Source organism: Bacillus sp. NPDC057893 (genome assembly GCF_042796455.1).
Taxonomy (GTDB): Bacteria; Bacillota; Bacilli; order Bacillales; family Bacillaceae_G; genus Bacillus_A.
This window is the reverse complement of the sequence record NZ_JBHVNG010000005.1, coordinates 22,275-137,617: the sequence shown is the minus strand read 5'-3', so window position 1 is coordinate 137,617 and position 115,343 is coordinate 22,275. Positions and strand designations below refer to the sequence as shown.

Sequence of the window (115,343 nt, the reverse complement as noted above, 5' to 3'; positions counted from 1 at the left end):
AAATTGGCGAAACGTTATATGGAAGAGCCGCAAATGATTCAAGTACAAAGTGAAGAAGTAACGGTAGATACAATTGAGCAGCGTGTCATTGAGACGACAGATCGTGCAAAGCCAGATGCACTTCGTTTTGTTATGGATCGTGATCAGCCATTTTTAGCAGTTATTTTCTGTCGTACAAAGGTTAGAGTAAGTAAGCTGTATGATAATTTAAAAGGACTAGGTTATAATTGTGCTGAACTTCATGGTGATATACCTCAAGCGAAACGTGAAAGAGTCATGAAGAGTTTCCGCGAAGCTAAAATTCAGTACTTAATTGCGACTGATGTAGCAGCTCGTGGACTTGATGTAGATGGTGTAACGCACGTATTTAACTTTGATATCCCTGAAGATGTAGAAAGTTATATTCACCGCATTGGCCGAACAGGACGTGCAGGTGGATCAGGTCTTGCAATTACGTTCGTTGCAGCGAAAGATGAAAAACATTTAGAAGAAATTGAAAAAACGCTTGGTGCACCAATACAAAGACAAATAATCGAACAACCGATGATAAAAAATGTAGATGAAAATGGAAAACCGGTACAAAAGCCGGCTCCAAAGAAATCAGGTCAATATCGTCAAAGAGATAGCCGTGAAGGTTCAAGAAGTGGTTCAAAAGGTGGTCCAAGAAACGATTCAAGAAATAGTTCGAGAAATGATAACAATCGATCATTTAATAAGCCAAGCAATAAAAAAAGTAGTACAAAACAAGGTCAACAAAGACGTGGCCGTTAAATAGTTATTATTAAAAAAGAGTCGCAAAGCGTTGCGGCTCTTTTTTATTTTTAAACAACGCAGTCGATATAAGTACAAGGGTGATTGCATAGGAATAATTTTTAAAATTTCATTCACCGTATTAAAAATAAATTTTAAAATTCATAAAGGAAATATAAAGTAGGTTGTTGTATATGTACGATAACAGGAAACTTTTTACATACTAAACATATACTTTAAATAAACCGACAGTCGGTCCGTAGGAAGGAGTACATGAATGAGGATCGTAAAAGAATATGGGGAGCGTAGAAATGAAATTTTAGAAACTGCTGAACGTTTGTTTATTACAAAAGGGTATACGAAAACTACAGTAAATGACATTTTAAAAGAGATTGGTATAGCAAAGGGGACGTTTTATCATTATTTTAAGTCGAAAGAAGAAGTAATGGATGAAATTATTATGAGGATTATTAAAGCAGATGTTGCTAAAGCGAAAGCAATTGTCTCTAATCCTAATATCCCAGTTTTAGATAAGTTATTTCGAGTTTTAATGGAACAATCACCAAAATCAGGAGATGTAAAAGATAAAATGATTGAACAATTTCATCAGCCAAATAATGCGGAAATGCATCAAAAAAGTATAGTACAATCAATTATTCATTTATCTCCTGTTTTAGCAGAGATTTTAGAACAAGGAATCGCTGAAGGCATATTTTCTACTCCATACCCACAAGAAACGATTGAATTATTACTCTCTTCAGCACAAGTCATATTTGATGAGGGTTTATTCCAGTGGAAGCCGGAAGAAATGATGAGGAGAGCTAAAGCTTATATTAAAATGATGGAAGCATCTGTTGGAGCGAAAGAGGGAGCCTTTGATTACATGGTGGAGGTTTTAATCAAACAGAAATAGTAATTTTCTGTTTGGATATTATCGACCGACAGTCGGTCTGAATCGAATGAAGGGTGTGATGAGGATGCCAGCAAGTATAAGATCTTCTATGAAAGATTTTCACTTAATGGTGAGTGGGCAAATTATTACTATTCTAGGATCAGCACTTTTACGTTTTGCTCTGTCGTTATACGTATTAGATATAACAGGGCGTGCTGATATATTCGCAGGACTATATGCAGTAACGAGTATTCCTTTTTTGCTAGCCCCTCTCGGCGGAGCAATAGCAGATCGTTTCAATCGCCGTAATTTAATGGTTATTTTTGATTTTATAAACGCTGCGATTGTATTAAGCTTTATAGTTTTGTTATTTACTGGATCTGTATCTATTCTATTAATTGGAACAATTATGTTTTTGCTAGCAGTCATTAGTGCAATGTACTCACCAGTTGTAATGGCGAGTATTCCGCAATTAGTTCCAGAGAAAAAGTTAGAACAAGCAAACGGTATCGTAAATGGTGTGCAAGCATTATCTAATATAGTAGCTCCTGTATTAGGAGGAATATTGTACGGCATAATTGGTTTGAAAATACTTGTAATAATAAGTTGCCTTGCTTTCTTTTTATCTGCGATTTTAGAAATGTTTATTACAATACCTTTTATAAAAAGAGCGCAAGAAAGCCATATAATACCGACAATTGTAAAGGATATGAAAGATGGCTTCGTATACGTTTTAAAACAACCATTTATTTTGAAATCTATGCTTTTAGCTGCATTACTAAATTTAATATTGACACCACTATTTGTTGTTGGTACTCCAATTATTATACGAGTAACAATGGAAAGTAGCGACACGTTATACGGAATTGGAATGGGATTAATCGATTTTGCTACTATTTTAGGTGCATTATCAATAGGTTTTTTTGCGAAAAAGCTGAAGATGAAAACATTGTTTTACTGGATGCTTTTAATAGCATTATTAGTAATACCAATGGCACTATCAGTTACGCCTTTTATTCTTAATTTAGGATACTATCCACCATTTATCCTCTTTATACTTTCTTCTATTTTAATTGCAATGATCATGACAATTGTATCCATCTATGTAATTACTGTAGTCCAAAAGAAAACACCAAATGAAAACCTAGGAAAAGTAATGGCAATTATAACAGCGGTATCTCAATGTATGGCACCAATTGGGCAAGTCATTTATGGTTTTATGTTTGAAGAATACAGTATGAAAATTTATTTACCTATATTAGCTATTAGTTTCATAATGATAATAATAGCGATAGTGACGAAGAAAATATTATGGAATGAGGGGAACTAGCTTAATATGATTAGGAGAATGTTAAAAAGAGATTTCTCTCAAAATAACATGATAATTACCATTTTATTTATGTTTATCATGTTATCAAGTCTTTTAATGGCTAGTGCTTCAAGTAATGTTATAAATCTATTGAACTCGATGGATCAATTGTTTAAAGTATCAAACGCACCGCACTTCGTACAAATGCATGCCGGAGAAATAAATCAAAAGTCAATCGATTCATTTGTAGCGAAAACTCCTTTTGTAAAAAAACAGCAAACAGCTGAGATGGTTCAAATAGGCGAATCTAACATTTTTATAAAGAAGAAAAATCAAGCGGAACATAATAGTGTAATGGACATTAGCTTCGTTAAACAAAATAGTAATTTTGACTTTTTATTAGATTTAAATAATGAAGTGATCGATGTTAGGAAAGGGGAAATAGGTGTACCAATTTATTATATGCAAAAATATAATTTGCGTATTGGAGATAAAATATGGGTTGTTAAAAATAATAATGAACTAGAATTGGCTATTTCGGCATTTGTTCGTGATGTTCAAATGAACCCATCACTTGTTAGTTCAAAACGATTTGTAATAAGCGATGAAGACTTCGAAAGAATAAAGGGGAATTTTGGAGAAAGTGAATATCTTATTGAATTCCAGCTAACAGATTTAGATAAAATAAATGAATTTGAAACTTTATACCAGTCATCGAACTTACCCCAAAAAGGTCCCTCTATTACGTATTCACTCTTTAAAACACTCAATTCATTAACAGATGGAATAATAGCTGCAGTGCTGATCATTATAAGTGCATTATTAATGTTAATCGCAATTTTATGTTTTAGATTTACGATTATTACTTCTATGGAAGAAGATTATCGGGAAATTGGTGTTATGAAAGCTATCGGCATTCAAAGTAAAGATATTCAAAAACTATATGTAACAAAATATGTTGTTATTTCCGCTATTGGATGTATATGTGGATATATCCTTTCGTTATTTGTTACAAAAATATTTACCTCTAACATCGCACTTTATATGGGGACAGCTAATAAAAGTATTTTACATTATGTTGTGCCATTGATAGTCACAACATTGTTATTTCTAGCCGTTATCTTTTTTTGCCGCATGATTTTGCGGAATTTCAGGAGAATTACAGCAATAGACGCTTTACGATCAAGAGATAAACTAGGAAAAAGAAAGATTAGAAGATTTTTTTCTCTCTATCAAACTAAAATTGCAAATGTAAATATATTTATTGGTATACAAGATGTAGTGAAACGATTTAAGTTATATCGAGTATTAAGTATCGTTTTTATAATTGCAGTGTTCATGATTGTTGTACCAGTTAACTTTTTGTACACGATTCAGTCACCGCAATTTGTTAATTATATGGGAACGGGAAAGAGTGATATACGAATAGATTTACAGCAATCTGAAAATATAGAAAAACGGTTTAATGACGTTATATCGTATATCGGAAACGATGAAGAGGTAGAAAAATATGCAGCATTTGTAACGAGTACATTTAAAATGGTGAAAGCTGATGGTACAAATGGAAATTTAAATGTAGAAGTGGGAGATTTCATCCAATTTCCAATAGAATATGTTAAAGGTATGGCACCAAAAAATGAAAATGAGATCGCTCTCTCTTATATGAACGCAGATGAATTAAAAAAGACTATAGGGGATGAAATCGTTTTATTTGTAGAAGGAAAAGAGAAAATGCTAACTATTAGTGGTATATATCAAGATGTAACGAATGGAGGAAAAACAGCTAAAGCGAGTTTTTCTTACAATAAAGAAAATATATTATGGTACGTAGTAAATGTAGATATGAAACCCAAAGTGAATCTGCAAGAAAAAGTGAAGGAGTATAAACAAAATTTTAATTCTGCAAAAATAACAGATACGGATAATTATTTATCTCAAACTTTAGGAGAGACGATTAAACAATTAAGACTCGTGACACAAGTGGCAATTTTGATTGCTATATTGATATCGGTTTTAATAACTGCGATGTTTTTTAAAATGTTATTGGTAAAAGATTCTTCGCAAATATTAATTATGAAAAGTATCGGCTTTTCCTACAAAGATATTCGTATACAATATGTTACTCGTTCTATTGCTATAGTATTAGTAGGTATTTTAACAGGGACATTTATAGCTGCTACGTTTGGAGAAACACTAATAAGCTGGTTAGGTTCATTTATGGGAGCAGCTCACATAAAGTTTGTTGTTAATCCGATCATTTCTTATGTGGTATGTCCAGCTATTTTATTTATATCTGTGACCGCAGCAACACTTTTCAGTAGTTTTACAGTGAAACAAACAAGTGATTTAAAGCTAAATGGGGAGTAGGAGGTGTGTAATTTGAAAAAAATTTTAGAAGTAAAACAATTAAATAAAAAATACGCAATGGATGGAAATAAAACTTACCATATGTTAAAAAATATAAATTTAGAGATTTATGAGGGAGAGTTTATATCGGTCATGGGACCTTCTGGTTCAGGAAAATCGACGTTACTATATAATATTAGCGGAATGGATCGAATGTCATCAGGAAGTGTGAAAGTTGATAGTAAAGAAATAACATGTATGAAAGAAGAGGTGTTAGCAAAATTACGACTCAGCGAAATGGGATTTATTTTTCAACAGAGCAATCTTCTTAGAAATTTGAATCTTTTTGATAATATAGTTTTGCCTGCGTATTTAGCAAAAATTGAGAGCAGGAAAATAATAAATAAACGTGCACTTGAATTGATGAAGAAAACGGGAATTAGTCAAATTGCAACTAATAATATAACTGAAGCATCAGGAGGAGAATTACAAAGGGTATCTATTTGTAGAGCGCTCATAAATAAACCTAATATTATTTTTGCTGACGAACCAACGGGTGCTTTGAATTTAAAAGCGACAGAAGAGGTAATGGATATTTTAGCAAATATAAACCGTATGGGAACTACAATTATGCTAGTTACTCATGACGTAAAGGTAGCAGCTAAAACAGAAAGAGTTCTTTTTATGGTGGACGGAGAAATTGTTAGCGAAATACAGATGGGTAAGTATAGAAAAGATGATTTGAAGGTGCGAGAAGAGAAGTTGTTAAAATGGTTAACTGTACTTAGATTTTAAAGAGATAATATTTTTGACTCCTATTGAATATAGGAGTTTTTTCTTTGTTTGAAAGTTTAAAAAGAGATATAATAATTTTCTGACTATTGAAATGTGGAGGGGGACAAATGAAACATGAAACGTTACACACACAAGAAGATATTTTAAAAATGCTTGATTCATTATTAAGACCTGCTGAACCATTTTGGAATGAATTTTATGCAAATAGAGAAAAGAATGTTCCATTTTTTGGAAATGTTCCAGATGAAAACCTAGTTTCATATTTACAAAAAGAATGGGTTTTCAAAGGGGAAGTGTTGGAGCTTGGATGTGGTCCAGGAAGAAACGCAATTTATTTAGCGAATGAAGGATTTGATGTAACCGCGGTGGATTTATCTGTAGAAGGTATTAATTGGGCGAAAGAGAGGGCGTTAGCAAAAGGGGCGAAAATTCACTTTATTTGTGATTCGATTTTTAATTTAGAAACTCAAAATGAATTTGATTTTGTATATGATTCGGGCTGTTTGCATCACATTCCACCGCATAGAAGAATGAATTATGTCGATTTAATTAATAACTCATTGAAATCTGGTGGTTATTTCGGATTAACATGTTTTGCAGCAGGTGATCTGGATGAACGAAATGGATCAGAAATAACAGATTGGGATGTATATAGGGGTTGGAGTTTACAAGGTGGACTGGCATATTCTGAAGAAAAATTAAGAGAAGTATTTAAAGAATTTGAAGTAATTGAAATTAGAAAGATGAAGCAAATTGAACAACCAAATAATATGTTTGGGGAATCATTTCTTTGGACAGCATTATTTAAGAAGAAATAAAACATAGATAATTGACAAACTCATCGTTTTTATAGACAATACATTAATAGGAACGTACGTTTGGTTTTATTGACCGATGTATGTTTTGCATAAATACATAACAAGGGGATGTCTCTAAATGAGTAATACAAATCAAAAAATCACTACGTTTTTAATGTTTGAGGGAAAAGCTGAAGAAGCGATGGATTTTTATACATCGTTATTTGATCAATCAGAAATTGTAAACATCTCTCGTTACGATGAAAAGGGACCTGGTAAAGAGGGAACTGTAATACATGCAACATTCACGTTAAATGGCCAAGAATTCATGTGTATTGATAGTTATGTAAAGCATGATTTTACATTCACTCCATCTATGTCTCTTTATGTAACTTGTGATACGGAAGAAGAAATTGAAACTGTTTTTAATAAGTTAGCGCAAGACGGAGCAATTCTTATGCCTTTAGGTGCCTATCCATTTAGTAAAAAATTTGGCTGGTTAAATGATAAGTATGGTGTGTCTTGGCAGTTAACACTTGCTGAATAAAAAAGAAAAATCGTAGCTTATTTGTTTAATGGATTCAGTTAAGAGGTGTAAAACTTGTTTTGATAATAGTTTTGACACTCAAAATACACAAGTCAAAAAGGATGGCAAGTGCCATCCTTTTTGACATATATTGAACTTTTACTGTTTTTAAGAGCCTTCTTCGACTAATGCCCCGTGTAACAAGCCGAAATTCTTAATCGACCTGTAACTTTATAGCTTTAGTGGCAATAAAGGTTTTAATATGCTTATCTAATATCCTTGTTCCACCAAAATCATCCTCATAAAAACCCGTTATAACAAAACCAGCTTCAATTTGACCTTGGATTTGGTCTTCTAAAGTATGTGCGTATTCTATTGTTTGATTTGAATTGATGTAATCTTGAACTTCATTCTCTGGTAAAAAATCCAATGTTGATGAAGGTATTGAATGTTTAACATCAAGAATGCCTTTTTGTTCTTGGTTGTCATCAAAAATCCAGAGTAAAGGATTTGTAAATCCAGAAATAAGAATGCCTTTATTCTTTAAAACTCTTGAAACTTCATTCCATACAAGATGAACATCTTTTACAAATAAATTAGAAACAGAATTTACAACAATATCAAAATATCTATCTTCAAAATCACTAAGGTCTGACATATCTCCTTGTACTGTTTTTAAAGTCAAACCCTCCCGTTTTGCTACCTTTTCATCTTGTTCCAATTGCTTCTTAGATATATCAGTAACTGTTACATCTGCTCCAGCAGCAGCTAGAACTGGTGCTTGTTGTCCGCCACCTGATGCTAAACAAAGTATCTTTAATCCCTCTAATGACTTTGGAAACCAATCTCTAGGAACTGATTTTTCTGTGGTGACTGTGATTTCCCATTCACCTGATTTACTTTTTTCAATAACCTCGCTACTTACAGGTTGCGTGTATCTAGAACCTTCTTCAACCTTCTTATCCCATGCATTACTGTTTTGTTGTATAGTATCCATTATGATTATTCCTCCTAACTATCTAGTTGTATTTTAAATGTAAATTTAATACTTATTTATACATTCCCTTTAATTGATTTATAGGAGCTTTTTTCATTTACTTAAGGACAGAAGGCGTAGTCTTTTCTAACCAAAGAATGCCATCATATTGTTCTGTCGGAATCATGATTTCTTCTTTTTCTTTAATCCCCCAATAACTGGCTGCAGTAGGAGTAAACATCCATGAAGTTTCTGGTCGGTTACTTTCTCCCTTTAGGTTAACAAAAACATGGGGACTTCCCACCGTGCTGATTATTTTTTCAACGCTTTGTTCTTCATGTTCGTTATGTACAGGAATAACATCTTTATTGTTAGAACCCCAACTGCTTCCACTATACGCAAATACGCCAATCGTGTACATTTGGTTTTTGATGCGCTGCGGAAGATAATCCATCATATTGGGGCCTACATAATTGTATTGTTGAACCTTCATAAAGTCTAATATCATTTTCGAATTTTGTTTTCGAATATGATAATTATGTCCCCATACAATGATTTTTTTGTTTTTATACTGCATTTCAGTGAGCCATGCTAGGTTTTGTGCCATTTTTTGATCTCGGATATAAAGAGAGTAGTCTGTAAGGTTAGGTGAGAGGATACCACCTCTAACTTTCATGTCAGCATCTAAATGCGTTTTAATCGCATCAATCCGTATATTAATTGATTTCTCCAGAAAGTTCACATCATACGTAGGATGAGGTGCAACCTGAGTCAATTCAGCTTTATGATTTTGAATAAACGTTCTTACGTTTTCAAATTTGTTGATTACTGGCTGTATTTCTATTTTATATTGATCATAGGGATAGGTACCTTTAAATTCATAGTAATACTTATCCAGACTAATCAACTCTGTTACTGCTGCATCAAATTCAGATGCAACTTCAGGACTTAGTTTTTGCAACCATTCTTTTGCATAGGGATAGAAGGGTGATTGATAAAACAAATTCAAATCAAAACCAGCTAATGTGAGTGGCTTTCCTTTTTCTTTTTGTTCTTTCATATAGATAAACAATTGCTCGATTTCCTCTGTTTGCCATACACCTTCTAACGATTGTTTCATTGCTTCCGTAGCGGTTAAGCGATCAAAATTTTGCTGAACTGCACTTGCTTCCGCAAGCCCAGATTCAAACGCAATTACATCGTACCCTAGTTCCTCATGTAAGTACTGAATCATACGTATTTTGGATTGATTGATTTCTTTCGCACCATGCGTACTTTCGCCAAGTACAACAATGCGTTTGTCCTTTACTGCCTCTTTAAGAAAAGATAAATCTTCTGTTGTCTGAGAAGTAGGTTCTTGTAATCTTTTTGCATGCCCGTTTAACCACTCCTCCCATTCGGGTTGGTCAACTAGTTTTTCTGCCGCAAATGCGACAGAGGTAAAGGTTGTACAGGCTAGAATCGTACTCATTAGCCCAAGTTTCCATTTTTTACGCACAACAACGCCTCCAAGTATCATAGTTTACAAGCTGAAAAGAAGTGATACTAAAATTTACTAATATACCATTATTTATAATACTGCATATGAGAATTTTTAACAATATAAATATTTAGAAAATTAAAAAGGCTCCTTCGATGTAGAGAAGAAACCTTTCTTTCTATAGCACATTTTGCATGAATGTTTACTACTTTATTCTTGTGTTATCATTTCTCTTCACATTGTTTTACTTTGCTCAAGCAGTTCCATTACCTCAGGATCTTGTGTGGAATCTGGAATGAGTACATGAATTTCAAAGTTCATTTTTATGCTTTTCGTATCTATTTACTTATATTTTCATTCTTACTGAACGCTACATCATTAGCAGTTTGTTTATATCCAAGGTTGCCTCGTGTGAAAATAAGTATAAGCAAAGCTACAAGGCCTAATCCTATCACTACAAATATATCCGTATTCTTTAAAACTGCGTTGGTGGAATGAGTTTGTACCAAACTAAACGTATTTACACTCGCATGAACGAGCATGAGAATAAATAAGTTTCCGTGATGGCAGTTATAGACCCAAGTGAGAATGATTGAAATCGGTAAACACAGCAAAATAAAAATTGGCAAATGAATATATAGGATTGAAAGGTCAGAACTTGGTCCACCCCTTTGTGCAGCCGTTAAGAAGTGTGGAAGATGCCAAAATGCCCACAAAACACTTAGTAGTAATGTACCTTTTAGTGGTCCAAATTTCGATTGTAATCGAGGTAGAGCAAAACCTCGCCATCCGATTTCCTCAGGGAAGGGTCCGCCGAGAAAGAAAATAGCTACAAAAGAGATGAGATAGGTTACAAAAAATTCAGTATTTAAGCTATGGAAAGTAGGTATCCCTCCATTTACTATCACCATACCCAGAAACAGTACAGCAGGGATAACGATAAGAGTAAACAAGTACCACTTCAAATCAACTTTAATAGATAGGATGCTTTTTCTAACTTTTTTCCATGACTCTTTGCCTTCAATAGTTCGAAACATAATATACGCTGCTAACATAGGACCTGCAAATACATTGGCATAAAAGAAAATATCAAACGCTTTTGATTTAGGGAGAATACCCCATTGCGATAAGATAAATGGAATTAAAACAACCCACGAGAATACATATGCCATTATAAAAAATGAAGTTAACGGATAGGATTCCAAATGCCCTCTCAGACCACGTGATGAGTTTTGTGATTTTGTTAAATCTTTCAGCATAATCACCTCTTCAATTTTAAAATACTGTGATATATGCTAATTCTACATGATCTCATAATGACCCTTTTTGATGTAATAAAGTTAAGGTTTTTGTAAGAAAGGAGTGATACTTTACAAATAAAAGTAGAAATTTCTATAACCGTTTCATTCATTTCTTTTTCTTCCTAAGGTATGTAGTAACCAATTCATTTGGAGCAACGAACGGGAAAGAGAAGTTCAACCAATGAACATCCTGCTATTATCAATATCACAAAAGAGATAATAAAGAAGTCCATATAATCGTCACTGATATATTTGTGGGAAATTCCTTATAAATAATAAATCAAATGGCAGTAACACTTTATTTATTAAAAACAGAAAAGTTTACAAAAATATCCTTTCATTAATAAAAATCCCCACACATTGTGTAGGGAAATAACAAATTTGTTTTATTTTATGCTTCTTGTCATTAATAAGAACCAGTTTCTCCAAACGAGTACGGCCCTCCAGAAACTGTTCGAAGCCACCCTGCAGCTTTCGCAGTATATCCATAACCCGCAGTTAAATCATAAACCATTGGTGTATAAGTTACAGTTTGGCCAGAATCGATTGAACTCTTTAGTAATAGATGGTGATTCTGAAATAAACGACTTAATTTCAAGTGTTTCTTCATTACGATGCTCGATTGAATCACTTAAATGCTGTAATACATCTTTCATTACAACCGGTCCGTATTTTTTATCTATAATTTTCACAGTATAGGGATGAATTTCTATAACTTGTTCTTTTGTAAAACCTTGTGTGAAGCCGCCTGTAATAGTATCAGTTAACTTCACACCAATACTAATAATACAGTCAGATTCATCAATTCTTTTTCGCAAGTACGGAGAACTTACATCACCAGTATAAACCCCTATAAATTGAGGGTGTTTTTCTGGAAATATTCCTTTTCCCATACTTAATGTCGCGATAGGGAAGCCAGTTTTTTCTACGAGTTGATGTAAATCCTCTTGAGCATGAAATCGATCCACTTCAAAATCAGCTAAAATAACAGGTTTTTTTGCGCTATTTATTTTTGAAATGGCATGTAGAAGCATTTTATCCAACGCTTCGTTATTACTTAAAATCGGTTTATTTAAAATGGGTTCTGTAGGTTTATTAATTGGTTTATTATACACATCAATCGGCAAATTAATATGAACAGGACGTTTTTCATTCCAACATGTACGTAATACACGGTCAATTTCCTCAGCGGCATGCTCAGGAATTAAATTTGTTTGTGCTACAGTAATTTCTCGATACATATTGGAAAAGTGATCGAACTTTCCATCACCTAATGTATGATGAACGAGTTCTCCATTTTCCATTACAGTTGTTGGTGGTGTACCGGTGATTTTTATAACTGGTACGTTTTCGGCATATGAGCCGGCAATGCCGTTTATTGCGCTCAATTCCCCGACACCAAAAGTGGTAATAAGAGCAGCGACGCCTTTTATGCGAGCATATCCATATGCTGCATATGCCGCATTTAATTCATTACAGTTGCCAATCCACTCTAAATTTTCATGTGCAATCACATCATCTAAAAAGGCAAGATTATAATCACCAGGAACACCGAATATATGCTCAATTCCTAATTCGTGTAATCGATCTAATAAATATGTACTTACAGTATATTGCGTTTTCAAGAGAATCATCTCCTAATTATTTTAGTTCGTGTAGTGAATGCTTCAATAGACTACAGAAGTTCAAGTGTGTTGATTAAAATAATCATTACTGGATTGTGGTATAATTTACATACAGGGGGAAAGTAGATGACACAACATAAAGAAGAACAGATGAATGAGGCATTGGCATTATTTTATTTTGCATATAAAACATTTACTGAAAAGCCAGATGAAATTATAAAAGAGTATGGTATACAACGAGTACATCACCGAATTTTATTTTTTATCGCACGTTTTCCAGGGATAAGTGTAAATGAGTTACTATCGTTATTAGAAATAAGTAAACAAGCTCTTCACGGACCACTGCGTCAACTTGTGGAAAAGGGACTAATTGAAAGTAATGAAGCTACTCATGATCGTCGAGTAAAACAATTATCCTTAACAGAAGAAGGTACAGATTTAGAGAAAAAACTAAGTGATGTTCAAAGAAAACAAATGGGTGCTATTTTTTCAAAATTTGGTGAATCATGTGAAGAGAATTGGCATCAAGTTATGAACGAAATGGCGAATAGCCGTTCAGGTCATGATGCATGGATAACGAAAAGAGAAATACCAGTTGATCAAAAATAATGAGAAATATGCCTTTCTTTATAGTTTGAAAAAGAAAGAATTTTATCCATACATTTGGCAACTATGGATAAATCATAGAGTGAATGGATAAAAAGATGCATTACTAGATACTTTATACGTGTACGCGATGGAACAATAAAATTCACATTTCCGAGAGGGGAATTATAATGATAAAACTTGTACTCATTCGTCACGGACAAAGTTTGTGGAATCTTGAAAATCGATTTACAGGATGGACAGATGTAGATTTATCAAAGAATGGATTAAGTGAAGCGAGAGAAGCAGGAACAATATTAAAAAATAATGGATATACGTTTGATGTTGCGTATACATCAGTATTAAAACGAGCAATACGGACATTATGGATTGTACTTCATGAAATGGATCTTACTTGGGTCCCTATACATAACTCATGGAAGTTGAATGAACGCCATTATGGTGCACTACAAGGATTGAATAAAGACGAAACTGCAAAAAAATACGGAGATGAAAAAGTTCATATTTGGAGAAGAAGTATAGATGTGAGACCGCCTGCACTTACTGAAGATGATCCCCGATATACAGCGAACGCTCCGAGATACAAAACGTTAAAAAAAGGCGAATTTCCATTGACTGAATGTTTAGAGGATACGGAGAAAAGAGTACTTGATTATTGGCATGCAGAAATCGCACCGGCATTAAAAAGTGGTGAAAAAGTAATTATTTCATCACACGGCAATACGATTCGTTCACTTGTGAAATACTTAGACAATCTCTCAAATGATGGTGTAGTAACATTAAATATACCGACTAGCATTCCACTTGTTTATGAATTAGACGAAAATTTACATCCAATTCGTCATTATTACTTAAGTATGGACGGAGAAGTACCTGAAGGGGAAATTCCGAAACATATTTCTTTTTAACATGAAAATTTGAAACGTATGCTTGTCTACATATACAATGTAGATTCATGACAAAAGACGTGGTCTGCTTCTAATGTATATGCGATGTAGCTAACTTTAGAAGGTTGTCCACGTCTTTTGTCATAAAGATGGCTCTTTGCGCATGTAATGGTATCGTGAGTAGTTTTGGAATGGAGGGTGATGTGATTGACGATCTCTAACATTCGAATCGGCTTATTTATTCTAGCAATCATCTTTGTAGTTCTTGTTTTCTTTTATTGGAAAAATGAAGAATTGTATGAGGAGAAGAAACAACGAATTCGAAAAACTTGGTATGGTTTGTTTATAACATCAGTCACAGTTTATTTCATGATAAAAGGAATAGATTTAACCCTCTGGAAAAATCTATTAATGTTCACTGCGATGGTAATTTTCGTTGATATTGCATTCATTTTGACACCTAATATTTCAGAAATATGGGGCGCGAAATTCAGCGATATTGGAAAGACGGTCCAATCAATTAAACGGTCATTAATTGCTTCAAAAGCAAGAGGAGAAATATATACGACAATTATTCAAAATGTAAATCCAGTAGCATTTGGGACAATGGAATGGAATACGGAAGAAGAGTATACAAATAGTTTAAACGTATTTCTTGATTCGTATGGGGAAAAAGTAGGTGCGAAAATTGTTGTATTTGAAGCAGCGATCGAATTAAATACGAATTTCCGTGGTATTCGCTCTCAATTTAGTATTACAGTACCTTTAGAACACATAGAGCAATTGAATGGTCAGCAAGCGGTTCAAGTAGAAAATGTCGGAATTATACCAGCAAAAATAGTGAATGATGTTTTTATTGTTATTGATGGAAAGAAGAATAATCTACAAGATCGTGACTTTGAAAATGTATATAATTTAACAATACATCATAGTTATTTTAGTAAGTAAGGACAGAATCGTTTTCTGTCCTTTTCTCCAATACATAATTTAGAAAAAAATCGGACAAAGTTGTATAAAATTGGACAATCATTCCTACACTAGTACGTAGAGGTGATTGTATTGATAAAAGATTATGATAATGATTTTTTTAAAGAAGAGACTGAAGATACAACAGATTTCTCTTTAATAAAAGGAGATACTTTGCAGCAAGTAGAAGAGTTAGAAGAAGAATTAAAAAGAAAATGATAAGTGTACACTCTGTCTACATTTACTATATAATATAAATAAAAGGTTGTATCTTTTGTAAAAGGGGGAGAAGGTATGGCAGAATTAAATGTACAAAAATCTTCGTTTTTTAAAGATAAAAAGGAAGAATCAAATACAGATTTCTCTCTTGTGAAAGGTGCATTAACGAAAAAAATAGATCACTTAGAGAAACTGATTGATGGGAAAACATCTAAATATATACAACATAAGAAATTGAAGGAGAATACATAAATGTGTTCTCCTTCAATTTCTTATTTCGTTATTGGCAGGGAATTATTCAGTATAAAAGTAAAATGGTGAATCATGATATAATAGAAGGTGATTTAAGTTATTTACATATTGATTGTATTTGAGAGAGGAGCTTGAAAAATGTATTCTACTTTAGAACAATTAACAAAGCACCCTGTATTTTATCATTTTGCAGAAATTTCAAAGATTCCTAGAGGATCAGGTAATGAAAAGGAAATTAGTGATTATTTAGTGGGCTTTGCAAAAGAGCGTAACTTAGAAGTGATTCAAGATGAAGCATTAAATGTCATTATTAAAAAAGACGCAACTGCTGGCTATGAGAGTGTACCAGCTATTATCATTCAAGGTCACATGGATATGGTTTGTGAAAAAAATCAAGCAACAGTACATGATTTTGAAAAAAATCCAATTGAATTACGAATTATTGGGGATATGCTATACGCGAATCAAACAACTTTAGGCGCTGATAACGGTATTGCTGTTGCATATGCATTAGCTTTATTAGATTCAAAAGATATTCCGCATCCAGCACTTGAAGTAGTAATTACTACTGAAGAAGAAACGACAATGGGCGGAGCTTTTGCTGTTGATGCAAACCACTTTGATGGAAAGATCTTTATAAATATTGATTCTGAAGAAGATCATAAATTACTTGTAAGTAGCGCTGGTGGTGCAAAAGCAGTTGAAACAATTCCAGTAATTTGGGATGAGGCACCAGTTGATATGGATACATACCGTCTATATGTTGGTGGACTTAAGGGCGGACATTCTGGTATGGAAATTGATAAACAACGCGGAAATGCGAACAAAGTACTAGGACGAGTTTTACGTGATTTATCAATAAATATTCAATTTGGTATAAGTGATGCTCACGGCGGATTAAAAACGAATGCAATTCCACGTGAAAGTGTAGCTACAATTTTATTACGTCAAGAAGATGTAGAGCAAGTAGAAGAAAAATTAAAATCATGGACACGAGTATTACAAGAAGAAATGCGTGCTGTTGATCCGGACGTTCATGTTACACTTACAAAATTAGATGAGAAAGTAGAAAAAGTATTTGCTAAAGAAACACATAAACAGCTTATTTCATCATTATTCTTAATTCCAAATGGCATACAAAGTATGAGCATGGATATTAAAGGGCTTGTAGAAAGTTCAACAACTTTAGGCGTTATTGAAACATTGCAAGATGAAATTAAATTGCGAAACGAAGTAAGAAGTTCTGTAAGTAGTTTAAAACGACATATTGCGGATGAAATTAAATATATTGCTGAATTAGTTGGAGCAACATTTGAATTAGAGTCAGAATATCCGGAGTGGCCATACAATCCAAACTCACAAATTCGTAATTTGTTTGAAAAAGTACATCAAGAAAAATACAACAAAGATGTTGAAATCTTCGCTGTACATGCAGGGATTGAATGCAGTGTATTCGTTCAAAAGATGCCTGAATTAGATGCAATTTCATTCGGGCCAGATATATTCAACGTCCACACTCCAGATGAGCATATTAGTATTTCTTCTGTTGTGAACAACTGGGGATTCTTCGTTGATGTAATGCAGGGAACGAAAGAATTAGCTAAGTAATAACGATAAAATGAAAAGTAGCCTATAAAAATTTATAGGCTACTTTTTTTGTGTTGGAATTTATTAGAAGTTATTTTCCGTTAGTATGTAATATTAAGCTTGAACAATTAATAAGGATGAATTGTTGATGTTTTTTAGTACTTATGAAGGGAAGAAAGCAATTCATTGTTTGTATGTTTTTATTGTTCTTCACATTTAGTTTCATTGGTGTTCACAAAATAATAGCAGAAGAAGTTGAATTTTCAGGAACAGCTGCTCCATTGAATGTAAATGTTAGAGAAGAAAAAAGTTTGAATGCAAATATTGTAGATGTGATTCCCGGAAATACAAAAGTATCTTTTAAAGGATGGGAGTATGGTGAAGCGGTTAAAGATTACTGGACAGGAAATTTAGATAATCGTTGGTTTTATTATTTTAAAGATGGGAAAAAAGTATATGTAACGTCAGCTTATATTAATGGGAATCCTCCAAATACATCAACAGATCGTAAATTATCTGTTCCTAACATATTACAAGAAGGATCAAATTGGTGTCGGGCGGGCACTTCGGTTTCAGTTTTAAATTATTTTGGGAAAACTCCTTCACAAGATCAGTATGTTAGGTATGTCAAAGGTGGATCATATAATAATCCTGCAACTTCACGTGAAATACAATATGGATTATCGGGATATGGTGTTAGCTCAGCTATAAGTTCTGGAGCAAAATCGTATGATTGGTTCAAAAATCAAATTAATAGTAATCAACCGATAATTGCACTCATTATGTGGCAAAATGGAGCTAACATCGGACACTTTCTAGTACTTGATGGATTCTATAAAGGTACAAATGGAACAGACTATATAACTTACATGGACCCTTGGTATGGTGATCATTATAATCATAATTTCAGTACGTTCCATAACAATAATAATTTTTGGTGGAATGAAACTGTTTATAATATCCGTGCAAACTAATAATATTAAAAGTGTGGGGGTTCATTAATGGGAAAACTACTTAAGCTTGTGATACCATGCATTTGTTTAATGACTGTTATTATTTTCGCTAGTAAAATTAGTTATGCATCAAAAAATAAAGGTGAGCCAGTACAATCGATCGCATTAAAAGATTATCAATATAGTAAGAGTAGTTCTTCTGAAAATGTAAGTTTTGAAAAAATAACAACCTCTCCATTTTCGTTACCAATCTATGAAACAATTCCAGCACAGCAAATGTTAAATAGCTCTGAATTTAAGCATATACTATTACCAACAAATGAAAAGTTGTGGTTTATTATGAAGGGTGAGCAGCCAGAAGGACTAATTGTTGCGAATGATACTGAACCGATTCGAACGGGTGGAGAAAATAGAAGTAAAGATTTATATGGGTTATATAAAGTAATAAAAAATAATACAAATGAAACAAAAAATATTAGTTATTTTGAATTTGAAGGGCAAGGAATATTGATAGTAAATCAAAATAATGACCAAGAAATATATCTTAGTAAGGGTGCTGCTGCTATATTAAAACTTCCTGCTGGTCAAAAAATATTAAGCAGTGAAATAATACAGAAAATGAAAGAGAGAATCGTAACTGCTTTTGAATAGTTAATTATAAACTGAATAAATATATACGTATGTAATATAAAATTTCATGTACTGTATTAGTTTTAGAAATGAATACATTCATAAAAAATACAGTAGAAGGAGCAGAAAAGATAACAAGTGAAAAAAGCGCGTGATGTTATAGGGATAAATGGTGATTATAGTAGAGATTTTGTATACTCTTCACATTAAGGTTAATGGCAGCATTAGGGTACCTCATCTATACGGTTATATGCATTCCAGAGTTTTTATAAATGGTTCGATTTAAATCGTGCTCCATATGTAATAATTTAATTAAAAAATCTTGACCTTAACACTATGTAAAGGTTTACAGTAAAACAAAAAAGGAGGTTAAGAAATGCAAAAAATAACGAAATTGTGTATGAGTGCTGTACTAACCACATCTATTATTAGTGGTTATGCTCAAGTTAAGGGAATTGAGAAAGTTCAGGCGAAGGAAATTGAAAAAACGCAGAGAGAAGATAGGAAGAAAGTAGAGGCGCAAAAAATAGTAGGAAAGTATACAATGCCAGATGAAAAAAGCAAACATGAAGGAACATGGCTACAATGGCCTCATGAATTTACATACGGGCCAAAATATCAGCAAGAAGTAGAACCGATTTGGATTCAAATGACAGAATCTTTAAGTAAAGGCGAAAAAGTTCATATTGTTGCATATGATCAAGAAGAGAAAGAAAGAATTATTGAAGTTTTAACGGATCAAGGGGTAAATATGGAGAAAATTGATTTCTTTATCGCACCTACTGACGACGTATGGGCTAGAGATACTGGTCCAATTTTTGTTTACGATAATGACAAAAATCTAAAGATATTAGATCCAGGATTTAACGGATGGGGAAAGAAAACGCCATATAAGAAAGATGCTCGTCTTCGTGAGAATCTTAGCAATCAGTTAGGCATTGAAAGAATTAATTGGAATAAATTTGTTCTTGAAGGTGGCGCATTTGAATTAGATGGTAATGGAACTGTTTTATTAACTAGAAGTGCTGTGACGAATAAAAATAGGAACGCTAAATTGTCAGAAAAGGATATTGAAAAATATTTTAGTGAACTTGGGGTAACAAATTTTATTTGGTTAGATGGAGCACCTAACTTAGATATTACTGATTTTCATATTGATGGATTCGCCAAATTCCACGATAAATCTACTATTATAACGTTAAAAGAAAAAGATTTGGCTGAATGGGGAGCGTCTGGCAAAGATATTAACAGGTTGCTGCAGGCAAAAGATGCTACAGGTAATAAGTACAAGTATGTATATCTACCGCTAAGCAAGAATAATGTTACATTAAAAAATGGGAAGAAGCTTGATTATAAAGGTTCCTATATTAATTATTATATAGCGAATGAAGTTATCTTAGTTCCAAACTATAATGATCCTAATGATAAAATAGCAAATGAGATGATTCAAAAACTTTATCCTGATCGTAAAGTGGTGGGGATTGATGTAAGAGAGCTGTATAAAAATGGTGGTATGATTCATTGTATTACTCAACAACAACCAATTAATTTAAAATAATATATTTATAATTCTTTGAGAATTTGTCTATTTCTTATGAGAACCTGTTTATCCATAGGATAGGTAAGATGCGATAGCATTTTTACCTATTTTATTGTATTTTTTATGAGTTAAGTATAACTTTCCTATAAACTAAAGAAACCCACCCTTTTTGAAAAAATCTTAATCAAGATGGATGGATTTTCTGAATGAAAAGCGATACTTGTTGTTGCGGTAGAAATATGGTTTAAAGGTATGTTTTCACCTTTTAAAAGTCGTTGAAGCCCTTCAATAAATCATCCAAAGACTCCTCTATTATGAGCATTTTAAAAGTTTCTAGTACAATCATTCTTACTAAAATATCTATAAGAATAAGATTTATATGTTTTTTTAGCAATCCATACATGCCCATCAACTTCAGAATGCAGAAGTACCCTAAATAATAAAAGTTCAGCGGCTTTTCTGTTGTTATTTGTAACTTAAACGCATTATACTTGGCCGATTATTGTGCAACCTTTTCAAATAAATGACTTTCTTTATTTGAAAATAAGGGTGCATCTATAAAACCATAATGATAAACTAAAATACCTAATTCCACTCTAGAATGAATATGCCATTTTTCTTTAATATGATTAATTATCGTTGAAATTCTTCTAGGGCTAACATATATTTTTCTAGAAATTTCTGCATCTGTTAATCCTTTTGCTACATAAATAGCCACTTCTAACTCTCTTTCGGTTAACATTTTTTTCATAAAATAAGCTCCTTCGAAATTATTCATATAAAAATCAAAAGAAACTATTATTTGAAATAAAGCTGAAAAATCATATCCAATACTCTTTATTCCTTTTAATTGTAATAATTTCTCTCATTATGATACCAGTTTGTAAAAGAAACTATAAATCAATATAATTAGTAATTGCAACTATATTAATTTTACATTACATTAAAAGTTGGAAAATATTCTTATACTCATAAATTGTTACATTTGAGGGGGAGAAATGGAATTCTACAATCTCGGTATTATTATTAAAGAACTTAGAAAGAAAAAAAATATATCACAATCTGAATTTTGTCATGGAATATGTTCACAAAGTCAAATTAGTAAGATAGAAAAAGGTATTATTTATCCATCTAGCATATTGTTGTATCAATTATCTGAAAGACTTGGTGTTGATCCGAATTATATATTTGCGCTAACTCAAAACAAAAAATTTAAATATGTAGAAAACGTAAAATATGTAATAAGAGATTGTATAAAGCAAAAACAATATAAAGAACTTTATGAAATAGTGAAAAAAGAGAAAAACGAAAATAATTTCCAGTCAAAAGAAGATAAACAATTTCTAATATGGCATGAAGCGATAGCTATATTTAATGTAAAGGGATTAACCCAAAATGCTTTGGGCCTTTTAAATAAAGCATTAAAATTAACTTTAACTAATGTCAATTTTTTATCAGAAAAAGAAATAGATATCATGCATACAATGGCAGTAATCTATGCGGAAAATGGAGAATATGAAAAAAGTATAGGCATATTAAAGAAATGTTTAAGTAATTTTAATAGGATGGAATTCCCTGGAAATAAAGAAATTAAATTAAGAATTATTTATACCTTAACAAAATGTTTACATCTTACATATGAACATGTAGAAGCAATAAAGTACAGTGATATAGGTATCAAATTAGCCATTAATATGAATAGTTTATACTTATTAGGGGAACTAAATTTCGAAAAAGGTTCAAATTTATTAGAACTTCAGCAATTTAGTGAAGATGGTTTTAATTATATTAATAAGGCTTTATTTATTTTTGAACTAACAGAAAGAAAACAATACATCAAGATAATAAAGGATAAATATTTTAAAAACCAGAAATAAACAAGAGAAAGTTAAAACATGAACTATTCCTCATTGGAATTTCCTGTTAAAACAAGTGCTGTAATACGAACTATTCCTTATTGAGGTTTACTGTTAAACTAAGTGCTGTAATAGTAGATAAAAATAAAGGGTGGCATTTTATGAAATCAAGAGGGATTACTCGTAAAGCAGATAGCATGGGGCGTATTGTTATTCCAATGGAAATAAGACGGAGTTTAGGAATTGTAGAAAAAGATGCTCTAGAAATGTTTGTGGAAGAGGATCAGATTATTTTGCGGAAATATCAATCCTCACAAGCTTGTGCAATTACAGGTGATATTTCAGATAAGAATATTTCGTTAGCGAATGGGAAGATTATTGTAAGTCCAGAGGGAACAGAACTGTTAATAAAGAAGTTACAGCAATATCTTTTAAAATAAAACATAAGTAAGAACTTTAAAATAAAATATACTTGTAAAGAAGGTCCTCTATCATTCAGGGGACTTTTTTTATTGCAAAGACAGGTTGTTTAATTGTTATAAATAAAATAGAAGGGGAAATAGCTGGTCCAATGAAATACGAATTACCCTAAAAATAGTCTGACTATTTTTTATAAAAAATCCTATCTATTTACATTTTTTGGTTTCGTGTTATATTTTTACTGTTAGTACGAAGAAAATTCTGATTTCTATTTTCAGAAAATTTCAGAAAATGAAATATTCTTGCTTGAATTGAAACTCATATAAACATAGTTTGAAAGTAAAGTATGAAAATGAATTAGATTTTCAAATTAAATATGCCAATTCAAGGGGAATTCGTTGGAGAAATGTAACTAAGAGGAAATCTCGTATCATTCACGTTTAGTATCTGTAAATTGGTGGCTCTAATAGTTCTGACGAAAAGCAAAAAAGCAAAAAAGAAGTAGTTCATTTAACAGGAGATAGGGTGTAGAAAAATAAAATAACGGAGGTTTTATAATGAATAAAGGAATACTGCAGATTACGGAAATTGAAGAAATTACTATTCCTAATGTATTGAAGGATAAAATCAAGAATCTAATAGACAATGAATTAAACACTCATAATCCTTATACTTGTGATCAAGAAATAGCTGCAAGCTTTTCAAAAGAGTGGCTCATTTGTTTGATTGACTATTCAAAGAAAACTCCGAATTCAGATGTAAAAAAACTACTTCATATGATAAAAGAAGCGAATTGTGGTGGGAACGTACCGCCTATACTTATTAAAAATATTCCGTGTGATCCTATGGAAACCCTATTACCTGGGGAAAATCGCAAAGGCTTTAATTATGGTGAAAACGAACACGATAGAATGAAAAAATATTTTTATGCTGAATGGGTCACATGGCTTTTTGCCACACTTTTTAATTATGATGCTTTGATTCATCCGTCCGAACATGCAGGGAAAAATAGATTTCATCTCATTTCTCCTTTAAACAATGATGAAGTTTTGCGAAATGTCGGTGCAAGCACTGGTGGCGGAAACTTTTATCAACATAACGATGCCACAGTATATACAGATATGAAAAATCAATTGCATATTGAAGCAAGATTGAAATCGTTCAATACGAATTTAGAGATTGTATCGAATAGACTTAATAAATCCGTCGAACTAATAGTTTCGGAAATTACTTGCGGCAAATTTACTAGGGTTGATGCTCTTTTATTAAAAGGAGTGTTAAATTTAAAAACCAATACTCATATTGGAACGCCAAAATTACTTCAAAAGCATCTTGAAGAAAATCACTTCAGTAAAGATGATATATTGGCGATAAGTAAAATGCCTATTGCTCATATCGCAGGAATGGCGGATGGTGAAATATCGGGATTTGTAGGGGAAATAAACCAAATCATATTTTTGGATGATAATGGTGATATTATTGCAACTTGTTTGAATGGAGCAGAAAATAGATTGATTTATGTGGGGGGAAGTGAAGAAGAAAAATTGAAATTTGACATGTTTTTGGAACTGTTACGAACAATGCCTACTTATAAAGTTCCGCTTACATCTGAAGATTTATTGATTATGCCAAATTCATACTATGGTAAGCAAACGAATGTAACTCATGGTAGAGAAAGGTTATCGGAGGAAGAATACAAAATTCCGATTGGTGATAATAAGTATGGACGTAGAATTGTTTGCAGGCAATACGTTTCCAGCCGATTACGCGACCAGAAAGAGAGTTACTTTACAGATATCATAAACTAGTTTAGAGAGAGGAGGGAGAATGGGAAGGTTTGGGCTATAATAGCTCAAACCTTCCCATTCCCTTTATATGGATTTTACTATTGAATTACTCATATTATTATTTTTAGTAGCTATTTTAGCAGGATGGATAGATACAATTGCTGGGGGCGGTGGTATGATAACTATCCCAGTAATGTTATTAGTAGGTATGTCTCCTTCTGTAGCAATAGCAACTAATAAACTACAAGGGAGTAGCGGAACCCTCATGGCAACTGTGATTTTTATTAAGAAGAAAGAAATTAATCTCAAAGAAATGCGTTTGTCCATCTTAATGACCTTTTTTGGATCTATTTTGGGTGGATGGCTTATTTTACAGATACGAGCTGAATATCTAATCATGATATTACCTTTCTTACTTATTATTATTGGTCTTTATTTTCTATTATCTCCAAATATAGCAAACGAAGATCGACCGAGAAAAATAAGTATGTTGTTGTTTGCGTTAACAGTGGCTCCATTCCTTGGATTTTATGATGGTTTCTTCGGCCCAGGAACAGGTAGCTTAATTGCTTTAGCGTTCATTCTTTTATGTGGATATAGTACTACAAGAGCAACTGCAAATGCTAAGATCTTGAATTTTACAAGTAATTTCGCTGCTTTGTTGTATTTTATTATTTTTGGCCAAATTGATTGGACAATTGGGGTGATTATGATGCTTGGTCAAATCATAGGGTCATATATTGGGGCGAAGATGGTGCTTACAAAAGGGACGTCATTAATACGACCAATAGTGGTTATTGTTTGCTTTGTCATGGCAATTAAAATTTTTTTGCAAAATATTAACTAAATGTAATTACTATATTGTTAGTATAAAAGTTAGATTGTTTTAATGTTCTTATTGCAGTATTACGCAGTTTAAGTTGTGTTCGAAATTACACAATTTGACTTGTGTAATTTATTGCGTTATGCTTTTTTTAGTATAAAAGAAAGGCTTGAAGATAATGATTCGTCGTTTGAAAAAATTTAAAAATGTCGCTGTCGTATTAAGCTTCTAAGTAAATTGCAAAAATCTACCATACTTAGAAGCGAGGAATATAGTTATGAAGCATCCATTATATAATCATTGGTCAGAAACAAAGTATTTAAAAGATATAGTAACAAATCCACTCATTGAAGTAGGAGAGTACTCCTATTATTCTGGTTATTATGGTCATCAAAATTTTGAAGATGGCTGTGTAAGATATTTGTGGGGCGATGCTAAGTCTCGAGTGCTTTTCAATCCAATTGAACAGATGGGTTGGCAACTTGATAAACTCATTATTGGAAATTATGTTTGTATTGCAAGTGGAGTTGTCATTTTAATGGGTGGGAATCATAATCATCACCCTGAATGGATTACAGTTTATCCATTCGTTGAGCAAATAGAACAATCATATGAACCGAAGGGTGATACAGTCATTAAAAGCGATGCCTGGATTGGTATGAATGCTATTATAATGCCTGGCGTTACTATTGGCGAAGGTGCAATTATTGCAGCTGGATCTGTCGTATGTAAAGATGTTCCGCCGTATACAATAGTAGGTGGTAATCCTGCTAAAGAAATAAAGAAACGGTTCACTAATATAGAAATTAATATGCTAATGGAAATGCGTTGGTTTGATTGGGATAGAGAATTGATTGAGAAGGCAATTCCTCTTTTATCTAGTCCAGCCATTGAACCATTATTTGCTTTTTATAAAAATGAAGTGAAAAATAAATAAATCAGCTAGAAAAACTACATTAAATATAGGATGTAGTTTTTTTATTACAAAAAACTGTTACCAGTGTGTTTCGATATTCAATCGGGGCACACTGGTTTTATTTTTTTATAATTGTGGAACAAATGTATTACTTAGATTGTCTATTAAATGTAATCCTAAAAAATATGAAAGTACGGATCATTTTGAAAAATACAAGGGTATTAGAAATAGGGATGTGTGTGGGAATACTAAGTGTCAGTGCGCCTAAAAGGGTGTGATGAGATGGTCTATATGAAAGCGATCCTAAAGTCTTATTTGTAAATAGCCTTTGATAAAACTGTCTATTTTTATAGGGATTATGCTAGAATATCGTTTTTTTGAGTACAAAGATATTGGAGGTAAGAGAATTGAAAGGTATGTTTTACAAAAAATTCATTGTAATAGTAACAGTGCTTACACTATTTTGTAGCATAATTGTTACATCTGGAAGAGCAACAGCGGAAACAGTTCCTGCTATAGACGTAGAAGCAGGATCAGCAATTTTAGTAGAAGCAAATTCCGGAAAAATTTTATATCAAAAAAATGCGGATGAATCATTAGCAATTGCTAGTATGACAAAAATGATGAGTGAATACTTAGTTCATGAAGCGGTGGATAAAGGAAAACTTAAATGGGATCAAAAAATTAAAATTTCTGAATATGCATATAAGATTTCGCAAGATCGCTCATTATCAAACGTTCCATTAGAAAATGGTGGCTCTTATACAGTTAAAGAGTTATATGAGGCAATGGCAATTTACTCTGCAAACGGTGCAACAATTGCTTTAGTTGAAGAAATTGCTGGAAAAGAAGCCGATTTCGTGAAAATGATGAATGATAAGTCAAAAGAGTTTGGAATGAAAAATTATAAATTTGTAAACTCTACAGGCTTAACAAACTATGATTTAAAGGGACATCATCCAGAAGGGACAACCCCAGACGAGAAAAATAAAATGTCCGCAAGAGATTGTGCGATTTTAGCACAACGTCTCGTTCAAGATTTCCCCAAAATGTTAGATACAGCAAAAATCCCCAAAAAAACATTCCAAAAGGGTGGCAAGTATCCAATTGATATGGTGAATTTTAACATGATGTTACAAGGTTTAATTAAGCAATACGAAGGTGTAGATGGGTTGAAAACAGGAACTACTCCAGAAGCTGGTGATTGCTTCACTGGTACAGTAGAAAGAAACGGTATGCGCCTAATTTCTGTAGTGATAAAAGCAAACTCTCATACAGCACGTTTTGATGAGACGAAGAAATTATATGATTATGGATTTGCGAATTTTGAAGTGAAGAAAGTTTATGGGAAAGATGCAGTAGTAAAAGGGCATGAAACAGTGCGAGTAGCAAATGCAAAAGACAAAGATGTAGTTGTTCAAACGAAGCAAGCTGTTTCACTTCCAATGCCAAAGGGCAACAATGACGTTTATAAAAAAGAATTTAAAGTACCGAATAAAGAACAAGAAGCGCCTATTAAAAAGGATGTAACAATTAGTAAAATGATTATTTCGCCTAAAGATAGTACAGATCCTGGATTTTTATCAGGTAAATCATTACAAGTAGACCTTGTAACAAACTCTGATGTAGAACAAGCAAATTGGTTTACACGTTTTATGCGCGAAATCGGATCTTTCTTTAGCGGTATGTGGGATAGTGCGATTGATATAGTAAAAAGCTAACTTTATAGGATAAAACTAAATAGTAATCTGAAACAAAAAGTTTCAAAGTATTATAGATTCTTATGTGGATAGCTTGGAATGGAAGATTGTATTAATTCTCAAATTTGGTTCTTCGGAACTTTTCGTATTGCTACCAAGCTAAACTAAATTTGTATCTATATAAACAAAAAACGCTATTCTTTTTGTATAAATATACAAAAAGGATGGCGTTTATTATGGATATTTCGATTCAAAGGGTTCTGATGCAAGGTTAGTTTAATAAAGTTACATGATGAAAGAACATTCATTATTCCACCAAGTGAAAATTAAAATTGATACCTGGTACTTATTTCTGTTATTAAATTTTATAAAAATTTAATAAAATCTTTTCTTTCTATTAAATATTTTGTTTTAAATTAATTATATAAAGAAATGGAGGCCAAAAAATGAATTTTTTAAAGAAGTTTAAGTATCTTTTTATAGCGTTTATCCCTTGTATATAGTTATTCTTTAATTTCAATCGAATAGAAAACAAAGTATTCGAGAAAAAAGTACGATTTTAATGGGATATACCATATAGAGGGCCCCCTAATAATTTCACTTGAAAATCGGTAATTAATGAAACCAAGAATAATCATCTGATACACGATTACTAGTTAATATACCCAAAAGATATGATTACTAGAGATACTCTTTGATACTGACAAGTGAGGTGACGTCGATGAGAGGGATATTAATAAAAATCGGAGTATTTATTTTGGTTTTCACAGTAGGGCTATATCTTACAAAATACGCATATGACCATCATACGAACCGAGCTAAAGTAAGAGACACAATTCAACAAATATCAATAGAGCACGGTATGCCACCATGGATTCCTTTATCTATTGCATTCCATGAAAGTAAGTTTGATCAAAATGCAGTCGGAGATCAGGGCACATCATTTGGACTGTTTCAGCTCCACCGGGGTGGACTAGCACCTAAAGATTTAACAAACGAAGATTTGAAAAATGTAGAAACGAATACTAGAATTGCAATATCTAATATGACAAATGCATACAACCGTGGTTTACAGCAGAATTTAAAAGGAGCAGAGCTATTAAAACATGTTGCGAATACCTCAGGGTGGCCTGGAAATAAGGGCGTTCAATGGACGGATAAACAGACAGACTATAACGAGGGTTTAGAAAAAAGTTTTAAAATGTTTTCTAAACGACAATACGATTTTATAGAATGAAATTTCTTTTTTCTTTCTATTACTATATAACTTATGCCTAAATTCGAAAGTTCCTTTAAACAGATACATAGATTGACCTTGTACTGCTTATATTAGGGATTTAAAGAAAGAATATGTACAATTCTCCCACTACACTAGTATAGTGGCCTTTATTAACAGCAAAATTTACAATTTACAAGGAGAATATTTTATGAGTAAGAGAATAAAAGAATTAGATTCCATACGAGGGTTAGCGGCACTTACAGTGGTATTTGGACATTTTTGTTTAATGCTACCATCGTTGCCTAACTCTATTAAATTTTCCCCGCTTAGGTTTTTATGGGCGGGTGGAGAAGCTGTAATCGTTTTTTATGTACTAAGTGGTTTTGTTTTATCTATGGCACTTTATCATTCAAAAACAAATTATTGGGGATATTTAATTAAGCGATTTGTAAGAATCTATATCCCTTATTATTTTTGGATAATCATTACCTTTGCTTTATTTATTTTGTTTTCACCGTATGAAGTGGCAGGACTACGGGATTGGTTCTATGATAGGTGGCAAGGGTCTATAACAAAATTAGATATTATAAACCACTTTGTGCTTCTTAATAACTTTTTTACGGAAAATTATAATCCAGTTATTTGGTCATTGGCTCAAGAAATGCGTATATCTATTGTGTTTCCTTTGTTATTCCTTCTTTTTTATAAACTGAGTTGGAAGAAAACGATACTAATTGCTTTGAGCTTTTCTTTAATTAGTGTTTTCCTTAATATGTTGCATATTGGGAAAGCAGAGGGATTTTATAATGGTTATGCCGATACACTGCATTTCACATCTATGTTTATGGTTGGAATGTTACTTTTTAAGTATCAAGAAAAACTTATTTATTTATATCAAAATATGAAAAAATTTAAAAAAGGATTTCTTATTGCATTAGGGATAATTCTATATTTATATTCCATTTTAATTTATGGTTTTTCCCGTAATGACACTACTTTCTTATTAAAAGATTGGGGTGTCGTAATTGGTGTTAGTATATTTATTATCATGGCCATGAGTAACCTAAAAGTAAAAGCATTTTTAAATAAGAGTGTATTTGTATACTTAGGGGAAATTTCATATAGTATCTATTTGTGTCATTTTCCAATCATGATGGTACTATTTAAACTTTTTTATACAAAGATACCTATCTTCTTCCTTCTTACTTTATGTATTACAATGACACTACTTTTTTCTATAATATCGTATCATTTAATTGAAAAGAAATGTATCAACTGGGCAAAACAAAGAACAACTAATTTTCGAAAAAAGGTGTAATGCTTGAAGGAATCTTCTTTCTTTAGTAAATATACGTATATTACCGGTTCCTAAGTGTATTAGGAATCGGTCAATTATAGATTCTATATAAACATACTAAAATTGAATAAATTTTTAATTTTATATAGAACTTCAAAAATCCACTTACTAAAGAGAATCTTCGTAACGTTTATCCAAACATAGCCGAAAATACAATTAGTAAAACGCTAGTTTCCTTGTAGCGGCTTGGTCATATAAAGCTAGTTTCAAGAGTATAGGTTTAATTCTATATTAATAATTATTAGGGGTAACAACACATTGCTATCTATATCTAGAATGTTATATAAAACTATTGAATATTTTATTCGTAAAAACAGAGGTGTAAAATGAACTTTATTTCCGAACTACTTGTTACCGTTGCAATTCCTACAATACAACTCACATTTTTGTTACTACTCATATTTGTTTTTAGCTACTTTGTAGTATACAAAAAGGTATGTAAAGGTGGGGGGGAATTTACCGTACAACAAATTATATTGTTTATATTAATAATAGGATATTATTCCCTTGCATTATCAGCTACTTCATTTGGTCGTCCAGATGATATAACTTTTGCAAGAACAATTGACTTTGATGTACTTAGTGTTTATAAAAAAGCATGGAATACCTTTTCATTTTCTTCTTTTTTCCATATCATTGTGAATATAGGTATGCTTTTTCCGTTAGGAATTTTATTACCGTTATTTAGTAATGTTTTTCAAAAAACAAAATGGATGTTAATCAGCTCAATTATAGCAAGTTTATGGATTGAAATCCTTGAATTTACAATGCAACGTGGAAGTATGGAACTAGCAGATTTACTTCACAATACTTTAGGAATGATGCTAGGATATTCTATGGTAAATATAGTTCTTATATTGTTGAAGAAAAAAGAAACGGATATACAAATGATCAAATATTTATTTCTTCCGATTACAGTAAGTTTTGTTGCACTTGGAATAATGATTTCGTATCAAATGAAGGAATTTGGGAATACGCCTTTAGATCCCATTACAAAAATAGACATGACTGATGTCACTATAAAAACATCAATAGAGTTAAAAGACGAAGGTAAAAAAATGCCTGTTTACAAAGAGGAAATTCCAAACATGCCTGATGACAATGAGCCAGTTACAAAAAAATCACATATTCGAGATGTTGAAATTCTGTCTCCTAAAGAAGCATTTCAAAAACTAAAACAAGGAGACTTTGATCCTATAATATCTTTCAAAGCAGGTGATACATTAGTCATTACAGATTATAATATAGATTACCACGCTGATTCGAAAGGTTTTTCTCAACCTATATATGTTTTTCAAGTACGCTTAAATGATAATAACAAAGATAGTTGGTCTCAACCTATTTCTGCGAGAAAATAACGTAGATTTTCATATTTTTGTTCATGTGAAATAGTTCACTCAAGTTGTCGTGCTCATTTAAAAAATCTCCTATGGAATTTTATTGGAATTGAAAAACATTTTAGAAGAACAATTACGTTGTGGGCTATTGTATAGTATAGATATGAATAACAAAAAAGGGGGACTATATATGTGGAAGCGATTTGTAGCGATTGGTGATAGTTTTACAGAGGGGATAGGGGATGAAGTTGAGGGAATAGCATTAAAAAGCTGGGTAGATCATTTTGTTCAACTGTGTGTAAACGATATAGAATATGCTAATTTTGCAAAGCGTGGGTTAGTAACTAAAGAAATTCGCTCACAGCAATTGGAAAAGGCATTAACTTTTAATCCAGATTTAGTTTGTCTAATTGCAGGTGCAAACGATGTTTTAAAAGGACGTTGGAATCATGAAGCATATAAGAACGATATGGAATTTATGATAGATACATTAAGTAAAACAGATGCTGATATTATTATAGCAAACCTTCCAGATTTTACAGTTCGGCTTCCTTTTTCTTCTGAAAAAAAACAAGTATTAAAAGAACAATTATTAGAGGCAAATGAAGTTATACTTTCACTGAGTAGAGAGTATAAGCTTCATCATGTTGACTTTTGGAATCATCATTTAGTTAATGACAATACGCTTTGGTCTACAGATCTAATTCATCCAAACTCAAAAGGATATGTAAAAGTTGCTGAATTAATTTTTAGTAGTTTGCCTGTACAGAAGACAGAATAATAGTTCGCAATTTAAAAAATATGATATTAATTGTATTAAGCGATGTTTTTTAGTAAGTGGAGAGAACTAAGAATTTAGCAAACAAACCGTATCTATGATATATTTCTACAGTAGTGTACAAATGCAGAATCACAAATAAAGATCACCTACGGAAATAGGTGGTCTTTAAACATTCTTTTGAATTGCTTCCGTAACATTAAATGGTCAATTCTTTGTAAAACACCTAAAAAAAACGTCACAGTACTCTGACGGAAAAATGGGGAATTTTTAATCTATTACTATTATTATTTATTCGTAACTTTTAAAGTATTTAACACTATTTTGGTTGCTTCTGCAATAAGTTTATCATCATATGTAGCATCCTCTTTATCATGATTAGAAAGTATTGCAAGAATAATTGGCTTTTTATTTGGTGGCCAAATAATTGCAATATCATTCCTTGTTCCGTATGATCCTGCACCTGTTTTATCAGCTACTGCCCATCCTTTTGGTACGCCCGCACGAATCAAGTTATCTCCAGTTGTATTTCTCTTCATCCAATCTACAAATAGTTCACGTTTCTCAGGTGGAAGTACAGTTCCTAATGTAAAAGATTGAAGCGTCTTAGCAATCGCTTCTGGAGTACTGGTATCATGTGTTTCTCCTGGATTCACTTCATTTAATTCAGGTTCAAATCGTGCTGAATTAGTAACTGTATCACCAATTTCTCTCAATATTTTTTCAAACTCGGAAGGACCACCTAATTGTTTAAGAATCAAATTATGTGACGTACTGTCACTATATCGAACAGAAGCATCAGCAAGTTCTTTTAAGAACATGGTGTTTTGTTAAGAAAACACCATGAAATGCAAATAACAACTATACAGAAAGCTAGTTCCCTATAGTATAGTGCATATGAAAAATCCCTCTTTACTATCTCCCACAAAAGAATCATGGCTGCAAACTCTATAAACTGTATTTTCAGAAATATTTCAAGCGTGTAAGAAAAATAAAAGGTAATTCAATATGAGAAAAACAACCTTACTACTACAATGAAAAACAGAAACAATCATAAAAATTATGAGATACGATATCAAGTTATTTTCGTGCTTATAACATTTGACCATGTATTCCAGTTTAAATAAGGAAATTCGAAACAGACCATTAATGAATGGTACATTACTCGTATTTTAAAAAAGTCAAAATGTAGGCAGGCATCTTCTATCAAATCTCATTCTTAGTGTGTAAATTTGGAGGGAATTTTTCATATGAAAATAGTAAAAGTAAAAGATCTTAGTAAAGAATACAAAGGGAAGGTTTCACATACAGCACTTTCAAATATTAATTTAACAATTACAGAGGGGGAATTTGTTGGGATTATGGGCCCTTCGGGTAGTGGGAAAACAACCTTATTGAATATGATTTCTACTATTGACTCGCCAACTTCAGGAAGTGTATCCATTCATAATAAAAATCCGTATCAACTTTCACCCAATGATTTGGCCTTATTTCGCAGACAGGAATTAGGATTCGTCTTTCAATCCTTTAATCTGCTGCATACATTAACAGTAAAAGAGAATATGGTTCTTCCGCTCGTATTAGATGGCATGAATGTGAAAAGAATAAATAAACGAGTAGAATCTATTTCGAATAAATTAGGAATCAACGAAATCTTAAATAAACGAACATATGAAATATCAGGAGGGCAAGCACAGCGAACAGCGATTGCCCGTGCACTCATTCACTCTCCTAAATTGGTTCTTGCGGATGAGCCGACAGGAAACTTAGATTCTAAAGCCTCTCAAGACGTAATGGAGATATTAACACTATTAAATAAAGAAGAAAAGGCGACAATGATGTTAGTAACGCACGATCCAGTTGCTGCAAGTTACTGTGACCGCATTATTTTTATTAAAGATGGACAGTTATACAATGAAGTTTGCTACAATGATGATCGCCCATTATTTTATAAACATATTATGGATAGTCTTTCTATGTTAGGAGGGGAATAAACATGACTTTTCGACAGCTCGCATTCAATAATGTTTTACGGAATAAACGAATATATCTTGGTCATTTTTTTAGTAGTACATTTGCGGTATTGATTTTTTTCACTTATGGACTACTTGTCTTTCATCCGAACCTACAAGGCGAACTGACTCATGTAAGTACCATCATGAGTACATTTGGGAAAATAGGATTTCATTTATCTTATTACTTAATCTTTGTCTTTTCTTTCTTATTTATTTTCTATTCTGTTAGTGCATTTTTAAAAAATAGAAAAAAAGAGTTTGGATTATTAATGTTACATGGAATGTCTCATCAACAGCTTCATCGATTAATTTTTTTCGAAAATATGTTGATTGGAATCCCTTCTATAGTAGTAGGAATCGGGCTTGGGATGGTTTTTTCTAAATTGTTTTTACTAGTTAGTGGGTCTTTATTAGGAGTAGAGCATACGTTAGTATTTTACTTTCCATTAAAGGCAATGGTAGTAACAGCTATGTCCTTTTTTGTTTTATTTCTACTTATTTCATTGTTTACATCAAAAATGGTGAAAATGAATGAGCTTGTAGAACTCATAAAATCAGAGGAAAAACCAAAACCTGAGCCAATAGTGTCTGTTTGGATATCCTTGTTGGTACTTATTTTATTGGGAGCGGGTTACTCCTGCGTCCACCACAGTATCGCCGCGGTGAATTACATGAGTTTAAATCAATTATTCCTACTCGTAGGAGTAGGTGTCTTATTAATTGTATTTGGAACCTATTTTTTCTTTACTCAATTGTGTGTATATGTGTTATCCGCTTTAAAAAATAGAGAAGCTACATTCTTTAAAAGAATTAATCTCCTTGTTATTTCAGAATTGATGTATCGAATGAAAGATAATGCGAGAACGTTCTTTATCGTTACAATTATATCTGCAGTTTCTTTTACAGCAATTGGAGTTTGTACGGCTATCGCAAATCCTGAATTGGCAAAACATGAGACCCCATATGCATTTACCTATCGATCGGATAAGGGGAATATACAAGAAAAAACGCATATTGAAGAGATAAAAAAACAATTAAAAGAATCTGGATTTTCATATAAACTTGTAGCAATAAAATTTAAAAGGACACTAAACGGATTGGCGTTAATTAATCTTTCTACGTATAATGAATACGCAAAAACATTAGGGTATGAAATAGAGAAATTAACAAATGAAAATGATAGCATCGGTATACGACTAAATAAGAACGAGAAAAGTGCAGAGGAACTAAAAACTTTTGAAATTAAACATGGTGAACTAGAGGTTCCACTTTCTGTGCAAAAAACAGTTTATGTCCCAGAGTTAGCCATGATTGAAAGCCCTGTTATTGTATCTGATGCTGTTTACAATAAGGTCCTAAATGTTCAACAAGAAGGCGTACTCCGAGATTACACCATATACGGTTTTATCGTTGAAAATTGGTCTGAAACAAGTGCGATTTCTACAAACCTTATGAAGTTCATTGGTACGAATCAAGAGGATTATTATTCCTTTTCATCTTTGTATTTAAAATGGATTGAATTGAAACAACAAAACGGATTACTTTCTATTTCAAGTGTAATGGTGGGGATTGTATTTTTCGTATTTACGCTAAGCTTTTTATATTTCCGTCTATTTACTGATTTAGAACGTGATCAAGAGCAATATCAAATGATTTCAAAATTAGGTTTAAGCCAAAGTGAGTTAAAGCAAATTGTAACAAGACAAATGATATTACTATTTTTCTTACCGATTGTAGTGGCTATGGTTCACAGCAGTTTTGCATTTCTAACTTTTCATCAATTAGGACAAACAGTAAGTAGGGAAATGTCCGTAATTCAAAGTTCAATTGTTGTATTAATAAGCTTTATTTGTATGCAAATTATTTACTTCCTTATTATTAGAAATCACTATTTAAAACGCATATGTACAAAAATATATTTATAAAAAAGTAAACAAAAAATTCAAGGTGCATACTCAATCACTAATTATGGTTGGCTATGCACCTTTAGAATGTTAAAAATATACCAAGGTTAATATGTATTTGTTCCGATTTATTTTGATATTCTTGGCTTAATCATTTGTCAGTGGCTCAAAAAAAGGAATCATGGTCGTACCCCTTTTAGATAGCCCTAATAGGTATAAAATTTATAAGTTTTTTTAGTTAATCTGTAAAATGGATATTGTATTTAATGAAGCGCCCTGTAAACAGGGCGCTTTTCCAATTATATCCTACTCATCTAATTGGAAAGTCAACATGCTATTTTAAGTAAAGAAAAAAGATGGAAACCATCTCTATTAAGTTTATTAATTAAGAAACAATAAATATACGCTTTATTGGATACTTGTTGCATTTGAGGGGGGATGTAAGATATCATCTTTTTTAAATAAGTAAAATATAAAACACTAAACGAACTTTAAAAATTACACCTAAATTAAAGGAGAGTACGAAATGAATACAATCATGATTGTAGAAGATGATATGAAAATCGCTGAATTACTGGGAACTCATATAAAAAAATATGGATACCAAAGTGTTATTATAGAGGATTTTGAAAATATCTTAGAAATATTTCAAGAGATAAAACCAGATTTAGTGCTATTAGATGTAAATTTACCTAATTTTGACGGTTATTATTGGTGTCGCCAAATACGAGCTATTTCTACTTGTCCAATTGTATTTCTATCTGCAAGGAGTGGAGAGATGGATCAAGTTATGGCTTTAGAAAATGGTGGTGATGACTACATTACAAAACCTTTTTATTATGAAGTTGTAATGTCTAAAATCCGTAGTCAACTCAGAAGAGCATACGGTGAATATGCTCCTAAAGTAAAAGAACGAATAGTTGAGCAATCAGGATTATTCCTGTTCCCAGAAAGAATGGAACTTCAACTAGATGATAAGACAATTTTACTTACTAGAAAAGAAACAACTTTATTGGAAATATTGATAACAAAGTCTCCGCTCCTTGTAAAACGTGAAGTGATTTTAGAGCAACTATGGGATAGTTCATATATAGACGAGAATACATTGAGTGTAAATATAGGGAGAATTAGAAGGAAGTTGCAAGATTTAGGTATTGAAAACGCACTAGAGACAGTTCGTGGTGCTGGATATCGTTTGCATGCCACTTGGGAGAAGGAAGGAAAGGAATAATGAAATTATTTTTACAAGAACATATTCCACTCATTTGTTATACATTTGCCCAATTGCTTATCATTCTTTTTATATATTGGTTTGATGGTTATCCACATATTTTGACAGCATTATATTCTGTATTTTTGGGTATTTTTTTATTAATGGGTTATCTAATATTTCGTTATTATAGTCATCGTTCATTCTACAAGCGTCTATCAACACCAATGGAAACATTAAATGAGTCAATAAAAGATAGTGATTTGACTCCATTATCAATGGCCCTAGATCAATTACTACAAACTCAATATCAATATTATCAAAACCAATTAAAAAAATGGGAACGAAAACAACAAGAACAAACGACTTTTATGAATCAATGGGTTCATCAAATGAAAACACCTCTTTCTGTTATTGAGTTAATTACACAAGATGCAGATGACTTTCGATTTGACAGTATTAATGAAGAAACGGAAAGAATCAAAAAAGGATTAGAAATGGTCTTATATGTTGCTCGTTTAGAAACATTCGAACAGGATTTTCATGTAGACAGATTGCAATTATTGGGAATGGTTGATTCTGTCATTCATGAAAATAAACGTCTGTTTATACGTAATTATGTGTATCCAGAGGTAAAAGTAGATCCGAGCCTTATTGTAGAAACAGATAAGAAATGGTTTCGATTCATACTCAATCAAGTGCTGTCAAATGCAATCAAATATTCATCAAGTAAGAAAGAGAAAGTAATAGTATCGGCGTATTCAAAAGGACGAGCAATTATTTTGGAAGTAAGAGATTATGGAGTGGGTATTCCTACTGCTGATTTACCACGTGTTTTCAATCCATTTTATACTGGAGAAAATGGTAGGAAATTTAAAGAGTCTACGGGTATGGGATTATATCTTGTTAAAGAAGTATGTGGAAAATTAAATCATAAGATTGAGATAGAATCTGAGGTAGGTAAGGGAACCAAAGTTAGAATCGTATTCCCTTATGCATCTCGTTAACCGATGAAAGAAAGATTATTCATCGGTTTTTTCTTTTGAATCTTACAAACTTGTTAGGGAAATGTTAGGGAAATCGATATGAGACATACTATATATTGTTTACACTTAATGTAGCAAAAAAGAAATGGAAGGTGGAATATTTGTGGAGGTACTAAATGTTTCAAATTTGGGAAAAGTATATACTGGAAAAATTTCTTATACAGCACTATCTCATATTGAATTAAAAATAAAAAAAGGTGAATTTGTTGGAATTATGGGACCATCTGGGAGTGGTAAAACAACGTTATTAAATATGGTGTCTACGATTGATGCTCCAACATCAGGAGAAGTATTAATTCATGGAGAAAACCCATATCTGTTATCTCCAAATCAGTTGTCTTTATTTCGAAGACGTGAACTAGGATTCGTTTTTCAATCATTTAATCTCCTTAATACATTAACGGTGAAAGAAAATATTGTTCTTCCACTTACACTAGATGGTGTAAGCCCTCGTGAAATGAACGGGAAAGTAGAAGCTATTGCTGAAAAACTAGGGATAACTGAAATATTGGATAAACGTACGTATGAAATTTCCGGTGGACAAGCACAAAGAACAGCGATCGCACGTGCTACTATTCATAATCCAAAATTATTACTTGCAGATGAACCTACAGGAAATCTGGATTCAAAATCAGCTCGTGATGTGATGGAACTATTGACAAGGCTTAACAAAAAAAATGACACAACGATGATGTTAGTGACACATGACGCGATGGCTGCAAGTTATTGTGATCGAATTGTGTTTATCAAAGATGGACAGTTATACAATGAGATTTATTGTGGAGATAATCGCAAAGTATTCTATCAAAAAATTCTAGAGGTTTTAGCGTTGTTAGGAGGAGATGCATATGACTTTTCGACAGTTCGCGTTTAAAAACGTCATTCGAAGTAAACGAACATATTTGGCTCATTTTTTAAGTAGTACGTTTGCTATTATGATTTTCTTTACTTATGCATTACTTGCATTTCATCCTAATTTACAAGGCGATCTTGCTTCCAGTGTAACAATCAATACATTTGCAAAGTCAGGATTACAGATATCGCAGGGGTTAATATTTTTCTTCTCATTCTTCTTTATCCTATATTCTGTAAGTGCATTTTTAAAAACAAGAAAAAAAGATTTTGGAATTCTAATGCTACATGGGATGTCACGTTCACAATTGAACAAATTAGTATTTATTGAAAATATATTAATTGGTATCGCTTCTATTTTAACAGGAATTACAATTGGAATGGCGTTCTCTAAGTTTATCTTAATTATGAGCAACCATCTGTTAATGATTGATAAAGGACTCCCATTTTACATGCCCTTTAAAGCAATTGGAATAACATTTGGAGCTTTCTTCTTATTATTTTTATTTATTTCACTTTTCACTTCTCGACTAGTAAATGTAGAGCAATTAGTAGAATTAATAAAAGCAGAAGAAAAGCCAAAGCCTGAACCCAAAGCATCCTTTTGGCTGTCTTTATTCGCACTTATTTGTATTGGATTAGGATATACGGCTGTATTCCATAGTGTTAATGCAATTCAATACAAGGATATGAAATATGTATTATTCATGATGGCGACAGGGGTAAGCTTTGTTGTACTTGGAACGTACTTCTTGTTTACACAGCTCAGTGTGTATGTGTTACGTGCATTAAAGAAAAGAGAAAATATTTTCTTTAAGAAAACAAACATACTCACCATCTCAGATTTAGTGTATCAATTAAAAGATAATGCAAAAATGTTTTTTATGGTAACTATTATTTCTACCGTTGCCTTCACTGCAGTAGGGACTTGTATGGGATTAGGCAATTCGTCCATGGCTGAATCGGATAATCCTTTTGCATTTTCTTATAAGTCCTATGATAATAACCAGTTAGAAAAAGAACATCTAAAAAAAATAGAAAGCGAACTCCATGATGGTGAGTTTAAATTTAAACGGGTTACTTATTCAATAAAACAAGTTCGAGATACCCTCTATAACAATAATGTATTATCAAGCGTTATAAAATTAAGTGATTATAATAAGCTAGCTGAGGCATTTGGCTTCGAAGAAGAAAATCTAAAAGGTGAAAATAGTAGTTTTGTTATACCTTCGAGGAAAATTGCTAATACAAAATCTAATCAAAATAACTTTCAATTGTTGTATAGAGATATAAAAAAAGATATGCATGTAAATAAAATACTTACTCCGAAAGAATTACAAGATACAATGGTAACGATAATTATTGTACCAGACGCTGTATATAATCAAATGATAGCAGATCCAGAGAATTACCATTTTGAAACCACTATTAATGGTTTTATTGTGAAAGATTGGGAGAAAACAAAAAAAGTTGCGGAAAATCTTTTAGCAGCTTTTCAGAAAGATAATACAAGTAAAATTGAGGATATAGTAGACAACGAAAAATATACATTTTCGACTTTAATTCTTACATGGATAGTGATGAAGCAAAGTTTTGGACTTGCATCTATCATGAGTGTATTAATAGGCATTGTTTTCTTTACGTTTGCCGCAAGTTTTTTATATTTCCGATTATACACAGACTTAGAACGAAATCAGCAGCAATATAAAATGATAGCAAAGGTCGGTTTAAGCAAACCGGAATTAAAGAAAGTTGTGTCACGTCAACTTACATTGTTATTCTTTTTACCAATTGCAATAGCGATTGCACATAGTACGGTTGCTTTTATGGCCTTACAAAAGTTAGCTAATTTTTCAGTCTTGGGTAGTTCAGTTATGGTATTGATTTGTTTCTTAGTTTTGCAAATTATATACTTTTACTTTGTTCGTTCTCAATACTTGAAAAAAATGTATAAAACGATTTTTTAATTCAAAAATAATTAAAAGAAGGAGAATATAGGTTGAAAAAAAGACTAAGATTATTAATAGTAGCAGGTATTTCTATTACCATGTTAGGAGCATGTTCATTATTTGGTGCAAAAGATTCTCCAGCAAATGGAATTTCAATAGAAGTAGGAAAGATAAACGAACAAGCAAGAAACTCTATAATAGACTCATACAAAGATATAACAACCTCACAAGACCTATATCAATTAAAAGAAGGGACTATAGATAATAACAAGCTCAACATCAAGCTCCCGACTAATTTTTGGGATTCTATGGATACTGCTACTAGTAATTTACTATTTATAAGTAGAACGACTGCTGAGCAAATGAATAAAAAAGGGCTCATACGTGAAAGAGATAATAACGAGGGGCTTACATCATCAGTCCCTATTGATTTTTTACCAAAAATAGAAAAAGATGAAACTATCTTATTTGCAAATAAAGAATATAAAGACTTGAAAGAACTAACATTTGATGAGAAAAAAATGAATGTTCAATTTAAAGGGGATGTATGGCTATCTCCATATCGTGGTGAATCCAATCTGATTCTACTTATTGTAGATGATACATTATTTAAAGAAATAAATGGGGAAGAAAAAGCAAGACAATTTCTATCTTTTAATAAATCTTTTGGGAATCTTAATTTAGTCAATCAAGGGAAAGCACCAGAATTAAGAAAGGAAATAGATAAAGTGAATACGGCTTTAGGCAATGAGGACAAGAGAGTCGTCAATTTTGTAAATATTACAGAAAAGTAAACAATTTCGTTTATACGGGTAGAACCCCGTCACCATCAAGTTAAGAAAAACAAATATATCATCAACATAGTGTTGTTGTGACAGATTATGATGAACAATATGTATATATTAACGCCTCGAAGTGATGAAGATGACACTTATACTTTAAGTGTTTTTTTGTAGCGTTTATATTTTTGTTATTTTCTGATGTAGAATCCTTACTATAAGGATTCTATTTTTTGTATCAAAAATCTATAAAGAAAAAAGATAAGATCGGCGAAAATGAACTAAAAGGTATTTTAAATGAATTTTTCAAAACAACACTAATAATGGTTCGCTAAATATATTCGCTCCTTATGTTTGTGAGAAGCTTAAAATCTTCCCTCTTCCAATGCAGCTTAACCATAAATTTAATTTTTTTGTAAATGTGGAACTATTTCATTACTTGCACTGTCTATTAAGCGTTAAACCATTTTTTATTTAATATTTTAAGAAAGGAATAATCATTTATAACTAAAGGAGTAGATTGAATTGAAAAAAATATGGATGCTGCTTTTCTGTTGTTTTGGAGTTATGTTGGTAGGATGTAATAAAAACGAACCGCCAAAACAAGCATTTGAAGAATATATTAATTTATGGAATGATAAAAAATTTGCAAATATGTATGATCATTTATCAGAGCATGCAAAAAAGACGATTTCGAAAAAAGATTTTACCGAGAAATATCAAAAAATCTATGAAGGTATTGGAGTTAAGAATTTAAAAATTAAAACGAAAGGAGAGAATACTAAAGAGAAAGAACGTTTTCTTTTTGAAGTTAAAATGGATACGGATGGAGGAACAGTTTCATTCATCCATGAAGCAAAACTTGTGAAAGATAAGGAATCTTGGAAAATAGATTGGACACCAGACTTCATTTTCCCAGGCATGAAAAAAGATTACAAAGTACGTATGCAAATAGAACAAGGAAAACGCGGAGAAATATATGATCGAAATGGAAAAGGGCTTGCAACGAATGGTAAAGCGACTGAGGTTGGAATTATTCCAGAGAAACTAGGTGAAACGGCAGCGCAAACAAAGGAAATAGTAGCACAATTACTTGATATGTCTACAGAAGAGGTCGATCAGAAGCTCGCAGCGAAATGGATAAAACCAGATTCCCTTGTACCAATTGGTATTTTAAAAGAGGGAACCAGACAGAATGATTATATTGAATTAGAAGGAGTTTCATCTCGCCCAGTAAATATTCGTACGTATCCATTAGGAGAAGCAGCGGCACACTTAACGGGATATATAGGAAAGGTAAATGCAGAGGAGTTAAAATCGCTTCAAAAAAAAGGTTATCAGGCAGATGATTTAGTGGGTAAGACAGGGTTAGAGAAAGTATTAGAGAATAAATTGCGTGGTGAAAAGGGTGGACGCGTATTTATGGAAGATGAGAACGGGAAAGAGATTAAAAACGTAGCAAAAAAAGAAGCAAAAGAAGGGGAAAATGTTACGTTAACAATTGATGCTGCAATTCAAGAAAAAATCTTTAATGAGATGAAAAATGAAGCAGGATCAAGTGCAGCGGTCAATCCTAAAACGGGTGAAACAATCGCACTTGTAAGTAGCCCTGCTTATAATCCAAATACAATAGTTAGAGGAGCATCAAAAGCCCAACGAGAAGTATGGAATAACGACTCGAAACTGCCAATGATGAATCGTTTCACACAAGCATTTGTACCAGGTTCCGTATTTAAAACGATTACAGGTGCAATTGGTTTGGAAACAAACACAATAAATCCTAAGGAAGAATTTAAAATTCAAGGATTAAAGTGGACAAAAGATTCATCGTGGGGAAATTATTATGTAACACGTGTGAAGGAAGCTAGTCCAGTTGATTTTGATAAGGCAATGAAGTACTCTGATAATATTTATTTTGCTCAACAAGCTTTGAAAATGGGGAAAGATCAGTATGTAAATGAATTTAAGAAATACGGATTTCATGAAAAATTACCAATCGAATACGAATTTCCTATTTCAATCATTGCAAAAGATGGGATAAAAAATGATATTCAACTAGCAGATACCGGATACGGACAAGGACAAGTATTAATGACACCACTTCATTTAGCATTAACATATGCGCCGATTGTGAATGAAGGGAATATTCCGTCGCCACATCTTTTAAAAGAAGCAAAAGTAGCGGGGAATTGGAAAGAAAATGTGGTTTCTAAAAAGAATCAAGAGATATTAAAGAGTGCATTAATAAAAGTCATTAATGACCCTGATGGCGCGGGGAGAATTGCTAAGGTTGATGGTGTAACTCTTGCTGGTAAAACCGGTACAGCAGAACTGAAGGAGTCGAAAGAAGCAGACGGAAAAGAACTTGGATGGTTTGCAGCTTTTGATGCAAATGCGCCAGACATGATTGTTACCATGATGATTGAAGATGTAAAAGGAAGAGGGGGGAGTAATGTTCCCGGCGAAAAAGTAAAACATGTTTTTCAGAAATAACACTAAATTATAAAGTGAAATCTTTTACTAAATTTATTATATGAATGCTTAACTCAAAGGTATAAATTGGGCAAAACAAAGAATAATTAAGTTTCAAAAAAGCATTCTCCCTAATTGAGAATGCTTTTTCTATGTTATTGTGGCTCTAGAAAGTTGACATCGCATCATTTTCATTATGTAAATCAAATTCTATGGTTTCAAAAGTGATTTTTGAAATAGTATTTGCAAGTACGGGCTGAATATGGATTCTGTCATCGAAAAGAATGTAAAGGTGATTATTTAATGAAATGTATTGCACACTTTTACATTTTTCAGGAGAATTCTTCTATCAAAAAAAAGATAAACAATGGAACAAATGAAACTTGTATCATGTCTATATATTGAAACCATATTAAAAGTGAGGGCAGTTTTATGTTTATTCAAATAAGTTTGAGGTGTGGAAATGGAACAGAAGTTTATTGAAAAATGTAATCATGATGAGCTTGACTATGTTATAAAAGACTATTGGCAAGATGTATGGAATTATTCATTTATTATTACGAAAGATCCACACTTATCAGATGACATCACACAAGATGTCTTTATAAAGGTTTTTAAACATTGGCAGTCGTTTCGAAAGGAGTCATCTATTAAAACGTGGATATTAAAAATTACAAGAAATACGGCAATAAACTATTTGAAATCCTCTTATTTTAAAAGGATATCTTTAGTGGGATTTTTTAGTGACGATAAGCAATCTCCATCGGCAGAACAAGAGTTTTTTAAGCAAGAGGAACTAAATGAAGTGTGGGATGTTATATTAAAACTACCTAAAAAACACCGTGAAATACTAATATTGGACGCGAAATATGAATTATCTTATGAAGAAATGGCTGAAACATTAGGTGTATCAATTGGAACAGTCAAATCTAGATTAAGCCGAGCGAGAAGTAAGGTTTCAAAATTAATAGGGGAGGGTAGTAGTGATGAACAGTAAAAAAAATCCTGATTGGTATAGCAAATTACAAAATGGACCAATGGAGCATCGTAAAGATGAAGAAGAATTTATTTATAAAATAAAGCAATCTATATACCAAAGTAATGAGGTAGATTCGCCAAAACATACAAGACCATTTCGTAAAAAAGCATTGCCAATTGTAGTGGTTTTAGCTTGTACATTTTTCTTTTTCATTGTTCAACAACCTTGGCTGGATGATAATAAATCACCGGTACAAAGTAGTACTCAAATTAAGCCTAAAACAAAAGATGAATCTGCTCAAGATCCCTCACTAAAACAATTTATGAATGACTTATATCGAAGTACAAATTCTAAAAATGAAAATGATTTATATAAAGTATTAAATGATGAAGTTCTATTTAAAGGGAAGAGTTATAAGAAGGATGAATTGAAGTTTGATGAAGATATTTTTCATGAGTTGCAGGTCGCTCTTACAATGGGAGGAGAATTTGCAAATGATACAAAAAAAGTATACAAAGTACCAAGTGGATTGACAGAAAGTAACCAACCAAAGCAAGCACATTTTATATATGCAACTGTTACTGGAAATAAAACAAAAATTTTAGCTGAACCAAAACGAGAATCACAAGTTTTATATGAAGTATCTAATGAAATGGTAAAAGCTTGGATTCCAGAAAAAGTGCAGAATGATGGGTATATAAAAATATCTACAATTAACGGTAATACTGGATATGTACAAAAAGAGTATGTTTTAACTGATATTAAGTATTCATTTATGTTTGAAAAGAATGATGCAGGTGAATGGAAAATAATAAATATAGATTCTATATGGTAAAAGAGGAAGGTTCACTTTAATGAACCTTCCTCTTTGTTTTTATTTTCTTTTTGAAGCGTATTCCAGGACTCTAAAATTTCTGATGTAACGAGAGCAGCGATGTTTTTTTCTGAATTACTACCAGGAATAACGACAGAAATAGCAATTTGTGGATCTTCGGTAGGAGCATATGCAATGAAAAGAGAATGATTTATCATTCTTTCTTGCTCATTCGGAAAACCTGTAATACCCGTTTTACCTGCCACATGAAAGGGCAAGTTTTTAATCTCCTCTATATTTTGACTCATTCCACCTTGCACGACGCTCCAAAATTTCATAGGATAACGATTTGAACTTTCTAAAATTGGCTTAAACTTTTTTGTTTCCTTACCGTCCTGACCAATAATAGCACTTACAATTTGAGGTTTATATTTATCACCTTTACTTGCCAAAGTTGCTGCATATTGAGCGAGTTGAAGAGGAGTATGCACTTCATTTCCTCCCCAAGAGGCATTTAATAAAGCGGAGATTCCATTTTCAAACTTATTAGATGGATGGAATTCATATTGTCCGTCTTCTTCAAAGGGTAAATCAATCCCAGTTTTAGAACGAAGGCCGAATTGCATTAAATAATCTGTCCATATATGTGCCACTTTTTCTATATTCCCATTATTTTGGTTGAATAAGGGCAGAGCTACTTTTGCTGTCATAAATGTGTTAGATGAATTAATGATAGCCTGCCTCGGTGTAATCTCACCTGTTGGCGTTCCAGGTGCATTCGTAATGTTATTTTGATTATCATACTGAAAACTACCCTTATCTAAATAAGTATCTTCAGGTTGAAAAAGCTTTTCGTTTAATCCAATTAAAATAGTAAGTGGCTTTATAGTAGAGGCCATATTTACATAAGATTCACCATACTTTAATTTTTGAATTGCTTTATTTTGCGAAAGTGATTTAATGTTTTCATTTTTAGATGATACATGTGTATGTAATATATTTGGATTAAAAACTGCCGAGTTGGCCATAGTTAAAATTGCGCCAGTTTTTACATCGGTTACTACAACATAACCAGCATTAGCATCAGGTATTTTCTTAATTTGAGATCTTAATGCTTCCTCTGTTTTTTGCTGCAATTTAGAGTCTAAAGCTAGCCGGACATCTTTTCCTTTTTGTACTTTTTGAATGTTCCATAAGAACTTTTTATTATTCATTTTAAAAATCAGAGTTTTTCCGGGTTTTCCTTTTAAATCATTTTCATATTGAAGCTCAATCCCACTTTTTCCAACAGGTCCATACTTAGAATTAAGGTCATTTTCTACATACCCAATTAGCTGTGAACCAATTTCGTGTTTAGGATAATATCGAATCAATTCATCTTTGATTATTACATTATTGGGTTTGTTCTTGTTTATGAATGTAAGTTCACTCTCATTTATGTCAGAGTAAAACGGTATATCATTCATAGTCTGCTTTTTACAAGATTGTTGTAATTGTAATTTTATGTCCTCTGCAGAAATGTCATGTTGAAACTCGTTTGAAAATTGATTGAAAAAAGCTAATGTGTTTGATGTATCTTGATTCGATAGCTTTTCATCATTAGAAGTGCAATATAGAGACTTAACTTTTTTATTTGTAGCTAGTATTACACCATTTTGATCAAAAATTTTTCCTCTTTCAGCTGAAGAAGTTGCGATAGTAATTGAAATGAAGTTGATTTTTAATAAAATTAGTAAAATCAAACCTACAATAGAAAGAACCGCAAGTAATCTCCATCTTTTTGTATGTAACATATAACCCTCCCTTATGTAGCCTATTTCATCTTATAGTTAATTATTTTTTTTGTAAATGTGGAACAACTTTATTACTTAGGTTGTCTATTAAGTATTACAGCATGAAGAAAGGAATAATTAGTATGAAAAGTTACTAGCAAGTCTATGTGTAAGTTTAATATGAGTCATTATACAGTTTAGCATTTCTAATGCAAGTGATAAAAGAATTAGAGAGAAAAACAGGAAAGGAGATTTATCAATTACGCGGCTAAACGAAAAGGAATGGACGCTTACAAGGATTTAGAAAAAAAGATAAGACACTATTTATAACTGAATGGTGGTTTCTAATATATAGGGAACGTATTTATTATATTTGTTTACTAAGTATTAGTGAGGAGTTCCGGAAGAATTATATGGAGGATTTATGAAAAAACAAAAAGAAAAGAAGCAGCAGACATATATATCTATTCGATTAAATATAATGTTCCTTTGCATATTTCTACTATTCTCAGCTATTATTATGCAGCTAGGAAAGGTACAAATTGTTGAAGGAGAGGCTTATAAGAACCAAGTGGAAAACAGTCAAAATGAAACAACTAGTATACCGGTTCCACGTGGACAAATTCTAGATCGAGAAGGGAAAACGGTCGTTAATAATAAATCTCTTCGCACAATTACGTATACAAGGGTGAAGGGGATTAAGAGTGAAGATATTTTAAAAACAGCAAAAGAATTGGCGAAAGTACTTGAAATGCCCGAACAAGATATAAATAAGTTAACCGATATCGATAAAAAAGATTTCTGGATGCAATTGAATACGAAACGTGCGGAATCAAAGATTACTAAAAAAGATATAGGAAAGTTTAAAGAAAAGGGAATAGAGGGAAAAGAACTAGACAAAAAAATTCAAGACTTAAGACGAAGTCGCGTTACAGAAGTAGAATTGGCAGAATTAACAGCACAAGATTTAAAGGTTTTAGCTATTAAAAGTAAAATGAGTTCAGGTTATCAACTAACACCACAAATTATTAAAAAAGATGTGACAGATCAAGAATATGCGCGCATAAGTGAAAACCTTGCGGAGTTTCCAGGAGTAGATGCAACAGTTGATTGGGAACGTAATTATGTAAATGGTAATTTATTTCGTTCAGTGTTAGGTAATATTACAAGCAGTGAAGAAGGATTACCGAAAGAAAACTTAGATTCTTATTTGGTACGTGGATATAACCGTAATGATCGTGTAGGGAAAAGTTATATTGAACAACGATATGAAGATGCATTACACGGTACGAAAGAAGAAGTGAAAAACGTTACTGACAAATCAGGAAACATTATAAATACAGAAATCATCTCTAAAGGAAAAAGTGGTAATAGTTTAACATTAACGATTGATATGGAATTACAAAAGAAAGTGGAGGAAAGTATAGAGAAAAATTTGAGAGCTTTTAAGAGTTCAGAGCCACTGTTGGACCGAGCGTTTGTCGTCATGACAAATCCAAATAACGGACAGATTTTATCTATGGCAGGCAAAAAGATTGTAGAAAAAGAAGGAAAAATAGAGATTGAGGATTTGGCATTAGGTAACATGACAACTTCTTATGAGCTAGGGTCAGCTGTAAAAGGCGCAACGTTATTAACTGGATATGAGACAGGGGCAATACAGCCAGGAGATCAATTTTATGATGCACCGATGAAATTTAAAGGTACACAAGCCAAGAAATCATGGAATGTATCCGGATTTGGTAATATTAATGATTTACGAGCTTTACAAGTATCTTCGAATGTATATATGTTCCAGACAGCTTTAAAAATTGCGGGAGTTAATTACGTACCGAATGGTTCATTAGATATTAAACAAGAAGCATTTGATAAGATGCGTTATTATTTTAAACAATTTGGTTTAGGGGTACCAACAGGTATTGATTTACCGAATGAAATAATTGGGCAAACTAGAAAAGTAGATAGTCAACCTGGGTTTTTACTAGATTTTTCTATCGGTCAGTATGATACTTATACGCCATTGCAATTGGCACAATATATTTCAACTATTGCTAACGGTGGATATAGAATGCAACCCCAAATTGTACAGGAAATAGGAGAACAATCAATAAAAGAAGAGGAAGTTGGCAAAGTTATACGCTCTATAGAGCCTGTCGTATTAAATCGAGTTGATATGAAGAAAGAACATATTGATCGGATAAAAGAAGGCTTTAGATGGGTATTCCAAGAAGGTGATGGAACTGGCGTGAAGTATTTCAAGAATGCTCCATACAAACCAGCAGGAAAGACAGGGACAGCTCAAACTGTATATGGTGGAGATGATCCAATTGGTAGAAATGCAAAAGGAGAACGTATGGAATGTTACAACTTAACATTAGTTGGATATGCTCCATATGATAATCCAGAAGTAGCATTTTCTGTAGTAGTCCCATGGCTTCATGATGATAAAAATGGAATTAATTCTATAATTGGAAAGGAAGTTTTAGATGCATACTTTGATTTAAAACAGCAACGTATGCATGGTGAAGCTGCTAGTACAGATAGTTCGAATCAAAATTAGTAAAATTTGTGCATTTTTCTCAGGGGAAGAGACCCTGTTTATATAAAAGCCTTTATAAGTTAAAGAAAAAGGAAGATTTGAAATAAGAGATAGCAGCTATCATAGTTGCTATCTCTTACCTTTGTTAATATCTTGGCTACTAGTTAAAAAGGTTTTAAATTTATGGAACAAACTTGTTTCTTAGATGGTCTATTATTTGTACGTATAAAAACAGGTGTTCAGATACAGTGTATTGAATTTACAACTTGTTTTTAGTATTGAAAATTTGAAAGGAATGATGATTTTGAAAAACAAAAGGATGCTAAAAATAGGTATATGCGTTGGTATATTAGGTTTAAGTCTTACAAGCCTAGAAGCTTTTACAGGAGGGGCATTGCAAGTTGAAGCGAAAGAAAAGACCGGACCAGTTAAACATAAAAATCATGCGACGTATAAAGAATTCTCTCAACTTGAGAAAAAATTTGATGCTCGATTAGGTGTGTATGCTATTGATACTGGTACAAATCGAACAATTGCATATCGACCTAATGAGAGGTTTGCCTTTGCATCAACCTATAAGGCCTTAGCGGCAGGGGTATTGCTACAGCAAAACTCAATTGATAAATTAAATGAAGTTATCACTTATACGAAAGACGACTTAGTTGAATATTCACCCATTACAGAGAAACATGTAGATACAGGCATGAAACTTGGGGAAATTGCAGAGGCGGCTGTTCGTTCCAGTGATAATACTGCCGGGAACATTTTATTTAATAAAATAGGCGGACCTAAAGGATATGAAAAAGCACTTAGACAGATGGGTGATCGGGTTACTATGGCTGATCGCTTTGAGCCAGAGTTAAACGAAGCTACTCCAGGAGACATTCGTGACACTAGTACAGCAAAAGCAATTGCTACGAATCTTAAAGCTTTTACGGTCGGAAATGCACTTCCAGCTCATAAACGTAACATTCTTACAGAGTGGATGAAAGGAAATGCTACAGGAGACAAACTTATTCGCGCAGGCGTACCAACTGACTGGGTAGTTGGAGATAAATCAGGAGCTGGAAGTTATGGGACACGCAATGATATTGCTGTCGTTTGGCCGCCAAATAGAGCACCCATTATCATCGCAATTTTATCCAGTAAAGATGAGAAAGAGGCTACCTATGATAATCAACTAATTGCAGAGGCAACTGAAGTGATAGTTAAGGCTCTTAGGTGATAATTTCTCAATTCTTTATTTAATGTAATTGAAAATAAGAACTTGGATAGCGATTCTTTTTAATGTGAAAAGAATCGCTTTTTTGTATTCCTATTAGAAGTATAAATGCAACAATTATTATTTTAGGGACAATTTATTCTATCAAGTGCAGGAGAAGAATGTTCTCCTATGATGTTCATAACAATTTAAATAATAACCCCAAGGCTCAATATAAGACTGTCTTAGGGTTGTTATTAGTTAAAACGCTTTTTTTAGCATGTAAATGAGAGTCCACTTCATCTAAAAGGAGTAAAGAATCAGGAGCTAAATATTAATATATTGGTTCAAAACCTAATTAACATTTAAACAATTTAAAATGAAAATTCGAATTTATTAACGCTGATAAACTGTCAAATAATCAAAGACCCTGTAAAATTTACAGGGCCGGAAACAGGGGGAAGGGAACACATAGTTTATTAGCTACATAATAGCATAAGTTTTTTTTGGAATTACATATGAAATTTGACAACTTTAAGAACAAGATAGAAGGTTTTTAAGAGAACAAATATACTACTGAAATCCGATTAGATTTAAAAAGAAAAGACACCTTTTTGGTGTCTTTTCTTTTTTGTATACAGCTCACACGAGGAATTTATTCTGGATAAAAACTACGAATAACCAGAAAATATGCTTGAAATTCTTGTCTTCAGATTTGTAAAATCCAAAAAATAAAGAAATTGAGGAGGAATTCAAGACACCAATAGGACACGTATTGGTAAACAGGTTCAAAAATAGTATATGTGAAAAGAAAAAGTCTTATACAAAAAGTAGACAGAATCCTACCCTTTCTGCCTTTTCAAAAATCAATTTCTATTCTGTTTAAAATCAGTACAGCACGCTATTTCTATATAGTTTGAAATGAAATCAGAAAAAGTATACATGAAAATGGCAGACAACAATTTTGGTTGCCTGCCGGTGCCAATGAATTGAATGAGTTAGTCAATTACAATAAATTGCTTTCCCATTACCAGAAGAGTGAAGCCGCTAGTTCAAACGGCTTAGACATAGTTTGCCTAATAAATAAAAAATTATGAGTAAAAATTCTGTTTGCTCTATATGAAAAGATAAATAGATATTCATCAAACAAGGTTAATAAAGCATATCTTGAATAGAGAGTGTAGGAACGAAATAAAGAAAAGGATGTTTATTAAGGAAGGGACTGACTCAGGAGTGGGACTTTCGGACAGGATTTGGGGAGCGGTAGTTGCTTTTGGCATTGCGACTAATATCGTTGCTTGTATAATGGCAATATACATTCAAAAATATGGGCTAATGATAAACTGCCTTACAAATATTTTGTTTTTAATCGTGATAGCTATAACTTTTATTAAAATGAAAATTAATACTTGGATGGCTTTAGGATTTACGTTGGTTGTAATAGAAAAAGGAATTAAGGCAGGATATGAGTTCTACACACATGATTACTATGGTGTCAGTTGGAGTTTAGTGATAATTGTCTATTGCATATACGAAATGCAAAATTATTACATTGAAACAAATGAATAGCCGAAAAAAATAAGGTGTGGGGAAGCTGAATTCTTTTCAAAATATAAAATAAAGAGGGATAAAGACTTTCTTTTATGTATGCAAACAATATACGCCTATGTATTATAAAGATAAAACTAAAAACTCTATGAAGTAACGAAATCCAGCTCACAGTTAATGTAGTGAAGAGAGGAGAAGGTTATGGAGAAATATGATCAAGTTTTTGGGAAAACAGATCGTCTTATTTTGAGAAGGTTGAGTATTGATGACACTAAATACTTTCATTTTTATCGCTCTAATCCGGAAGTAGCTAAATTTCAGTCATGGGATAATTATCAATATCATGAAGCAGAAACTTTTGTAAATGAACAAATTAATAATAATCCTAATCAACCAGGTACTTGGTTCCAGTTCGCAATTGCTTTGGCTGAAAATAATAAAATGATTGGAGATTGTGCACTTCACACGCTTTTGAGTGAACCTCGTATCGTTGAAATTGGATTTACTCTTTCCCCAGAATATCAGGGAAATGGCTATGCAACTGAGGCTATTTATGCTTTATTGCATTATATATTTCATTCGTTAGGAAAGCATAAAGTGATTGCTTTCTCGGATGTCCGAAATAACAAGTCTATTTCTGTACTAGAACGTGTGGGTATGAGGCGAGAAGGTCATTTATTGCAAAATTATATGTTAAAAGGACAGTGGATTGATGAATATCAATATTCAATTTTGAAGTCTGAATGAAAGGGCTCTACATATTTACTAAATTCAGAAACGAAGTAAGATGGGAGTAAATTTAAATACTATAAAAAAGACACTACAAGAGTGTCTTTTTTTTGAAAATACTCTATAATTAACTTTGGGGAAGGTAATGTTAGAGTATTCGTTTAGCATTATCTTTGTAATAGATAAACCATGAAATTGAATGATTTTGTGGTTTATTTTTTTGTGTAATAGATGTTACAGTATTTGCAGTGATCTAGTGATTTTTATAACCATTTGGAGATGTTGCATTAAAAATCTAACATCGAATAACGGTTCCGGAATATATCGTTGCGAAATGATCTCCCATATCCCAAACGGTAGTTGATTGTATATAGCCCTTAAAGCCTTCTGAAGAGTAATAAATTTCTTTTGGTATACTTTCTTTAGATTGGAAATGTGCTTTAGAGTACTTTACATAATGGTTTTTAATAACTTTTGATTCAGGAACAATAGTGTTTTTTTGTTCCAATGTTTGTCTAGCATTAGAAGATGGTATGAATTTTACAGTGTCTTGGTAATTATGATCTAAGGTGTCAGCTTGTACACTGTGTGAAGAAACAAAGACGCTTAAACTACTTCCTGCAATTAATGTTGCAAATGCTAACTTTGAGAATTTTGTTAATCTGCTCATTCTATAATCTCCTTTGCATTATTGTGTAAGGTATCTCCTTACACCTCACAGTCTATATCCACTACAAAAGGGTGTACATACATATTGATAGACAAAATTCTACAAAATACTACATGTTTTTTGGATTGTGTATAATAATCCAATGTTTAAGAATTTATCAGAAGTAAAAAGGTATGTCTTATATAAAAGAAAATGAATAATTTATGCAGAGTTTGTATATAAAATTATTGTTTAAATATTCTAAAATGAGTTGATAAAGATTCTTGGATGTTTTTTAGAAAACAAATGATTCCCTATGTGAAATTTGGAAGATTAATTCTCTTTTTAGGTTTTTTTCTTTAGAGAATTCACATGCGTGGATTATAATTAAGATTCAAATGTAAAATATCTAAAGAAATAAGTACAAGCATACATTTTGAAGATAAACATATTGTATATTATGAAAAACTTCTTTATTCATTTATTTTTCCTCATTTCTTAATAAAGATAGTGGTAAATTGAAATTAGATAGTAATTAAAAGAGATCAAAAATTTTATTTATAGATGGGATTAATCGTGCAGCAGCAGCTGGAATCATTAGTGGTAGAGGAGATAATATTTTTGCTCCAAATGACACAATTAAGCGTGACGAAGTGGTCATTATGATTGATCGATCGTTACAATATAAAAATATTATTGGAAAGCTAGTAGACTTGCCTTTTAGTGATCAGAACTTAGTGTATGATAAACAAGCTGTACAACGCGTTTATGGACTAGGGATTGTAAAAGGAAATGAAAAAAATGAATTTATAATTTATGCCCAAAGGTACAGCCGCTCGCGGAGAAGTCGCTGCCTTTCTGAATAGAATGCTACATGTATTAAACAATAATACAATAGGTGTTGTTACCATAACTGGTTCTGGAGTAAATCCGCGCAAGGGACCTGGGACGACTTATGAAGTAATTCGTAAACTAAGTAAAAATGAATCATATTCTGTATACAAGGAACAAAATGGATGGTTAAGTATTGGTGATGAACAATGGGTATATTATGCCCCTAGTTATATCCTTTTTACTAAAAATAAATAGTTACTAAAAGACTCGTGTAAAACAGAAAGCATTCTTGTTAGCAAGAATACTTTCTACTTTTTTATAATTAAATTTCAAATATTGCGAGAGATTTATATAAGAAAATCTATATATCATTTTTATATTTATAAATCTTGTCTGAAATAAAATATATTAAAAAATTCTTATTTTTTTTGTAATTCTTGTTTTAAATCTTTCGAAATCTGTTGAACACTTTCTTTATCAGGTTGTGCATAGTATATACCATCTATATATTTATCATTACATTTAATCTGCCTTTTGTTAATGTTAGGTGAGTGGTCCATCATAGTTTTAGCAATAGAGAACATATCTGTTGTGGATAAATTGGTAGACATATGTGGACTAACTGTATCTAATATACTATTAAACTTGCTTAATGAGTTCATGGTTAATATTTTATTTCCAATCGCCTCTATAACTAATAACTGCCGTTGTCCACGCATAAAATCATTATCAATATGGCGTGTCCTAGTCAAGGCTAAGGCCTGTTCGCCATTTAGGTGCTGATATCCTTTTTCCAAATGAATAGCATCAGCTTGGTCTTGGCTGTCCTGTTCTGTAAATGTGACGGGAACATCTACATCAATTCCTCCAATCGTATCAATAAGACTTAAGAATGAATCAAAATTAAATTTAATATAATAATCAACGGGAATATCCAAAAACTTTTCAACGGTATCTATTGTACTATCTATACCACCAAATGCATGTGCATGTGCAATTTTATCTTCTTTTGCTTTTATTGGTATATAGACTCGAGTATCACGTGGAATACTTAACAAATTTATTGCTGCCGTTTCTTTATTAATCGTAGCAACCATTAATGCATCTGACCTTGCGTTTTTTCCATATTCTCCTTCTCTTGTTTCACTATTATCCTCTCCCATGATTAAGATGGAAATATTATCTTTTAAAGGGGATATTTTATGTTCTCTTTTCATAGATTTGCGTCCTCTTTCGAGTTCACGATATGTTTTATCACTAAAGTTATAAAATTGAGAGTATATATATGTTCCTCCCAATAGGGAAATAAAAAATAACGTACCCAAAATAACTTTTATTTTATTGTGATAGATCCAATTTTTTTTCATGCAGATTCACCCTTTCTTTTTGTACTATATTCACATTAAAAAGGCCTTTGCTCATATGAGTAAAGGCCTTTTTCGAGACAAACAAACCTTGCTAAGAAAAAGCTAAACAAGTCGTTTTATCATAAAAGTCCCCCTCATTGAGTTTTAGCACTGTACAGCATAGGTTTAAAACCAGCTACATTAAGAAGGGCCTTAATTCGACCGTTCCTGTTGACCCATTGGCGTCTCTCGACATTTTTGGGTAGCAGCGTTTCTCTATACAGGAGCCTCACCTAACAGAGACATATATTATTTGCAGAAATAAGCAAATTACATGTTGTGTGTTTATCTACTGTGAAAATAATGTGTTTGAAATTTATCCCTTTGTACAAGATACAGGTTATATTGAAAATGAGAGAGAATCAAGTTGAAATTTTTGTTATCTATCAGACGTCTTTGGTTTTAAATTTTTTATTTTTACATCAATCTTCAATAATAAAGCGTCAAGACACGTGTAATAATAAAAAAAAAATTAATTTTATAGTTTATAATTTTGAAAATTTAGTGTATAAATTGTAAAATTCGTTGTATAAATATAAATTATTATACAGATGTTTATATCTATGATTTGGGAATGTTTTGATATCAAAAGGTGGAGAAATAAGTTTTATTATTACTTGACAAGTTCAAAAATAGTGGATATGCTTTAACACGAAACAAGCAAAAAATTTTAAATATTTATAACCTGTTAGGTGAGGCTCCTATACAAACACAGGCTATTGCCCAAAAATATCGAAAGATGCCAATGGGTAGAACAGGAATTGTCGGATTAAGGCTCTTCTTAAGATAGCTAAGTGATGAATGATTCATCCTTTACGTTGTATAGTGCCAAAACTCAACTAGGGGGAATGAGCTTTATTTAGCTATGTCTTTTTTAAAATCAGCCTCCTCTAGTTGAATCACTAGGGGAGGTTTTTTATATGCGAAATTTTATTTGTAATAAATCTCTTATAAAAGGGGGGAAAACTAATGATTGATGATATTGATCCCATATTTATTAAGAAATTTGTTTTCCCAAAAGTGGGAAAATGATAACAAGTACCACTGTCCTTAAGGAGGAATTACGATGAAAAAATGTTTACAACAATTATTAACGACAAAAGACATCCACTTAGTAGGAGAACTTATAAAAACTCAATCCTATGATATTGCAATGGAAATGAAAGATTTTCATCATAAAGATCAGATATCTTTAATGAAATGTTTTCCTGCTGAAAAAAGTGCGAAAATTCTTAGTTACCTTACTCCAGAGGAGCAATATAATATTTGCACCAACTTGCCTGTGGATAAAGGAGAAGGGCTATTAGCTAGGCAATCTATTGATGACCTTGTTGATGTAATTCTTTCAATTCATCCACTTCAGGCTGAAAAACTGATACAACTTTTGTCTGAAGAATCTCAACAAAGAATTAGAAGTCTGCTGGTTTTTCAATCTGGAACAGCGGGCAGTTTGATGACAATTGACTATATTGCTGCCAGGGAAAATTGGAAAGTGAAAGATACGCTGTCCCATATTAGAAAAATTGGAGCAGGGGTAGAATCAATTTCGTATATTTATGTTCTTGATTCGCGTGGTCAGCTTAATGGAATTGTTTCTATTCGTGAATTATTGCTAGCTTCAGATGATAAGACTTTATCATCAATAATGGCATTGGATGTTATTTCAGTTTCAGTGGACCTAGACCAACAGGAAGCTGTACAAAAGCTAATGGATTATGATTTATCCGCTATACCTGTAACAACGATCGATAATCGGATGATAGGTATCATAACCTTCGATGATGCAATGGATGTTTTCGAAGAAGAAGCAACTGAAGATATTCAAAAATTAGGAGGGAGCACCCCATTAGATAAGCCATATTTCGAAACCTCTATTTGGCAAATATACCGTAAACGTATAGGTTGGTTATTACTTCTGTTTGTAGCAGAAGCATATACTGGTTCTGTACTTCGACATTATGAAGAAACTTTGACTCATGTAGTTGCATTGGCTTTCTTTATTCCATTGTTAATTGGAACTGGTGGAAATACAGGTACACAGGTCGTAACTACATTGGTTCGAGCTGTAGCTCTAAATGAGGTGAAATTTAAAGATATATTTCGTGTTATGAAAAAAGAAGCATTAGTAGGCATTTTACTAGGGCTTACATTAGCCGTGGCGGCATTAATTCGTGCGTACACTTTAGGCGTAGGTACAGAAGTCGCACAAGTTGTAGCTATTACTGGATTGTTCATTGTTATTTGGTCGTCTATTGTTTCATCTGTATTACCCTTGATTTTAAATAAGTTAAAGCTGGATCCAGCTGTTATCTCAGGTCCGTTCATTACGACATTAGTCGATGGAACGGGGTTAATTCTGTACTTTACCATTGCAAAAATGTTACTAGGCTTATAAGAAATTTATATTAAATTTCTTATACCTAAGCTCGTTCCTGCAAAGTTTGTAGACAAACTTGTTGGAAGTATAGAGAAAGAGAGAATAGAAATGAAAAAAGTATTCAAGTTACTGGATTATCCGTTGGTGTTTTCGCTTATCATTACAATTGTATTTGGGACTTTGATGATGTATAGTGCCAGCTCAATTGTTGCAGTTAAAAATTATGGCTATAGTAGTGATTTCTTTTTTCGCTCTCAATTAAATAAACTTTTTTTAGGAGTAATAGGATTAATAATTTGTATTGGACTACCTTTTCATATATGGAAAAAACGCATCGTTTCCGTGTGTATTGTAATGGTAAGTATTGTATTACTATTTTTAGTTTTATGGAAAGGAAAAGTTGTTAATAATGCACAATCTTGGATATTTGGAATACAGCCTGCAGAATTTATTAAACTGGGTGTGATTATTGTACTAGCAGGTTTTTTTTCAAAACGTCAAGAGGTGCAAAAATCATATTGGCAAGGCAGTGGTAAAGTTATTTTGTTTTTAATGTTTACGTTCTTTTTGATATACAAACAACCCAATTTAGGTTCTGCATTATTAATTTTAGGAATAGGGGCTAGTATGTTTATATGTTCTGGAATAAACATTACTATTTTAATGAAATGGATAACGGTTACTTCTATTGTTTGGGTACCGACTTTATACTTTATAGTTAAATATGGTTTATCTGATGTTCAAATGGCGCGTATTACAACGGTGTTCAATCCATTTCTTGATGCAAAAGGGGATGGTTACCAACTTGTAAATTCATTTATTGCCATAGGATCTGGTGGAGTTAGTGGACGTGGGTTTGGAAATAGTGTTCAAAAGGAAGGTTTTTTACCTGAGCCTCATACTGATTTTATTATGTCAATTGTATCTGAGGAGCTTGGAATTATAGGGGTACTAATCATTTTAACTGGTTTATTAACTATAGTAATTCGCTCTTTTAAGGTTGCTCAAGAGTGTAAAAGTCAATTTGGAAGTCTTATATCAATAGGAATCGGGAGTATGATAGGTCTTCAATCTATTGTTAATTTAGGAGGTGTTACGGGAATTTTCCCCCTTACAGGCACCCCCCTTCCATTTATTAGCTTTGGTGGAAGTTCTTTAATGGCTAATTTAATGGCAATGGGAATACTAATAAATATCTCAATTTTCAATAAAATAAACAGATAATATATTTGCTTATGGAGGAGAAATGTTAAATTTAATAAACAATCTTGATTATAATGGATTTCGGTATATAAATGAGCATGTGAAAGAAAATATATACATCGATTATTTAATGATTTTTTTTGCTGAATATGCTCAGTATATGTTCATATTATTATTTATGATTCTTTGGTTAAACAAAAAATATAAAAATAGAACCTGTGTAATTCAAGCTATTATAGCATGTTGTTTTGCTTTTGTATTTAATAGAATTATTGGATTGTTTTTTTATAGAGAACGACCATTTGTTTCTCATTTGAATATAAACCAACTTGTCGAGCATACCGCTAATGCCTCTTTTCCTAGTGATCATGCTACAAGTGCCTTCGCAATAGCTATAACTTTATGCTTATATGAAAAACGTTTAGGGAAAGTATTTTTATTGTTAGCTTTTTTAATTGCTTTTTCAAGGGTCTGGGTAGGAGTACATTATCCGCTAGATGTATTAATAGGAGCTGTTTTAGGACTTTTGTGGGCCTTCATAATCCATTATATAGTTAAAACTAACTTCAAAAATAATAAATAAAGCATCTACACTACTATACTAGCGATAGACCAAATTATATTCAAAAATTTTGCTGCTAATAATGAGGAAACTTATAAATAAAAATTACTTTTTATGGTGAGAATAATACTATTTAAGTGCTATTGCACTTCTAAATCTGATTGAAAATTCAGGGTGATTATAAAAATGTGGTTTTAAAATTATATTTTAAAAAACAGAGGGATTTTATTTAATGGATAGGAGGTAAAGTTGTTGCGATCTAATAAAAAAAAATCTTTTTATAATCAGGAAGTACTAAGCAAAAATTATAAAATGCTAAGTGAAATTGCAAAAAGTGATGTTGAGTCGACGTTATCTTTTTTTAAAACAACGTCTCATGGACTTTCTCAGGAAGAAGCAACTAAGCGACTTGAAGTATATGGGAAAAATAAAGTAGTTTATCAAAAAAGAGTAAAATGGTATATGACATTATTTAATTCTTTTAGAAGTCCGTTTATTTCTCTTCTAATAATATTAGGGATGTTATCTTTTCTTACTAATGATATAAAGGGTACTATTATTGTAGGGATTATGGTGGCTATAAGTGCGTTAATTCGGTTCATACAAGAACTTCGTTCTCAGAAGTCTATAGAAAAATTAAAAAATCTTGTATATGAAAAGGTAACCGTTTTCAGGGGAGGAAATGGTTCATATAAGGAAAATAAGAGGGCAGTATTAGAAGAAAGTGGAAAGGTACAAGTTGCTCTTGAGAATCTTGTACCAGGGGATATTATAGAATTATCTGCAGGGAATATTATACCTGCAGATGTACGAATTATCTCATCGGAAAATTTACTTGTAAATCAATCGTCACTAACAGGGGAAGCATTACCCATTGAAAAATCAAATCAGTATTTCTATATGTACAAAAAACGTAAAATTAGAAAAATCCAAAATTTAATTGAATTAGAAAATCTCTGTTTTATGGGAACTCATATTATAAGTGGTACCGCAAAAGCAATAGTTGTAGGTACTGGAACAGATACTTATTTTAGTTCAATAGCAAAGAATCAGTTTAAACTGAACAAGAAATCTGATTCCAGATTCGATAAAGGGGTAAGCAAAGTTAGCTGGCTATTAATTAAATTTATGATCATCATGACACCTATTGTCATGATGATACATGGGGTTATGAATGGGAACTGGTATGAGGCATTTTTATTCGCTATAGCTGTAGCAATTGGACTTACTCCAGAGATGCTTCCAATGATTGTAACCGCTAATTTAGCTAAAGGTTCTATTAATATGAGTAAAAAGAAGGTACTTGTAAAACAACTACCTTCTATTCATAATCTTGGGGCTATGGATATTCTCTGTACCGATAAAACAGGCACGTTGACAGAAGATAAAATGGACCTGGTACGCCATACAGATACAAATGGAGAAAAGTCGGATGAAGTTTTGAAATTAGCATATATAAATGGTTACTTTCATACAGCATATAAAAATGAAATTGATTTATCAGTTATACGTTATGTAAGAGATAGTAGTAAATATGATATATCTCAATACTCAAAAATAGATGAATGCCCATTTGATTTTGATCGAAGACGAGTTTCAGTTGTTTTAGAAAACAATGCTAACGAACGAATAATTCTATGTAAAGGTGCTGTTAAAGAAGTTGCATCAATTTGTAGTTATATAAAAGAAAAGAATAAGATAATTTCTATTACAGATGAAATCCAACGTAAAAATAAACACTTAATTGAACTCTGGCAGGAACAAGGGATGCGAGTGGTCGCAGTTGCATATAAGCAGCTAAAGAGTGATAAAGTGGATAGTTACTCTATTGATGATGAATCAGATATGATACTTGTTGGATATGTAGGTTTTTTAAATCCACCCAAACAATCGGCTATCGCTGCACTTCATACTCTACAAAAGAAAGGAGTACAAGTGAAAATTTTAACTGGTGATAATGAGTCCGTGACAAGAAATGTATGTAGGAAAATGGGCTTGTATATAGGAGAACCAGTACTGGGTTATGAAATTGATAGTCTTCCTGATAAGGCATTAGGAAAACTTGCAAGTAAAACAAGTGTGTTCGCAAAATTAAATCCTAGTCAAAAATTCCGTATTATTAAGGCACTTCAAATGAATGGTCATACAGTTGGGTTTATGGGAGATGGAATTAACGATGTGTTTGCTTTAAAACAGTCTGACGTTGGTGTATCTATCCATACAGCAGATGATATTGTTAAAGAGAGTTCAGATATTATACTTATAGAAAAGGACTTACATGTTTTAGAAGATGCTATAGTGGAAGGTCGGACAACGTTTGGAAATATACTGAAGTATATTAAGATGACAGCAAGTTCAAATTTTGGAAATGTATTAAGTTTATTAATTGCTAGTGCATTTCTTCCTTTTCTTCCAATGCTACCAATTCAAATATTATGTCAAAACTTACTATATAATCTATCCCAACTTTCAATTCCATGGGATAAAGTAGACAATGAATTTTTAGTAAAACCAAGAAGTTGGGATACAAAAGATTTATTTCGTTTTATTATTTTTATTGGGCCGGTAAGTAGTGTTTTTGATATAATCATTTTTATCGTAATGTGGAATGTATTTGGTGCAAATATTCCTGAAATGCAATCCTTATTTCAAACAGGTTGGTTCGTAGTAGGGTTATTAACACAATTATTAATTGTGCATATGATTCGTACTCAACATATTCCTTTCCTACAAAGTACGGCTGCTAGGCCAGTTTTGATGCTTACAGGCTTAGTTATGATTATAGGGATTTTCCTTCCATTTACCAGTTTAAGTACTCAAATTGGCTTAACTCCACTTCCATTTTATTATTTTCTGTGGTTATTGGGAATTTTGACAATGTATGCTCTAGTTACTCAGATTATAAAGAGAATATACATCAGGAAGTTTAATCGATGGCTTTAAAACTAAAAAATTTGGTCAAAAAACAAGTTTTACTAAATACTACACATCCTTTATGGATAAGGAATTAATGGCTAATACAACGTGAAATTGGTTTGGCTGAAAATGAATCAAGTAAAAGTTATGTTTTAATAGTTATAATAAACGTAAGAGGGTACCTCGCGTCAGCCAATCGTAATAAAGGTGGTTCAAAAAGAAAATAACTTTTTTGTAAACTACCACTTAACAGCAGTAGTTACATATCAGACGGAAGGCTACCAACAGCTTGTCTTTTATTTATTCACTTTTTTATTTATGCATATAATTGTAATGAAAAAGTCTATACAAGTAATTGTTTCACAGGATATTTTCCACCATGCGGTACCCTTAAGCGTGGTAATCTGACCAACGTTATATAAAAAGATCCTAGTGGGTACTAGGATCTTTTTATATATTATAAGTTTACTCCATTTTATGATAACAACCATGTTTTACGACTTGTCTAGTTTCGTCTATAGCATGTGTTTCGGCAATCTCTGCAATATCAACTACAATCGTGTTTTGTAGGATATTCACTACATAACCTGTTAATTGTAAGGAGGAGTTATTACGATAGGGAAATTGTACGAAAGAACCAATTGTAACATTATTTTCTGTTTCCATATGATAGACCTCATTGATAATAGTTTTCTTCTTGTAAAGTTTCTTTCATCATATAATACATGAATGAATAAAAAATGCAAGAATGAAAAATCAAGTATACATAGGGAGAAGCACCTTTGACTAAGGGGGGATAAATAGTTTTCACACGATGAAAACAATGAGAACTAGGGTATTTGTAAAATTTACGTATTTTATCGAATAACGTTAAATAATCGTACAATATAAAGCTGAAATTAATAAAAAGAAATAATATTCATTAAGAGTAATAAACAAGTTAAATATTTAATAAAAATTTGATTATTGAAAAAGATAAAAGAATCCATCACATATAGAGGGGAGTCTGGTACGCAATAAGAGGTATAACTGGAAGGTATAAGGGTAGTTTTTTCTGATTCTTTAATAATAGATTATTATTTTTTGTAACTTAGTATGGGTACAACATTATATCTGATAATAATTAATTATCAATACAGGAAAAACAAGAAATTTGAAATATATCAAAAGGGTTAAACAAGAAGGCAATAGAATCATTTGAAATAATCTAAAGAGTATAAATAATAAAAGGCAATTGATGCCCGTATGGGATATATAAATAAAAAAATATTTATTAAGGTCTCTCATTATACGATAAAATGATGCGGAAATTTGTTGATTTGGGCCTATATATCAAAGTACATAGAACTAAGACTAAGACATTCGTACGAACTCAAAAAACCGAAATTCCTTAACTTGGGAATTTCGTCTTTGATGTTTTATCTTGGAGTTGCTATTGGAATGAAATTTGGCACGTCTACTGCACCAGAATTATAAGTTCTCCGGTTCCTTAAATTAGAAACTTATACTGGATTACTGCAGTTAAATTGTTGTCATTTTAAAAGAACTGTTAGATAAAAAAGAAAAATCTATTGCTTTGTATTTAACTTAAAAATTTTTCTTTGAGTTAGCATCTTTTACATAATAATTATTGAGGAGGGAAAATTTTACTGAGAAATGCTATCAAATACAAGAATAGGCTAGTCTAATTTCTAATGGTCCCAGTATCTTTTATTTTGACGTGTGTCTTTACATTTATTTTAGCCTCTGCTAACGCTTGCAACCAATTTCCTTTTAGTTTTTTCCACTCTTTATATTGAAAAGCTCTAGCATATAGGGATAATCCGATTGGATCAATTTTATTCTGCTGTATTTCATCCAAAATATCTTGTAACTTCTTATTAATTTCTTTTTGAATAGCACTCTTTAAATTATTTATGTTTTTTTTATTATCATAATGTCCCTTAATTAAATTCGCATTGGTTTTTTCTATTAAAGCTACATTTGCATTTATATCGAGATTAAATACAAACTTTCCGTTTTGAAAATTAACATCTACCTTCCTTGTCGCATTCTGTACCAAGATAGAAGTGTTTGGTTTTTTGTTGGATTTTTTAGGAGGAAGCACAAGGTGTAGTATCATCCGGCCTTTATTTTTGGGCTTATTTATAAGATTGAAGAATTTAACATCTTTTTTAGGGATACGAGTTATAAATTTTCCTTGTCGATCTAAAAGTGCAATTCCTACCGTGTCGATTTCATTCTTTGTTTTTTTAATAACTGGAACAGCTTGTGTCATTCCTTCTTCATTTTTTTCTCTCATTAATTGTTGAATCGTGGAAGAAACGGATTGATTATTTTGAATGGAGGATTCGATTACACTACTTATGTAAGATGGTAGTGATGGTTTATCGGGCTTATTAATTGTGAAAATTTCTTCTACAGGTCCATCAACAAGTACTACTTTAGCATTAATGGTAGCGTAAGGATCACGGTAAGAAGAATCAAGCTCCTGCATCCAATTTGCTTCTTGGGCCAATTTTTTCCCAATTAAAATGATTTCAGCTTTTGAGGCTGTCATATAGCCCGTTAACTTCGTATCTATTTTACTGAATCCATTATATACAGTGGATGCCCGCGCCCATTGCTCTATAGTACTTCTTTGCTGTTTATGATGAAAGAGTGGTATGCTTGTGCCCACTTTTATGTCTCCATTAGAAGTTCTATCCAAGGCGATTAACAGGATTAATGAAACCTGTTCAAGAGGGATTCTTTGACTACAACCGATTAAACATACACAACAAGTTACAATCCATATCCATTTTCGAATCAAAGTTGTTTCCTCCTAGTTAACCAAGTGAAAAGAATGCTGTAAGCGAAAAAAAAGATTGGTAATAGAATAAAGAAAATAATATTTAAGATATCCATAAGAGAATATATAAACAAATATTGATCCACGTCGGGGTTTAGAAAAATAAATAAGCCGACTATTAAAAACATAAAACTAACGAGCGCCCAATTGCGAGCATTTTTTTGAAATAAAATGGTCACAGATTCAAAACTGAAAAATAAATACGGATATATTGTAGTGGAAAATACAATCAAATAGTAAGCGATATATATAATTTCTAATCGTTCTATGAATGAAAAACGAACCCCTTTTAACAAATGAAATACTGGCCAAATTACGTCTTTTATCCCCTCCGGACTAAAGTATATATAAGAAAGAATAGTCACATATAGATAGAAAAACATGGTTCCAGTATTCGCTATTAGTATTCCTTTTATGGCTTTTTGTTTTTTTTGTAAGAACGGATAAATAAAATATGCAATTTCTAAGCCTGCATAAGGAGTAATGGTTTCTTTTGTTGCCTTTACAATAGGGGATAAGCCATCTTTAAAAATAGGTAGTAGGTGTAAAGGATTGTAGTTACTCTTTAATGAAAAAAGAAGAAATAGTGGCATCCAAGTAGTGAAGAAGAAAACAAGCATAGAATAACTAGTAAGAGCCCTTAACCCACTCAGAGCTAAAATAATAAAAGGCAATAGTAATAATATGGCGATTTGATAAGCAGGAGTGGAAGGGAATATCCACACTTTTACAATATCAGTTGCCTTTAATAAAGTATTAAAACCAGCAAAAAATAGATAAAAGGCATATAAAAGAAGAAAAAATGTTCCTAGCCATTTACCAAAGTATGCTTTTAAAATCTGTGAGAAATTTTTGCTAGGATTTTTTTGTAACATTAATACAATAAATACGCCAATTATAGAAGTAATCATCCATCCCAGAATGATAGAAATCCAGCCATCTGTACCAGCGGTAGTAGCAAGTGGGCTTGGCATAATTAACATACCTGATGCAAGTTGCAGTGAATGGATGAAAACAATAAATTCAAATAAAGTTATGTTTTGAAATCTAAGATTCCCCATGCGAACCACCTTATTTTTTCTTTTTTTGTTTCGGCTGTCCTGTACTCGAGCGGGTGGTAATCATAGAAATAGGAAATCTTACAAAAGAATCTTTTAACTCTTGGAGACGAAATGGTGCTATTGGCAATCCGTATGGTGAACCATACGAAGTTAGTGAAACAAAATGAGCAAATAAAAGCATTAATCCACTAACAATACCTACAATCCCATAAAAGTATGCCAATAACATCATTGGAAAACGAATAAGGCGTATAGAGCTTGATAAGTCATAATTAGAAACAATAAATGATGCAATGGCGGTAATAGATACGATAATAACCATAACGTTACTCACAAGACCAGCTTGAACAGCCGCTTGCCCAATTACAATCCCTCCAACAATTCCAATTGTTTGTCCAATTGGTTGTGGTAAGCGAATACCAGCTTCACGTAGCATTTCCAGTGTGATTTCCATTATAAAAGCTTCCAGTAAGGGGGAGAAAGGGACTTTGACTCTTGACGTTGCAATAGAAGTGTATAAATCTAAAGGAATGACTTCAAAATGAAAAGAGACGATAGCAATATAAATTGCGGGTAAAAAAATAGCTATAATAAATCCTGTAAATCGTAATAAGCGAAAAAATGATGCAATGAGCCAATGAATATTATAATCATCTGGGGTCTGAAAAAATCCAATTAAATTCATTGGAACAATCATTGCGCCTGGGGACCTATCCATCAGCACTGCTACTTTTCCATCAAGTATATGATTAGAAATGGCATCTGGGCGTTCGCTTAAATAAGCTTGTGGAAAAGGAGTCCAATTTTGATCCTTTGTAAAATTAGATAGTTCTCCAATGCTCAATACCGCATCCGTTTTAATTTTACAGATTCTAGTTTCTATTTCTTGGACCACATCTGCGTTTGCTACATCACCTAAGTAAATCAAATAGACTAAAGAAGTGGCTCGTTCTCCAATCGTCAGCTTTTTGATTTTCAACTCTGTAGAAGGAATATATCGACGAATTAGGCCTATATTTTTTGTGGCATTCTCAATAAATCCATCATGGGATCCTTTAATAGTAACTTCTGAAATTGGCTCTTGAATTGCTCTCTCTGCCCAACCTTTTGTATTTATTAGAAGGGACCGTTTTTCTCCTTCCATAAACAGTACACATTGACCCTCAAGTAATCCTACTTTAATTTCATCCCATGTATATACTATTTTTGTATGAGTAGCAATAATATTAGAATTAAATATTTGATTGTCTTCATTTACTTCTTGTAATAATGGTGTAACAACATTTCCTTTTAATGCAACACCATCTGTAAGGCCTTCAAAATAATATAGTAAAATATTCGTGTTTGTTTTTAATTGCAAAGGATGTTCAATCAAATCTGCACTAATATTAAAGATGTTATCTAAAGTATTTTTAAGTTCTTTTAAGTTACTTGTTTGGATTTTTTCAATGGTTTTATCTGTCTTTGTTTCTAGAGTCTTTTCATTTAAGGACAAAATTGACACCTCTTTAATATATAACGATTAGTTGTAGTTATTATTTTTATATGTTTGAATTTTATTCACTAATTTAAACGGATTGAGATCAAGAATAACTAAAATTGAAGTACTATATTATAAATTCAATAATTGAGAGCAAAAAAGTAGATGTATTTTGTGTAGAAATCTAAGTATCAAGATAGAAGTGAAATTTGAATGAGTATAATAAAAAAGAACCCTTGATAGGTTCTTTTTAATAGTTGGTAAATATGTTGTCAACAATAGATGGCGATAAAGGTAGTAATTTAGATGTCTTTATGTTACTCAGCTGAATTTTGTAGGAAGAATTATTTTTTCATACCTCAATGCTCAATAAAAAAGGACATTTCATTTATTTGGGTGTTTTAGTGTATTTGAATTTTGCACGCTAACAAATTTTGTTTAGGGACAAAATGTGAAGTTTTATTCTGAAATAACAGAAAGTTAATGCGGCAAAATTCCTATTGGTTATTTGGATAGGTATCAAATATTTCTTTGGCCTTATTTTCTTGATATGACCGTACGTTTATATGTTTCTAAGGGAAAGAAATATTTTCATTTTTATTACCATCTATTGTTTGATTAAGATGGTAACACGAAAATGAAGCGTTTACAACCAGGAAATAAAGAAAAAATTTTAAAATGCGACTTTTTTCGACAAATATTCCTATAAAATATTTTGTAGGAATTAGAAATAACTAAATTAGTAATAATAGCTTAATATATTAAAGTGAAATTCAATGAATAAGAGTCCAAAGGCATGAATTTAAATGATAAAGGTATAATTTTCTTTTTTGAACTGTAAGTGTTTTACAAGTATAGTTAAACTTTAATCCAACTAGCATTTCTTCCTTTTGTCACTAGTTTAATATGGCCAAACAATTGCAAGGAATTTAAAGCCTTACTGATTGTACTCTCTGCTATGTCTGGATATGTGTTACGAATACACTCCTTAGTAAAGGGTTGTTTTTGTTTAAGTATAAAATCCTGAATTCTCTCCACTTTAGTATGCTTACATATAGAATCTAGAACTGTATTATGAAGATCTTTGTACGCCTCTAATATAATAGTTAAAAACGTTTTTAACCAAAAGCTACTATTATGTTCCTCGCAGTACCAATTTACCGAAGATTTATAAATCGAATTGTAATATTCAGATTCATTTTTCTTAATGTATTTATCCAAACATACATATTTTACAAATGTATTTCCACTCTTAATTAATAGCAATTGCATTAACATAAGTGCCAATCTGCCGTTACCCTGATTAAAAGGGACTATGCAATAAAAATTAAATATAAAACGAGCTATTAATAAAAGTGAATGATGGCCCTTACTAGAATTTAATGAGTTATATTGATCACATAATTGTTCCATTACTTGTGGAATAAGCTCATGTGGAAGAATGCGGTAACTATTTAAGTGCATTCCGTTTTCAGGAATACCTGGAATAGTAAACGGTTTTTCGCGCCATTTGGCACTGTCAGAGGTAATGTAATGTATTAATTGAAAATGTAATTCCTGTATAGTCTCTGGATTGATTAATAAATCACAGGAATTCTTATGTACAAAAGTAAGTGTTTGATAAAAACAAAAGATAGCATCTTCCGAGATATTTTGAGGTACTATATCATCTAAAATAAGTTCTTTTAATCTTTTATTTGGGACTTTTATATCTTCATAGGTAGTAGTAAAGTTTTTTATGTAATGAAGTGGTATGGTTTTTTCTAAGCTAGTAAATATATCAGGATTTTGTTCCTGATAAGCAGCTAATTTTCCTTTTAATTCACTAATTTCACTGATTATATTTAATAGTCTCCTTTTTAATTCAATATTTTTATACTTGTCATCGAAAAAATTTCTCATTTTTATTCCCCCTGTAACCCCTTAACATGCTGTTACATAAATCTTTCCATTCTAAAGTTAGTTTACAACATTATTTTGAAATAACAATATATTTATTTTGATTTTGAACTTATTTTAGAATCAAAATTGTTATTTAAATTTGATTAACGAGTTAGAACTTATAATTAATCATGTTTGAATAAAGAATGAATATACACAGATAGAAAATATAGTTTGACTTTAATTCCTTTTTATGAATTTACGAGATAAAAATATAATTTTAGAATTATTATTAGTGTAGTTTGCTGTATTATCGCTGGGAATTTACTAGAAATTAACTAATTTTCACAAATAAAATAAAGAAATCTTAAAGAGGAATCAATAGGATCTAATTTGAATAGGCATAATCCTAACATTAAATGTGCAAATGTACAATAATTAAATGAAAAAAATATGAAAATATCGACTTTTTTCGACAAAATAAATTAGATAGAAAAACAATCTAATTTAAGAAAATTGTTGCTTTAGATGATCTCTGCATTTCATAAATTAATATTGAAGGAATTATCAATTGATTTTTACGAGTAATAAAAGAGTAGATATACAAATTAAATTGTGACAATTATAAAGTTAGTATTCTCCATTTTCATTATTTAATTTAGCAAATTTAATAATAGTAAGGTGACTTTTCTATATTTAATATAAGTATTTGATGGAGTATGCTTATAAAAAGTGTCATTTTCTATGTATCCATGTAGCATTTAGCACTTGTATTGCGAAATGTTTTGACATAAGTTAATTTAAATATTAGGTACAGAAACATTTTAAGGAAAAGAGTCAGTATAAAAGTACCCTGAAAAACGTTTCACCCTAAAAACGTTTTTCCTCAAGAGATTTTCTCAGGAGAACTAAGGTTTTTTAATTTGTTTCTGTGTCTTATTAGATAAAAATAATATAATAAGTTGTTTAGAAAAGGTGAAAAATTTCCCCATTATAAAACGAACTCAGATCACTTAACATCCGTATGGTTTAGTTAAAGTAGGAATTTAAAGAAAAGGAAAGGGCTAGCTCTAGTTATAATTAGTGCAATAAATAGGGGGCTACTCAAATTTTTTTGTTTGATTTGGTAGGAGCAATATTTACGTTTGTTGGACTAGGTGTATTAAAGTGCATACCCTTTTTGATTCAACCGATGAGGCGCTAATCAAGGATTTAATCATCTAGAATTTAGAAAGGTTAAAGGTGACACTGAATTTTCTGCTAAATTAGTAGAGACTAAAATAATTCCCTTAAATTGAACTATTCACTACTTAACGCCCTAGATTGTTTGAAGTGTTAGTAGGCAAATATAAAAATAAAAAAGGATATTCTACTCTTCTTTTATGTACATAAAACAAAGTGTAAGGTAAGTTCCAGATCCAAATTGTTTTATTTAATATTCATTCAATCTTTTGCGTACTACTTTTATTTTCTTAAGAGCATGTATTTGCGTGGATGCTCTTAAGAAAATAAAATGCCTAAAGAAATAAATATAAGCATACATTTTAAAAATTGATATATCGTATATTATAAAAAACTCCTTGTTCTTGAAATAATGAACAATACAATGTGAATGAAACTCTCAGAAGAATTTACATATAGAATTCACCTTAACTCAAAAACCCGCATTTTATGCAAAATTATATTTGCTGCTATAGAAGGGTGGGGGTTAACATGACCAAAACTTGGTGTAGGTTCGTATTCCTTGTAAGATAAGTAATTCTTTACTGTTTTCTCTAGTTGTATCTATTAGTGATTCATCAGGTTTCCTTCCAGTTGAAGGGACATAAGTTGTTACTACCCTTGGAAATATATTAATAAATACCCATTCAAATTTATCTATATTTCTATTTCCAAATTCTAACATTTCAATGGGCTTAATTGTATTTTCTCTATCAAAGAATTTTATCATGTAAAATCTTTTTGAGAGGTCACTACTATGTTTAATCGTCCAAATTAAATTTTCCATTTTCTTTATTTGCAATAAGTCCATTTCTAAAAATCCTTTCATACATAAATTTAGCGAGTGTTCCTATTCTATAATATATATATTAAAATTTAAATAGTTATCTTATACGATAGGATGAAAGAAAGTTAATACTCTAAAATTCATCTTGCAAAAGGACACACCTATGCATACATATGCCATAGGTGTGTCCTCTTTTAGTTGTTTATAAGTTTACTACAGAGTTATTGAAGTAAAGTTCCAACAGTGTCTCCATAGTGAAGTGAGATTTACTATATAAAATTCATGTAAAATATATATTAAGTTCATACGAAACACATATTGGGATTGTACAATATTTTTGTAAGATGTTTTTGGAATTATAGTATTAAAAATATAAAATTCAATATATCTAAATATAAATATATTAAACCGTAATAAAGTTAGAATATACTTCTAACTAAAAGACGTGTGGAAATGCACGGATAATAAAGGAGAATTTCTTATGACAATGTGTAAAAGTGAAATGAAAAAGAGTGTAATAACTGAAGAGGATGTAGACATGTTAAAAATTATGGCACATCCAGTCCGATTGCAAATTATAAACGAGTTAATTCAGTATAAAAAATGTAATGTTACACAATTGACGGAGCTTTTAAAAATCCCACAATCCACTGTTTCTCAACATTTATCGAAAATGAGAGGTAAGGTGCTAAAGGCTGAAAGAAAAGGCTTGGAGATGTACTATTATATTACTAATCTAAAGGCGAGTCAGATTGTTGGAATTTTAGGTTTGTAAATAAACAAAACTTCACACATATCATTATAAGTAAACGCAGAATAATCCCCCACAAATACGTGGGGGATTTCTTTTATGATAAAAATATCAGTCTTTTTGAGGAGTGTCACGATAGTCACCATGAACACTATAAGAAGGACAAGAGTGTCACCATGTTCTAATGTGCTAGTAAAAGAAAAATTTTGAAAGTGCTAAAACGCTTCATATTTCTCAATATAATTTATGTCGCAAAAATCTTTTAATTTCATCAAAAGCTAAGTGACGATGACCGGCCTGACAATGTTGCTCACCGCCAGTTTCCTTAGTGAAAACTACAGAAGTGATGGAGGCTGCATTACATAGCTCCATTTCGATTTGCGATAATCGGCTAATTGGAACGTACTGATCGTCTTCACCAGCCAGGAGCAATACTTCTTGATTTATGAACTGACCGATTCCTGCCATCGTATGCTTTTCAAAATTTTTAAGTAAGTTGAATGGCGTCTTTTCACCTGTATTTTCCATACCCTTTTTAATTTTCCAGTTCAGGTCGATGCTGGTGGCCATCATTTGTTTAAACATGGTATTAATTTTGTCAGCTTCATTAGTAGCCAGAAGTGTGGTCAATTTATTCCAAATATTATCCGGCATGCGCATTTTAAGTGCATCAAGGCCACTATAAAAAATATTAAAGGCGATGACTTTGTCGATTCGTTTTTCAAAAGCGGCGGCACGCATTGCCAAGTAGCCGCCCCAAGAAGCTCCGAGAATACTAACACGGTCAAGTTTGAAATAGTCAATGACTGTGGAAACGGGCTTCTCCCAGTTGTGGATAAATTTCAAGCCGGTTTTCAGTGCTGTTCCTTGTCCAGGTCCATCAAACACTATAATATTATAATTGATTCCTTGGAGGTAGTTTAGCATCTTCATCATTTCCTCCATGTAGGAATCGTAGCCTCCAAAGAAAAGTAGTGTATTACATGCGTCTGGATTCATGAATTTGATCGCAGGAAGATAGGAATCTTCATAAGGAATTTGATAGGTTTCATACTCAAAGTCATGAAAGCTCTTATAAAAGGTTTCACGGTATTTTTGGTACACTTTTTCTTTTTTTTGATCGGATGGCTCCATATAAAACTCGGCAGCTTGATAATAAACCGAAGCTAGATCAAAGTCTTTATGGTGCTCCCGCATCACTGCATATTCTATCCAGGTGTTATACCAGCTGTCCGTGTCTGTAAGTCTTGGGATGATGGCTTGTAAATCCTGATTTGCCCGCTCATCGTCTTGATAGAAATCGTTGAAAAAACGGTTGATTTGCAAATTGAACTGTTCGTTGTTTACATACTGTTTAAACATAAAATCCCTCCTTATATTTGACTACAAGGTAAGGATAAGCGAAGTATATTAAAGAAACAACAAGCAGGAAAGGATAAGAAGTACGAAATCGAACCATAAGGATATAAACGGTTCGATAAGCAACTTTGGGAAGGAGATTGATTAATAATGGGAGAGGATGTTCGCGTTTATAAAACGAAGAAAAATATTTCTAATACACTTATTACCCTCTTGAACGAAAAAGAATTTGGTCGAATTACAACTAAAGATATTTGCATACACGCTTTGGTGAGCAAGTCCACATTTTACAGCCATTTTGCAGATAAATATGATCTTTTGGAAAAAATAGTGCAATATTATGTCTGCTGGTTCAAGGAAGAAATTGAATTGCGTTTCGCATCGATAGAGAATGGAAATGTGGCTCAAGTTATCAATATGATAACCGATAAGGTCTCAGCGCGAAAAACAGAGGTTGCAACTTTACTCCATGTACGTGTTCCCTCATCGGATTTACGCTTAGAATTAGAATCCATTTTATATAATGCTTGCTATTCCTATTTAGAAGAACACCATGCTGAAGTAAGCATGCCGATTGACTTTGTAGCTCAGCTGTATACAGCAAACGCAATGGTGTCAATTAATTGGTCGCTGAGCAACGATAAAAATCCAGATGCGGTTAAACTAATTGATAATATGCAGAGATATGTTTTTGATCTGATTTTGTCAGGTGGTGAGAGAATGTAATAAATAATGCTTTATGAGCTTGTCGAAAAACAACAAATACGCTTATAAATCATGAAACCTGCTTAATAATGTAGTTATCGTGTGGGATGTGGTTGTAAATAATTTCGTAATCGATATTTGGATTCTTTGTGAATCTTTATTGTTTTTTTATAAACTCTTTACTACATAATATTACAAAATAGAATTAATTTGCTTAATTTAGCCTCATATCAGGTTAATAAATAAACTAAATGTGTTTATGTTATTGAACTATTAATATATTAGTAGGTGATTTGTTCGTTTATCCCTATATTGCTATTATATTAGCGTAAACAATATATTGGGGGGATAAGAATGAATTTGAAATTAACATCTAAATTAGAAAGATTAAGAAAAAGTAAAAAAGGAATTGGCGCTTGTGTTTTAGCTGCAGGAGTGACGGCAATTACAATGATTCCTCAAAGTGCATATGCACATGGGTTTGTTGAAAAGCCAAGTAGTCGTGCTGCTTTATGTAGTCAGAATTATGGAGCATTAAATTTAAATTGTGGTAATGTAATGTATGAACCTCAAAGCCTAGAAGCATCTAAAGGATTCCCAGAAGGTGGCCCGATTGATGGGGAAATCGCTTCGGCAGGAGGATTGTTTGGAGGAATTCTTGACCAACAAACATCAAATCGCTGGTTCAAAAACACAATTAAGGGGGGAGAAAATACATTTACATGGAAATACACAGCGGCACATTCTACAAGTAAATGGCATTATTACATTACCAAAAAGGGATGGGATCCTAATAAACCATTAACACGTGCTGAATTAGAACCAATTGGAACTGTGAAACATGACGGTTCGGCAGCATCAAATAATTTAACACATATAATTAATGTACCAACTGATCGCAATGGTTATCATGTTATTTTAGCTGTATGGGATATAGCGGATACATCAAATGCGTTTTATAACGTAATTGATGTAAATCTAGTAAATAATGAAATTCCTGATACAGTAGCACCGAGTCAGCCAATAGGATTAAATGCATCTAAAGTCACTGCCAATGGTATCGAACTAACATGGAAGGCTTCAACTGATAATGTAGGCGTAAAAGAATATCAAGTGTTACGTAATGGAGAAGTGATTAATACGGTACCAGGTACAACTTTTACTGATAAAAAACTAAAAGCAAATACGGAATATACCTATACAATAAAGGCATTAGACGCTGCTGGAAACATATCAAAAGAAAGTGAAAAACTAAAGGCTAAGACAACAAATGAAATTCCAGATAAAGAGGCTCCGACTCAACCAAAAGGATTACATAGTATGGGTACAACAGCGACAACTGTTGATTTGATGTGGAGTCCGTCTGAAGATAATGTAGGTGTTGACCATTATATTGTATATAGAGAAAGCGCTGGGGTTATGAATAAAATTGGGGCAGCTGATAATACATCCTTTATGGATAAAGATTTGAAGGCTAATACATCGTATAAGTATGTAGTGACGGCGGTTGACTTAGCTGGAAATGAATCTAGTAGAAGTAATGTTTTAGCTGTAACAACAAAGCTAGAGGACTCTACTTATGAAAAATGGGATGCAAGAAAAGCATACAATAAAGGTGATAAAGTAGTACATGAGGGAAAAGTGTATGAAGCGGTTCAAAGTTATCAAGGGAACGGCGATCCAAATTGGATTTTTGCACTATCGCTTTGGAAGCCAGTTTTAAATAAATGATAAGTGGAAAAGGGTAGTTATCACTTATTCTATGTGCAATACCGGAACAGGGGTGCAATTTTTAATCTCCATCCCAATACATACGAAATGAAATCATTAAAGAATCCCAATGGTATTCCATCAAAAAGGAATTCCATTGGGATTTTTTATTTTCTAATTTGTAATAGCGTATATTTTCACTGTAAATTTGCTAGTCGCACCAATGGGACTTGCAATATAATATTTAGTATTCGTGTAAGCTTCAGTCCTAGATCCATGTGAAATATTTTTCCAACGAATAGAATCTGTACCTAGGGAAACATCAATCATTACATTGAAAGAAATAGTAGAAGGATGATCTTTTTCTGAAGGCTCAATAATCCATTTTAATTCCTTGGTACCTACAGGTAAACTATCAATTTTAAAGTTTTGACTGGATCGGTTTTTTTGTCCGGATAAAGGACTAGATTCGGATGAAATCTGCGAAATTAATATTTCTTTTTCATTCGAATGTATACCATTTAATTTAATGATACTATCAATTAAACCTGGTCCAGGAAAATCAGCTGCAATGATACCAGTATGTTTCATTCCACCTTGTTGTAAGAACTCAGTTCCAAGTGTATTCATTCCACCATAAAATACTTGACCATTTATATCACGAGGGAAATCTTCCCACGCATTAGTTGTAGCTTTTTGAATCATCTTGGGGTTACTATCAGTATTTCTGCTCTCTTTACCACTTGCAACAAACCAAGGATAAACATTATTTAATAATGCAGCAGCACCACCTGTGCCACTAAAATGGTTAAGATAGATTTTATCATTGTTAAAATTATTATTTGCATTTTGAAGGTGGGTTTTCACCGCATTCCATTTTTCATACATTCCGTCTGGTCCGTTTTCAATTTCAAATGTATCTTGTATATTTAAGCTATCGTAATTAATACCATATTGCTGAGAGGCTGTAAAGTTTTGTAAGATGACAATTTTCCCTCGGATGTCTCCTAGAGTAGGATTATTTCTTTTTGAAGTTGGTACAGAACTCGGATCCCAAAAATAGGAAGAATTAAGGTCTTTGTATTTATTAAGTATTTCCTCGAATGATAGTGAGCCACTTTCAGGAGTAGTTTCTTCTTTTAAGCGCATTAAAATTGTTTCTGTAGGATGATCTTTTAAAAATTGAATTGCCTCTTTTAATACATCTTCAAACATTGCTTTTTGATTTACAATCCCATGGTACATTGCAAAAGAATCTTTTACACGTTTAACACGCATATCTACATATCGAATTCCGGAATTTAATTGTTGTGGTAGACTCATAGTTTGATTTCTTGTCAAATTTTCATCAAGAAAACTTGCTCCATGTAAAGCCATTGTACCGTGAGTCCCTGGAATAGATATTTCACTCAATTTTGTTGAATCTGCTACTTTCGACATCCATGCTGGGTTTTGATAGCCTATATTGGATTCATAGGAATAACCTGGATGACTATCAGCAAAAATAGTAGATGGTGTACTTAAACTTGCTAGTGTGAAACAAGTAAGGATACTAATTTTAAAAAAATTCCTCATTTTTATTTTGTTCATTTTATCTCTCCTGACTTTTAAACAATAGATATAATAAAACAAGATGATTTTTTACTACATCTATTGTTTTCATTCTTAAAGTAATGAATTTTTGTGTTTGAAAAAAGCAAAATAGGGTAGGAAGTTATTTGAGATTTTAATAGTTTGTTGTAATAAATTGTATTTAATAGTCAAACGGATTCTTAAAGAATTGAAGCATAGATAGGTAAAAAACAAATTTTCCGCTGTACTGTATACAAACAAAACAGAAGCCTTAAAAAAGACTTCTATTTTGTGACATATAATGAATGATAAGCTGGTTAACAAATCAAGATAATGTGACTGAATGGTAAAAATCTATTAATAGCTGTTTCAGAATTTCTTATAACAAGGCTACTTAGGAAAAGTGGATCTCTACAATGCTAATAAAAATTTAAAAATTCTATTCATTAAAACTTAAACTAACTACAGTTGCGATAGATTGGGCTGCATGTTCCCAGCTGCCATCTATAACTTTCCCAATCTGCTGACCAAGTGCATTTAAATCATTTGGATTAACTGGAATCCCATTATACGCAGCAAGAATTGATAAAAGTGGAGCAGCAAATGGTGTCCAACCACCTCTATCAATATTAAATACAGGCTTATCTATTACCCTTCCATCTTGCACTGTAAACTCATAATAAAATTGATCATCTGGACGAAAACTTAAATGATGAGAAATTTGTCCCTTAACATATGTTTTACCGCCACCTAAATTTACTACTTCAATTGGTTTTACATTAAATTCATGCTCAAATACTTTAATTTTTTTAACTTCTGGACCATTTAAGGCAGCGTTAACCGCTGTTTCCAAATTATTTTGTGCGAATGGTTGAATACTCATTTGTGCCTCTTTTTGTTGGATAGGAGCCTCTTTTTCTGCAGCAAACACCGATGTAGTCGGTAGTGCACCTGTAGCTAATGTAGCTGCAAGTGCTGTCGTCATCATGATTTTTCTTTTCATCTTCATAGTTTTCTTCCTCCCTTAAAGTTATGATATATAATTTTTTAAAGACTGACATGGGGCAATATTTTATTTCATAATGCACGCAAAAACTAGGTTAAGAATTATGTCAGAAAATCAAAATTAATTATATATTCATTTACAATGATATCTATCTACACATGTTTTTTCAATTTTCTAACAAATAGTACAGTAATACCTTTTCATAAGGCAATTTAGTGTTTCAATTCTCTCTATGTACGTTTTAAACAAATTAAAATCGGAGTGGTAATAATATATTTGCAAGCAAATGTCGTATATAATTCAAGAAAAGTACACAATTTTTTATAAAAAACTATAGGAATTATCGTTATATCGTTATCAAACTAAGTAAGATAAATAATAATATGATGAAGAGCTTCCAGTGATTCGCTATAAATTCACTAAAAAATGAGTATGACATCATACACTCATGCACGACAACTAGGATATCAAAGCTCCACTTTATAGCGAATGAGCTAATACGAATGAGATTGAAAAATTTTATTAGTGGCGTATAAAACTATAACAAATACTACAAATCAATTAAAAAATTTCAGTTATTCTGAATGCGAAGGGCACGTAATATTTATTGTGAATTGCAGTACTGATCAAGATTTTAGGAGGAAATATGAACAAGAAGACTAAAAGAATCATATTAATTATTGGTATATTAGTAGGCATTAGTATCTTTTTATATTTACAAAACAATTTAATAAGTATAACTGAGGTTAAAATAACCTCTAGTAAAATTCCCTCTTCTTTTAAAGGATATAAAATACTACAAATTTCAGATTTACATAATAAAAAATTTGGTGATAATCAGGACGTATTAATCAAAAAAGTGAAAAATTCGAATCCTGACATCATTGTTATTACTGGTGATTTAATAGATAGTAAATCGTACGATGCAGAAATTAGTATGCAAGTAATACGAGAACTTGTAAAAGAGTATCCTATATATTTTGTGACAGGAAATCATGAAAAGTGGTCGGGAAAATATAACAGTTTAGAAAAAGAATTAAAGAAACACCATGTTACGGTTTTAAGAAATGAGCATGTAATAATACAAAAGGGAGGACACGAAATAAACTTGTTAGGAATTGATGATCCGGAATTTAATACTGGAGATATTGATGAAGGAAGTATTGTAAAAGATGCAATTGTAAAAGCAAAAATTGAAACGCAGCCAGATAGGTATAATGTATTATTATCCCATAGGACTGAATTTCTAGAAGAGTATGCTGAGGAGAAAGTAGATTTAGTTTCATCGGGTCATGCACATGGGGGACAAGTTCGGTTACCTTTTATCGGGGGATTAGTTGCTCCTAATCAAGGAATACAGCCCAAATATACAGCGGGTTTATATGAACAACAAAATACGTCTATGATAGTTAGTAGAGGATTAGGCAATAGTATCATTCCGCAAAGAGTTTTTAATAGACCTGAGATTGTAGTCGTGCAGTTAAATTAATCTGTACGGCTTTTTTGTTCAGGGGAATAATTTAAAGGGAGTTTTTCTTCAGTACAAGTTTCCATTACAATTTTGTTAAAATTTTTCAACGTTACATAAAGTAACAAAATTTGACCTATTGAGTTTGTTATAGTGTAAATAATCAAAAAACTTAAAAATTAGTCGAGTTAAAATAGTTATTATTAAGCAATATTAAAAATATAAAGGGGTGTACAGATGCATAAAGAATTTGAAATTGAAGAATATACGGCGATTGAGGAGCAAATTCATTATTATAGTACGTCTTTATTAGTAAGTCATCCTGAGCAAATTGTAAAGTATTTAGAAAAACGGTTGGAAAAGTATGCAGAAACGTTACAATATGCACATTTATATCCGGAAACGGTTATATTACCAATACAGCAAATAGTTATCGAATATTCATTAGATGTTGCTAGAATTAGAAGGTATTTAAATTTAAAAACATAACAAAAATCGAATAATTTACAATGAAACAGAGTCGACTTTAAGAAAAAATATTCTAATGTCGACTCTGTTTCATTGTTTAATATTGTTGATGGAAAATAAATACTAATCAATGAAGTTTGACATATAATTACGCAAGAGTAAAATAAAAGTGAGTACTCACTCATTTTAAAGAAAAGGGGGATTTTTAGTGCAACAATCTTCAATTATTTTACGAGATGTATCAAAAAAATTTGGAAAAAAAGAAGTTTTGCATAACCTGTCGTTGCAAATAGAAAAAGCAGAAATTTTTGGATTGGTTGGACCTTCCGGGTCAGGGAAAACAACACTCATTAAAATGATTGCAGGTATTAATGAGTCAACTACAGGGGATGTAATTGTTTTTAATACAAACATGCCTAATTTAAATGAAATGAAAAGAATTGGTTATATGGCTCAGGCTGATGCATTATATGAAGAACTATCGGCATATGAAAATGCAGATTTTATTGCAACGATGTATGGGTTAAAAGGTAAGCGTAAGAAAGAGAGAATCGAAGAAGTTTTTGAACTTGTACAATTATCAGAGCATATGAAAAAGCAAGTACAGCACTTTTCAGGTGGAATGAAAAAGCGTTTATCATTAGCGATAGCACTCCTTCATGAGCCAGAAATATTAATTTTAGATGAGCCAACAGTTGGGATAGATCCTCTTCTTCGAAAATCGATTTGGGAGAAGTTTTATGATCTTAAAAAGAAAGGCACTACTATTATTGTAACGACGCACATTATGGATGAAGCTGAGTTTTGCGAACGTCTAGGGCTAATTAGAGAAGGGAATTTAGTTGCGATTGGCACACCGGAGGAATTGAAAAAACAAACGTCATCCGGGCGAATTGAAGATGTCTTTATGTTAGAAGGAGTGATTGGATCATGAGAGTTAATGGTGTAGTTATCCGTATCATTCGTCAATTTTTTCGAGATAAGCGTTCGTTAGCAATGATGTTTGGGGCACCAATGTTATTACTTTGGTTATTGTCGCTAGTATTTACACAAAAAGACTATATACCGCATATTGCTGTAGTAGATGTGCCTGCTCCTATAGTAAAGGCTATGAAGAATCAAGAAGCATCAATTTACGAATATAGTAAAGAGAAAGCAATTTCGGAATTAGAAAAGCAAAAGGTAGATGCAGTAATTCATTTAGAAAATGGAAAAATGATTCTTCTATTAGAAGGCAGTGATTCATCAAAAAACCGCGCGGTACTTCAAGTATTGCAAAAGAGTACAGAGAAGAATAATGTATCAATGATGAAGCCTGAAGTGGATTATTTACATGGCTCTAAAGACATTACGATGTTTGATGGGCTTGGTCCCGTATTAATTGGTTTCTTTACATTTTTCTTTGTATTTATATTGTCCGGAGTATCTTTTGTAAGAGAACGTTTAAGTGGTACATTAGAGAGATTATTGTCCACACCAGTGAGAAGATGGGAAATAGTTGTAGGATATATTATTGGGTTTGGAATCTTTGCATTTATACAATCTATTATAATTGTAAGTTTTTCAGTTTATATTTTAGATTTATATGTAGCTGGCTCAATATGGCTAACGCTACTTATAACATGTATGCTTTCTTTAACTGCACTAACATTAGGCACATTTTTATCGGCATACGCAAATAATGAATTTCAAATGATTCAATTTATACCGCTTGTTATCGTGCCACAAGTATTCTTTTCTGGGTTGTTTCCAATGGAATCCATGAATACATGGTTACAAATGTTAGGTAAATTATTTCCACTCACATATGGTGCTGACGCTATGAGACAAGTAATGATTCGGAATCAAGGGTTTACAGAGATTGCATTAGATCTTACTGTATTACTACTTTTTTCACTATTATTTGCAGTAGGAAATGTATTTGCATTAAAGAAACATCGCAAAATATAATGATGATAAAAAGGAGCACAATAAATGAAGAAGGATTGGATGGAAGAATTAGTTGCCGCAACGAATACTGATAAACGTAATGAACGTCAAATGCGTATATTAGAGGCAGCTGTTGATATGTTTGGAGAAAAAGGGTACGCCTCAACTTCAACGAGTGAAATTGCAAAGCGAGCTGGTGTAGCGGAAGGAACAATCTTCCGCTACTATAAAACGAAAAAAGATTTATTGTTTGCAGTCGTGATGCCGACCTTAACAAAGTTTGCTGCACCATTTTTCGTACAAGCCTTTGCAAAAGAAATATTTAAAACAGAGTATGAATCGTATGAAGTGCTTTTAAGAGTAATAATTCAAAATAGATTTGAATTTGCTAAAAAGCACTTTCCAATGATAAAAATATTAATTCAAGAAGTACCATTTCAGCCGGAACTAAAAAGTGAAATACAACAATTAATAGAAACAGAACTGCTTGTACATTTTAAAAAGCTGATTGCAAAGTTTCAAGAAGAAGGGGAAATTATTGAACTTCCGCCATCTTCCGTATTACGTCTTACTTTATCAGCTGTATTAGGGTTGCTCTTAACGAGGTTTTTATTATTGCCGGAAGAGAAATGGGACGATGAAGTGGAAATTGAAAATACGATTCAATTTATATTGTATGGACTAACGCCACGGAGGTAATGTGATGCGACAATTTGCTAAACCGATAATTGTTGTAAGTAAATGTTTAGAATTTGATGCCTGTCGTTATAATGGAGAGATGGTTCCAGATTTAACAATTCGAAACTTGCAGCCATTTGTTACATTTATACCTGTATGTCCTGAAGTAGAAATTGGTTTAGGGACTCCTCGTGAAACGATACGTATTGTAGAAAAAAATGGTGCGAATAGGCTTGTACAGCCGTCAATACGAGAAGATGTAACTGAAAAAATGAATGAATTTTCAAATGCATTTTTACAAACATTACCTGAAGTTGACGGTTTTATTTTGAAGAATCGTTCGCCAAGTTGTGGAACTCGTGATGTGAAAATCTATTCTGGTTTTGAAAAAGGTCCAGTAAAAGGAAAAGGAACTGGATTATTTGGCGGAGCAGTAATAAAAAAATTTTCGCATCTTCCAATTGAAGAAGAAGGTAGATTGTCGAATTTTATTATTAGAGAGCATTTCTTTACAAGATTGTTTACAATCGCGCATTACAAAATGATTAAACATACTAAAAACATAAAAGAACTCGTAGCGTTTCAATCAGATTATAAGTATTTATTTATGGCATATAATCAGGTGAAACAAAAAGAATTAGGGCGTATTATTGCAAATCAAAAAAATGAAACAATTGAAGTCGTATTTGATAACTATGAGAAGACTTTATATGAATTATTTATGCGCGCGCCTCGCTATACATCGAATGTAAATGTATGTGAGCACATTTTCGGATATTTTAAAACAAAGCTAAAAAAACAAGAAAAAGATCATTTTCTAGAACTGATACAAAAATATGCAGAAAAGAAAATACCACTTAGTAGTTTGCTTACAATTTTAAAATCATGGGCCATTCGATTTGATGAAAAGTATTTATTAAGACAAACATATTTTGAGCCATACCCTGAAGGGTTAGTAGAAATTTCTGATTCGGGAAAAGGTAGAGATTATTAAACAATAATTTACATAATTCGACACGAAAACTCCTATGTTGTTGTAGAACAATGTAGGAATTTTTTTGTGCATTGGTACAGAATCTGTTTTAAAATTAAGTTATGACAGAATTATAGCAATTGTCCAACTAATTTTTGTATCTTTTAAGAAGTAATGTTTGTAGTAGAAACTCGCACGCTGTCGAAACTCAATATTCGATAAGGGGTGTGTAGCGGAATGGAATTTACTCTAACTCGCGAAAAACAAATGATTAAAGAAATGGTACGTGACTTTGCTGAAAAGGAAATCGCACCGAAAGCTGTATATTATGACAAAACTGCGGAATTTCCATATGAAACATTTCAAAAAATGGGCGAACTAGGATTATTAGGCATCCCATTCCCGGAAGAGTATGGAGGTTCAGGTGGCGATACTGTATCGTACGCATTAGCAGTTGAAGAAATTGGTCGTGCTTGTGGTGGTACTGGTTTAAGCTATGCTGCAACAATTTCATTAGGTGCGTCTCCAATTTATTATTTCGGTACAGAAGAACAAAAACAAAAATATTTAGTTCCAATGGCGTCAGGGAAAACATTGGGTGCTTTCGGATTAACAGAGCCAAACGCTGGATCTGATGCAGGGGGCACACAAACGAAAGCGATATTAGATGGCGATGAGTATGTAATTAGTGGTGAAAAGTGCTGGATTACAAACGCAGAGTATGCAAATACAATTATTGTAACCGCTATCAACGGTGTTGAAGACAATGGTAAAAAACGTATTTCTGCATTTATCGTACCGACTACTAGTGAAGGATTAACGATCTCAAGTCCTTACGATAAGATGGGTGTTCGCGCTTCTAATACTTGTGAAATCGTACTTGATGGTGTGCGTGTACCGAAAGAAAATATTCTTGGTGATGTAAATAAAGGATTTAAACAATTCTTATATACACTTGATGGAGGACGTATTTCAATCGCAGCATTAGCAGTAGGTATTGCACAATCTGCATTTGAACGTGCATTGCAATATGCGAAAGAACGTCAACAATTTGGAAAAGCAATTTCTAATTTCCAAGCGATTCAATTTAAATTAGCGGATATGGCGACTGAAGTAGAGTTAGCGCGTAATTTAGTACATAAGGCAGCTTGGCTAAAAGATAACGATAAACCTTTCGGTAAAGAAGCGGCTATGGCAAAATTGTTTGCATCTGAAGCTGCAAGTCGTATAGCAAATCATGCAGTACAAATTCATGGTGGATATGGCTATATGCGTGAATATGAAGTTGAACGATATATTCGTGATGCAAAACTTTTAGAAATTGGTGAAGGAACTTCTGAAATTCAACGTCTCGTAATTGCAAGACATTTAGGATGTAGATAAAAAGGAGGAGTCACTATGTTTCAAAAAATATTAATTGCTAATCGCGGGGAAATCGCAGTTCGCATTATGAAAACTTGTCAAAAGCTTGGCATTCGTACCGTTGCTATTTATTCTGAGGCTGATGAAAATGCCCTTCATGTAAAATTGGCAAATGAAGCTTACTTAGTAGGCGGTCCACGTGTCCAAGAAAGCTATTTAAACCTTGAAAAAATTATTGAAATAGCTAAGAAGACAAATGCTGAAGCAATCCATCCGGGGTATGGATTATTATCAGAGAATCCATCTTTTCCGATTCGCTGTAAAGAAGAAGGAATCGTATTTATCGGTCCTTCAGAAGAAATCATTACTAAGATGGGAAGTAAAATTGAGTCACGTATAGCAATGCAAGCAGCAGATGTACCAGTAGTTCCGGGCATTACTACAAATATAGAAACTGCTGAAGAAGCAATTGAAATTGCAAAACAAATTGGTTATCCATTAATGCTTAAGGCATCCGCGGGCGGCGGAGGCATTGGAATGCAGTTGATGGAAACTGAGCAAACGCTCACCAAAGCATTTGAAAGTAACAAAACAAGAGCACAAAATTTCTTCGGTAATGGAGAAATGTACCTAGAGCGCTATATAGCAGATGCACACCATATTGAAATTCAGCTTTTAGCAGATACACATGGTAATACAGTGTATTTATGGGAACGCGAATGTTCAGTGCAGCGCCGAAATCAAAAAGTAATTGAAGAAGCACCTTCACCATTTTTAGATGAAGGTACACGAAAAGCTATGGGAGAAGTTGCTGTACAAGCTGCTAAAGCTCTTGGTTATACAAATGCTGGTACAGTTGAGTTTCTTGTAGATGATCAAAAGAACTTTTATTTCTTAGAAATGAATACGAGATTACAAGTAGAACATCCAGTTACAGAAGAAATTACTGGGTTAGACCTAGTTGAACAACAACTACTTATCGCATATGGTGAGAAGCTATCATTTACACAAGATGATGTAAAACGTAGTGGTCATGCCATCGAGGCTCGTATTTATGCAGAAGATCCGAAAACTTTTTTCCCATCACCTGGGAAAATTACAGATTTAACGTTACCAAAAAGTGCACGTATCGATCACTTTTTGGAAAAAAATGTAACGATCACACCTTTCTATGATCCAATGATTGCAAAAGTTATTGCTCATGGTGTGACTCGTGAAGAGGCAATTTCGAAATTACATGATGCTTTAGAAGAATTAAAAGTAGAAGGTATTAAAACAAATACGCCAATGCTACTGCAAGTATTGGAAGATGATGTATTCAAAAGTGGTATTTATACAACCGGTTTTGTAACGAAACAACTTGTTAAAAAATAAGATTTAACATTACTAAGGGGGAAAAAATGATGACGAAAGTATATGCATCGATGGCAGGAAATGTTTGGAAGATTGTTGTAGGAGTAGGAGACACAGTAGAGGAAGAGCAGGATGTCGTCATTTTGGAATCTATGAAAATGGAAATTCCAATCGTTTCAGAAGAAGCCGGAACTGTTATGAAAATTAACGTACAAGAAGGCGATTTTGTAAATGAAGGAGATGTATTACTAGAAATTGAATAGGGAGATATAGGGGGAAGCGAATTGAAACTACCTAATTTTGCTGTCATTAAAGAAGTCGGGCCGCGTGATGGCTTACAGAATGAAAAAAAGATTGTTGGCACAAAAGATAAAGTAAAATGGATTCAACTACTTACAGAAGCGGGATTGTCGTACGTTGAAGTTTCCTCATTCGTTCACCCTAAATGGGTTCCTGCATTAGCAGATGCAAGTGATGTATTTTCTGAGCTAAAAAGGGATCCAAATGTTACATATGCGGCGCTTGTTCCGAATCAAAATGGTTTGGAACGAGCTTTTTTGCAAAATGTAGATGAGGTGAATGTTTTTTTATCAGCAAGTGAATCTCATAATAAAAGTAATATTAATAAATCAATTAAAGAAGCATTAGCTGTAATTGAAGATATAACAAAACAAGCAACATTCGAAGGTAAAAAGGTAAGGGGCTATGTTTCTACTGTATTTGGCTGTCCTTATGAAGGAGATATAAGTGCCACAGCAGTTGACGAAATATGTAATCAACTATTTTCATACGGCATTTATGAAATCTCTCTTGGTGACACGATTGGTGTAGCGAATCCGTTACAAGTAGAGCAAGTGTTAGAACATTTATTAAAGAAGTATGATGCTTCGCAGTTTGCAATGCATTTTCATAATACGTATGGAATGGCACTAGCAAATGTAGTTAAGTCTTTAGAATATGGTATTACAACGTTTGATAGTTCTTGTGGTGGACTTGGAGGATGTCCTTATGCACCAGGAGCATCGGGTAATGTTGCTACTGATGACTTAGTACATATGCTCCATAAGCTGGGTGTCCAAACAAATATAGACGAAGAAAAGTTATTGAGGGCTAGTCAATTTATTCAAAGTAAGTTAAATATCCAATTACCGAGTCATGTGTATAGAGCGCTTCAACATAAAACGATAAGTAGGTGAGAAGATGCTACAATTACAAAACATTTCCGTTGACTATGTTACACCGCACGTTGTAAAGATTTCATTAAATCGTGAAAGACAAGCAAACTCATTATCTTTGGCATTATTAGAAGAATTACAAACTAAATTAACTCAAATAAACGAAGAATCAAATACGCGCGTTGTTATTTTAACAGGGGCTGGCGAAAAAGCGTTTTGTGCGGGTGCTGATTTAAAAGAGCGTGCCAACATGAATGAAGAACAAGTTCGCCATGCTGTTGGTATGATTCGTTCTACTATGGAGATGGTTGAACAATTACCACAACCAGTAATTGCTGCTATAAATGGAATCGCACTTGGTGGGGGTACTGAATTAAGCTTAGCTTGTGATTTTAGAATTGCTTCTGACACTGCAAGTCTAGGTCTCACTGAAACTTCTCTTGCAATTATACCTGGAGCGGGTGGTACGCAGCGCTTACCTAGATTAATTGGAGTTGGTAGAGCGAAAGAATTAATTTATACAGGAAGACGTATTTCGGCGCAAGAAGCGAAAGAGTATGGTTTAGTAGAATTCGTAGTACCGGCTGATTTACTAGAAGAGAAAGCAATTGAAATTGCAAATCAAATTGCTAGTAATGGTCCAATTGCTGTTCGATTAGCAAAAGAAGCAATTTCAAATGGTATTCAAGTAGATTTACATACCGGATTACAAATGGAAAAACAGGCGTATGAGGGTGTAATCCATACGGAAGATAGATTAGAAGGATTACAGGCATTTAAGGAAAAACGCAAACCTATTTATAAGGGGGAGTAAATATGTTAGACCAAAAACAACAATCTAATTCATTTGAAGAACGAGTTGAAACAATTAAGCAAGGCGGGGCACCGAAATATCATGAACAAAACAAAGCAAAAGGAAAACTTTTTGTTCGTGATCGTTTAGCTCTTCTATTTGATAATGGCGAATATGTGGAAGATGCATTATTCGCAAATTGTGAACAAACAGGATTACCAGCTGACGGTGTTGTAACTGCAACTGGTAAAATACATGGTCGTACTGCTTGCGTAATGGCAAATGATTCAACAGTTAAGGCTGGATCATGGGGGGCACGTACGGTTGAAAAGATTTTACGTATTCAAGAAACGGCTGAGAAATTACGTGTGCCGTTATTTTATTTAGTTGACTCTGCTGGGGCACGTATTACAGATCAAGTTGAAATGTTCCCTGGGCGCCGCGGTGCAGGAAGAATCTTTTATAACCAAGTAAAATTATCTGGTAAGGTTCCACAAATTTGTTTATTATTTGGACCTTCTGCAGCTGGTGGTGCGTATATTCCAGCATTTTGTGATGTTGTTATGATGGTGGAAGGAAATGCTTCTATGTATCTAGGATCTCCTCGTATGGCTGAAATGGTTATCGGTGAGAAGGTAACTTTAGAAGAAATGGGCGGAGCTCGTATGCATTGCTCAGTATCAGGATGCGGAGATGTATTATGTAAGACAGAAGAAGATGCAATTACGCAAGCTAGACAATATATCTCTTATTTTCCAAGCAACTATTTAGAAAAGACTCCTACGGCTACACCTCAAGAACCGAAGCAGTTCGATAAAACGTTAGAACAAATCATCCCAGAAAATCAAAATGCTCCTTTCAATATGAAAGATCTCATTAACAGAGTTATTGATGAAGGTTCTTTCTTTGAAGTAAAAAAATTATTTGCTCAAGAACTAATTACAGGCTTAGCACGCATTGATGGTAAGCCCGTTGGCATCATTGCAAATCAGCCGCGTATGAAGGGCGGCGTTTTATTCCACGATTCAGCTGATAAAGCAGCGAAGTTCATTAATTTATGTGATGCATATCATATCCCATTATTATTCCTTGCCGATGTACCTGGATTTATGATTGGTACAAAAGTAGAACGCGCTGGAATTATTCGTCACGGTGCAAAAATGATCTCTGCAATGAGTGAAGCAACTGTACCGAAAATTTCTATCGTCGTTCGAAAAGCATATGGAGCTGGCTTATATGCAATGGCAGGTCCAGCGTTTGAACCAGATTGCTGCTTAGCATTACCGACAGCTTCTATTGCAGTAATGGGTCCAGAAGCAGCAGTCAATGCTGTATATGCAAATAAAATTGCAGCTTTACCAGAAGAAGAGCGTGCAAGCTTTATTGCTGAAAAGCGAGAAGAGTATAAGAAAGATATTGATATTTACCGTTTAGCATCAGAGATGGTGATTGATGGTATTGTTCATCCAAATAATTTACGTGAAGAGTTAAAAGGACGATTCGAAATGTATATGAGCAAATATCAAGTATTCACGGATCGTAAACATCCTGTATATCCAGTTTAAAAGCCCTATTTAGGGCTTTCTTGCTCAAAAAGTCAAGGAGGGGAAAGCATTGAAACAAGCAGTTTGGTTTCCAACAGAAGAGTATAAAGAAAAAACGCGATTATTTAGTTGGATGAAATCATTAGGTTATGAAGATTACGAAGCTTTTTATAATAAGTCAATTGAAGAAACAGCTTGGTTTTGGGGAGAAGCTGAGAAAGCAGTTGGCTATCAGTGGATGGAACCATATACAGAAGTGTTAGATTTAGAAAATGGTACACCGTTTGCACAGTGGTATACTGGGGGCACTTGTAACGTTGTAGAATCTGCTTTATCTCGCTGGCTTGCAGACGATAAAATGAAAACACAAGCAGCACTTATGTATGAAGGGGAAAATGGAACTTCGAAATCATTTACATATGAAGAGCTTGACAGCTGGGTAAGCCGTGTTGCCAACGGTTTGAAACATGCCGGTATTGAAAAAGGTGATCGTGTAACAATTTACATGCCAATGATTCCTGAAACAGTTGTTGCTATGTTAGCAGTAATGAAAATTGGAGCGATTATTTCACCAATATTCTCAGGTTTTGCTGCTGATGCAGTAATGACGCGTGTACAAGCAGCGGGTTCAAAAATGATTATTACCGCAGATGGCTTTTCACGCCGCGGGAAAATTGTTTCTTTAAAAGATGAAGTAGATAAAGCTTGTGAACATTGTCCAACTGTTGAAAAAGTTGTAATTGTTCGTCATGCAGGAAATGATTTTACACCGCATAATTACGATTTTTCATGGAGTACGTTAGAAAAAGAAAAACCATTCATACATGCTGAAGAAATGCATAGTGATGATCCTTTAATGCTCATTTATACATCAGGAACGACTGGTAAGCCGAAAGGAACAGTACACACACATGCTGGTTTCCCGCTAAAATCTGCATTTGATGCAGGATTTGGAATGAATATAAAACAAAGCGACCGCGTATTATGGGTAACTGATATGGGCTGGATGATGGGACCATTTTTATTATTCGGCTCTTTAATTAATGGAGCAACGATGGTTATGTACGAAGGTGTCCCAGACTTTCCAGAAGCAGACCGCTTATGGGAGACAGTTGATAAATATGAAATTACTCATCTCGGTATTTCGCCAACGTTAATCCGTGCATTAATGGCGAAAGGTGATGAGTATGTGAATAAACATTCTTTAAAAAGTTTAGAAGTATTCGCGTCAACAGGAGAACCTTGGAATCCAGATCCGTGGATATGGCTGTTTGAAACAGTTGGAAAAGGAAAGGTCCCAATTTGTAACTATTCAGGTGGAACTGAAATTTCTGGTGGGATTTTCGGTAATGTTCTTATTAAGCCAATAGCACCGATTAGTTTTAATGCATCTTTACCAGGAATGGCAGCGGTTGTACTTGATGATCAAGGTAAACCGATTCGTGATGAAGTTGGAGAATTATGCTTGGAAAAACCTTGGGTAGGTATGACGAAAAGTTTTTGGGAAGATGATGAGCGTTATGTAAACACATATTGGTCACGCTTTGAAAATAAATGGGTCCATGGGGATTGGGTTATTTATGACGGTGAGCAATATATCATTACAGGACGTTCAGATGATACGTTAAACATTGCTGGAAAACGTATTGGGCCTGCTGAATATGAATCTATTCTTGTGAAACATAATGATGTAATAGAAGCAGCGGCAATTGGTATACCGGATGATATAAAAGGTGAAGTTTGTCATTGTTTTGTTGTATTACGAGACGGTATAACATTCTCTGGAGAGTTAAAGAAAGAATTAATGAGTTTAGTAAACTCTCATATTGGTAAAGCTTTATGTCCAAAAGACATACATGTTGTAGAGGATTTACCAAAAACAAGAAATTCTAAAGTGATGCGACGTGTCATTAAAGCAGCTTACTTAGGAAAAGAATTAGGAGATTTATCATCACTTGTAAATCCTGAAGTAGTAACCTTTATTCAAGGACTGCAGTCTAGCAAACTATAAAATTACGAATGAGCTCTATGTAAATAGAGCTCATTTTTAATGTTTACAAAAAGATAAGAAGGAAAAAGTAAATTTGAAGTTAAAAAATCTACTATTAGTGTTAAGTATGTATGTTTTTAGTTTTTATCAAAATAGGATACTGTGGCTGTCTATTTATTGGAGTGATTGAATTTTGTTAAGGGTAAAAATTTAGTGAAGTGAAAAGTAATGAATAAAAGGAGAAATCCCTGGGGGACAGGGATTCACTAAGGGAGATATTATTGTCGTGCAATGTCGAAATTTGGCGTATTCGACAAATTAATATTATCACGAATTTTCAGGAGATTGTGATAGTGGATGTGTCAAAAATGTGTACGGTTTTCATATAAAAGTGTTATTTAAATAGGAAAAGGGAAAAGGATTAAGTTCACTCATTCTTAAGATTTTTCCCTTTTAAATTTACTGTTTGTTCGTTGTTCTATATACATCTGAAATTGGTGAATCTTCGCCATGTAAAGCTTGAGTACTGTCCTTTTTGTTTGAATCATCTGCCTCCTGAGATGTTTCTTGCATTTGCTCTTGGGCCTTACTAGGAGTATTCAGCGCATCTAATGACACATGATCAAGTTGTTGACTTAATAAATCTTTTTTATCCATGTTATGTAGTTCCTTTTTGAACTTAGATATAAAAACGAAGTGTTTTTATATAGTTACGTGGGTATTATGTATCTTTGAATGGAATTATATACACAAACTACATTGAGAAATTAACTAATTATAAAAATTACTTATGATGCCAAACGGTTGTATTTTAATAAAGTAAACAAAATAGTTATTTGATAGAAAGAGAGAGTAGTATGATTTCTTTAGAAATTAAATATAAAAAGGCGATTATCTTCAAATCGCCTTTTGGGTAATGCAGTGTAATTTTATTCAGTTATTTGAAATATAGTTTCATTCGGTTTAGAAAATCCATACAGTTTCCTTGCAAATTTTAAAATTTCTTCTTCACTACTTGTTAAAGCTTTAACATCATTCTTAAGGGAATGGCCATCCTTCTTTACAGAAGATAATTTTTGTTGCTCCGTATTAAGCGTGATTTGTTTTTCTTTAATTACTTCTTGTTGGTTATTCAGAGAATATTGAAGGACAAAAATTATAGGTAATATAAAAGCCAAAATAGTTATAATACGGCGTCTTGTTTTTTTAATATTACCTTGTTGGGTATTAGGGTTCACTTGCTGTGAGGGTATATTAGGATTTGATTGGTGTGATGATACTTTTGGGATGTTTCCCATTAAAATGCCTCCATTACTGATTGTAGAATTTAAAACGCTTAAAAGTATTATAAATGTTTAATGGGAATTTTAGAAGATATTTTAATATAGTTGCATTTTGTAAAGTGTAAATAAAATCCTTATTTACATAAAAGAAACACCAATTGTCCGCGAGGCTCCTAAGGGTAATCTAAATTTCAAATTCAGCAGAATAAAAATTCAAGTTCCCTCATTTAGCGGCCTCTAATTGTTAGAGGCCTGCTTTTATAATTAATAAAGAAAAGAATATTTATTGACGTTGAAAGCACATATATACTAATAATGCTACATATTTGGAGTGTTTGAATTGAGGATTTATACAGTAGTATATGTGTTTGTTTTTTCCTTTCTATGTGTTTGCCTTGTACACTTTTAAGCTAGTGGACATACTTTACTAATAGAAAGGATTAGGGGGTGAGGTTTTGGGATCTCGATTTAACAATTGTAAAAAGAAGTGTACATGTAAACAGGATGATTGTTGGGAGATATTCGAAGAGTGTAAAAAGGAAAAGCATGAGAAATGTGATAATTCTTGTGTACAAGGAATTAGAGATGAGCTTAAGAAATTAATTAATCAAACAGTTCAAATTAACACAGAGGGACGTACTTATGTAGGTACGGTGTCGTCTGTAAGTTGTGATGTTGTTAAGCTTGCAGCTATTCCTGGATCAGTTGGAGTAATTATCTCCATTTGTAAAATTGAAGCAATTTTCCCTCCTGTTACAACGGTTACTGCTCAGTTTGATTTTAATGGTGTTGACGTAGCAAACAAAGCTTAATAATACTGTTTTTTGTAAAGTCATTCTTATGAATGGCTTTATTTTAATTTGTTATAAAAGGAGAATATATTCTTTATATAGAATTAAGTTTGAGGTTATAAATAATGATGTACGAAAGAAGAATGAGAGTGATTAGACTAGAGCACTTTAAAAGAACGGATTTTAAGCAATTAATAAATTGGGTTAATTCCGAACAATTTTTAATACAGTGGTCAGGAAATGCATTTACATATCCTTTAAATGAACAACAATTAGAGAAATATATAGAAAGTGCAAATACACTTGCTTTCAAAGTAATAGATGAAAAGACTAAAGAAGTAATCGGTCATATTTCACTTGGGCAAATAGACGATATAAATAAGTCTGCGAGAATTGGAAAAGTGTTAGTTGGTAATACGAAAATGAGAGGGCGTTCAATAGGAAGACATATGATGAAAGCAGTACTTCATATTGCGTTTGAAGAATTAAAACTACATAGAGTAACTCTTGGTGTGTATGATTTTAATACGTCGGCCATTTCATGTTATGAAAAAATAGGATTTGTAAAAGAAGGGTTATTAAGAGATTCAAAAAAAGTAGGAGAAACGTATTGGAATTTATGGGAAATGAGTATGTTAGAATATGAATGGAACAATAAAAAACAATAGTTTATTATAATTTTATTATGTCAACTAAAAGGGGTTTGGTGGGAATCATGGTTAAAAAAGCTAAAGTAATTTCAATTGCAGCTGTTTCAGGGGGCGGTAAAACTACCATTACAGAAAGTTTAGCTCATGAGTTGAAAAACTCAAAGGCTCTATATTTTGATAGTTATAAATTTGATAACTGTCCTGTTGATATTTGTAAATGGATTGATGATGGAGCTAATTACGATGAATGGGTACTTACACCGCTAATGAATGATATTCAGCGTTTTATACAAGATAGTAGTTTAGATTATATTATTGTAGATTATCCTTTTGCATACTTAAATAGAGAAGTGGGACAATTCATTGATGTAACTATATTTATCGATACACCTTTAGATATTGCGATGGCTAGAAGAATTTTGAGAGATTTTAAAGAAGATACAATGAGTGAAATACATAATAATTTGAAACATTACATGACACATGCGAGAAAAGCTTATTTAGAGGCAATTCATACTGTTAAGCCGAATTCAGATATCGTATTGGATGGATCTTTTTCTGTAAGTGAAATAATGGATCATATTGTAGAAGAGCTTACTAAAAAAGAAGTGATTCTAAATGGTTAAATGTATAGAGGAATATGTACAAGTGAATGACTTTAAAATATATACGAAAATATTCCAAGGAGACAAGCAGCAACCTGTTATTGTAATGGAAGCAGGTTATGGTGATTATTCAAAGGCATGGGACCTTATTGCTGATGGGCTGACGGAATATGGAACGGTACTTACATATGATAGAGCTGGGTTAGGAAAAAGTGATAATAGTCATAAGCGACGTATTAGTTCTGAAATGGTAAAAGAATTAAGAGATTGCTTAAAGCAATTACAACTTAAGCCACCCTATATTTTTGTAGGACATTCTTTTGGGGGTATAAATGTACGTTTATTTACGGCTTTTTATCCTGAAGATACAATGGGATTAGTTTTAGTCGATTCGACACCAGAAAATTATAAAGAAGATTTTTTGCCAATAATGTCTTCTGAATTTCAAGAAGCTTACTACAAACAATTTGTATATGAAGGTTCATATGAAGAGTTTATGTTTAGTCTAGGTGAAGCAGATCGACATTGTAAGTCAATGAGAGATATTCCACTTGTCGTGTTAGCTGCTGGAAAAAAAGCTTTTTATTCAGCAGATGCACAACTGAAATGGTTGCAATTGCAAGAAGAATTATTACAATTATCAACCAATAATAAATTTATAATTGCAGAAAATAGTGGTCACTATATTCAAAAAGATGAACCACATTATGTAATAGATGCTGTTAAGTGGATCCTTGGGGTAGGGGAGAGATAAATGTGTACACTTTATTTCAATATAATTGGCAAGTAAGAGATGATTGGTTTAAGTGGTGTGAACAGCTTACAGAGGAGGAATTGCTTCGCAAACGTGTTGGAGGTGTTGGGAGTATTTTAGAAACACTTTTCCATATTGTAGATGTTGAGTATAGCTGGATTAGTGCGCTTCAAGAAAAAGAGGATAACGAACCACAGTTTAAAGATTATCAATCAATCAAAAAAGTGAAAGCATTATCTGATTTATATAGACGAGAATTAGATAACTTTTTGCGGTTATGGTCTGGCGACTTCGAATCAAAAATATTGAAAGCTTCATGGACAGATAAAACATATAAATACGGTGAAGTTTTAAGGCATGTAATTGTACATGAAATTCATCATATAGGTCAGCTATCAATATGGGCAAGAGAGTTAAATCTTCAGCCCGTTTCAGCGAATTTAATTGGAAGGGGATTATAGATTTAGAAACCGACTTGCTACATGCAAGTCGGCTTTTTATATAAAAGAGAACTTTTAGTTAAAATCCTCTGATTTTTTCTGACGTATATGTAAAAACATTAAAATGGTAATGATGAAAAAGATCATCATCGTTTGTATGATTAAATTTTTAAACTGTAGCAATATTGCCCAAGATGTAAGAGCATCTTTAAAAGCTTGGAGTGCAGAGTACGAGGAAGGTTCAAAACCGTACTGAAGTAATTTTTTTGTTTCAATAAAAGTAGTGTTTTCTTCATCGGATTCTAATATTACTGAAATAAGCCTAGTATCTCCTAGTTTTGCAGTACCGACAAAACTATTATTACCATTAGTTGAAAAACTAGTTTGCAAGCCATCAACACCTTGGAGTTTAATGTTTTCATTAAGGGAATAAATCATTTTATTTGTGTTGAAAACTTGAAAATCTTTGAAGGTAAATTGGTAAGAGGTTAGTTTCGTAATATTCAGTACATAAGGGAAATTCTTTACTAATTGTGTTGCTAGTTTAGCGGCGTCTTTCGCTGTTGTATTCGATTGCTTATTTGTATCTTGATTAACTCCAGTAGAGTTTAGAAAAGGAGATGGCTGTGATAAATGTAGTTGTTTTGCTTTTTCATTCATTAACGTTGTAAAGTTATCTTCATTGCCACCAATGTGTTCTGCTAGTGCGAGTGCAGAACGATTATTTCCTGTTAAAAGCAATGCATGAAGTAAATCACGAACCGTCGTTTTATCCTTTGTTGTTACTTGTATAGAAGTTGTTTCCGCTTGGAATACTTCGTTACTTATTTTTACGGATTCATCTAACTGTATTCTGCCGTCATTCAGTTGTTCCAACACGATATACTCTGTCATTAATTTAGACAAAGTAGCTGATTGAATAGGGGTTTCTTCATTTTTTTTATAAATAACTTCACCTGAATTAGCATCTATTAAAATAGCTGATTTAGCTTGAATAATTGGACCATTAACATAAAGATAAAAATATAAAACGATAAGTGCAGTAATAATAAAAGATAATAATAAAATTGTAAATTTTTTAAAGAATTGCATAAGCGATCCTCCTACTATGACATCAATAATAATATTGTAAAAAGGAATGCTTAATTAGGAAGAAAGAAAAGGTAAAGAATTTCTAAAGAATTATAAAAGATTATTAAATTTTGGATATTGATGGAAAATAAAAGGTTCAATTTCTTTTCATATTAGAAATTGAACCTAAAATTATGGTGTATTAACTCTTATATGGTAGTAGTTTTACAGTGAAAGTTGTTTTCTTGTCATCACTATATACTTCAATCGTTCCTTTATGCAGTTCGACAATACTTTTTGCAATTGCTAGTCCGAGTCCTGATCCACCAGTGTTTGTTGAACGTGATTTTTCAACACGATAAAAACGTTCAAAAATATGAGGCAAATCTGTACTAGGAATAGGTTGGCCGTAATTTGTTATATCAATTGTAATCATATTATTGCTTTCATAAGCGGTAAGGTCAATATAGCCACCTTCGTTTCCATAAGCGATAGCGTTTATAATAAGATTTTCAAATACGCGCACTAATTTATCTCCATCAGCTAATACCATGAGTTTTTGAGAGGGGAAAGAAGGGCGGCATTCAATATTAGCTTCTTGAACTTGTATTCGGAATTGAACAGTTAATTGTCCAAGTAGCTCTACAATATCAATGGGAGCAGAATATAAACTTAACTCTTTATTTTGAACACGGGTATATTCAAACAGGTCATTCATTAATGCGTTTAAACGTGTTACTTTACCATAAATGACTTGTATGTAATGACGTAATTCCACTTCATCTCTATAATTATCATGATGGATTAAATTCACGTATCCAACTATAGATGTTAGGGGAGTACGTAAATCATGTGATACATTTGTAATCAGTTCACTTTTTGCTTGTTCTGCCTGCCTTTCTTCGTCAATTGACTCTTTTAATTGTTCAACAATTTGATTGACCCCAGTTGCTAACTCTTCTAAATAATTATGATTTACGATGGAAACTTTATGATTGAAGTTTCCATTTGCAATATAACGAATCTCTTCTATCATTTTTTTAATACAAGTTTCATAGTAAAGCTTTCTCTCGTGACGATAAAAAATGTATAGATAGGATGAAAAAATAGAAAATAAAAATAAATAAGAAACAATCATCATCCATAAAGATTCCTTAATCCCTTTATACTTTTCATAACCAAAAATCCGAATGAATTCTTTACCGAGTTCGGTTAGAGTAAGTGAACTCTCAATTACACTCGTAATGAGGCGATATATAATTAATTCAGTAATAGGTGTAAGAGTGATAGCTAATAAAAACCAAAAAATTATCTTCCATTTTGGGATATCTTTTAAAATATCAAATGCTTCATTTCTCAATTTTATAGCCTACTCCCCAAACAGTATGAATAAATTTTTCTCCATTCATTACTGTTTCAAGTTTATCCCGTAAATTACTAATATGAACCATTACAGTTTTATTTGAACCATAACCATCTTCATTCCAAACACGTTCAAATATTTCTTCGGAACTAAATACTCTTCCTGTATTGCTCGCTAGTAAATATAAAATATCAAATTCAATAGATGTAAGCTTAATATATTCATTATTTACTTTAACAGTATGATTATGCTTATGGATTTCAACTGTTCGAATACGAATGATACCATCGTCTTTCTTTTGAGTAGCAGTGTTTTGGAAAGAGGATCTTCTCAGCAAAGCTTTCACTCTAGCGACCAATTCTAGTGGATTAAACGGTTTAATCATATAATCATCTGCACCTGTCATAAGCCCTAATATTTTGTCCATATCTTCAGCCTTTGCACTCAGCATAAGGATAGGTACAGTATTATTTTCACGCACTTCCTGACAAACTTCTAATCCATTTCGCTTTGGCATCATAATATCCAAAATCATAAGGTCAACTTCATATGCAGATATCATTTGTATTGCTTCATCACCGTCATAAGCTTTAAAAATGTTATATCCTTCATTTCGCAAATAAACAGCGAGTAACTCTACAATATCTTTATCATCATCAATAATTAATATGCTTTTATTCATTATTTAGTTAGTTCCTTTCCTTACAATTAATCAACATTACTATAATAACAAACATTTATGTACTTTGTAGCAATGATTTTACATAAAATTTCATGTAACGTATTAAAAAGGAATTAAACCATTCATAACGAATTAAAATAGAAGAGTTATTTGAATTTCCTATTATATTGAAGGAGCGTAATAAGGAGGAGATTAACGTGTTATATAATGAAATATGTTCATTTACTCCAACTGGGAAAATAGAACATGATATAAAAGAGTTTCTATTAAAATACAATAAAGAATTTACATATAAACATTCAATTCGTGTGGCAAATGAAGCGCGAAGAATAGCGATAATGTTTCATGAAAATGAAGAAAAAGCAGAAATTGCAGGGTATTTACATGATATAAGTGCAATCTTTCCTAACGAGGAACGGATTAAAGTTGCTGAAGCATTTGGAATCGAAATATTACAAGAAGAACGGAAATTTCCAATGATTATTCATCAAAAACTATCGAGAGTAATCGCAAAAGAGATATTTAAAGTGGAAGATGAAGAGATTTTAGGTGCAATTTGTTGCCATACTACACTGCGTAAACATGCAACGAATTTGGATTTAGTGTTATTTGTTGCAGATAAAATAGAATGGGATCAAATTGGGACACCATCATACTTAGTAGGCATAAAAAATGGATTAGAAAAATCTTTAGAACATGCTGCTTTTGTATATATTTCATATTTGTGGGAAAGAAAAGATACATTAAAAGTCATACATCCGTGGCTAGAAGAAGCATATTGGCATTTAAAAGAAATTGTAGAGTAGAAAGGGTATAAAAATGCAGTTTAAAGAATATATGAATCAAACATTTCCAGGAGTTACGTTAGTACCGTACATATACTTTCAGTGGGAAACTCATCTACATTTTGATTTTGGAAAAGATAAATACCAAAATGTAGAAGGAACCGACGATTTAAACATGGAATACTTCTCTCAACTATATACATGTAATAAATACTTATTTGAAGATATATTTTCAAAAAAAGATACCGTCTTTTTAGTCACAAATGTTTATCGATTTAAACAGGAAAATATAAAAAATCCGCAGAAAATAAATGTATATAATAGATTTATTAAAAAGAGGGATTTAAAGTTTCATATAAGACAAGAAACATTACCTTTTCTATTTGAAGATGAAGAAGCCGACTTATATTGTACATCTCAATTTTCTTTAAAATGTCTTGCGGAAGATATTAAATATGAACCGCTTATTGAAGCTGCTAATCATGAAGATTTCCCAGACCTACGTCCACGCCTAGGACGAAAAAAAGAAATTTCATATCCAGATGTATTTTTTATAAATGTAACAAAGGATATTATCATGTTTATTTATGATGATAGAGGATGTGAAGTAATCGCGAAGAATAAAGAAATGATACGGGATTTATATGAGAAGTACAAAGAGTGGATTCCAGATTATGAACGAGAGAGTATAGATGATTTGTTTAAATGATAATAGGGGAAGTGAAGTGTGTAATGAAACGTATTGCAATTGTATCTGCATGGGAACCAGAGCTTACGTATTTGCATCAACATTATCCAAGTGAACGTGTTGAAAAAAGAGCAGCTTGGGAATTCTATTTTCATACTATTAACGAATTGGAAGTTATTTCAGTTATTACTGGTGTTGGTAAAGTAAGTTGTGCTAGTTGTGTACAATTGTTAATTAGTGAGTTTCAACCAGATGAGTTATTTATGACAGGGATATGCGGAAGTCTATCAAATAAGGTGAAAAATGGCCATATTGTAGTGGCACTTAACACAATCCAGCACGATGTTACTGCTGCTGGCTCAGGGGAAGATGTTTTTAATTTATACGACGGTAGAACAGCACCTATTGAAACAACAAGATCACTAGTAAGAAGAATAAAGAAAATAAGGTCTTTTGATCCTGTTCATTTCGGTACGTTCTTATCTGGAGATCAGCGTGTTCGTAGTTCAGAAATGAGATATTTACTGCATACTGTATACGGTGCTTTAGCGGTTGATCAAGAAGTGGCAGCGTTCGCTTATGTGTGCCATATAAATAAAAAACCTTTTTTATGTTTAAAAGCCGCTTCGGATCAAGCGAATGATAAAACGAAAGAAGAACAAAAAATTTTTAAAATGTTAGCATGTGAACGAGCATGTGAGCATTTAATTACTTTTTTACGTGTTTATGAGATTACTGTAGTAAATAATAGATAGTTAGAGGGTTTTAATATTGGAAACTACAAATAAAATAGCAATTCTTGGTGCGAATGGTAAAGCTGGAAAATTCATCGTAAATCATGCGTTAGAAAAGGGATATCAAGCAAAAATATTAACGAGAACTTCTAAAAATATGCCGATAACTAATGAAAATATAGAGACTATCATTGGGGATGCCCGTGATTTTTCTACAATACAAGAATTACTTAAAGGTTGTAGGGCTGTAATTAATGCGGTGGGACAACCGAAAAATGAACCTTATATTTTTAGCACAGTTACGAAGCATATTTTAAAAGTAATGAAAGAATATGAAATAAAACGTTATATTCTTATTTCTGGAGGCTCCTTAAATGTAGAAGGAGATAAGAAGGGAATTGTAAATAAAATAGGGGCTAATTTGTTTCAATTATTTCTTCCAAAGATGATGAGGGATAAATATAAAGAATTGGAAATTATACAAAGTAGTGATGTAGATTGGACAATTGTTAGATTACCATTTGTTATAGAGGGAAATGACATTGAAAATATAAAAGAGAGTTTAGTAGATATGCCAGGAATGAAAATTCAAAATGGAGATATTGCACCGTTTGTTTTAAAACAAATAAATAGTAAGACATATGTAGGGAAATGTCCATTTATTCCAAATTAAGAGGTGAAATAACATTGATTACGTATTATGGAGAGCTTTGTACAAAAATATATGAAAGTGATAAACCAATTGCTGTTGGAAAAGAATTAGATTTCTATCTTTCGTTTGCAAAAGACAAAAACATGGCAGTGTTAGAACCGATGTGTGGAAATGGTAGAATGTTAATTCCTTTTATGCAAAATGGTGTGAATATAGAAGGATTTGATATTTCGAAAGATATGCTTAAAGTTTGTAAAGATAAAGCAGAAAAATTAAACTTAAAACCGGTTGTGTCACAAGTAAGAATAGAAGAATACCATAGTGATAAAAAATACGATCTTATAATGATTCCTATTGGATCATTCTCTCTTTTACCAAATAATTTAGTGGATATTAGTCTTCAAAATATGAAAAATGGCTTAAAAGAAAATGGAAAATTACTTCTTACTATTGTACAAGGTGGAAGTGAAACAGAACAAATTCTAGATTGGATAGAGACAAATAGAAAAGAAATTAACAATGAATTAATTTTTGAGTATAGAAAAGTGTCATATGATGAGGCACAAAAACTTTTAAATATTAAACTAAAATATGAAGTTATTCATGATGAGAAAATAGCAGAAACTGAGATTATGGATTTTCCTATAAGACTATATGATTTAAAAGAATTTGAAAATATACTTATTGCTAATGGATTTAGTCAAATTGTTGTTCATGAAATAAAGGATGGATATGGTGAAGGGAATTCATTTCATGTGTTTGAATGTAGTATATAACAAGTCATAGCAGAGGAGTATACTTATATGATTCAATACAAAAAATGTAGTGAACTAAGTATAGATTTAGTGTATGAAGCTTTTAAGGATGGATTTTCAGATTACATTATTAAAATGGAAGTTTCAAAAGAAGATTTTATAAAAAGGTTTTTTGGGCCAGAAGGCAATTCGTTAGAACACTCCTTTCTTGCTTTAGATGGTGATAAATCTGTTGGTGTAATACTTGGTGGTATAAAAGTTTATGAAAGTATAAAAACAATGCGCTGCGGAACGTTAGCTATCCATCCTAATTATCGCGGTGTTGGTATTAGTCAAAAGCTGTTTGAACTGCATAAAGAAGAGGCGATTCAAAATGGGTGTAAACAACTTTCTCTTGAAGTCATTGTGGGCAACGACCGAGCGATTCATTTTTATAACAAATTAGGCTATGAAAAAGTGTACGATCTTTCTTATTATAATTTAAATGATTTGACTAAAATAATGAATAAAGATTGTAAGGGTATTGGAGTAAAACAATTAGAGTTTCCAACTTTTAAAGTTGAAATTCAGAAATGGTTAAACTTCCATATAAATTGGCAAAATGATATTGATTATATTGAAAAAACAAATAATACATTTTATGGGGCATATATCAATAATAGATTAAAAGGCTCTGTATGTGTAAATGAACAAGGTAAAATTAGTTTTATTTTTGTAGACAAAGATTATAGAAATAGTAGTATTGGGACAAAATTATTACAAGTAGCAATTAAAGAACTGAAGTTAACCAGTTTAACAATTGGATTTCCTAATAATAGTTTACTTGAAGGTTTTTTAAAGAAATGTGGATTTGAGAAGAATTCTTTATCCCAGTATGAAATGTATTTGTTACTATAAAAGCAGAAGGGATTATTCTTTTCGCTTTTTATTTTTGTATTATGAGTGTAAAATGTTTCTCACCTATTATCTGTAAACAATCTGTGAATAATCTCCCTACATACTATATGTGGAGGTCTTTTTATTAGAAGGTAATTTATAAAGTGACATTAAAATAAAGAAATATTACATATTGAATTGAAAACGAGGAAGAAGGTTAGAAATTATAAAACTGTTCCAGAAAGCAGAAAATAGTAATATAAAAAAATATTTTTTTCAAAATAAAAAGGCAGTTGTTTCCGCAACCACCTTTCAGTAAAACAAAACACTTTTTCAGAAATAAATTATGGATGATTCTAAAAAAATCTATAGGATATAATCCCATTTTTATAATCCAAGTGACGAGCTTAATTTATAAAAAAGGAATGACTATATTATATGGAAATTTGTTTATAATGGTTACAAAGAAAAGAGCAGCTAGCAAAAGTTAACTGCTTCATTCAAGGAACATGATTAAGAAATGGGATGCTTGCAGTATGAATTGAATATTAAGATGTATCCAGAGGAGAGGGATTATATAAATTAAATTATGATAGTCGATATTCTCCAAATTGACCAGAAAAAAATAAACATTCTAATGAAATTCCAAGTGTTCTTTTCTTAGGTTTTTGAAAATCTTTTATTAGATAACCCACAGCACTAATTGCTATAAGTATGAAAAGAATGAGTTCTAATGTTTCTGGCATTATATCTACTCCTAATTACATATTCAATTTATTATATAAACACTAAAGGTTTTTTTGAATTTTAAACCTTTTAAGTTATCTTTTTAAATATCACTTTCAGGATGAAATTTTACTTTGTATAATATTCTTATATTATGTAGAATAGATAATACAGGAGGGAATTAAATGCATAATGAATTAAAGTTTAAGATTATTGAATTACAATCTTTCATACAAAAGACTTATTCTGATATTAAAACAGCATGTGATATTGCTATTTATCAAGAAAACACTTCGAAATATTTAATTTCATTAGGATTTTTAAATAAATCATATATGACCTATATAGAAGCAAAAAGATTTTATCGTGAAAATGAAGAACTTGTAAGTGTAGAATTTGATAATTTCTTTGATGCATATGATAAATTAGAACACGAATTAAAGCAAGTTATTTCAAGAGAAGATAAGAATCCTTCATTGCTACATAGCAGCCTTGATCAATTTCAACAGAAAATTGAAAATATAAATGACCTAATAAAAGTATTGGAAAATGCTCGTTAATGAATAATTTTTTCTTTGTTATATAAAAATAATACATTATAAATATTTTAGAGATAATACGTATTACGAATTTATTGTAAGAAGGTGACTTTTGTTAATTACAGAAGTCACCTTCTTACAATGAAATTTAAATCTTTATATTTAAAATATTTTGTTATGTTCTTCTCTTTTATACGACTTCATTTATTAATACAAATTAAAAGTAGAAAGATTAGAAAATTGAAACAGGATAGGGTTTATTTGGTACGAAAATCTATAATGAGATATTTTGTTGAGAGTGAGGTAATACTCCTATGACAATTCTGATAGTTGATTGAGCACACTTTCTAAAAATCGCTCTACCTTTTCTTTTGATGTATCCGGTGTATGATAACCAATCGTAAATGTAAGTCTTCCATTATAAGAGCTTGCTACCATTGTAAAGAATGGTCTATACATAATAGGTGATGTCATATACCCGTCTTCAGCTTGAACTTTACCAAACTTAATAGGTTTATCTGCTATTGATCTGAAATTTGTAAGTAATGGCAACGCTATTTCCATTTGTAAAGCCTGTTCGTATTGCTGTTTATACATTTCCTTAACCTTAGATAGTTTTATATTTGCCAGTAACTCCATTCCTGCGATGCGAGGTTCTGCATACATAGTGAAATGCGATAAGGATCGGAAGTATGCAGGGTAGCCTGTTGTGCTTTTGTCCATTGGATTAGGCGTAGAGTTTGCTCATGGCTTAACCGCCGTATGGACATTTTTGGGTAAGTGGATAGTATTACATTCATTAGAAATAGATTTCTCTGAATTTAGTGCGGAGGACAGTCGAAGTTTCCAATTTTCAATTATTATTTTGCATACAGCAACTTATTTGTTTATAAGAGTTCATGGGCAACCTTGCAAGACAACTAATCAAAAAATTAAAAAGATGAAAATGAAATTTTATTTATGGTTTTGTTCTATGATTGCAAGTATAGTATATATATTTGAATCACTCTTTAATCATATGAATGGAGTACAAGCAATTTATTTTATTTTTGTTTTAATGATTGCTTTAGAAAGAACCGTGACACATTACAAGAAATTTATGGATTTTTTAGAATCTGAAAGTTTGTATGAAAAACATCTTTAGAGAAACAAGTCTTTTGAACTACAAAAGTCATACATACTAAGTATTAGACGCGTATTAATTAATTCAATCACTAGTGTAACAATATGTATATTTCAAAAACCACGAAGGCTTGTAAGTCTTCGTGGTTTTTGAAAACTTAAGTTCTTAATATATATAGTGTAGTTGTTATGGGGGCATTTGGCTTCCGCAACATTTTTCTCTTGGATGATCATGCTACTCTGTATAAAGAAATATATTACATATAAAACACGTTACTATTCTCATTAAAATGAAAGAATAGTAACGTGTTTTTCACTTCAAGAATAGTTTGAATCCTAATGTTGATGGATGTTTCACCTTATATGACAACATGAGATTTTCGGTATTTACCAGGTGTTTCGTTGGTGAATTTTTTAAAAATTTTAGTGAAGTAGCTTTGATCAGTAAAATTGAGTGAAGCACAGATGTCAGATAAGGAATAGGTTGTGAAAGTTAATAATTTTTTTGCTTCTTCGATTCGTTCACGTTGAATATATTCACTTAATGAAATGCCAACTTCTTTTTTAAATAATATAGATAAATAATCCGAATTCACGTTTGAAAATGTAGCAAGTTGTTTAACAGATATTGGATTGTAAATATTTTTGAAAATATAGTTTTTGCAAATAGCAATAGTCTGTGAATGCTGCTGTGTTTTTTGTGCCTTTACACGGTCTGCAAAAGTACAGAAAACATTTTTTAATAAATGCCAAACAGATTCTTTGTCTTTTAAATTTTCTGTTCTTTGGATGTGTAGATCATAAATCTTGTAAGCAATCCCGGATGGAAGCCCTCCTTTTATCGCATATCTAGTAGCGAGTGTAATGGATGAAATACAAATGTTTTTATGTCGTCTTAATTGATGGAATGAAGATAAGGATGAAAGAGTCTCTTGTTGAAATACATAATAATATTTGAGTACTGTTTCTTTATCCCCGTTTTCTATAGCCCCAAGTAGTTGTTGCTCTAAATACAAATTATTACAGATAGATTCATTTTTTTGCATTGAAATATATACATCATCGTTTAAGATACTGCTAGGACTTACATGAAATGAGTCACTGTTATTTGAAAAGGTACTTACATCTGAAATTTTTTTATAAAGAATGTTATGGAACAAAATCGCCATATTTACAAAGAAATATTGATCTTTGAGTGACAATGAAAAGTAATAGTCTCTTGTTTTTTTATAATTCGGCATAAAATTAAAGCTGCTATCCGTTTCGTTTTTAGAAAAGCTTACATCTGTTACAGGTCCAATAATAACAGTGCCGTTCACCATATAATCGCTCTTTATGTGAATTAAAATGAAGTGCCCTAGATGTTGGTGAGTCCTGAAGATGGGAGAATTATATGAATCATTTTTCTGATAAAGCATATGTAACTGTTCTATCTTTGATGTATACAACAAAAGTGAATCATTTTTTGATGTAAAAGCTAAAAGAATATTTTTGTTGCAATCTAAAAAACAAACTGGAACTTCAAAAGATTGGAAAAACATATTGCAAATGTACTCTATCTCAACTAGACTGAGCTTTTTAGTCATATTCTTCCTCCTTACAGTTGTGCGTAATAGTTGAATAAACACATATTCCTTTTTTCATAAGTAGAAACGGAAAAACTTTATCAATAAAAAATATAAATAAAAATTATAAACTTCTAAGAATAATACCATAATTTAACATGAATAGCACATATTATTTGAATATACAGGTAGTTGTTTTGAGGAGTAGCATAAAATATGAATCATCACACTTATTTGCTAGTTACTGCTAACATGTATCAAAAAATGTTTAAGATTGGATTCAAATTGAGATAAGAGGGGGAGATTAACGAATTGACGCTAAGTAATTAGTAAAAATTAGCGATGAAAGCTACTATGCAACAATTGTAATGATTTTTGAAGTAGAGACATAAGTGAAATGTAGGAGAGAAGATTACATATATCATACGGGGAGACAACGTAATAGTAGAAATAAGAACAGTGAATAAGTGATTGTAAACAATGGGGTATTGAGACAACTATGTTTTATGTTATTCGTTCAAGGCTAATACTTTGTACACTATTGTATCTTTAGATGGTAATAGTAAAAAATAGATTTTTAAAATGATAGAAGTAGTAAAGGGGATAATAGAGAAATGAAAAAAATATTAAGTGTGCTTCTAGTTGTTTTCTTAACGTTTTCAGCGTGGTCTAGTGTATTAGTAAAGGCAGCTTCACCAACCAAAGGTTCTTTAACGATTCATAAGTACGAACAAGAAAAAGATGGAACAACAGGAGTAGAAGGTGATGGCTCCGCAAATCAAGAGGTTCCAACAAATGCGAAACCGTTAAAAGGTGTAACGTTTGAAGTAAAAAGGGTTGTGTCGTTTGAAAAAATTTCAAATGATGGGAAAATCGTGAAAGAAGATGTGAAACCTGTAACGGGGGCAACTCCATCTAAAGTAGTAACTGATGATAACGGACAAGCTGTATTAAAAGATCTTCCGCTAGGACGTTATGAAGTGAAAGAGGTGGCAGGTCCTCCACATGTTAACCTAAATCCAAATACGTATACAGTAGATATTCCATTAACGAATAAAGAGGGTAAGGTGTTAAACTATGATGTTCATATGTATCCAAAAAATGAGATTAAACGCGGTGCAGTTGATTTAATAAAAACTGGTGCAAACGATAAAGGATTAGCGGGTGCAGCATTCTCTGTATTTAAAAAAGATGGCACAGAAGTGAAAAAAGAGTTAGTAACGGATGCTAATGGTCATATTCGTGTGCAAGGATTAGAGTATGGAGAATACTATTTCCAAGAAACAAAAGCTCCGAAAGGCTATGTAATAGATCCAACTAAACGCGAGTTTTTTATTAAGAACTCCGGAACAATTAATGAAGATGGAACAATTACTTCTGGTACAGTAGTTAAAGTAGAAGTGAAAAACTATGAAGAACCAACTATTGATAAAAAGATTAACGGAAATTTGGAAGCGTTACCAATAAATCCGTTAACTAATTACAATTATGATATTAAAACATTAATTCCAGAAGACATTAAAGAATACAAAAAATATGTGGTAACAGATACTTTGGACAATCGTTTAGTGATTCAAGGAAAGCCAATCGTGAAGATTGATGGAGCGGAAGTAAATGCAAGCATTGTAGATGTAGCTGTAGAAGGTCAAAAGGTAATAGCTACAGTAAAAGATTTTACAAAATTAGATGGTAAAAAAGAATTTCATTTACAAATTAAATCACAAGTAAAAGAAGGAGTACCATCTAGTTCGGAAATTTTAAATACAGCAAAAAATGATTTTACAAATAAAAATGATGTAATTGGAGAAAAAGAATCTAAACCAGTAGTTGTTGTTCCGACAACTGGAATGATTGAGTTAACAAAAATTGATGGTGATGATAAGAAGAAATTAAAAGGTGCAGAGTTTGTACTTAAAGATAAAAATGGGAAAATAGTTGTTGTAGCAGGAAAAGAAGTGATAGGTGTATCAGATGAAAATGGTGTTATTAAATGGTCTAACATTCCATACGGAGACTATCAAATTTTTGAAACGAAAGCACCAACATATACAAAAGAAGATGGTACAACAGCTTCTTATCAATTATTAAAAGACCCAATTAATGTAAAGATTGGCGAAAATAATCAATCGGTTAAATTAGCGATAGAAAATAATAAAAGTGGATGGATTCTTCCAGTGACAGGTGGGATAGGAACGACTCTTTTTACTGTACTAGGCCTTGCGTTAATGGTTACAGCAGCGTTTGTTTTCTTTAGAAAAAAGTTTGCTAATAAATAAAGTTTTAGGAACATGTAACCATGTGATGTGAAAAGGGGAGAAGCAAAATGCTTTCCTCTTTTCGATATTTTAGTATATACAGAGGTGGAAATATGAAACGAAATCTTGTTTTAGGAGGTATTTTTTTATTTGGATTAGGTATTTTTTTATATCCTACTATTAGTAATTGGTTGGCGACCCGTGCTCATTATTCTGAGATTAGTTCTTATGATAAGAAGATTAAAGCGCTACAAAAGAAAGAAATTGAACGTAGGGAAAAAGAAGCAGCCGAATATAATAAACAAGTTCAAACTTCTACGAAAACATTTGTAGATCCATTTGCTGAGGAAAATAGTAATCAACAAGCGTATGCCGATGCGTTAAATTTAGGCGATGTAATGGGGTATATTGAAATATCGAAAATTAAAATAAAACTGCCAATTTATCAAGGTACCTCTGAAGAAGTATTGAGTCGGGGGATAGGTCATTTAGATTATTCGTCACTCCCGGTAGGTGGAGAGAATACGCACACTATTTTAACCGGGCATCGTGGTTTACCATCAGCAAAGTTATTTTCAGATTTAGATAAGTTGAGTGAAGGAGATCTTTTTTATATTCACTCTTTAGACAAAATTCTTGCCTATAAAGTAGATCAAATTAAAGTAGTTTTACCACACGAAACGGAAGATTTGCAAATTGTGGAAAATAAAGATTTTACTACATTAATTACATGTACGCCTTATGGAGTAAATACAAATAGATTGCTCGTTCGAGGTGAGCGTGTAGAGTTCAATCAGAAAGAAAAACAAGAAATAAGTACAGAGGTATTTATGTTTAATAAGTGGACGGTAATAGTTCCAATCCTATTGTTATGTGCGTTTCTAGTCGTAATTTATAAGAAAAAAATAACTAGATAGATTGTATGTATCCCACAATAATGGGCAGTGGATCCATTAATTTAGGGATAAGTAAGGAAGGTATAGAAAGGATGAAGTAAATCCGCACTGATTAAAGTTCACTTTTTTTGACTGTAGAAAAAATACGGTAAAGGTGGGAACAAGGAAATTGAGGCTACGATTAAAGCTGGTAAGTATTCATTTAATGGTTTTGTTAATGATATGTGTAAGTTTTGTTATATATGTACCAAAAGAAGTTTATGGATCCACGGTAGACTTAGAAGGTTTAGGTGATATATCGCGTTATAATGCAGTTATCTTTGGTAACCATAAAGCAGTTGGTGGAGACGTTGAAGGTGCAATCGCAGTTCAAGGTGATATGGATGCATCAGGTTATACGATTGTAGGTGCAGCGGCAGGTACATCTAATATAGTTGGTGAAAAATGGAGTGATGAGGGATATCCGTCCTTGTTATTGTCTGGAAAATTTAAAAAATCAAGAGAGGAATCTTTTATCATTCAAAACGGAATAGTCGTTATGACAAAAGAGAGTGATCCAGATCGTACAATACAATCTTCTTATGATCGTATTGTTTATAAAGAAAAACAAGAAATTGATGCGAAATTCAATGAGTTCCGTAACATAGTAAACCAAGTCAATCAAGATGCAGGTCAATATAAAACGAATACCCCAATTCCAAATATGAGTTTTGGCATCGGAAAAGAGATAAATAATCCTAATATTTATGTTTCATCAGAATTGACAGGGAAAATAAATTTAGAAATAAGAGATGTATTTTTACCCAATGCTAAGGACAAAGATTTTATTGTTATGCATTCGGATGCAAGAGAGGTTACATTTAAAAATGGGTCTATTCTATATGACACAAATAAAATAGGAAGGGCTACGGATATAATTCCTACATCACAACCCTATTCTCCTGATTCACCGTTTACTGAGCTATATGGGAAAGTGATTTGGGTATTTCCTAATGCGAAAAAAATCACAGCAGAGGGGTATGGTGTTGTTGGAAGTGTATTTGCTCCAAATGCTGTATTAGAAACAAAAGGCGGTTCAATTAATGGACAAGCATTTGTCGGTGCAGTGCAACAAACTGGTGGATTCGAATTTCACAATTTCAAATTTAACTGGAAACATTGGAACAAGCCTAGTACTGGGAAAATAAAAATAAAAAAAGTAGATAGTAATAATGATGATAAAAAATTAGTGGGAGCAAAGTTTCATATAGAAGATTCAAACGGAAAAATAGTTGGAGAGCTAATAACAGATGAAAAAGGAGAAGCGATATCTAAAGATTTACCAATAGAAAACTATTGCCTAGTGGAAGTAGAAGCGCCTAAAGGTTACGAATTATTGAAAGATAAAGTAGCTGTAAAAATAGAAAAAGATAAAGTAATAGAAATGAAAATAGGAAATAAAAAATTGCCAGATCCAATAGGGAAAATAAAGCTTGAGAAAGTAGATACAAACGATAAAAATAAAAAGCTAGCAGGAGCAAAGTTTCATATAGAAGATTCAAACGGAAAAATAGTTGGAGAGCTAATAACAGATGAAAAAGGAGAAGCGATATCTAAAGATTTACCAAT

The 115,343-nt window shown here is 32.2% G+C and carries 97 protein-coding genes, 7 pseudogenes and 2 riboswitches (1 of these 106 only partly in view); of the genes and pseudogenes, 77 read left to right on the top strand and 27 right to left on the bottom strand.

Annotation, left to right across the window (positions count from 1 at the left end):
* The 7 genes from ACFVQC_RS21815 to ACFVQC_RS21785 form a co-directional block, all read left to right on the top strand.
* Positions 1-771 carry the 3' portion of a DEAD/DEAH box helicase gene (locus tag ACFVQC_RS21815; RefSeq protein WP_377895430.1) on the top strand. The gene continues 582 nt to the left of window position 1, outside the view, so the window shows 771 of its 1,353 coding nt (coding positions 583-1,353); the start codon falls outside the window, past its left edge; the stop codon is at positions 769-771.
* A gap of 256 nt (positions 772-1,027) precedes the next feature.
* Complete coding sequence (locus ACFVQC_RS21810; RefSeq protein ID WP_377895428.1) at positions 1,028-1,663, top strand: TetR/AcrR family transcriptional regulator; 636 nt, start codon at positions 1,028-1,030, stop codon at positions 1,661-1,663.
* A 46-nt stretch (positions 1,664-1,709) separates the two neighbouring features.
* The gene (locus tag ACFVQC_RS21805) at positions 1,710-2,972 is read left to right on the top strand and encodes an MFS transporter (protein ID WP_377895425.1); all 1,263 of its coding nucleotides are present in this window, start codon (positions 1,710-1,712) and stop codon (positions 2,970-2,972) included.
* A gap of 6 nt (positions 2,973-2,978) precedes the next feature.
* Complete coding sequence (locus tag ACFVQC_RS21800) at positions 2,979-5,318, top strand: ABC transporter permease (protein WP_377895422.1); 2,340 nt, start codon at positions 2,979-2,981, stop codon at positions 5,316-5,318.
* A 12-nt stretch (positions 5,319-5,330) separates the two neighbouring features.
* On the top strand, positions 5,331-6,092 hold the full coding sequence (locus tag ACFVQC_RS21795) for an ABC transporter ATP-binding protein (RefSeq protein ID WP_377895420.1): 762 nt from the start codon (positions 5,331-5,333) through the stop codon (positions 6,090-6,092).
* A gap of 107 nt (positions 6,093-6,199) precedes the next feature.
* Complete coding sequence (locus ACFVQC_RS21790; RefSeq protein WP_377899257.1) at positions 6,200-6,910, top strand: class I SAM-dependent methyltransferase; 711 nt, start codon at positions 6,200-6,202, stop codon at positions 6,908-6,910.
* Between the two features lie 118 nt (positions 6,911-7,028).
* On the top strand, positions 7,029-7,436 hold the full coding sequence (locus tag ACFVQC_RS21785) for a VOC family protein (RefSeq protein ID WP_377899256.1): 408 nt from the start codon (positions 7,029-7,031) through the stop codon (positions 7,434-7,436).
* Between the two features lie 193 nt (positions 7,437-7,629).
* Here the strand turns inward: ACFVQC_RS21785 and ACFVQC_RS21780 are convergent, their stop codons facing one another.
* The 4 genes and pseudogenes from ACFVQC_RS21780 to ACFVQC_RS21765 form a co-directional block, all read right to left on the bottom strand.
* Positions 7,630-8,412, bottom strand: a complete 783-nt coding sequence (locus tag ACFVQC_RS21780) for a class I SAM-dependent methyltransferase (RefSeq protein ID WP_377899254.1) — start codon at positions 8,410-8,412, stop codon at positions 7,630-7,632.
* Between the two features lie 97 nt (positions 8,413-8,509).
* A complete protein-coding gene (locus ACFVQC_RS21775) occupies positions 8,510-9,889 on the bottom strand; it encodes an erythromycin esterase family protein (RefSeq protein WP_377899253.1) in 1,380 nt (459 codons plus the stop codon).
* Between the two features lie 320 nt (positions 9,890-10,209).
* Positions 10,210-11,130, bottom strand: a complete 921-nt coding sequence (locus ACFVQC_RS21770) for a CPBP family intramembrane glutamic endopeptidase (RefSeq protein WP_377899252.1) — start codon at positions 11,128-11,130, stop codon at positions 10,210-10,212.
* 578 nt (positions 11,131-11,708) lie between these two features.
* Positions 11,709-12,806: pseudogene (locus ACFVQC_RS21765) on the bottom strand (alpha-keto acid decarboxylase family protein); the annotation flags it as partial.
* Between the two features lie 117 nt (positions 12,807-12,923).
* Between ACFVQC_RS21765 and ACFVQC_RS21760 the strand changes: the two are divergent.
* From ACFVQC_RS21760 to ACFVQC_RS21720, 9 genes are all read left to right on the top strand, one after another.
* Positions 12,924-13,406 (top strand): MarR family winged helix-turn-helix transcriptional regulator, encoded by a 483-nt coding sequence (locus tag ACFVQC_RS21760; protein ID WP_219918435.1) that lies wholly within the window; start codon positions 12,924-12,926, stop codon positions 13,404-13,406.
* A 167-nt stretch (positions 13,407-13,573) separates the two neighbouring features.
* Positions 13,574-14,311, top strand: coding sequence for a 2,3-diphosphoglycerate-dependent phosphoglycerate mutase (gpmA, locus tag ACFVQC_RS21755; protein ID WP_377899251.1), 738 nt, complete (start codon positions 13,574-13,576; stop codon positions 14,309-14,311).
* Between the two features lie 186 nt (positions 14,312-14,497).
* On the top strand, positions 14,498-15,238 hold the full coding sequence (locus ACFVQC_RS21750; protein WP_002147945.1) for a type II toxin-antitoxin system SpoIISA family toxin: 741 nt from the start codon (positions 14,498-14,500) through the stop codon (positions 15,236-15,238).
* Positions 15,239-15,349: 111 nt separating this feature from the next.
* Positions 15,350-15,475: a hypothetical protein gene (locus ACFVQC_RS21745; RefSeq protein WP_033717878.1), complete on the top strand. Its 126-nt coding sequence runs from the start codon at positions 15,350-15,352 to the stop codon at positions 15,473-15,475.
* Between the two features lie 75 nt (positions 15,476-15,550).
* A complete protein-coding gene (locus ACFVQC_RS21740) occupies positions 15,551-15,727 on the top strand; it encodes a hypothetical protein (protein WP_002147944.1) in 177 nt (58 codons plus the stop codon).
* 138 nt (positions 15,728-15,865) lie between these two features.
* Entirely contained in the window at positions 15,866-17,335 is a 1,470-nt protein-coding gene (gene pepD, locus ACFVQC_RS21735) for a beta-Ala-His dipeptidase (RefSeq protein WP_377899250.1), read from the top strand.
* A gap of 143 nt (positions 17,336-17,478) precedes the next feature.
* Positions 17,479-18,288, top strand: coding sequence for a C39 family peptidase (locus ACFVQC_RS21730; protein WP_377899249.1), 810 nt, complete (start codon positions 17,479-17,481; stop codon positions 18,286-18,288).
* Between the two features lie 27 nt (positions 18,289-18,315).
* The gene (locus ACFVQC_RS21725; protein ID WP_377895406.1) at positions 18,316-18,918 is read left to right on the top strand and encodes a hypothetical protein; all 603 of its coding nucleotides are present in this window, start codon (positions 18,316-18,318) and stop codon (positions 18,916-18,918) included.
* Positions 18,919-19,273: 355 nt separating this feature from the next.
* Positions 19,274-20,455, top strand: coding sequence for an agmatine deiminase family protein (locus ACFVQC_RS21720; protein WP_377899247.1), 1,182 nt, complete (start codon positions 19,274-19,276; stop codon positions 20,453-20,455).
* Between the two features lie 481 nt (positions 20,456-20,936).
* Here the strand turns inward: ACFVQC_RS21720 and ACFVQC_RS21715 are convergent, their stop codons facing one another.
* The gene (locus ACFVQC_RS21715) at positions 20,937-21,188 is read right to left on the bottom strand and encodes a response regulator transcription factor (protein ID WP_377899246.1); all 252 of its coding nucleotides are present in this window, start codon (positions 21,186-21,188) and stop codon (positions 20,937-20,939) included.
* A gap of 247 nt (positions 21,189-21,435) precedes the next feature.
* Here ACFVQC_RS21715 and ACFVQC_RS21710 point away from each other — a divergent pair, with 247 nt between their 5' ends.
* The 10 genes from ACFVQC_RS21710 to ACFVQC_RS21665 all read left to right on the top strand — a co-directional run bounded on the left by ACFVQC_RS21710 (position 21,436) and on the right by ACFVQC_RS21665 (position 32,633).
* On the top strand, positions 21,436-22,314 hold the full coding sequence (locus ACFVQC_RS21710) for a helix-turn-helix domain-containing protein (protein ID WP_377899244.1): 879 nt from the start codon (positions 21,436-21,438) through the stop codon (positions 22,312-22,314).
* A gap of 140 nt (positions 22,315-22,454) precedes the next feature.
* Entirely contained in the window at positions 22,455-22,733 is a 279-nt protein-coding gene (locus ACFVQC_RS21705) for an AbrB/MazE/SpoVT family DNA-binding domain-containing protein (RefSeq protein ID WP_002147934.1), read from the top strand.
* Positions 22,734-23,270: 537 nt separating this feature from the next.
* Positions 23,271-24,521 carry a hypothetical protein gene (locus ACFVQC_RS21700; protein WP_377896234.1) on the top strand — a complete coding sequence of 417 codons (1,251 nt, stop codon included), beginning with the start codon at positions 23,271-23,273 and terminating at the stop codon, positions 24,519-24,521.
* A 67-nt stretch (positions 24,522-24,588) separates the two neighbouring features.
* Positions 24,589-25,347, top strand: a complete 759-nt coding sequence (locus ACFVQC_RS21695) for a TSUP family transporter (protein WP_377896235.1) — start codon at positions 24,589-24,591, stop codon at positions 25,345-25,347.
* Positions 25,348-25,600: 253 nt separating this feature from the next.
* The gene (locus ACFVQC_RS21690; protein WP_264540824.1) at positions 25,601-26,260 is read left to right on the top strand and encodes a CatB-related O-acetyltransferase; all 660 of its coding nucleotides are present in this window, start codon (positions 25,601-25,603) and stop codon (positions 26,258-26,260) included.
* Positions 26,261-26,646: 386 nt separating this feature from the next.
* Positions 26,647-27,960 carry a D-alanyl-D-alanine carboxypeptidase family protein gene (locus ACFVQC_RS21685; RefSeq protein ID WP_377896236.1) on the top strand — a complete coding sequence of 438 codons (1,314 nt, stop codon included), beginning with the start codon at positions 26,647-26,649 and terminating at the stop codon, positions 27,958-27,960.
* Positions 27,961-28,660: 700 nt separating this feature from the next.
* A complete protein-coding gene (locus ACFVQC_RS21680) occupies positions 28,661-29,176 on the top strand; it encodes a transglycosylase SLT domain-containing protein (protein ID WP_002161771.1) in 516 nt (171 codons plus the stop codon).
* Between the two features lie 190 nt (positions 29,177-29,366).
* Positions 29,367-30,476, top strand: coding sequence for an acyltransferase family protein (locus ACFVQC_RS21675; RefSeq protein WP_377899242.1), 1,110 nt, complete (start codon positions 29,367-29,369; stop codon positions 30,474-30,476).
* Positions 30,477-30,841: 365 nt separating this feature from the next.
* The gene (locus ACFVQC_RS21670; RefSeq protein WP_377899240.1) at positions 30,842-31,873 is read left to right on the top strand and encodes a VanZ family protein; all 1,032 of its coding nucleotides are present in this window, start codon (positions 30,842-30,844) and stop codon (positions 31,871-31,873) included.
* Between the two features lie 142 nt (positions 31,874-32,015).
* Positions 32,016-32,633, top strand: a complete 618-nt coding sequence (locus ACFVQC_RS21665) for an SGNH/GDSL hydrolase family protein (RefSeq protein ID WP_377896315.1) — start codon at positions 32,016-32,018, stop codon at positions 32,631-32,633.
* Positions 32,634-32,917: 284 nt separating this feature from the next.
* Here ACFVQC_RS21665 and bla (ACFVQC_RS21660) read toward each other — a convergent pair.
* Positions 32,918-33,451: pseudogene (gene bla / locus ACFVQC_RS21660) on the bottom strand (class A beta-lactamase); the annotation flags it as partial.
* A gap of 429 nt (positions 33,452-33,880) precedes the next feature.
* Between bla (ACFVQC_RS21660) and ACFVQC_RS21655 the strand changes: the two are divergent.
* The 10 genes and pseudogenes from ACFVQC_RS21655 (at position 33,881) to ACFVQC_RS21610 (ending at position 46,671) form a co-directional block, all read left to right on the top strand.
* Positions 33,881-34,655 (top strand): annotated as a pseudogene (locus ACFVQC_RS21655) (ABC transporter ATP-binding protein).
* Entirely contained in the window at positions 34,627-36,570 is a 1,944-nt protein-coding gene (locus ACFVQC_RS21650; RefSeq protein ID WP_377899239.1) for an FtsX-like permease family protein, read from the top strand. Before ACFVQC_RS21655 ends, ACFVQC_RS21650 begins: the two are co-directional and overlap by 29 nt.
* Positions 36,571-37,075: 505 nt before the next feature.
* A complete protein-coding gene (locus tag ACFVQC_RS21645) occupies positions 37,076-37,780 on the top strand; it encodes a response regulator (RefSeq protein WP_377896351.1) in 705 nt (234 codons plus the stop codon).
* Positions 37,780-38,766: a sensor histidine kinase gene (locus ACFVQC_RS21640; RefSeq protein ID WP_377896352.1), complete on the top strand. Its 987-nt coding sequence runs from the start codon at positions 37,780-37,782 to the stop codon at positions 38,764-38,766. The genes ACFVQC_RS21645 and ACFVQC_RS21640 overlap by 1 nt, the downstream gene beginning before the upstream one ends.
* A gap of 142 nt (positions 38,767-38,908) precedes the next feature.
* Complete coding sequence (locus tag ACFVQC_RS21635) at positions 38,909-39,679, top strand: ABC transporter ATP-binding protein (protein WP_377896353.1); 771 nt, start codon at positions 38,909-38,911, stop codon at positions 39,677-39,679.
* Positions 39,654-41,624 carry an FtsX-like permease family protein gene (locus ACFVQC_RS21630; RefSeq protein ID WP_377899238.1) on the top strand — a complete coding sequence of 657 codons (1,971 nt, stop codon included), beginning with the start codon at positions 39,654-39,656 and terminating at the stop codon, positions 41,622-41,624. The genes ACFVQC_RS21635 and ACFVQC_RS21630 overlap by 26 nt, the downstream gene beginning before the upstream one ends.
* A 32-nt stretch (positions 41,625-41,656) precedes the next feature.
* Positions 41,657-42,400: a lipoprotein BA_5634 family protein gene (locus ACFVQC_RS21625; RefSeq protein ID WP_377899237.1), complete on the top strand. Its 744-nt coding sequence runs from the start codon at positions 41,657-41,659 to the stop codon at positions 42,398-42,400.
* Positions 42,401-42,910: 510 nt separating this feature from the next.
* Positions 42,911-44,878 carry a penicillin-binding transpeptidase domain-containing protein gene (locus ACFVQC_RS21620; RefSeq protein ID WP_377899236.1) on the top strand — a complete coding sequence of 656 codons (1,968 nt, stop codon included), beginning with the start codon at positions 42,911-42,913 and terminating at the stop codon, positions 44,876-44,878.
* Between the two features lie 442 nt (positions 44,879-45,320).
* The gene (locus ACFVQC_RS21615; RefSeq protein ID WP_377899235.1) at positions 45,321-45,854 is read left to right on the top strand and encodes an RNA polymerase sigma factor; all 534 of its coding nucleotides are present in this window, start codon (positions 45,321-45,323) and stop codon (positions 45,852-45,854) included.
* Positions 45,844-46,671: an SH3 domain-containing protein gene (locus tag ACFVQC_RS21610; RefSeq protein WP_377899234.1), complete on the top strand. Its 828-nt coding sequence runs from the start codon at positions 45,844-45,846 to the stop codon at positions 46,669-46,671. The genes ACFVQC_RS21615 and ACFVQC_RS21610 overlap by 11 nt, the downstream gene beginning before the upstream one ends.
* Positions 46,672-46,682: 11 nt before the next feature.
* Here the strand turns inward: ACFVQC_RS21610 and ACFVQC_RS21605 are convergent, their stop codons facing one another.
* Positions 46,683-48,443, bottom strand: a complete 1,761-nt coding sequence (locus tag ACFVQC_RS21605) for a peptidoglycan D,D-transpeptidase FtsI family protein (protein ID WP_377899232.1) — start codon at positions 48,441-48,443, stop codon at positions 46,683-46,685.
* 403 nt (positions 48,444-48,846) lie between these two features.
* Between ACFVQC_RS21605 and ACFVQC_RS21600 the strand changes: the two genes are divergently transcribed.
* Positions 48,847-50,982: a peptidoglycan D,D-transpeptidase FtsI family protein gene (locus ACFVQC_RS21600; protein ID WP_377895253.1), complete on the top strand. Its 2,136-nt coding sequence runs from the start codon at positions 48,847-48,849 to the stop codon at positions 50,980-50,982.
* Positions 50,983-51,259: 277 nt separating this feature from the next.
* On the top strand, positions 51,260-52,186 hold the full coding sequence (gene bla / locus ACFVQC_RS21595) for a class A beta-lactamase Bla1 (RefSeq protein WP_377895268.1): 927 nt from the start codon (positions 51,260-51,262) through the stop codon (positions 52,184-52,186).
* Between the two features lie 19 nt (positions 52,187-52,205).
* Here bla (ACFVQC_RS21595) and ACFVQC_RS21590 read toward each other — a convergent pair.
* Positions 52,206-52,289: pseudogene (locus ACFVQC_RS21590) on the bottom strand (undecaprenyl-diphosphatase); the annotation flags it as partial.
* Positions 52,290-53,395: 1,106 nt separating this feature from the next.
* Between ACFVQC_RS21590 and ACFVQC_RS21585 the strand changes: the two are divergent.
* Positions 53,396-53,731, top strand: coding sequence for a hypothetical protein (locus ACFVQC_RS21585; protein ID WP_377895255.1), 336 nt, complete (start codon positions 53,396-53,398; stop codon positions 53,729-53,731).
* A gap of 180 nt (positions 53,732-53,911) precedes the next feature.
* Positions 53,912-54,457, top strand: coding sequence for a GNAT family N-acetyltransferase (locus tag ACFVQC_RS21580; RefSeq protein WP_377895257.1), 546 nt, complete (start codon positions 53,912-53,914; stop codon positions 54,455-54,457).
* Between the two features lie 277 nt (positions 54,458-54,734).
* Here ACFVQC_RS21580 and ACFVQC_RS21575 read toward each other — a convergent pair whose 3' ends face one another.
* Positions 54,735-55,109: a hypothetical protein gene (locus ACFVQC_RS21575; protein WP_002147867.1), complete on the bottom strand. Its 375-nt coding sequence runs from the start codon at positions 55,107-55,109 to the stop codon at positions 54,735-54,737.
* A 539-nt stretch (positions 55,110-55,648) separates the two neighbouring features.
* Here ACFVQC_RS21575 and ACFVQC_RS21570 point away from each other — a divergent pair.
* A pseudogene (locus ACFVQC_RS21570) lies at positions 55,649-56,177 on the top strand (S-layer homology domain-containing protein); the annotation flags it as partial.
* 164 nt (positions 56,178-56,341) lie between these two features.
* Here ACFVQC_RS21570 and ACFVQC_RS21565 read toward each other — a convergent pair.
* Positions 56,342-57,289: an LCP family protein gene (locus ACFVQC_RS21565; RefSeq protein ID WP_016095350.1), complete on the bottom strand. Its 948-nt coding sequence runs from the start codon at positions 57,287-57,289 to the stop codon at positions 56,342-56,344.
* A gap of 123 nt (positions 57,290-57,412) precedes the next feature.
* Positions 57,413-57,576, bottom strand: a riboswitch (M-box (ykoK) riboswitch).
* Between the two features lie 429 nt (positions 57,577-58,005).
* A riboswitch (M-box (ykoK) riboswitch) is annotated at positions 58,006-58,182 on the top strand.
* Positions 58,183-58,394: 212 nt separating this feature from the next.
* Here ACFVQC_RS21565 and mgtE point away from each other — a divergent pair.
* From mgtE to mgtA, 4 genes are all read left to right on the top strand, one after another.
* Entirely contained in the window at positions 58,395-59,723 is a 1,329-nt protein-coding gene (gene mgtE / locus ACFVQC_RS21560; protein ID WP_377899231.1) for a magnesium transporter, read from the top strand.
* Positions 59,724-59,813: 90 nt separating this feature from the next.
* On the top strand, positions 59,814-60,929 hold the full coding sequence (locus tag ACFVQC_RS21555) for an FtsW/RodA/SpoVE family cell cycle protein (protein WP_002065490.1): 1,116 nt from the start codon (positions 59,814-59,816) through the stop codon (positions 60,927-60,929).
* A gap of 22 nt (positions 60,930-60,951) precedes the next feature.
* On the top strand, positions 60,952-61,491 hold the full coding sequence (locus tag ACFVQC_RS21550) for an undecaprenyl-diphosphatase (protein WP_002147863.1): 540 nt from the start codon (positions 60,952-60,954) through the stop codon (positions 61,489-61,491).
* A 228-nt stretch (positions 61,492-61,719) separates the two neighbouring features.
* Positions 61,720-64,413: a magnesium-translocating P-type ATPase gene (gene mgtA, locus ACFVQC_RS21545; RefSeq protein ID WP_377899230.1), complete on the top strand. Its 2,694-nt coding sequence runs from the start codon at positions 61,720-61,722 to the stop codon at positions 64,411-64,413.
* A gap of 438 nt (positions 64,414-64,851) precedes the next feature.
* Here mgtA and ACFVQC_RS21540 read toward each other — a convergent pair whose 3' ends face one another.
* The 6 genes from ACFVQC_RS21540 to ACFVQC_RS21515 form a co-directional block, all read right to left on the bottom strand.
* Complete coding sequence (locus ACFVQC_RS21540; RefSeq protein WP_377899229.1) at positions 64,852-65,052, bottom strand: DUF2187 domain-containing protein; 201 nt, start codon at positions 65,050-65,052, stop codon at positions 64,852-64,854.
* 1,018 nt (positions 65,053-66,070) lie between these two features.
* Positions 66,071-67,198: a Ger(x)C family spore germination protein gene (locus ACFVQC_RS21535; protein ID WP_377899227.1), complete on the bottom strand. Its 1,128-nt coding sequence runs from the start codon at positions 67,196-67,198 to the stop codon at positions 66,071-66,073.
* Positions 67,195-68,298, bottom strand: a complete 1,104-nt coding sequence (locus tag ACFVQC_RS21530; RefSeq protein WP_377899226.1) for a GerAB/ArcD/ProY family transporter — start codon at positions 68,296-68,298, stop codon at positions 67,195-67,197. Before ACFVQC_RS21530 ends, ACFVQC_RS21535 begins: the two co-directional genes overlap by 4 nt.
* Positions 68,299-68,308: 10 nt before the next feature.
* Positions 68,309-69,793 carry a spore germination protein gene (locus ACFVQC_RS21525; RefSeq protein ID WP_377899224.1) on the bottom strand — a complete coding sequence of 495 codons (1,485 nt, stop codon included), beginning with the start codon at positions 69,791-69,793 and terminating at the stop codon, positions 68,309-68,311.
* Positions 69,794-70,636: 843 nt separating this feature from the next.
* Positions 70,637-71,680: a Fic family protein gene (locus tag ACFVQC_RS21520; RefSeq protein ID WP_002016992.1), complete on the bottom strand. Its 1,044-nt coding sequence runs from the start codon at positions 71,678-71,680 to the stop codon at positions 70,637-70,639.
* A 1,687-nt stretch (positions 71,681-73,367) separates the two neighbouring features.
* Positions 73,368-73,691, bottom strand: a complete 324-nt coding sequence (locus ACFVQC_RS21515; protein ID WP_377896400.1) for a hypothetical protein — start codon at positions 73,689-73,691, stop codon at positions 73,368-73,370.
* A gap of 457 nt (positions 73,692-74,148) precedes the next feature.
* Between ACFVQC_RS21515 and ACFVQC_RS21510 the strand changes: the two genes are divergently transcribed.
* The gene (locus ACFVQC_RS21510) at positions 74,149-74,442 is read left to right on the top strand and encodes an ArsR/SmtB family transcription factor (RefSeq protein WP_016095356.1); all 294 of its coding nucleotides are present in this window, start codon (positions 74,149-74,151) and stop codon (positions 74,440-74,442) included.
* A gap of 210 nt (positions 74,443-74,652) precedes the next feature.
* On the opposite strand, the gene ACFVQC_RS21505 is transcribed toward ACFVQC_RS21510, so the two are convergent.
* The gene (locus ACFVQC_RS21505; protein ID WP_377899223.1) at positions 74,653-75,780 is read right to left on the bottom strand and encodes an alpha/beta fold hydrolase; all 1,128 of its coding nucleotides are present in this window, start codon (positions 75,778-75,780) and stop codon (positions 74,653-74,655) included.
* Between the two features lie 147 nt (positions 75,781-75,927).
* Between ACFVQC_RS21505 and ACFVQC_RS21500 the strand changes: the two genes are divergently transcribed.
* Positions 75,928-76,503, top strand: coding sequence for a TetR/AcrR family transcriptional regulator (locus ACFVQC_RS21500; RefSeq protein WP_377899222.1), 576 nt, complete (start codon positions 75,928-75,930; stop codon positions 76,501-76,503).
* Between the two features lie 333 nt (positions 76,504-76,836).
* Entirely contained in the window at positions 76,837-78,213 is a 1,377-nt protein-coding gene (locus ACFVQC_RS21495) for a lytic polysaccharide monooxygenase (protein WP_002065509.1), read from the top strand.
* Positions 78,214-78,366: 153 nt separating this feature from the next.
* Here ACFVQC_RS21495 and ACFVQC_RS21490 read toward each other — a convergent pair whose 3' ends face one another.
* Together ACFVQC_RS21490 and ACFVQC_RS21485 are read right to left on the bottom strand one after the other, a co-directional pair.
* Positions 78,367-79,782: a phosphatidylinositol-specific phospholipase C gene (locus ACFVQC_RS21490; protein WP_377899220.1), complete on the bottom strand. Its 1,416-nt coding sequence runs from the start codon at positions 79,780-79,782 to the stop codon at positions 78,367-78,369.
* A gap of 421 nt (positions 79,783-80,203) precedes the next feature.
* On the bottom strand, positions 80,204-80,773 hold the full coding sequence (locus ACFVQC_RS21485) for a methyltransferase (RefSeq protein WP_377899219.1): 570 nt from the start codon (positions 80,771-80,773) through the stop codon (positions 80,204-80,206).
* A gap of 643 nt (positions 80,774-81,416) precedes the next feature.
* Between ACFVQC_RS21485 and ACFVQC_RS21480 the strand changes: the two genes are divergently transcribed.
* From ACFVQC_RS21480 to ACFVQC_RS21420, 13 genes are all read left to right on the top strand, one after another.
* The gene (locus ACFVQC_RS21480) at positions 81,417-82,259 is read left to right on the top strand and encodes a metallophosphoesterase (protein ID WP_377899217.1); all 843 of its coding nucleotides are present in this window, start codon (positions 81,417-81,419) and stop codon (positions 82,257-82,259) included.
* A gap of 216 nt (positions 82,260-82,475) precedes the next feature.
* Complete coding sequence (locus tag ACFVQC_RS21475) at positions 82,476-82,727, top strand: hypothetical protein (protein WP_002017002.1); 252 nt, start codon at positions 82,476-82,478, stop codon at positions 82,725-82,727.
* Between the two features lie 187 nt (positions 82,728-82,914).
* Positions 82,915-83,640 carry an ABC transporter ATP-binding protein gene (locus ACFVQC_RS21470; protein ID WP_377899215.1) on the top strand — a complete coding sequence of 242 codons (726 nt, stop codon included), beginning with the start codon at positions 82,915-82,917 and terminating at the stop codon, positions 83,638-83,640.
* Positions 83,637-84,656, top strand: coding sequence for an ABC transporter permease (locus ACFVQC_RS21465; protein WP_377899214.1), 1,020 nt, complete (start codon positions 83,637-83,639; stop codon positions 84,654-84,656). Before ACFVQC_RS21470 ends, ACFVQC_RS21465 begins: the two co-directional genes overlap by 4 nt.
* A gap of 24 nt (positions 84,657-84,680) precedes the next feature.
* Complete coding sequence (locus ACFVQC_RS21460) at positions 84,681-85,334, top strand: TetR/AcrR family transcriptional regulator (protein WP_377899213.1); 654 nt, start codon at positions 84,681-84,683, stop codon at positions 85,332-85,334.
* A gap of 4 nt (positions 85,335-85,338) precedes the next feature.
* Entirely contained in the window at positions 85,339-86,307 is a 969-nt protein-coding gene (locus tag ACFVQC_RS21455; protein ID WP_088099107.1) for a YbgA family protein, read from the top strand.
* 216 nt (positions 86,308-86,523) lie between these two features.
* A complete protein-coding gene (locus ACFVQC_RS21450) occupies positions 86,524-87,669 on the top strand; it encodes an acyl-CoA dehydrogenase (RefSeq protein ID WP_377899212.1) in 1,146 nt (381 codons plus the stop codon).
* 15 nt (positions 87,670-87,684) lie between these two features.
* Positions 87,685-89,022 carry an acetyl-CoA carboxylase biotin carboxylase subunit gene (locus ACFVQC_RS21445; RefSeq protein ID WP_377899210.1) on the top strand — a complete coding sequence of 446 codons (1,338 nt, stop codon included), beginning with the start codon at positions 87,685-87,687 and terminating at the stop codon, positions 89,020-89,022.
* A gap of 26 nt (positions 89,023-89,048) precedes the next feature.
* Positions 89,049-89,264: an acetyl-CoA carboxylase biotin carboxyl carrier protein subunit gene (locus tag ACFVQC_RS21440; protein ID WP_001985297.1), complete on the top strand. Its 216-nt coding sequence runs from the start codon at positions 89,049-89,051 to the stop codon at positions 89,262-89,264.
* A gap of 21 nt (positions 89,265-89,285) precedes the next feature.
* On the top strand, positions 89,286-90,197 hold the full coding sequence (mvaB, locus tag ACFVQC_RS21435) for a hydroxymethylglutaryl-CoA lyase (RefSeq protein ID WP_219302307.1): 912 nt from the start codon (positions 89,286-89,288) through the stop codon (positions 90,195-90,197).
* Positions 90,198-90,201: 4 nt separating this feature from the next.
* Positions 90,202-90,990, top strand: coding sequence for an enoyl-CoA hydratase (locus tag ACFVQC_RS21430; protein WP_377899208.1), 789 nt, complete (start codon positions 90,202-90,204; stop codon positions 90,988-90,990).
* Between the two features lie 2 nt (positions 90,991-90,992).
* Positions 90,993-92,534 (top strand): acyl-CoA carboxylase subunit beta, encoded by a 1,542-nt coding sequence (locus ACFVQC_RS21425; protein WP_002147821.1) that lies wholly within the window; start codon positions 90,993-90,995, stop codon positions 92,532-92,534.
* Between the two features lie 49 nt (positions 92,535-92,583).
* Positions 92,584-94,524, top strand: a complete 1,941-nt coding sequence (locus tag ACFVQC_RS21420; protein ID WP_377899207.1) for an AMP-binding protein — start codon at positions 92,584-92,586, stop codon at positions 94,522-94,524.
* A gap of 438 nt (positions 94,525-94,962) precedes the next feature.
* On the opposite strand, the gene ACFVQC_RS21415 is transcribed toward ACFVQC_RS21420, so the two are convergent.
* Together ACFVQC_RS21415 and ACFVQC_RS21410 are read right to left on the bottom strand one after the other, a co-directional pair.
* The gene (locus ACFVQC_RS21415; protein ID WP_002147815.1) at positions 94,963-95,160 is read right to left on the bottom strand and encodes a hypothetical protein; all 198 of its coding nucleotides are present in this window, start codon (positions 95,158-95,160) and stop codon (positions 94,963-94,965) included.
* Positions 95,161-95,432: 272 nt separating this feature from the next.
* Entirely contained in the window at positions 95,433-95,801 is a 369-nt protein-coding gene (locus ACFVQC_RS21410; RefSeq protein WP_002147814.1) for an FtsB family cell division protein, read from the bottom strand.
* Between the two features lie 440 nt (positions 95,802-96,241).
* On the opposite strand from ACFVQC_RS21410, the gene ACFVQC_RS21405 reads away from it, so the two are divergent.
* From ACFVQC_RS21405 to ACFVQC_RS21385, 5 genes are all read left to right on the top strand, one after another.
* The gene (locus tag ACFVQC_RS21405) at positions 96,242-96,598 is read left to right on the top strand and encodes a hypothetical protein (RefSeq protein ID WP_219918556.1); all 357 of its coding nucleotides are present in this window, start codon (positions 96,242-96,244) and stop codon (positions 96,596-96,598) included.
* Positions 96,599-96,702: 104 nt separating this feature from the next.
* Positions 96,703-97,245 carry a GNAT family N-acetyltransferase gene (locus ACFVQC_RS21400; RefSeq protein WP_377899206.1) on the top strand — a complete coding sequence of 181 codons (543 nt, stop codon included), beginning with the start codon at positions 96,703-96,705 and terminating at the stop codon, positions 97,243-97,245.
* 47 nt (positions 97,246-97,292) lie between these two features.
* Positions 97,293-97,853, top strand: a complete 561-nt coding sequence (locus tag ACFVQC_RS21395; protein ID WP_377899204.1) for a nucleoside/nucleotide kinase family protein — start codon at positions 97,293-97,295, stop codon at positions 97,851-97,853.
* Complete coding sequence (locus ACFVQC_RS21390) at positions 97,846-98,586, top strand: alpha/beta fold hydrolase (protein ID WP_264540846.1); 741 nt, start codon at positions 97,846-97,848, stop codon at positions 98,584-98,586. Before ACFVQC_RS21395 ends, ACFVQC_RS21390 begins: the two co-directional genes overlap by 8 nt.
* 2 nt (positions 98,587-98,588) lie before the next feature.
* Positions 98,589-99,047, top strand: coding sequence for a DinB family protein (locus tag ACFVQC_RS21385; protein ID WP_377899203.1), 459 nt, complete (start codon positions 98,589-98,591; stop codon positions 99,045-99,047).
* A 54-nt stretch (positions 99,048-99,101) separates the two neighbouring features.
* Here ACFVQC_RS21385 and ACFVQC_RS21380 read toward each other — a convergent pair whose 3' ends face one another.
* From ACFVQC_RS21380 to ACFVQC_RS21370, 3 genes are all read right to left on the bottom strand, one after another.
* A complete protein-coding gene (locus ACFVQC_RS21380; protein ID WP_377899202.1) occupies positions 99,102-100,118 on the bottom strand; it encodes a D-alanyl-D-alanine carboxypeptidase family protein in 1,017 nt (338 codons plus the stop codon).
* Between the two features lie 181 nt (positions 100,119-100,299).
* Positions 100,300-101,457: a sensor histidine kinase gene (locus tag ACFVQC_RS21375; protein WP_377899200.1), complete on the bottom strand. Its 1,158-nt coding sequence runs from the start codon at positions 101,455-101,457 to the stop codon at positions 100,300-100,302.
* Positions 101,447-102,142, bottom strand: a complete 696-nt coding sequence (locus ACFVQC_RS21370) for a response regulator transcription factor (RefSeq protein ID WP_002147787.1) — start codon at positions 102,140-102,142, stop codon at positions 101,447-101,449. Before ACFVQC_RS21370 ends, ACFVQC_RS21375 begins: the two co-directional genes overlap by 11 nt.
* A gap of 197 nt (positions 102,143-102,339) precedes the next feature.
* Here ACFVQC_RS21370 and yqeK point away from each other — a divergent pair, with 197 nt between their 5' ends.
* From yqeK to ACFVQC_RS21340, 6 genes are read left to right on the top strand one after another with little or no spacing between them, the layout of a single operon-like run.
* The gene (gene yqeK / locus ACFVQC_RS21365; RefSeq protein WP_219918570.1) at positions 102,340-102,948 is read left to right on the top strand and encodes a bis(5'-nucleosyl)-tetraphosphatase (symmetrical) YqeK; all 609 of its coding nucleotides are present in this window, start codon (positions 102,340-102,342) and stop codon (positions 102,946-102,948) included.
* A gap of 13 nt (positions 102,949-102,961) precedes the next feature.
* Positions 102,962-103,636 (top strand): DUF3885 domain-containing protein, encoded by a 675-nt coding sequence (locus ACFVQC_RS21360; RefSeq protein ID WP_377899198.1) that lies wholly within the window; start codon positions 102,962-102,964, stop codon positions 103,634-103,636.
* Positions 103,633-104,370 carry a 5'-methylthioadenosine/S-adenosylhomocysteine nucleosidase gene (gene mtnN, locus ACFVQC_RS21355; protein WP_002147784.1) on the top strand — a complete coding sequence of 246 codons (738 nt, stop codon included), beginning with the start codon at positions 103,633-103,635 and terminating at the stop codon, positions 104,368-104,370. The genes ACFVQC_RS21360 and mtnN overlap by 4 nt, the downstream gene beginning before the upstream one ends.
* Positions 104,371-104,386: 16 nt before the next feature.
* Positions 104,387-105,022, top strand: coding sequence for an SDR family oxidoreductase (locus ACFVQC_RS21350; protein ID WP_377899197.1), 636 nt, complete (start codon positions 104,387-104,389; stop codon positions 105,020-105,022).
* A gap of 14 nt (positions 105,023-105,036) precedes the next feature.
* Positions 105,037-105,777 (top strand): class I SAM-dependent methyltransferase, encoded by a 741-nt coding sequence (locus tag ACFVQC_RS21345; protein WP_377899196.1) that lies wholly within the window; start codon positions 105,037-105,039, stop codon positions 105,775-105,777.
* Between the two features lie 27 nt (positions 105,778-105,804).
* Positions 105,805-106,653, top strand: a complete 849-nt coding sequence (locus ACFVQC_RS21340) for a GNAT family N-acetyltransferase (protein WP_377896327.1) — start codon at positions 105,805-105,807, stop codon at positions 106,651-106,653.
* 566 nt (positions 106,654-107,219) lie between these two features.
* Here the strand turns inward: ACFVQC_RS21340 and ACFVQC_RS21335 are convergent.
* Entirely contained in the window at positions 107,220-107,378 is a 159-nt protein-coding gene (locus ACFVQC_RS21335) for a hypothetical protein (protein WP_002065550.1), read from the bottom strand.
* A 165-nt stretch (positions 107,379-107,543) separates the two neighbouring features.
* Here ACFVQC_RS21335 and ACFVQC_RS21330 point away from each other — a divergent pair, with 165 nt between their 5' ends.
* Complete coding sequence (locus ACFVQC_RS21330; protein WP_377899195.1) at positions 107,544-107,918, top strand: hypothetical protein; 375 nt, start codon at positions 107,544-107,546, stop codon at positions 107,916-107,918.
* Between the two features lie 291 nt (positions 107,919-108,209).
* On the opposite strand, the pseudogene ACFVQC_RS21325 reads toward ACFVQC_RS21330, so the two are convergent.
* Positions 108,210-108,673, bottom strand: a pseudogene (locus ACFVQC_RS21325) (condensation domain-containing protein); the annotation flags it as partial.
* Positions 108,674-108,678: 5 nt separating this feature from the next.
* On the opposite strand from ACFVQC_RS21325, the pseudogene ACFVQC_RS21320 reads away from it, so the two are divergent.
* Positions 108,679-109,041: pseudogene (locus tag ACFVQC_RS21320) on the top strand (hypothetical protein); the annotation flags it as partial.
* A gap of 337 nt (positions 109,042-109,378) precedes the next feature.
* On the opposite strand, the gene ACFVQC_RS21315 reads toward ACFVQC_RS21320, so the two are convergent.
* Positions 109,379-110,605 (bottom strand): AraC family transcriptional regulator, encoded by a 1,227-nt coding sequence (locus ACFVQC_RS21315; RefSeq protein WP_377899194.1) that lies wholly within the window; start codon positions 110,603-110,605, stop codon positions 109,379-109,381.
* Positions 110,606-111,198: 593 nt separating this feature from the next.
* Between ACFVQC_RS21315 and ACFVQC_RS21310 the strand changes: the two genes are divergently transcribed.
* The 3 genes from ACFVQC_RS21310 to ACFVQC_RS21300 form a co-directional block, all read left to right on the top strand.
* Positions 111,199-112,860, top strand: coding sequence for a SpaA isopeptide-forming pilin-related protein (locus ACFVQC_RS21310; RefSeq protein ID WP_377899193.1), 1,662 nt, complete (start codon positions 111,199-111,201; stop codon positions 112,858-112,860).
* 92 nt (positions 112,861-112,952) lie between these two features.
* The gene (locus ACFVQC_RS21305) at positions 112,953-113,756 is read left to right on the top strand and encodes a class C sortase (protein WP_377899192.1); all 804 of its coding nucleotides are present in this window, start codon (positions 112,953-112,955) and stop codon (positions 113,754-113,756) included.
* A 148-nt stretch (positions 113,757-113,904) separates the two neighbouring features.
* Positions 113,905-115,343: collagen-binding domain-containing protein (locus ACFVQC_RS21300; RefSeq protein ID WP_377899191.1), on the top strand; the 1,439-nt coding region annotated here is incomplete at its 3' end.

What these genes read in the sequence shown, in the direction of transcription:
- ACFVQC_RS21810 (WP_377895428.1), top strand. Translation starts at nt 1,028, where the DNA reads ATGAGGATCGTAAAAGAATATGGGGAGCGTAGAAATGAAATTTTAGAA.
- ACFVQC_RS21805 (WP_377895425.1), top strand. Translation starts at nt 1,710, where the DNA reads ATGAAGGGTGTGATGAGGATGCCAGCAAGTATAAGATCTTCTATGAAA.
- ACFVQC_RS21800 (WP_377895422.1), top strand. Translation starts at nt 2,979, where the DNA reads ATGATTAGGAGAATGTTAAAAAGAGATTTCTCTCAAAATAACATGATA.
- ACFVQC_RS21790 (WP_377899257.1), top strand. Translation starts at nt 6,200, where the DNA reads ATGAAACATGAAACGTTACACACACAAGAAGATATTTTAAAAATGCTT.
- ACFVQC_RS21785 (WP_377899256.1), top strand. Translation starts at nt 7,029, where the DNA reads ATGAGTAATACAAATCAAAAAATCACTACGTTTTTAATGTTTGAGGGA.
- ACFVQC_RS21780 (WP_377899254.1), bottom strand. Translation starts at nt 8,412, where the DNA reads ATGGATACTATACAACAAAACAGTAATGCATGGGATAAGAAGGTTGAA.
- ACFVQC_RS21770 (WP_377899252.1), bottom strand. Translation starts at nt 11,130, where the DNA reads ATGCTGAAAGATTTAACAAAATCACAAAACTCATCACGTGGTCTGAGA.
- ACFVQC_RS21760 (WP_219918435.1), top strand. Translation starts at nt 12,924, where the DNA reads ATGACACAACATAAAGAAGAACAGATGAATGAGGCATTGGCATTATTT.
- gpmA (WP_377899251.1), top strand. Translation starts at nt 13,574, where the DNA reads ATGATAAAACTTGTACTCATTCGTCACGGACAAAGTTTGTGGAATCTT.
- ACFVQC_RS21740 (WP_002147944.1), top strand. Translation starts at nt 15,551, where the DNA reads ATGGCAGAATTAAATGTACAAAAATCTTCGTTTTTTAAAGATAAAAAG.
- pepD (WP_377899250.1), top strand. Translation starts at nt 15,866, where the DNA reads ATGTATTCTACTTTAGAACAATTAACAAAGCACCCTGTATTTTATCAT.
- ACFVQC_RS21730 (WP_377899249.1), top strand. Translation starts at nt 17,479, where the DNA reads ATGAAGGGAAGAAAGCAATTCATTGTTTGTATGTTTTTATTGTTCTTC.
- ACFVQC_RS21725 (WP_377895406.1), top strand. Translation starts at nt 18,316, where the DNA reads ATGGGAAAACTACTTAAGCTTGTGATACCATGCATTTGTTTAATGACT.
- ACFVQC_RS21720 (WP_377899247.1), top strand. Translation starts at nt 19,274, where the DNA reads ATGCAAAAAATAACGAAATTGTGTATGAGTGCTGTACTAACCACATCT.
- ACFVQC_RS21715 (WP_377899246.1), bottom strand. Translation starts at nt 21,188, where the DNA reads ATGAAAAAAATGTTAACCGAAAGAGAGTTAGAAGTGGCTATTTATGTA.
- ACFVQC_RS21710 (WP_377899244.1), top strand. Translation starts at nt 21,436, where the DNA reads ATGGAATTCTACAATCTCGGTATTATTATTAAAGAACTTAGAAAGAAA.
- ACFVQC_RS21705 (WP_002147934.1), top strand. Translation starts at nt 22,455, where the DNA reads ATGAAATCAAGAGGGATTACTCGTAAAGCAGATAGCATGGGGCGTATT.
- ACFVQC_RS21700 (WP_377896234.1), top strand. Translation starts at nt 23,271, where the DNA reads ATGAATAAAGGAATACTGCAGATTACGGAAATTGAAGAAATTACTATT.
- ACFVQC_RS21695 (WP_377896235.1), top strand. Translation starts at nt 24,589, where the DNA reads ATGGATTTTACTATTGAATTACTCATATTATTATTTTTAGTAGCTATT.
- ACFVQC_RS21690 (WP_264540824.1), top strand. Translation starts at nt 25,601, where the DNA reads ATGAAGCATCCATTATATAATCATTGGTCAGAAACAAAGTATTTAAAA.
- ACFVQC_RS21680 (WP_002161771.1), top strand. Translation starts at nt 28,661, where the DNA reads ATGAGAGGGATATTAATAAAAATCGGAGTATTTATTTTGGTTTTCACA.
- ACFVQC_RS21675 (WP_377899242.1), top strand. Translation starts at nt 29,367, where the DNA reads ATGAGTAAGAGAATAAAAGAATTAGATTCCATACGAGGGTTAGCGGCA.
- ACFVQC_RS21670 (WP_377899240.1), top strand. Translation starts at nt 30,842, where the DNA reads ATGAACTTTATTTCCGAACTACTTGTTACCGTTGCAATTCCTACAATA.
- ACFVQC_RS21665 (WP_377896315.1), top strand. Translation starts at nt 32,016, where the DNA reads ATGAATAACAAAAAAGGGGGACTATATATGTGGAAGCGATTTGTAGCG.
- ACFVQC_RS21650 (WP_377899239.1), top strand. Translation starts at nt 34,627, where the DNA reads ATGACTTTTCGACAGCTCGCATTCAATAATGTTTTACGGAATAAACGA.
- ACFVQC_RS21645 (WP_377896351.1), top strand. Translation starts at nt 37,076, where the DNA reads ATGAATACAATCATGATTGTAGAAGATGATATGAAAATCGCTGAATTA.
- ACFVQC_RS21640 (WP_377896352.1), top strand. Translation starts at nt 37,780, where the DNA reads ATGAAATTATTTTTACAAGAACATATTCCACTCATTTGTTATACATTT.
- ACFVQC_RS21630 (WP_377899238.1), top strand. Translation starts at nt 39,654, where the DNA reads ATGACTTTTCGACAGTTCGCGTTTAAAAACGTCATTCGAAGTAAACGA.
- ACFVQC_RS21615 (WP_377899235.1), top strand. Translation starts at nt 45,321, where the DNA reads ATGGAACAGAAGTTTATTGAAAAATGTAATCATGATGAGCTTGACTAT.
- ACFVQC_RS21610 (WP_377899234.1), top strand. Translation starts at nt 45,844, where the DNA reads ATGAACAGTAAAAAAAATCCTGATTGGTATAGCAAATTACAAAATGGA.
- ACFVQC_RS21605 (WP_377899232.1), bottom strand. Translation starts at nt 48,443, where the DNA reads ATGTTACATACAAAAAGATGGAGATTACTTGCGGTTCTTTCTATTGTA.
- ACFVQC_RS21600 (WP_377895253.1), top strand. Translation starts at nt 48,847, where the DNA reads ATGAAAAAACAAAAAGAAAAGAAGCAGCAGACATATATATCTATTCGA.
- bla (WP_377895268.1), top strand. Translation starts at nt 51,260, where the DNA reads ATGATTTTGAAAAACAAAAGGATGCTAAAAATAGGTATATGCGTTGGT.
- ACFVQC_RS21580 (WP_377895257.1), top strand. Translation starts at nt 53,912, where the DNA reads ATGGAGAAATATGATCAAGTTTTTGGGAAAACAGATCGTCTTATTTTG.
- ACFVQC_RS21575 (WP_002147867.1), bottom strand. Translation starts at nt 55,109, where the DNA reads ATGAGCAGATTAACAAAATTCTCAAAGTTAGCATTTGCAACATTAATT.
- ACFVQC_RS21565 (WP_016095350.1), bottom strand. Translation starts at nt 57,289, where the DNA reads ATGAAAAAAAATTGGATCTATCACAATAAAATAAAAGTTATTTTGGGT.
- mgtE (WP_377899231.1), top strand. Translation starts at nt 58,395, where the DNA reads ATGAAAAAATGTTTACAACAATTATTAACGACAAAAGACATCCACTTA.
- ACFVQC_RS21555 (WP_002065490.1), top strand. Translation starts at nt 59,814, where the DNA reads ATGAAAAAAGTATTCAAGTTACTGGATTATCCGTTGGTGTTTTCGCTT.
- ACFVQC_RS21550 (WP_002147863.1), top strand. Translation starts at nt 60,952, where the DNA reads ATGTTAAATTTAATAAACAATCTTGATTATAATGGATTTCGGTATATA.
- ACFVQC_RS21540 (WP_377899229.1), bottom strand. Translation starts at nt 65,052, where the DNA reads ATGGAAACAGAAAATAATGTTACAATTGGTTCTTTCGTACAATTTCCC.
- ACFVQC_RS21530 (WP_377899226.1), bottom strand. Translation starts at nt 68,298, where the DNA reads ATGGGGAATCTTAGATTTCAAAACATAACTTTATTTGAATTTATTGTT.
- ACFVQC_RS21520 (WP_002016992.1), bottom strand. Translation starts at nt 71,680, where the DNA reads ATGAGAAATTTTTTCGATGACAAGTATAAAAATATTGAATTAAAAAGG.
- ACFVQC_RS21515 (WP_377896400.1), bottom strand. Translation starts at nt 73,691, where the DNA reads ATGGACTTATTGCAAATAAAGAAAATGGAAAATTTAATTTGGACGATT.
- ACFVQC_RS21510 (WP_016095356.1), top strand. Translation starts at nt 74,149, where the DNA reads ATGACAATGTGTAAAAGTGAAATGAAAAAGAGTGTAATAACTGAAGAG.
- ACFVQC_RS21505 (WP_377899223.1), bottom strand. Translation starts at nt 75,780, where the DNA reads ATGTTTAAACAGTATGTAAACAACGAACAGTTCAATTTGCAAATCAAC.
- ACFVQC_RS21500 (WP_377899222.1), top strand. Translation starts at nt 75,928, where the DNA reads ATGGGAGAGGATGTTCGCGTTTATAAAACGAAGAAAAATATTTCTAAT.
- ACFVQC_RS21495 (WP_002065509.1), top strand. Translation starts at nt 76,837, where the DNA reads ATGAATTTGAAATTAACATCTAAATTAGAAAGATTAAGAAAAAGTAAA.
- ACFVQC_RS21490 (WP_377899220.1), bottom strand. Translation starts at nt 79,782, where the DNA reads ATGAACAAAATAAAAATGAGGAATTTTTTTAAAATTAGTATCCTTACT.
- ACFVQC_RS21485 (WP_377899219.1), bottom strand. Translation starts at nt 80,773, where the DNA reads ATGAAGATGAAAAGAAAAATCATGATGACGACAGCACTTGCAGCTACA.
- ACFVQC_RS21480 (WP_377899217.1), top strand. Translation starts at nt 81,417, where the DNA reads ATGAACAAGAAGACTAAAAGAATCATATTAATTATTGGTATATTAGTA.
- ACFVQC_RS21475 (WP_002017002.1), top strand. Translation starts at nt 82,476, where the DNA reads ATGCATAAAGAATTTGAAATTGAAGAATATACGGCGATTGAGGAGCAA.
- ACFVQC_RS21465 (WP_377899214.1), top strand. Translation starts at nt 83,637, where the DNA reads ATGAGAGTTAATGGTGTAGTTATCCGTATCATTCGTCAATTTTTTCGA.
- ACFVQC_RS21460 (WP_377899213.1), top strand. Translation starts at nt 84,681, where the DNA reads ATGAAGAAGGATTGGATGGAAGAATTAGTTGCCGCAACGAATACTGAT.
- ACFVQC_RS21455 (WP_088099107.1), top strand. Translation starts at nt 85,339, where the DNA reads ATGCGACAATTTGCTAAACCGATAATTGTTGTAAGTAAATGTTTAGAA.
- ACFVQC_RS21450 (WP_377899212.1), top strand. Translation starts at nt 86,524, where the DNA reads ATGGAATTTACTCTAACTCGCGAAAAACAAATGATTAAAGAAATGGTA.
- ACFVQC_RS21445 (WP_377899210.1), top strand. Translation starts at nt 87,685, where the DNA reads ATGTTTCAAAAAATATTAATTGCTAATCGCGGGGAAATCGCAGTTCGC.
- ACFVQC_RS21440 (WP_001985297.1), top strand. Translation starts at nt 89,049, where the DNA reads ATGATGACGAAAGTATATGCATCGATGGCAGGAAATGTTTGGAAGATT.
- ACFVQC_RS21430 (WP_377899208.1), top strand. Translation starts at nt 90,202, where the DNA reads ATGCTACAATTACAAAACATTTCCGTTGACTATGTTACACCGCACGTT.
- ACFVQC_RS21425 (WP_002147821.1), top strand. Translation starts at nt 90,993, where the DNA reads ATGTTAGACCAAAAACAACAATCTAATTCATTTGAAGAACGAGTTGAA.
- ACFVQC_RS21415 (WP_002147815.1), bottom strand. Translation starts at nt 95,160, where the DNA reads ATGGATAAAAAAGATTTATTAAGTCAACAACTTGATCATGTGTCATTA.
- ACFVQC_RS21410 (WP_002147814.1), bottom strand. Translation starts at nt 95,801, where the DNA reads ATGGGAAACATCCCAAAAGTATCATCACACCAATCAAATCCTAATATA.
- ACFVQC_RS21400 (WP_377899206.1), top strand. Translation starts at nt 96,703, where the DNA reads ATGATGTACGAAAGAAGAATGAGAGTGATTAGACTAGAGCACTTTAAA.
- ACFVQC_RS21395 (WP_377899204.1), top strand. Translation starts at nt 97,293, where the DNA reads ATGGTTAAAAAAGCTAAAGTAATTTCAATTGCAGCTGTTTCAGGGGGC.
- ACFVQC_RS21390 (WP_264540846.1), top strand. Translation starts at nt 97,846, where the DNA reads ATGGTTAAATGTATAGAGGAATATGTACAAGTGAATGACTTTAAAATA.
- ACFVQC_RS21380 (WP_377899202.1), bottom strand. Translation starts at nt 100,118, where the DNA reads ATGCAATTCTTTAAAAAATTTACAATTTTATTATTATCTTTTATTATT.
- ACFVQC_RS21370 (WP_002147787.1), bottom strand. Translation starts at nt 102,142, where the DNA reads ATGAATAAAAGCATATTAATTATTGATGATGATAAAGATATTGTAGAG.
- ACFVQC_RS21360 (WP_377899198.1), top strand. Translation starts at nt 102,962, where the DNA reads ATGCAGTTTAAAGAATATATGAATCAAACATTTCCAGGAGTTACGTTA.
- mtnN (WP_002147784.1), top strand. Translation starts at nt 103,633, where the DNA reads ATGATAATAGGGGAAGTGAAGTGTGTAATGAAACGTATTGCAATTGTA.
- ACFVQC_RS21340 (WP_377896327.1), top strand. Translation starts at nt 105,805, where the DNA reads ATGATTCAATACAAAAAATGTAGTGAACTAAGTATAGATTTAGTGTAT.
- ACFVQC_RS21335 (WP_002065550.1), bottom strand. Translation starts at nt 107,378, where the DNA reads ATGCCAGAAACATTAGAACTCATTCTTTTCATACTTATAGCAATTAGT.
- ACFVQC_RS21330 (WP_377899195.1), top strand. Translation starts at nt 107,544, where the DNA reads ATGCATAATGAATTAAAGTTTAAGATTATTGAATTACAATCTTTCATA.
- ACFVQC_RS21315 (WP_377899194.1), bottom strand. Translation starts at nt 110,605, where the DNA reads ATGACTAAAAAGCTCAGTCTAGTTGAGATAGAGTACATTTGCAATATG.
- ACFVQC_RS21310 (WP_377899193.1), top strand. Translation starts at nt 111,199, where the DNA reads ATGAAAAAAATATTAAGTGTGCTTCTAGTTGTTTTCTTAACGTTTTCA.
- ACFVQC_RS21305 (WP_377899192.1), top strand. Translation starts at nt 112,953, where the DNA reads ATGAAACGAAATCTTGTTTTAGGAGGTATTTTTTTATTTGGATTAGGT.